This is a genomic window from Providencia sp. Marseille-Q8014, from assembly GCF_965112055.1.
This window is the reverse complement of the sequence record NZ_CBCOPT010000001.1, coordinates 1,557,130-1,672,472: the sequence shown is the minus strand read 5'-3', so window position 1 is coordinate 1,672,472 and position 115,343 is coordinate 1,557,130. Positions and strand designations below refer to the sequence as shown.

Annotated in this window: 106 protein-coding genes, 1 other RNA gene and 6 pseudogenes (1 of these 113 running past the window's edge); 43 read left to right on the top strand and 70 right to left on the bottom strand. The window is 41.1% G+C overall.

Annotation, left to right across the window (positions count from 1 at the left end):
* Positions 1 to 35: 35 nt before the first annotated feature.
* Positions 36 to 1,763 carry a phosphoenolpyruvate-protein phosphotransferase PtsI gene (gene ptsI / locus ACWPW6_RS07275; protein ID WP_154625133.1) on the top strand — a complete coding sequence of 576 codons (1,728 nt, stop codon included), beginning with the start codon at positions 36 to 38 and terminating at the stop codon, positions 1,761 to 1,763.
* A gap of 49 nt (positions 1,764 to 1,812) precedes the next feature.
* Positions 1,813 to 2,322 (top strand): PTS glucose transporter subunit IIA, encoded by a 510-nt coding sequence (crr, locus tag ACWPW6_RS07270; RefSeq protein WP_154625134.1) that lies wholly within the window; start codon positions 1,813 to 1,815, stop codon positions 2,320 to 2,322.
* Between the two features lie 236 nt (positions 2,323 to 2,558).
* On the opposite strand, the gene cysM is transcribed toward crr, so the two are convergent.
* The 8 genes from cysM to ACWPW6_RS07230 all read right to left on the bottom strand — a co-directional run bounded on the left by cysM (position 2,559) and on the right by ACWPW6_RS07230 (position 10,130).
* Positions 2,559 to 3,443, bottom strand: coding sequence for a cysteine synthase CysM (gene cysM / locus ACWPW6_RS07265; RefSeq protein ID WP_196713261.1), 885 nt, complete (start codon positions 3,441 to 3,443; stop codon positions 2,559 to 2,561).
* 309 nt (positions 3,444 to 3,752) lie between these two features.
* On the bottom strand, positions 3,753 to 4,841 hold the full coding sequence (gene cysA, locus ACWPW6_RS07260) for a sulfate/thiosulfate ABC transporter ATP-binding protein CysA (RefSeq protein WP_154625135.1): 1,089 nt from the start codon (positions 4,839 to 4,841) through the stop codon (positions 3,753 to 3,755).
* Positions 4,838 to 5,704: a sulfate/thiosulfate ABC transporter permease CysW gene (cysW, locus tag ACWPW6_RS07255; RefSeq protein ID WP_163861031.1), complete on the bottom strand. Its 867-nt coding sequence runs from the start codon at positions 5,702 to 5,704 to the stop codon at positions 4,838 to 4,840. Before cysW ends, cysA begins: the two co-directional genes overlap by 4 nt.
* Complete coding sequence (gene cysT, locus ACWPW6_RS07250; RefSeq protein ID WP_154625137.1) at positions 5,704 to 6,534, bottom strand: sulfate/thiosulfate ABC transporter permease CysT; 831 nt, start codon at positions 6,532 to 6,534, stop codon at positions 5,704 to 5,706. Before cysT ends, cysW begins: the two co-directional genes overlap by 1 nt.
* Entirely contained in the window at positions 6,534 to 7,556 is a 1,023-nt protein-coding gene (locus ACWPW6_RS07245) for a sulfate ABC transporter substrate-binding protein (RefSeq protein WP_154625138.1), read from the bottom strand. The genes cysT and ACWPW6_RS07245 overlap by 1 nt, the downstream gene beginning before the upstream one ends.
* 262 nt (positions 7,557 to 7,818) lie before the next feature.
* Positions 7,819 to 8,715, bottom strand: coding sequence for a Dyp-type peroxidase (locus ACWPW6_RS07240; RefSeq protein ID WP_196713262.1), 897 nt, complete (start codon positions 8,713 to 8,715; stop codon positions 7,819 to 7,821).
* A 291-nt stretch (positions 8,716 to 9,006) separates the two neighbouring features.
* On the bottom strand, positions 9,007 to 9,603 hold the full coding sequence (locus ACWPW6_RS07235) for an RpoE-regulated lipoprotein (protein WP_154625140.1): 597 nt from the start codon (positions 9,601 to 9,603) through the stop codon (positions 9,007 to 9,009).
* Between the two features lie 95 nt (positions 9,604 to 9,698).
* Positions 9,699 to 10,130 carry a GNAT family acetyltransferase gene (locus ACWPW6_RS07230; protein WP_154625141.1) on the bottom strand — a complete coding sequence of 144 codons (432 nt, stop codon included), beginning with the start codon at positions 10,128 to 10,130 and terminating at the stop codon, positions 9,699 to 9,701.
* A gap of 137 nt (positions 10,131 to 10,267) precedes the next feature.
* Here ACWPW6_RS07230 and hemF point away from each other — a divergent pair, with 137 nt between their 5' ends.
* Together hemF and ACWPW6_RS07220 are read left to right on the top strand one after the other, a co-directional pair.
* Positions 10,268 to 11,185: an oxygen-dependent coproporphyrinogen oxidase gene (gene hemF / locus ACWPW6_RS07225; RefSeq protein ID WP_163861029.1), complete on the top strand. Its 918-nt coding sequence runs from the start codon at positions 10,268 to 10,270 to the stop codon at positions 11,183 to 11,185.
* Positions 11,186 to 11,341: 156 nt separating this feature from the next.
* Entirely contained in the window at positions 11,342 to 12,490 is a 1,149-nt protein-coding gene (locus ACWPW6_RS07220) for a M4 family metallopeptidase (RefSeq protein ID WP_163861028.1), read from the top strand.
* Between the two features lie 78 nt (positions 12,491 to 12,568).
* On the opposite strand, the gene rluF is transcribed toward ACWPW6_RS07220, so the two are convergent.
* The 24 genes from rluF to trmJ all read right to left on the bottom strand — a co-directional run bounded on the left by rluF (position 12,569) and on the right by trmJ (position 41,262).
* Entirely contained in the window at positions 12,569 to 13,441 is an 873-nt protein-coding gene (gene rluF, locus ACWPW6_RS07215) for a 23S rRNA pseudouridine(2604) synthase RluF (protein ID WP_154625144.1), read from the bottom strand.
* Positions 13,442 to 13,589: 148 nt separating this feature from the next.
* Entirely contained in the window at positions 13,590 to 15,062 is a 1,473-nt protein-coding gene (der, locus tag ACWPW6_RS07210) for a ribosome biogenesis GTPase Der (protein WP_154625145.1), read from the bottom strand.
* A gap of 138 nt (positions 15,063 to 15,200) precedes the next feature.
* Positions 15,201 to 16,373 carry an outer membrane protein assembly factor BamB gene (gene bamB, locus ACWPW6_RS07205; protein WP_250000303.1) on the bottom strand — a complete coding sequence of 391 codons (1,173 nt, stop codon included), beginning with the start codon at positions 16,371 to 16,373 and terminating at the stop codon, positions 15,201 to 15,203.
* A 132-nt stretch (positions 16,374 to 16,505) separates the two neighbouring features.
* Positions 16,506 to 17,129, bottom strand: a complete 624-nt coding sequence (locus tag ACWPW6_RS07200) for a YfgM family protein (protein WP_154625147.1) — start codon at positions 17,127 to 17,129, stop codon at positions 16,506 to 16,508.
* Positions 17,130 to 17,139: 10 nt separating this feature from the next.
* Entirely contained in the window at positions 17,140 to 18,432 is a 1,293-nt protein-coding gene (gene hisS / locus ACWPW6_RS07195; protein WP_163861027.1) for a histidine--tRNA ligase, read from the bottom strand.
* Between the two features lie 214 nt (positions 18,433 to 18,646).
* Complete coding sequence (gene ispG, locus ACWPW6_RS07190; protein ID WP_154625148.1) at positions 18,647 to 19,768, bottom strand: flavodoxin-dependent (E)-4-hydroxy-3-methylbut-2-enyl-diphosphate synthase; 1,122 nt, start codon at positions 19,766 to 19,768, stop codon at positions 18,647 to 18,649.
* 153 nt (positions 19,769 to 19,921) lie between these two features.
* On the bottom strand, positions 19,922 to 20,863 hold the full coding sequence (rodZ, locus tag ACWPW6_RS07185; protein WP_154625149.1) for a cytoskeleton protein RodZ: 942 nt from the start codon (positions 20,861 to 20,863) through the stop codon (positions 19,922 to 19,924).
* Between the two features lie 191 nt (positions 20,864 to 21,054).
* Positions 21,055 to 22,236: a bifunctional tRNA (adenosine(37)-C2)-methyltransferase TrmG/ribosomal RNA large subunit methyltransferase RlmN gene (locus ACWPW6_RS07180; RefSeq protein ID WP_154625150.1), complete on the bottom strand. Its 1,182-nt coding sequence runs from the start codon at positions 22,234 to 22,236 to the stop codon at positions 21,055 to 21,057.
* Between the two features lie 149 nt (positions 22,237 to 22,385).
* Entirely contained in the window at positions 22,386 to 22,811 is a 426-nt protein-coding gene (gene ndk / locus ACWPW6_RS07175; protein ID WP_154625151.1) for a nucleoside-diphosphate kinase, read from the bottom strand.
* 244 nt (positions 22,812 to 23,055) lie between these two features.
* On the bottom strand, positions 23,056 to 25,377 hold the full coding sequence (pbpC, locus tag ACWPW6_RS07170) for a peptidoglycan glycosyltransferase PbpC (RefSeq protein WP_250000301.1): 2,322 nt from the start codon (positions 25,375 to 25,377) through the stop codon (positions 23,056 to 23,058).
* Between the two features lie 69 nt (positions 25,378 to 25,446).
* Complete coding sequence (locus ACWPW6_RS07165) at positions 25,447 to 30,495, bottom strand: alpha-2-macroglobulin family protein (protein ID WP_154625153.1); 5,049 nt, start codon at positions 30,493 to 30,495, stop codon at positions 25,447 to 25,449.
* A gap of 341 nt (positions 30,496 to 30,836) precedes the next feature.
* On the bottom strand, positions 30,837 to 31,079 hold the full coding sequence (locus ACWPW6_RS07160; protein WP_250000299.1) for a hypothetical protein: 243 nt from the start codon (positions 31,077 to 31,079) through the stop codon (positions 30,837 to 30,839).
* A 121-nt stretch (positions 31,080 to 31,200) separates the two neighbouring features.
* Positions 31,201 to 32,163 (bottom strand): Rpn family recombination-promoting nuclease/putative transposase, encoded by a 963-nt coding sequence (locus ACWPW6_RS07155; protein ID WP_250000298.1) that lies wholly within the window; start codon positions 32,161 to 32,163, stop codon positions 31,201 to 31,203.
* Positions 32,164 to 32,642: 479 nt separating this feature from the next.
* A complete protein-coding gene (locus ACWPW6_RS07150; protein ID WP_154625155.1) occupies positions 32,643 to 33,098 on the bottom strand; it encodes an enhanced serine sensitivity protein SseB C-terminal domain-containing protein in 456 nt (151 codons plus the stop codon).
* Positions 33,099 to 33,192: 94 nt separating this feature from the next.
* A complete protein-coding gene (pepB, locus tag ACWPW6_RS07145) occupies positions 33,193 to 34,488 on the bottom strand; it encodes an aminopeptidase PepB (protein ID WP_154625156.1) in 1,296 nt (431 codons plus the stop codon).
* Between the two features lie 157 nt (positions 34,489 to 34,645).
* Positions 34,646 to 34,846, bottom strand: a complete 201-nt coding sequence (gene iscX, locus ACWPW6_RS07140) for a Fe-S cluster assembly protein IscX (protein ID WP_154625157.1) — start codon at positions 34,844 to 34,846, stop codon at positions 34,646 to 34,648.
* Between the two features lie 33 nt (positions 34,847 to 34,879).
* Complete coding sequence (fdx, locus tag ACWPW6_RS07135; protein ID WP_154625158.1) at positions 34,880 to 35,215, bottom strand: ISC system 2Fe-2S type ferredoxin; 336 nt, start codon at positions 35,213 to 35,215, stop codon at positions 34,880 to 34,882.
* Between the two features lie 2 nt (positions 35,216 to 35,217).
* Positions 35,218 to 37,068 carry a Fe-S protein assembly chaperone HscA gene (hscA, locus tag ACWPW6_RS07130; RefSeq protein WP_250000296.1) on the bottom strand — a complete coding sequence of 617 codons (1,851 nt, stop codon included), beginning with the start codon at positions 37,066 to 37,068 and terminating at the stop codon, positions 35,218 to 35,220.
* An 11-nt stretch (positions 37,069 to 37,079) separates the two neighbouring features.
* Positions 37,080 to 37,601, bottom strand: a complete 522-nt coding sequence (gene hscB / locus ACWPW6_RS07125) for a co-chaperone HscB (protein WP_250000294.1) — start codon at positions 37,599 to 37,601, stop codon at positions 37,080 to 37,082.
* Between the two features lie 107 nt (positions 37,602 to 37,708).
* Positions 37,709 to 38,032, bottom strand: coding sequence for an iron-sulfur cluster assembly protein IscA (iscA, locus tag ACWPW6_RS07120; RefSeq protein ID WP_004921385.1), 324 nt, complete (start codon positions 38,030 to 38,032; stop codon positions 37,709 to 37,711).
* A gap of 150 nt (positions 38,033 to 38,182) precedes the next feature.
* Entirely contained in the window at positions 38,183 to 38,569 is a 387-nt protein-coding gene (iscU, locus tag ACWPW6_RS07115) for a Fe-S cluster assembly scaffold IscU (protein WP_154625161.1), read from the bottom strand.
* A 24-nt stretch (positions 38,570 to 38,593) separates the two neighbouring features.
* Positions 38,594 to 39,808, bottom strand: a complete 1,215-nt coding sequence (locus tag ACWPW6_RS07110; protein WP_154625162.1) for an IscS subfamily cysteine desulfurase — start codon at positions 39,806 to 39,808, stop codon at positions 38,594 to 38,596.
* Positions 39,809 to 39,926: 118 nt separating this feature from the next.
* The gene (gene iscR, locus ACWPW6_RS07105) at positions 39,927 to 40,424 is read right to left on the bottom strand and encodes a Fe-S cluster assembly transcriptional regulator IscR (protein WP_154625163.1); all 498 of its coding nucleotides are present in this window, start codon (positions 40,422 to 40,424) and stop codon (positions 39,927 to 39,929) included.
* Between the two features lie 106 nt (positions 40,425 to 40,530).
* Positions 40,531 to 41,262, bottom strand: a complete 732-nt coding sequence (gene trmJ, locus ACWPW6_RS07100; RefSeq protein WP_196713267.1) for a tRNA (cytosine(32)/uridine(32)-2'-O)-methyltransferase TrmJ — start codon at positions 41,260 to 41,262, stop codon at positions 40,531 to 40,533.
* Positions 41,263 to 41,386: 124 nt separating this feature from the next.
* Between trmJ and suhB the strand changes: the two genes are divergently transcribed.
* Positions 41,387 to 42,190, top strand: a complete 804-nt coding sequence (gene suhB, locus ACWPW6_RS07095; protein ID WP_154625165.1) for an inositol-1-monophosphatase — start codon at positions 41,387 to 41,389, stop codon at positions 42,188 to 42,190.
* Between the two features lie 246 nt (positions 42,191 to 42,436).
* On the opposite strand, the gene ACWPW6_RS07090 is transcribed toward suhB, so the two are convergent.
* Positions 42,437 to 43,588, bottom strand: a complete 1,152-nt coding sequence (locus tag ACWPW6_RS07090; protein WP_247046765.1) for a 3-phenylpropionate MFS transporter — start codon at positions 43,586 to 43,588, stop codon at positions 42,437 to 42,439.
* An 80-nt stretch (positions 43,589 to 43,668) separates the two neighbouring features.
* On the bottom strand, positions 43,669 to 44,922 hold the full coding sequence (glyA, locus tag ACWPW6_RS07085; protein ID WP_154625167.1) for a serine hydroxymethyltransferase: 1,254 nt from the start codon (positions 44,920 to 44,922) through the stop codon (positions 43,669 to 43,671).
* 349 nt (positions 44,923 to 45,271) lie between these two features.
* Between glyA and hmpA the strand changes: the two are divergent.
* Positions 45,272 to 46,474: pseudogene (gene hmpA, locus ACWPW6_RS07080) on the top strand (NO-inducible flavohemoprotein); the annotation flags it as partial.
* Positions 46,475 to 46,919: 445 nt separating this feature from the next.
* Here the strand turns inward: hmpA and glnB are convergent.
* From glnB to ACWPW6_RS07055, 5 genes are all read right to left on the bottom strand, one after another.
* On the bottom strand, positions 46,920 to 47,258 hold the full coding sequence (gene glnB / locus ACWPW6_RS07075; RefSeq protein WP_004912721.1) for a nitrogen regulatory protein P-II: 339 nt from the start codon (positions 47,256 to 47,258) through the stop codon (positions 46,920 to 46,922).
* A 12-nt stretch (positions 47,259 to 47,270) separates the two neighbouring features.
* Entirely contained in the window at positions 47,271 to 48,893 is a 1,623-nt protein-coding gene (locus ACWPW6_RS07070) for an NAD+ synthase (protein ID WP_163861021.1), read from the bottom strand.
* 118 nt (positions 48,894 to 49,011) lie between these two features.
* Positions 49,012 to 50,352, bottom strand: coding sequence for a two-component system response regulator GlrR (gene glrR / locus ACWPW6_RS07065; protein WP_163861020.1), 1,341 nt, complete (start codon positions 50,350 to 50,352; stop codon positions 49,012 to 49,014).
* A complete protein-coding gene (gene qseG, locus ACWPW6_RS07060; protein ID WP_154625171.1) occupies positions 50,339 to 51,190 on the bottom strand; it encodes a two-component system QseEF-associated lipoprotein QseG in 852 nt (283 codons plus the stop codon). The genes glrR and qseG overlap by 14 nt, the downstream gene beginning before the upstream one ends.
* A gap of 2 nt (positions 51,191 to 51,192) precedes the next feature.
* Positions 51,193 to 52,632 (bottom strand): sensor histidine kinase, encoded by a 1,440-nt coding sequence (locus ACWPW6_RS07055; protein ID WP_154625172.1) that lies wholly within the window; start codon positions 52,630 to 52,632, stop codon positions 51,193 to 51,195.
* Positions 52,633 to 53,534: 902 nt separating this feature from the next.
* Between ACWPW6_RS07055 and ACWPW6_RS07050 the strand changes: the two genes are divergently transcribed.
* Positions 53,535 to 54,566 (top strand): methyltransferase, encoded by a 1,032-nt coding sequence (locus ACWPW6_RS07050; protein ID WP_154624684.1) that lies wholly within the window; start codon positions 53,535 to 53,537, stop codon positions 54,564 to 54,566.
* A gap of 225 nt (positions 54,567 to 54,791) precedes the next feature.
* On the opposite strand, the gene purL is transcribed toward ACWPW6_RS07050, so the two are convergent.
* Positions 54,792 to 58,679 carry a phosphoribosylformylglycinamidine synthase gene (gene purL / locus ACWPW6_RS07045; protein WP_163863542.1) on the bottom strand — a complete coding sequence of 1,296 codons (3,888 nt, stop codon included), beginning with the start codon at positions 58,677 to 58,679 and terminating at the stop codon, positions 54,792 to 54,794.
* Between the two features lie 445 nt (positions 58,680 to 59,124).
* Here purL and mltF point away from each other — a divergent pair, with 445 nt between their 5' ends.
* The gene (mltF, locus tag ACWPW6_RS07040; protein ID WP_230085909.1) at positions 59,125 to 60,759 is read left to right on the top strand and encodes a membrane-bound lytic murein transglycosylase MltF; all 1,635 of its coding nucleotides are present in this window, start codon (positions 59,125 to 59,127) and stop codon (positions 60,757 to 60,759) included.
* A 58-nt stretch (positions 60,760 to 60,817) separates the two neighbouring features.
* On the opposite strand, the gene tadA is transcribed toward mltF, so the two are convergent.
* Positions 60,818 to 61,354 (bottom strand): tRNA adenosine(34) deaminase TadA, encoded by a 537-nt coding sequence (tadA, locus tag ACWPW6_RS07035; RefSeq protein ID WP_163861019.1) that lies wholly within the window; start codon positions 61,352 to 61,354, stop codon positions 60,818 to 60,820.
* 195 nt (positions 61,355 to 61,549) lie between these two features.
* Complete coding sequence (gene leuE, locus ACWPW6_RS07030) at positions 61,550 to 62,197, bottom strand: leucine efflux protein LeuE (RefSeq protein ID WP_154635755.1); 648 nt, start codon at positions 62,195 to 62,197, stop codon at positions 61,550 to 61,552.
* A 201-nt stretch (positions 62,198 to 62,398) separates the two neighbouring features.
* Between leuE and ACWPW6_RS07025 the strand changes: the two genes are divergently transcribed.
* The 3 genes from ACWPW6_RS07025 to ACWPW6_RS07015 all read left to right on the top strand — a co-directional run bounded on the left by ACWPW6_RS07025 (position 62,399) and on the right by ACWPW6_RS07015 (position 64,758).
* Positions 62,399 to 62,857, top strand: coding sequence for an XRE family transcriptional regulator (locus ACWPW6_RS07025; RefSeq protein ID WP_154635754.1), 459 nt, complete (start codon positions 62,399 to 62,401; stop codon positions 62,855 to 62,857).
* Positions 62,858 to 63,294: 437 nt separating this feature from the next.
* Positions 63,295 to 63,450 carry a hypothetical protein gene (locus ACWPW6_RS07020; protein WP_272657548.1) on the top strand — a complete coding sequence of 52 codons (156 nt, stop codon included), beginning with the start codon at positions 63,295 to 63,297 and terminating at the stop codon, positions 63,448 to 63,450.
* Positions 63,451 to 63,762: 312 nt separating this feature from the next.
* Complete coding sequence (locus ACWPW6_RS07015) at positions 63,763 to 64,758, top strand: glycosyltransferase (RefSeq protein WP_257759834.1); 996 nt, start codon at positions 63,763 to 63,765, stop codon at positions 64,756 to 64,758.
* A gap of 99 nt (positions 64,759 to 64,857) precedes the next feature.
* Here ACWPW6_RS07015 and ACWPW6_RS07010 read toward each other — a convergent pair whose 3' ends face one another.
* Positions 64,858 to 65,067 (bottom strand): gp53-like domain-containing protein, encoded by a 210-nt coding sequence (locus ACWPW6_RS07010; RefSeq protein ID WP_250000290.1) that lies wholly within the window; start codon positions 65,065 to 65,067, stop codon positions 64,858 to 64,860.
* A gap of 9 nt (positions 65,068 to 65,076) precedes the next feature.
* Complete coding sequence (locus ACWPW6_RS07005) at positions 65,077 to 65,637, bottom strand: hypothetical protein (protein ID WP_336298894.1); 561 nt, start codon at positions 65,635 to 65,637, stop codon at positions 65,077 to 65,079.
* Here ACWPW6_RS07005 and ACWPW6_RS07000 point away from each other — a divergent pair.
* The 3 genes and pseudogenes from ACWPW6_RS07000 to ACWPW6_RS06990 all read left to right on the top strand — a co-directional run.
* A pseudogene (locus tag ACWPW6_RS07000) lies at positions 65,606 to 66,142 on the top strand (DNA polymerase I); the annotation flags it as partial. The gene ACWPW6_RS07005 and the pseudogene ACWPW6_RS07000 sit on opposite strands and share 32 nt — an antisense overlap.
* Before the next feature lie 132 nt (positions 66,143 to 66,274).
* The gene (locus ACWPW6_RS06995; protein WP_154622134.1) at positions 66,275 to 66,493 is read left to right on the top strand and encodes an ANR family transcriptional regulator; all 219 of its coding nucleotides are present in this window, start codon (positions 66,275 to 66,277) and stop codon (positions 66,491 to 66,493) included.
* Positions 66,494 to 67,211: 718 nt separating this feature from the next.
* Positions 67,212 to 67,472 carry a YfhL family 4Fe-4S dicluster ferredoxin gene (locus ACWPW6_RS06990; RefSeq protein WP_154622133.1) on the top strand — a complete coding sequence of 87 codons (261 nt, stop codon included), beginning with the start codon at positions 67,212 to 67,214 and terminating at the stop codon, positions 67,470 to 67,472.
* 150 nt (positions 67,473 to 67,622) lie between these two features.
* On the opposite strand, the gene acpS is transcribed toward ACWPW6_RS06990, so the two are convergent.
* From acpS to rpoE, 11 genes are all read right to left on the bottom strand, one after another.
* Positions 67,623 to 68,009, bottom strand: coding sequence for a holo-ACP synthase (gene acpS, locus ACWPW6_RS06985; protein WP_154622132.1), 387 nt, complete (start codon positions 68,007 to 68,009; stop codon positions 67,623 to 67,625).
* Entirely contained in the window at positions 68,009 to 68,740 is a 732-nt protein-coding gene (gene pdxJ / locus ACWPW6_RS06980) for a pyridoxine 5'-phosphate synthase (protein ID WP_154622131.1), read from the bottom strand. Before pdxJ ends, acpS begins: the two co-directional genes overlap by 1 nt.
* 213 nt (positions 68,741 to 68,953) lie before the next feature.
* Positions 68,954 to 69,697, bottom strand: a complete 744-nt coding sequence (gene recO, locus ACWPW6_RS06975) for a DNA repair protein RecO (RefSeq protein WP_257759819.1) — start codon at positions 69,695 to 69,697, stop codon at positions 68,954 to 68,956.
* Complete coding sequence (gene era / locus ACWPW6_RS06970; protein WP_154622129.1) at positions 69,697 to 70,605, bottom strand: GTPase Era; 909 nt, start codon at positions 70,603 to 70,605, stop codon at positions 69,697 to 69,699. The genes recO and era overlap by 1 nt, the downstream gene beginning before the upstream one ends.
* Positions 70,602 to 71,282 carry a ribonuclease III gene (gene rnc, locus ACWPW6_RS06965; RefSeq protein ID WP_154622128.1) on the bottom strand — a complete coding sequence of 227 codons (681 nt, stop codon included), beginning with the start codon at positions 71,280 to 71,282 and terminating at the stop codon, positions 70,602 to 70,604. Before rnc ends, era begins: the two co-directional genes overlap by 4 nt.
* 268 nt (positions 71,283 to 71,550) lie before the next feature.
* The gene (lepB, locus tag ACWPW6_RS06960; protein ID WP_154624305.1) at positions 71,551 to 72,522 is read right to left on the bottom strand and encodes a signal peptidase I; all 972 of its coding nucleotides are present in this window, start codon (positions 72,520 to 72,522) and stop codon (positions 71,551 to 71,553) included.
* 17 nt (positions 72,523 to 72,539) lie between these two features.
* Positions 72,540 to 74,336: a translation elongation factor 4 gene (gene lepA, locus ACWPW6_RS06955; protein WP_163863540.1), complete on the bottom strand. Its 1,797-nt coding sequence runs from the start codon at positions 74,334 to 74,336 to the stop codon at positions 72,540 to 72,542.
* Positions 74,337 to 74,580: 244 nt separating this feature from the next.
* Positions 74,581 to 75,042 carry a SoxR-reducing system protein RseC gene (gene rseC, locus ACWPW6_RS06950; RefSeq protein ID WP_154624308.1) on the bottom strand — a complete coding sequence of 154 codons (462 nt, stop codon included), beginning with the start codon at positions 75,040 to 75,042 and terminating at the stop codon, positions 74,581 to 74,583.
* Positions 75,043 to 75,051: 9 nt separating this feature from the next.
* Entirely contained in the window at positions 75,052 to 75,996 is a 945-nt protein-coding gene (rseB, locus tag ACWPW6_RS06945) for a sigma-E factor regulatory protein RseB (RefSeq protein ID WP_154624303.1), read from the bottom strand.
* Entirely contained in the window at positions 75,996 to 76,622 is a 627-nt protein-coding gene (rseA, locus tag ACWPW6_RS06940; RefSeq protein WP_154624302.1) for an anti-sigma-E factor RseA, read from the bottom strand. Before rseA ends, rseB begins: the two co-directional genes overlap by 1 nt.
* A gap of 105 nt (positions 76,623 to 76,727) precedes the next feature.
* Complete coding sequence (rpoE, locus tag ACWPW6_RS06935; RefSeq protein WP_154624301.1) at positions 76,728 to 77,306, bottom strand: RNA polymerase sigma factor RpoE; 579 nt, start codon at positions 77,304 to 77,306, stop codon at positions 76,728 to 76,730.
* A 493-nt stretch (positions 77,307 to 77,799) separates the two neighbouring features.
* Here rpoE and nadB point away from each other — a divergent pair, with 493 nt between their 5' ends.
* A complete protein-coding gene (gene nadB / locus ACWPW6_RS06930; RefSeq protein ID WP_163861008.1) occupies positions 77,800 to 79,401 on the top strand; it encodes an L-aspartate oxidase in 1,602 nt (533 codons plus the stop codon).
* Between the two features lie 36 nt (positions 79,402 to 79,437).
* Here nadB and trmN read toward each other — a convergent pair whose 3' ends face one another.
* Positions 79,438 to 80,166, bottom strand: a complete 729-nt coding sequence (trmN, locus tag ACWPW6_RS06925) for a tRNA(1)(Val) (adenine(37)-N(6))-methyltransferase TrmN (protein ID WP_410241896.1) — start codon at positions 80,164 to 80,166, stop codon at positions 79,438 to 79,440.
* 164 nt (positions 80,167 to 80,330) lie between these two features.
* Here trmN and ACWPW6_RS06920 point away from each other — a divergent pair, with 164 nt between their 5' ends.
* The 4 genes from ACWPW6_RS06920 (at position 80,331) to srmB (ending at position 84,986) form a co-directional block, all read left to right on the top strand.
* Complete coding sequence (locus tag ACWPW6_RS06920) at positions 80,331 to 81,062, top strand: IclR family transcriptional regulator (RefSeq protein WP_196713286.1); 732 nt, start codon at positions 80,331 to 80,333, stop codon at positions 81,060 to 81,062.
* A 2-nt stretch (positions 81,063 to 81,064) separates the two neighbouring features.
* A complete protein-coding gene (hutG, locus tag ACWPW6_RS06915) occupies positions 81,065 to 81,982 on the top strand; it encodes a formimidoylglutamase (protein ID WP_154624297.1) in 918 nt (305 codons plus the stop codon).
* A gap of 294 nt (positions 81,983 to 82,276) precedes the next feature.
* Positions 82,277 to 83,482 carry a sodium/glutamate symporter gene (gltS, locus tag ACWPW6_RS06910; protein ID WP_154624296.1) on the top strand — a complete coding sequence of 402 codons (1,206 nt, stop codon included), beginning with the start codon at positions 82,277 to 82,279 and terminating at the stop codon, positions 83,480 to 83,482.
* A 163-nt stretch (positions 83,483 to 83,645) separates the two neighbouring features.
* Positions 83,646 to 84,986: an ATP-dependent RNA helicase SrmB gene (srmB, locus tag ACWPW6_RS06905; RefSeq protein WP_250000284.1), complete on the top strand. Its 1,341-nt coding sequence runs from the start codon at positions 83,646 to 83,648 to the stop codon at positions 84,984 to 84,986.
* A gap of 31 nt (positions 84,987 to 85,017) precedes the next feature.
* On the opposite strand, the gene ACWPW6_RS06900 is transcribed toward srmB, so the two are convergent.
* Together ACWPW6_RS06900 and grcA are read right to left on the bottom strand one after the other, a co-directional pair.
* A complete protein-coding gene (locus ACWPW6_RS06900; protein ID WP_154624294.1) occupies positions 85,018 to 86,472 on the bottom strand; it encodes an ankyrin repeat domain-containing protein in 1,455 nt (484 codons plus the stop codon).
* Between the two features lie 159 nt (positions 86,473 to 86,631).
* Positions 86,632 to 87,015, bottom strand: coding sequence for an autonomous glycyl radical cofactor GrcA (gene grcA / locus ACWPW6_RS06895; protein ID WP_154624293.1), 384 nt, complete (start codon positions 87,013 to 87,015; stop codon positions 86,632 to 86,634).
* A gap of 320 nt (positions 87,016 to 87,335) precedes the next feature.
* Here grcA and ung point away from each other — a divergent pair, with 320 nt between their 5' ends.
* Complete coding sequence (gene ung / locus ACWPW6_RS06890; RefSeq protein ID WP_154624292.1) at positions 87,336 to 88,016, top strand: uracil-DNA glycosylase; 681 nt, start codon at positions 87,336 to 87,338, stop codon at positions 88,014 to 88,016.
* Positions 88,017 to 88,248: 232 nt separating this feature from the next.
* On the opposite strand, the gene grpE is transcribed toward ung, so the two are convergent.
* Positions 88,249 to 88,839, bottom strand: a complete 591-nt coding sequence (grpE, locus tag ACWPW6_RS06885) for a nucleotide exchange factor GrpE (RefSeq protein ID WP_154624291.1) — start codon at positions 88,837 to 88,839, stop codon at positions 88,249 to 88,251.
* 101 nt (positions 88,840 to 88,940) lie between these two features.
* On the opposite strand from grpE, the gene nadK reads away from it, so the two are divergent.
* The 3 genes from nadK (at position 88,941) to bamE (ending at position 92,179) form a co-directional block, all read left to right on the top strand.
* Positions 88,941 to 89,840, top strand: coding sequence for an NAD(+) kinase (nadK, locus tag ACWPW6_RS06880; protein ID WP_195848186.1), 900 nt, complete (start codon positions 88,941 to 88,943; stop codon positions 89,838 to 89,840).
* An 85-nt stretch (positions 89,841 to 89,925) separates the two neighbouring features.
* A complete protein-coding gene (recN, locus tag ACWPW6_RS06875) occupies positions 89,926 to 91,587 on the top strand; it encodes a DNA repair protein RecN (RefSeq protein WP_163861005.1) in 1,662 nt (553 codons plus the stop codon).
* A 112-nt stretch (positions 91,588 to 91,699) separates the two neighbouring features.
* Complete coding sequence (gene bamE, locus ACWPW6_RS06870; protein WP_250000282.1) at positions 91,700 to 92,179, top strand: outer membrane protein assembly factor BamE; 480 nt, start codon at positions 91,700 to 91,702, stop codon at positions 92,177 to 92,179.
* 179 nt (positions 92,180 to 92,358) lie between these two features.
* Here bamE and ACWPW6_RS06865 read toward each other — a convergent pair.
* The 4 genes and pseudogenes from ACWPW6_RS06865 to ACWPW6_RS06850 form a co-directional block, all read right to left on the bottom strand.
* Positions 92,359 to 92,496: pseudogene (locus ACWPW6_RS06865) on the bottom strand (PCC domain-containing protein); the annotation flags it as partial.
* Positions 92,487 to 92,680 (bottom strand): annotated as a pseudogene (locus ACWPW6_RS06860) (transposase); the annotation flags it as partial. The pseudogenes ACWPW6_RS06865 and ACWPW6_RS06860, both read right to left, overlap by 10 nt.
* A 173-nt stretch (positions 92,681 to 92,853) precedes the next feature.
* On the bottom strand, positions 92,854 to 93,147 hold the full coding sequence (locus tag ACWPW6_RS06855; RefSeq protein ID WP_163861004.1) for an RnfH family protein: 294 nt from the start codon (positions 93,145 to 93,147) through the stop codon (positions 92,854 to 92,856).
* The gene (locus ACWPW6_RS06850; RefSeq protein ID WP_154624286.1) at positions 93,140 to 93,574 is read right to left on the bottom strand and encodes a type II toxin-antitoxin system RatA family toxin; all 435 of its coding nucleotides are present in this window, start codon (positions 93,572 to 93,574) and stop codon (positions 93,140 to 93,142) included. The genes ACWPW6_RS06855 and ACWPW6_RS06850 overlap by 8 nt, the downstream gene beginning before the upstream one ends.
* Positions 93,575 to 93,728: 154 nt before the next feature.
* Between ACWPW6_RS06850 and smpB the strand changes: the two genes are divergently transcribed.
* The 5 genes from smpB to ACWPW6_RS06825 all read left to right on the top strand — a co-directional run bounded on the left by smpB (position 93,729) and on the right by ACWPW6_RS06825 (position 97,345).
* Positions 93,729 to 94,211, top strand: a complete 483-nt coding sequence (gene smpB / locus ACWPW6_RS06845) for an SsrA-binding protein SmpB (protein ID WP_154624285.1) — start codon at positions 93,729 to 93,731, stop codon at positions 94,209 to 94,211.
* A gap of 48 nt (positions 94,212 to 94,259) precedes the next feature.
* Positions 94,260 to 94,623: a transfer-messenger RNA gene (gene ssrA / locus ACWPW6_RS06840) on the top strand.
* 181 nt (positions 94,624 to 94,804) lie between these two features.
* Entirely contained in the window at positions 94,805 to 96,046 is a 1,242-nt protein-coding gene (locus ACWPW6_RS06835) for an integrase (RefSeq protein ID WP_250000280.1), read from the top strand.
* A gap of 348 nt (positions 96,047 to 96,394) precedes the next feature.
* Complete coding sequence (locus ACWPW6_RS06830; RefSeq protein ID WP_154624284.1) at positions 96,395 to 96,856, top strand: GNAT family N-acetyltransferase; 462 nt, start codon at positions 96,395 to 96,397, stop codon at positions 96,854 to 96,856.
* Positions 96,857 to 96,892: 36 nt separating this feature from the next.
* Positions 96,893 to 97,345, top strand: coding sequence for a GNAT family N-acetyltransferase (locus ACWPW6_RS06825; RefSeq protein WP_250000278.1), 453 nt, complete (start codon positions 96,893 to 96,895; stop codon positions 97,343 to 97,345).
* A gap of 362 nt (positions 97,346 to 97,707) precedes the next feature.
* Here the strand turns inward: ACWPW6_RS06825 and ACWPW6_RS06820 are convergent, their stop codons facing one another.
* The gene (locus tag ACWPW6_RS06820; RefSeq protein WP_257759818.1) at positions 97,708 to 101,565 is read right to left on the bottom strand and encodes a hypothetical protein; all 3,858 of its coding nucleotides are present in this window, start codon (positions 101,563 to 101,565) and stop codon (positions 97,708 to 97,710) included.
* A 147-nt stretch (positions 101,566 to 101,712) separates the two neighbouring features.
* Between ACWPW6_RS06820 and ACWPW6_RS06815 the strand changes: the two genes are divergently transcribed.
* Entirely contained in the window at positions 101,713 to 101,841 is a 129-nt protein-coding gene (locus ACWPW6_RS06815) for a YagK/YfjJ domain-containing protein (protein ID WP_196713492.1), read from the top strand.
* A gap of 100 nt (positions 101,842 to 101,941) precedes the next feature.
* Here ACWPW6_RS06815 and ACWPW6_RS06810 read toward each other — a convergent pair whose 3' ends face one another.
* Both ACWPW6_RS06810 and ACWPW6_RS06805 read right to left on the bottom strand, forming a co-directional pair.
* Positions 101,942 to 102,949: a hypothetical protein gene (locus ACWPW6_RS06810; protein WP_250000274.1), complete on the bottom strand. Its 1,008-nt coding sequence runs from the start codon at positions 102,947 to 102,949 to the stop codon at positions 101,942 to 101,944.
* 115 nt (positions 102,950 to 103,064) lie between these two features.
* Positions 103,065 to 103,532: a hypothetical protein gene (locus ACWPW6_RS06805; protein WP_230085887.1), complete on the bottom strand. Its 468-nt coding sequence runs from the start codon at positions 103,530 to 103,532 to the stop codon at positions 103,065 to 103,067.
* A gap of 323 nt (positions 103,533 to 103,855) precedes the next feature.
* Here ACWPW6_RS06805 and ACWPW6_RS06800 point away from each other — a divergent pair, with 323 nt between their 5' ends.
* The 12 genes and pseudogenes from ACWPW6_RS06800 to ACWPW6_RS06745 form a co-directional block, all read left to right on the top strand.
* A complete protein-coding gene (locus ACWPW6_RS06800) occupies positions 103,856 to 104,626 on the top strand; it encodes a PDDEXK-like family protein (RefSeq protein ID WP_250000272.1) in 771 nt (256 codons plus the stop codon).
* A gap of 15 nt (positions 104,627 to 104,641) precedes the next feature.
* On the top strand, positions 104,642 to 105,292 hold the full coding sequence (locus ACWPW6_RS06795) for a hypothetical protein (RefSeq protein WP_154624278.1): 651 nt from the start codon (positions 104,642 to 104,644) through the stop codon (positions 105,290 to 105,292).
* Positions 105,293 to 105,457: 165 nt separating this feature from the next.
* Entirely contained in the window at positions 105,458 to 105,838 is a 381-nt protein-coding gene (locus ACWPW6_RS06790; RefSeq protein ID WP_250000270.1) for a hypothetical protein, read from the top strand.
* 280 nt (positions 105,839 to 106,118) lie between these two features.
* Positions 106,119 to 106,643 carry a hypothetical protein gene (locus tag ACWPW6_RS06785; protein ID WP_250000268.1) on the top strand — a complete coding sequence of 175 codons (525 nt, stop codon included), beginning with the start codon at positions 106,119 to 106,121 and terminating at the stop codon, positions 106,641 to 106,643.
* A 330-nt stretch (positions 106,644 to 106,973) separates the two neighbouring features.
* The gene (locus tag ACWPW6_RS06780; RefSeq protein WP_250000267.1) at positions 106,974 to 107,207 is read left to right on the top strand and encodes a hypothetical protein; all 234 of its coding nucleotides are present in this window, start codon (positions 106,974 to 106,976) and stop codon (positions 107,205 to 107,207) included.
* A 65-nt stretch (positions 107,208 to 107,272) separates the two neighbouring features.
* Positions 107,273 to 107,722, top strand: coding sequence for an IrmA family protein (locus ACWPW6_RS06775; protein ID WP_154623951.1), 450 nt, complete (start codon positions 107,273 to 107,275; stop codon positions 107,720 to 107,722).
* Between the two features lie 212 nt (positions 107,723 to 107,934).
* Complete coding sequence (locus ACWPW6_RS06770) at positions 107,935 to 108,333, top strand: PAAR domain-containing protein (protein WP_250000265.1); 399 nt, start codon at positions 107,935 to 107,937, stop codon at positions 108,331 to 108,333.
* A 6-nt stretch (positions 108,334 to 108,339) separates the two neighbouring features.
* Positions 108,340 to 108,840, top strand: a complete 501-nt coding sequence (locus ACWPW6_RS06765) for a DUF4123 domain-containing protein (RefSeq protein WP_250000263.1) — start codon at positions 108,340 to 108,342, stop codon at positions 108,838 to 108,840.
* Positions 108,830 to 109,168, top strand: coding sequence for a hypothetical protein (locus ACWPW6_RS06760; RefSeq protein ID WP_154623953.1), 339 nt, complete (start codon positions 108,830 to 108,832; stop codon positions 109,166 to 109,168). The genes ACWPW6_RS06765 and ACWPW6_RS06760 overlap by 11 nt, the downstream gene beginning before the upstream one ends.
* Before the next feature lies 1 nt (position 109,169).
* The gene (locus ACWPW6_RS06755) at positions 109,170 to 109,934 is read left to right on the top strand and encodes a Tox-REase-5 domain-containing protein (protein WP_154623954.1); all 765 of its coding nucleotides are present in this window, start codon (positions 109,170 to 109,172) and stop codon (positions 109,932 to 109,934) included.
* A 13-nt stretch (positions 109,935 to 109,947) separates the two neighbouring features.
* Positions 109,948 to 110,625 carry an Imm52 family immunity protein gene (locus ACWPW6_RS06750; RefSeq protein ID WP_250000261.1) on the top strand — a complete coding sequence of 226 codons (678 nt, stop codon included), beginning with the start codon at positions 109,948 to 109,950 and terminating at the stop codon, positions 110,623 to 110,625.
* 464 nt (positions 110,626 to 111,089) lie between these two features.
* Positions 111,090 to 111,164: pseudogene (locus ACWPW6_RS06745) on the top strand (hypothetical protein); the annotation flags it as partial.
* 122 nt (positions 111,165 to 111,286) lie between these two features.
* On the opposite strand, the gene ACWPW6_RS06740 reads toward ACWPW6_RS06745, so the two are convergent.
* The 4 genes and pseudogenes from ACWPW6_RS06740 to ACWPW6_RS06725 form a co-directional block, all read right to left on the bottom strand.
* A complete protein-coding gene (locus ACWPW6_RS06740; RefSeq protein WP_250000259.1) occupies positions 111,287 to 111,754 on the bottom strand; it encodes a GNAT family N-acetyltransferase in 468 nt (155 codons plus the stop codon).
* 209 nt (positions 111,755 to 111,963) lie between these two features.
* Positions 111,964 to 112,254, bottom strand: a pseudogene (locus tag ACWPW6_RS06735) (LysE family translocator); the annotation flags it as partial.
* Positions 112,255 to 112,378: 124 nt separating this feature from the next.
* Positions 112,379 to 113,041 (bottom strand): hypothetical protein, encoded by a 663-nt coding sequence (locus ACWPW6_RS06730; RefSeq protein WP_250000257.1) that lies wholly within the window; start codon positions 113,039 to 113,041, stop codon positions 112,379 to 112,381.
* A 487-nt stretch (positions 113,042 to 113,528) separates the two neighbouring features.
* Entirely contained in the window at positions 113,529 to 113,774 is a 246-nt protein-coding gene (locus tag ACWPW6_RS06725) for a hypothetical protein (protein ID WP_250000256.1), read from the bottom strand.
* Positions 113,775 to 114,317: 543 nt separating this feature from the next.
* On the opposite strand from ACWPW6_RS06725, the gene ACWPW6_RS06720 reads away from it, so the two are divergent.
* Entirely contained in the window at positions 114,318 to 114,800 is a 483-nt protein-coding gene (locus ACWPW6_RS06720) for a glutathione peroxidase (protein ID WP_247047965.1), read from the top strand.
* A gap of 536 nt (positions 114,801 to 115,336) precedes the next feature.
* Positions 115,337 to 115,343, top strand: partial view of a hypothetical protein gene (locus tag ACWPW6_RS06715; RefSeq protein WP_250000254.1) — the 5' portion only. Its footprint extends 233 nt past the window's final position; only the first 7 of its 240 coding nucleotides appear in the window; its start codon is at positions 115,337 to 115,339; the stop codon falls past the right edge of the window.

The following is a 115,343-nucleotide window of genomic DNA, read 5'->3' as shown; positions in this document are numbered from 1 at the left end:
ATCAGAACACCTACCCGCAGTAGTAAGGTAATATTATGATTTCAGGTATTTTAGTATCCCCAGGTTTTGCTTTTGGTCAGGCTTTAATCCTCAAAGAAGATCCTATCATTGTTAGCACAAAAAAAATTGCTGACGACCAGATAGAAACCGAGATCCAACACTTTATTGAAGGACGCAACAAATCAGCCGAACAACTCAGCCTTATTAAAGAGCGAGCCGAAAAAAATCTTGGTGCAGAAAAAGCTGAGATCTTTGAAGGCCATATTATGCTGCTGGAAGATGAAGAGCTTGAACAAGAGATTATCTCCCTCATCAAAGGCGATAAAAAAACCGCTGACGCTGCCGTCTACTCCGTTATTGAAGACCAAGCTCAAGCGCTCGAAGCACTTGATGATGAATATCTAAAAGAGCGCGCAGCTGACGTTCGTGATATTGGTAAACGTCTATTAAAAAATATTCTCAACATACCAATTGTTGATTTAAGCGCTATCGACAAAGAAGTTATTCTTGTTGCCGCTGACCTAACCCCTTCAGAAACCGCTCAATTAAACTTAGAGAAGGTTTTAGGTTTTATCACAGATTTAGGTGGCCGGACATCACATACCTCTATTATGGCCCGTTCACTTGAACTACCGGCGATTGTGGGTACCTCCGAGGCAACAACTAAAATTAAAAATGGTGATTACCTAATCCTCGATGGTGTGAACAATCACATTTATGTGAATCCGTCAGATCAAGAAATCGACAAGCTGAAAAAATTTAATGAAGAGTACCAGCAAGAGAAGAATGAACTGGCTAAATTAAAAGATTTGCCAGCGATTACACTTGATGGCCATCAAGTGGAAGTTTGTGCAAATATCGGTACTGTGCGTGATGTCGCGGGTGCTGAACGTAATGGGGCTGAAGGGGTTGGTTTATACCGTACTGAATTCCTATTCATGGACCGAGATTCGCTCCCCACTGAAGAAGAGCAGTTCCAAGCATACAAAGCCGTTGCGGAAGCAATGGGCAGCCAAGCAGTGATTGTACGTACAATGGACATTGGTGGTGATAAAGATTTACCATACATGAACTTACCTAAAGAAGAGAACCCTTTCTTAGGTTGGCGTGCAATTCGTATTTGCCTTGATCGCAAAGAAATTCTACATTCTCAGTTAAGAGCTATTTTAAGAGCCTCAAGTTTTGGTAAACTGCGTATTATGTTCCCGATGATTATTTCCGTTGAGGAAGTTCGCGAACTAAAAGCAGAACTTGAGATGCTAAAAGGTCAATTACGTGAAGAAGGCAAAGCCTTTGATGAAGCAATTGAAGTGGGTGTCATGGTGGAAACACCGGCTGCGGCGGTTATTGCTCATCATTTAGCAAAAGAAGTTGACTTTTTCAGTATTGGGACAAACGATCTCACTCAATATACTCTAGCTGTTGACCGTGGTAATGAGCTGATTTCTCACCTCTACAATCCGATGTCACCTGCTGTTTTGAACCTGATCAAACAGGTTATCGATGCATCGCATGCAGAAGGCAAATGGACAGGAATGTGTGGTGAATTAGCAGGTGATGAACGTGCAACCTTATTGTTGCTTGGCATGGGTTTAGATGAATTTAGTATGAGTGCAATTTCTATTCCTCGTATTAAAAAATTAATTCGTAATGCAAACTTTGCGGATACTAAGGCATTGGCTGAACAAGCACTTGCTCAACCAACCGCTGACGAATTGATGAAACTTGTTGATACCTTTATCCAAGAAAAAACGTTATGCTAGGAACAGCACATTAGTTCGGTCCCATATAAAAACGATTAGGAGAAGGTCCATGGGTCTGTTTGACAAACTGAAATCACTGGTTTCGGATGATAAGAATAGCAGTGGCAGTATTGAAATTATCGCACCTTTATCAGGTGAAATCGTCAATATTGAAGATGTTCCCGACGTTGTTTTCGCTGAAAAAATTGTTGGGGATGGCATTGCTATCAAACCTGCGGGGAATAAAATCGTCGCACCTGTAGATGGGACTATTGGTAAGATATTTGAAACCAATCATGCATTTTCTATTGAGTCCGATGATGGTATCGAACTGTTTGTTCATTTCGGTATTGATACCGTCGAACTGAAAGGTGAAGGTTTCAAACGTATCGCAGAAGAAGGTCAATTCGTCAAAAAAGGTGATTTAGTTATTGAGTTTGACCTAGCACTACTGGAAGAAAAAGCGAAATCAGTTTTAACGCCTGTTGTGATCTCCAACATGGATGAAATTAAAGAACTGACTAAGCTGAGTGGTGCAGTCACCGTCGGTGAAACTGTTATTATGCGAATCAAAAAATAATACAGTCGTTTTAAATTATTCAATAAAACCACCAGATGGCATCAATGTCGCTGGTGGTTTTTTCTCGCTCTCAACGGCCTGTACGACTCAAAATAATGACACTCGCCCCTCGATACATCCACGCTAACAATGCTAACGATCGATAAATGACAGTATCATCACTTCTCACCGTTCACCGAGCTTAGCCATTGTTATTTTTACCTTACGGTGAAAAACAACGAATAACACTGACGCCATTAATCATCAAATACGCCAGTAGAAAGATAGCGATCGCCCCGATCACAGATAATGGCTACAATCACCGCGTTTGGATGTGTTTTGGCCACTTTCAGTGCACCAGCCACAGCGCCACCAGAGCTAACACCACAAAAAATACCTTCTTGCTTAGCCAGCGCTCGCATCGTCTCTTCGGCTTCTTGTTGGTTCACATCCAGTATGGTATCAACCAGTTCTTGATGAAAAATTCCGGGTAAATATTCAGGAGACCAACGGCGAATACCGGGGATTTGGCTCTTTTCGGCAGGTTGTAGTCCGACTATCTGCACATTTTGTGATTGTGACTTCAAATAGCGACTCACTCCTGTAATTGTGCCCGTCGTTCCCATACTGGAAACAAAATGGGTCATACGGCCGTTAGTTTGCTGCCATATCTCTGGCCCTGTCGTTTTAAAATGTGCCAGTGGGTTATCTGGATTATTAAATTGGTCGAGCACCTTTCCTTCCCCACGCGCCTCCATTTCTTGAGCCAAGTCTCGGGCGCCTTCCATCCCCACCGCAGTACTCACTAAAATAAGTTCGGCACCATAAGCTTTCATCGAGGCTTGACGCTCTTTGCTCATATTTTCAGGCATCAATAATTTAAGGTGATAGCCTTTAACTGCCGCAATCATGGCTAGCGCGATCCCTGTATTACCACTTGTTGCTTCAATTAACGTGTCGCCAGGTTTTATTTCGCCACGCTTTTCAGCTTCAGTGATCATAGAGTAAGCCGCCCTATCTTTGACTGAGCCTGCTGGGTTATTACCTTCTAGCTTAACCCAGATTTCAGCATCCATCCCTTCTGTTAAACGCTGTAGTTTTACTAGCGGCGTATTACCTATAAATTGTTCAAGAGTTGCCACTGCTAATTCCTTATTCTCTTTATCTATTATCACTATCTTGTTGGTTATAGATAGTATCCTAACACCTAGGAATTAGCAGCATGAAAAAAATTCACTTATATATCAGTAATTAATAATAGTGATTAGACTTATTACTAATATCGATATATGAAAAGCTGCTCATGGCTTTGATTGACAAGAAGGCGTCATAAGATATCGAAAATGGGGCCATATGGCCCCGTAGAAAACAATATAGAAGGATAAATTACCCTATCGCGGAGATATTGAAGCGATATACTTGCACTATCTACCTTTCAGACTGGACGAGTATCAGGCGCTTTGCGCGAGTCGGGGAAATAGCAACTCATGATCCCCTTGGTAAATTCTCGCTTTCTGACTCCCAAGAAAATAATGTTCCCCACGTATTGGGATCTGCTGCGATGATTGCCATACTACTGATAACTGCCCTGCTCCCCAACCTATCGGTTGTACCGTTAACTGCCAGAAATGCCCTCTAGGCCCTGACTCAACCACTCGAACAGGTAAACGATGCTGTTCATCCACCTCTTTCACGAGTGTGATATCCCAAGGGCGTAGAAAAATATCCACTTCCCCTTGATGGGCGCTTGCATGATGCAGAGGGAATTCATAACCATCAATCAACAGCTGGGAACCATTGATTTGACCATGAAGTTGATTAATTTCCCCCATAAACTCAAGCACAAAGCGCGTTTCTGGACGATGCCAAATATCATCAGGCGTCCCAACTTGTTCAATATGGCCTTCACTCATAACGACGACTCTATCCGCAACTTCCATGGCTTCTTCTTGGTCATGAGTAACAAATACACTTGTGAACTTTAATTCATCATGTAGCTGGCGCAACCAACGACGTAATTCAATACGTACTTGTGCATCCAACGCACCAAACGGTTCATCTAGCAGTAAAATTTGTGGTTCCACCGCTAAGGCGCGAGCCAAAGCCACGCGCTGTTTTTGCCCACCAGACAGTTGAGCAGGAAAACGAGAAGCTAAATGAGATAATTGCACCATCTCAAGTAATTGAGTCACTTTTTGTTTGATCGCTTGTGATGATAGACGCTGTTTTCTTGGCACGACCGTTAGCCCAAATGCCACGTTATCAAACACGGTCATATGGCGAAATAAAGCATAATGTTGAAACACAAAGCCAACGTGCCGATCTTTTGCATGGATCCGGCTAACGTCTTGTCCATGAAAACGCAACGCCCCATAGCTATGTTGCTCTAGACCAGCAATGATTCGTAATAGCGTTGTTTTACCTGACCCCGATGGCCCAAGCAGCGCAACCATTTCACCCGATGCGATATCCAATGAGATATCCTGTAGCACTTGTGTCCTACCAAATAATTTTCCAATTTTTTCGATTTGAATACTCATGGTAGATGAACTCCTGATTCGGATCGCTGCCGGCTCAAATGCCATTGCAATGCACTTTTAATAATTAAGGTGATAATTGCCATCACAGCGAGGATTGCAGCCGCAGTAAACGCACCGACGGTATTGTAGTCTTGATGCAATAATTCCACTTGTAATGGTAATGTGTAGGTTTCCCCTCGGATCGCACCGGAAACAACAGAAACCGCCCCAAATTCCCCTATCGCTCGCGCATTCGTTAGAACAACACCATACAGTAACGCCCAACGAATATTGGGTAATGTCACTCGCCAAAACATTTTCCAGCCAGATGCTCCCAACAACACAGCGGCTTCATCCTCTTGGCTACCTTGGCTCAGCATCAAAGGCACCAACTCTCTCACCACAAAAGGACAAGTCACAAAAATAGTCACTAGGGTCATGCCTGGCCACGAAAACATCAATTGGATGTCATAGCTTTCTAGCCAACCACCAAACCAACTGTTGGACCCATAAAACAATAGGTAGAGTAGACCAGCAACCACTGGCGATACGGCAAATGGGATATCCACCAATGTTAATAATAACTGCCTACCGGGAAACTGAAATCGTGTGACCAACCAAGCTAGCATCGTGCCAAAAATTAAATTGACTGGCACGGTTATCAACGCGATAAGTACTGTTAAACCAATTGCATGCAGCATATCGGCATCGTTTAAATTCATTAAAACCGCATCTAACCCTTTCGAAAAAGCGGTCATAAAGATCCAAATGATGGGCACGACCAGTAATAGAACTGAAAATAAGACACCAATAGCAATCAAGAACCATTTAGCCCAATTGATTGGTTGACGTGAACTCACCATAATTGGCGTGATTTGAGCCATTATTTGCCCCCCAACCTTTTACCAAAGCGGCTTTGTACTATGTTGACTGTGAATAACAGCACTAATGAAACCGCTAAAATCACTGAAGCAATCGCACTGGCGGCAGGATAATCAAACTGCTGTAACTGGCTGAAAATCATTAGAGATACGACTTCAGTTTGCCAAGCAATATTCCCCGCAATAAAAATAATCGCACCAAACTCTCCCAAACTACGGGTAAAAGATAATACGGTGCCAGCAATAAGCGCAGGTGAAACCTCCGGTAATACTACTCGACGAAAAGTTTGCCAGCGACTTGCACCTAATGTTTGCGCAGCTTCTTCATATTCAGGGCCAAGCTCTTCTAACACAGGCTGTACCGTTCTCACGACAAACGGAATACTGGTAAATGCCATGGCGACGGCAATACCAAGCCACGTATTGACGACTTTAATATCGAATTGATGCAAATACTGCCCATACCAACCCGAAGCAGCAAATAGCGTCGCTAATGTTAAACCCGCTACCGCTGTAGGTAACGCAAACGGTAAATCAACGAGGCCATCCAAAAAAGTACGGCCAGGAAAACGATAACGAGTTAAAATCCACGCCAGTAACATACCAAAAACGGCATTAAACAAACTCGCGACTAATGCCGCAAGGAGGGTTACCTTATAAGCCGCCACAACTTGCGGATAACTGATCACATCCCAATACTGTTGCCATGTCATTTCCGATAGCTGAATGACTAAAGCACTCAAAGGTAGCAGTAATATCAAGCAGGTATAAAATAGGCTGCTACCTAGTGTGAGGCCAAATCCTGGCAAAAAACGTTTCCCTGACTGACGCATTAACGTCGCCCTTCTGCCATCAATTTATCGAATTCACCATTGGTGGCGAAATGCGTTTCCATCACAGCAGGCCAGCTTTTAAATTGTGATTCAACCGTGAATAAACGTGTTTCAGGGAATTTATCTTTATTTGCAGCCATCACGTCTTTATCGTTCACTCGATAATTAAAATTCGTGATAATCTGCTGTGCTTTTGGGCTATATAAGTAGTAAAGGTAAGCCTTGGCAACATCTTGCGTACCATTTTTCTCGACATTCTTATCAACCCAAGCCACAGGGAATTCAGCTAAAATATCCACCGGAGGAACAATAACCTCATAATCGGACTCACCATATTGCTGGCGAATATTATTCACTTCCGATTCAAAGCTAATTAATACATCACCCAGTCCTCTTTCAATAAAGGAGGTGGTTGCACCACGCCCGCCAGTATCGAATACCTCAACATTTTTCAAAAACTGTTTCATTTGCTCACGCGTTTTCTTTTCGTCACCTTTATTTTCTTGTGCATAGGCTCCCCATGCCGCTAAATAGGTATAACGACCGTTACCCGATGTTTTTGGGTTTGGGAAAATTAATTTAACGTCTTCGCGTGCCAAATCATCCCAGGTTTTAATCCCTTTCGGGTTGTCTTTACGGACTAAAAACGCCATCGTGGAATAATAAGGTGAACTATTATTTGGTAATCTTGATTGCCAATTTTCTGGGATCAAATTCCCTTTATCGTGCAAAATTTGCACATCTGTGACTTGGTTATAAGTCACAACATCGGCCTTCAAACCTTGCAATATGGCCAAAGCTTGCTTAGAGGATCCCGCGTGGGATTGCTTGATGGTCAACTTGTCATCTGGGTGTAGCTCATTCCACTGTTTTTCAAATTCAGGATTTAATGCAACGAACAATTCCCGTGCAATATCATAAGAGCTATTAAGTAGTTCAGCCGCCATCAGTGGCGCACTACCCATAAGTGAGAAGGTTGCGAAACCCGCTAAGACTGTTTTCTTTAAGATCGCTTTCTGCATTAGGCACCTACTTATGACTAAACCAAAACTACGCTGTTAAGCTACTTTAGCTGCTTTAGTTATAACTGTGTAGCTATCAATCGCCTTTTAATATATCAAATTGATATAATCAAGAAATTATGGCAATAAGCAATCAAATTATATTGATGATCAATAGGTTAGTTACATGAGCGCCCTTCATGGATAGGCGATAAGATGGGAATAAAAAATCAGGTGTTTATGAAAACATCAATTGCCGCCAACTGGCGGCAATACGGCGATGTTATAGCGATAATAACGTGTCGATTGAAGGAGCAAAATAGTAGCTTCCTGAAACGGCTTTCGTCATGCGCAATAAATCATCATACTTGCCATCTTTCTCACCAAACATGCTAAGAAGCTGTTGTTCAATATTATAGAGACGCGCACAGTAAGCAAGGAAGTATAATCCATGTTTTCCACTCGCTGTACCATACGGTAAACTATGACGCATGATAGACAGCTCTTCACCGTCCTCTTCAACCACTACACGAGAAACATGTGAAGTAACGTTACGTTCACTTTCATCAAGCTCCACACTATCACTCTTAGTACGGCCAATCATCTTTTCTTGTTCTTGCTCTGAGAAGCGATCCCACTTATGTAAACTATGCTCATAACGTTGAACAAGAATATAGCTGCCTCCCTTATCAATGCCATCTGCAATCAGTGCAACTTCAGCGATTTCTTCTCCCTGAGGGTTTTCGGTACCATCAATAAATCCGCTCAAATCACGTTCTTCGACCCAACGAAAACCATGGATCTCTTCTTCAACTTTAATCGCAGGACCAAATGCCTTCAGTGCAGCCTGTGCCAATGAAAAGTTAATATCGTGACGCTGAGATTGAATATGAATAAAAAGGTCACGTTGTGTTGCGGGTGCAAGACCTTTCCCTAATTGACGAAAAGGCTTTAATTCAGGTGCGCTTTCAGGTGCTGATAATTGCTTCCAAATATCAGAACCAAATGCAATAACCGCGCCTAACCTATCAGATGGGTACTGTTCTTGTAATTGTGTTAATGCGTCGACAAAACGCTGACATCCCGTTTTTATGTCAGCAAGAGGCCCTTGCACCATTGCTTCAATAAAAATACCGAAACGGCTATGATCTTTCAGAATACCGCTCTGAGAATGAGACATGCTAATCAACCTCTTTGAAATAATTTATTATTTGTGCGTGAGATATAGTATCTCATCAATGATGATTTTCACCTTGTTTTAACGCAAATATTCAGGCGCACAGGAAAATAATACAAAAAAGAATTTAAGGGGCTGATTAAGGCTAGGCATTAATAGTGAGCTGAGGGCTTAATAACGAAAGTTAAACTCCGTAACAACGTCATTGAACGCACTCACACCCTCAAAATTCTCACTATATTTAGATTGAGCGACATAGCAAATAGGGAATGAATCGAACCAGCAGCTGAGCGATTATTTCTTCCAAATAATTCGCGACACTGTCCAATTTTTTAATTCATCATCAGGCGGCATTAAACCTTCTGGTCCTTGCCATTTACCTGTGAAGCTATACACAATATGTGCCGTCTGTGGTGCGACGCATTCAACAGTAGGTTGGTCATCAATAGGCTCAGCGATTTTACAGGCACCAAAGGCTTTTTCATAAATATCACTAAACGGTGAACCAATTTTAATTCCCCACTCGGTGACAATATCAGGATCACTGACGCTAATGCGTGAAACATAGCCTTTTTCAGGGCCAAATACTTCAATTTTCACCTTATCATCATCTAAGCCTTGAAATACAGTGACAATCTCACCTTGTTCAGTTTGCATTCCACTACGGATGACATAACGATCATCCAGACGCTCTTTGATGATGTCAGCTTGCATTGGGGTGAACCCCGTGATCCCTCCTACCCCAGCAGCTTTGGCCGTTATAGGGCTACTAAACCAGTTCATTGGCGAAAGTGAAGACCAAAACCCACCTGAGCCTGCGCACCCCGATAGAATAAATGTACCACTCAAAATAGCTATCTGAGAAAGCTTCACAATGACACTTTTGGGCATAACATCCTCAATTCATATTGGATTACTTGATGCATACTGTGACAACCTATTCCTAAAAACATTCCAACTCATCACCCAATAAATCATCAACAACATTAAAAATCGAGATCATTCGTCAGTGTTTTCGCATAAATGAGTCGAGCTGGCTGCTCTTCCTCGTATAGCATTTTTTCAAACATATAAATGGCGGCATCCGATTCTTCGCTAACCAGAAACTCAATCCTACCACATCCTCTCGCTCGTAATTTTTTTTCTAATCGGCTCACGAGCGCATTAGCAATACCGCGGCCACGATAATCTGGATGTACAGCAAGATAGCATGCTGTTCCTCTGATCCCGTCATAGCCCCCCATTACCGTGCCCACCACTTCGCCCGACACTTCAGCAACCAAAAAAAGGTCTGCGCCACATTGGAGTTTGCGTTCAATATCAAGTTCAGGGTCTCCCCCAAACTCATTTAAATCACATCGTTCCCACAATGTGATAACTTCTTCAAAATCGCTTTGCCGGAAGATACGTATTTCCATATTAGTGACCCGTTTTAACTGAGTTTTCTGTCATTATCACCGCTTTTCACACACAATCAATATTTCAATATGCCTTTTTTCATTCAAAAGGGTATACTTTAGTCACTTTTTTTTACCAACCGTTCTATTGGAAAACAATGAATTACCCTGATATTTTTCAAGTAAAAACATTTTTACTTGAACTACAAGAAACGATTTGTCAAAAAATCACTGAACTGGATGGTAAGGAAACCTTCCTTGAACAAACGTGGGAACGTGCTGAAGGTGGTGGTGGACGTAGCCGTGTATTGACTCAAGGAGCGCTATTTGAGCAGGCTGGCGTTAATTTCTCCCATATTCAAGGGAAACAACTCCCCGCTTCCGCTACGGCACATCGTCCTGAATTAGCAGGACGCAGCTACCAAGCCATGGGCGTCTCTTTAGTCATTCACCCTCAAAACCCTTATATTCCAACGACTCATGCTAATGTACGCTTCTTTATTGCCGAAAAAGAGGGTCACGAGCCAGTGTGGTGGTTTGGTGGCGGTTTCGATTTAACCCCTTATTATGGTTTTGAAGAGGATGTGGTTCACTGGCATACCATCGCTCACGACCTCTGTGCGCCTTTTGGTTCAGAGACGTATCTTAAGTATAAAAATTGGTGTGATGAGTACTTCTTTTTGAAGCATCGTAATGAGCCTAGAGGCGTAGGCGGACTATTTTATGATGACCTCAACCAACCTGATTTCACGACTTGCTTTAACTTCACACAAGCTGTTGGCCATGGTTTTCTCGATGCTTATGTGCCTATCGTTGAGAAACGTCGTCATCACACTTGGGGGGAAAGAGAACGTCAATTCCAATTATATCGACGTGGTCGTTATGTTGAATTTAACCTTGTTTGGGATAGGGGCACATTATTTGGTTTACAAAGCGGTGGGCGCACTGAATCCATTTTAATGTCTATGCCTCCTTTGGTTCGCTGGGAATATGACTATCACCCTGAACCAAATACCCCCGAGGCAAAACTCTATAGTGATTTTTTAGTGACTAATAAAGACTGGTTGAACAAATAGTAACATTATTTACTCTTAATAAAAGTCGTCATAAGACTTGGCGGCTTTTGTGATAAAAAACAATAATAGTTAATAAATTTACTTATTAATCACATAGTTACATATGCATCTCATTATCTTATGATTCCATTTTCACACACAAAATGGAGTCTGTTTATGAGTCATATTCTTGGTCGTTCCTATCTTCCTCCGTACCTTATTGCACATCTCTATCAGGAGTCGAAATGTAAAAAATTAAAATCTACGTTATTTCATATCAATGAACTGATGAGCACCGCCTATTCAACAGAAGATAAAGAGCATCTAAAACAGTTATTTGCTTGTTCAGCACGTCCTGGCACCAATTATGAACGTATTATCAGAGATGCACAGGAAAGAGAGTTTTTACCCAATCATGTCCATTCAAATCTACCTATTTGTTCACGTTCCGACCTCTCATTAGATGAAAGCTATCCAAGTCCCTATGAACTTCATATGCCTCATGAAGATTATCAGATCGTTATGAAGGAAGGCGACCCTATAAAGCCATCAACAGCAGAACAAACTGTGTATGATTCCATTGGCCATGTGAGATCATTTTTTAAAGAAAAACTGAATATTAATAAAATTTTTGGCTGCGATTCACAAATTAATGCCGTCATTCATTTTGATAAAAATTACCCTAATGCATTCTGGAACTCACAGGCCATCTATTTCGGTGACGGCGATAATCTCTATTTTGGTCCGTTTTACAATGATATTGATATTATTGCTCATGAGTTAACCCATGGCTTTATTACCTTCACGACAGACTTTGACTATGTCTTCCAGTCAGGGGCATTAAATGAATCTGTCGCCGATGTAGTCGGGATCATGGTCAAGCAATATGCAGCCAATGAAACCGCGACTCAATCTAACTGGCTACTGGGTGAAAACTTGTTCATTGATAAACAAAAAGCACCTGCCTTACGCTCTATGTCAGCACCAGGCACTGCATATCGCCTATCCGAAAATAATCGAGATCCACAAGTTGGGCATATGCGAAACTATCGAAATTTATCGATTTTCCAAGATAATGGCGGCGTTCATATTAACTCAGGCATACCTAATAAAGCCTTTTACCTATTAGCGACCATGTTAGGGGGTTATTCATGGGAGCGAGCGGGACAAATTTGGATCCGTACGATGTTTGATAAAACACTCACGACCAGAACAACATTTAATGAGTTTGCCCAAGCGACGCTAAGAACAGCAACACAACTCTTTGATCATAAGGTGGTGGATATTACACGTAAAAGCTGGGAAGGCGTTGGGATCTACATTTAAGAATATCAATGCAACAACGGTCAAACACTGACAAAGTTTGTCAGCCATATAATACGGCTGACTTTATGAGATAAAAATTTAACGTTTTTTCTTCTTACGACCCGGTTGAGTAAAACGTTTACGAGATGCAGTATCTGTCGTTGCCTTTGGTTTGTTACCTGCACTCGGTTTACTTACCCGTTTTGTCGCCACTGATTTCGCTTTAGCTGGTTTCTTAGCCTGAGCCATTGAGTCTGATTTTTCAATCATATCAAATAACTTAATCAACTCATCATCCGTTAAATCACGCCATTCACCTAATGGGATCCCTGAAAGATTCACATTCATAATCCGTACGCGTTCAAGCTTTGTGACCTCAAAACCGAAATATTCACACATACGACGGATTTGGCGGTTTAATCCTTGAATCAGCGTAATTCGAAAGACAAAAGGAGCTTCTTTCTTTACTTTACACTTTTTCGTCATAGTACCTAAAATCGGTACCCCCGCGCCCATACCACGAATAAAATCATCGGTAATGGGTTTATTAACGGTCACAATATATTCTTTCTCGTGCTCGTTGCCCGCACGCAAAATTTTATTCACTAAGTCACCGTGGTTAGTGAGAAAAATCAGCCCTTGGGAATCTTTGTCGAGCCGACCTATCGGGAAAATACGTTTACTGTGATTCACATAATCAACAATATTGTCTCTTTCACCGCTTTCAGTAGTACTCACGATGCCTACTGGTTTATTCAGCGCAATTAACACTAAATCTTCTTCATTTCTAGGCTCAATCAGTTGTCCGTTCACTTTGACAACATCACCACTAAAAACTTGATCACCAATGGTCGCTCTCTTGCCATTGATAAACACATTTCCTTGTTCGATGTAACGATCCGCATCACGCCTTGAGCAAATACCACTCTCACTGATGTACTTATTTAGACGTGTAGAAGATTTAGTTTGCATGGTTACCCTCTGTAATCTGCATAATTGGGAGCTGGAATCGATACACGTTAGCTCACCACAACGAATAACAAATAGTTATTAAAAAGCCGTAACAGAGTAAATTGTCACGGCTTTCTCGAAGTATCACAAATATGTGCGACTTCTAGGATTAACGTTTTTTCAGATGTTGCATTAAACGTTTACGTTTACGCAATTGTGTTGCTGTTAACTGGTTCTTTTTATTCGCATAAGGGTTTTCCCCTTCTTTGAATTGAATACGAATCGGTGTCCCCATGACCTGTAATGAACGACGAAAATAATTCATTAGGTAACGTTTATAGCTATCAGGTAAATCAGAGACTTGGTTACCATGAATGACCACAATAGGAGGATTATGCCCCCCCGCATGCGCGTATTTCATTTTCACACGACGACCACGAATAAGAGGCGGTTGATGCTCATCTTCTGCCATTTTCATTATCCGCGTCAGCAGTGCAGTACCTACACGACGTGTTGCTGATTCATAAGCTTCTTGCACAGATTCAAATAAATTACCCACACCACTACCATGTAACGCGGAGATAAAGTGGATGCGCGCAAAATCGACAAAGCCGAGACGCAGCTCTAACATGTCTTTCACATGTTCGCGGTCTTCAGGCTTCATGCCATCCCATTTATTGACCGCAATCACCAATGAACGGCCTGCATTAAGAATAAAGCCTAATAATGATAGATCTTGGTCAGAAATACCTTCACGAGCATCAATCACGAGTAAGACGACGTTAGCATCTTCAATGGCTTGTAATGTTTTGATAACTGAGAATTTTTCAACCGTTTCAGTGACTTTACCACGCTTACGTACGCCCGCCGTATCAATCAGGACATATTCGCGCCCATCACGTTCCATTGGGATATAGATACTATCACGCGTTGTGCCTGGCATATCGAATACGACAACCCGCTCTTCACCTAAAATACGATTAGTGAGTGTTGATTTGCCAACATTTGGTCGACCAACAATGGCTAATTTAATCGGTAATGTGGTTGGGTCAAAATCATCTTCATCTTCGTCAAATTCAGCTTCCGCTTCTTGTGCAGCCCAGTAAGCGGCATTTTCTTCTTCCTCGGTTAGCTCAATTTCTTCTTCTATCTCAATAAAAGGCTTTAATGATTTTTCAATGAGTTGGGTTACACCACGCCCATGTGACGCCGCAATAGAATGTATTTCACCTAGGCCGAGCGAATAAAAATCACCAATGGCACTATCAGCATCGATACCATCGGTCTTATTCGCAACCAGATAGGTTTTTTTCTTTCGACTACGTAAGTGCTTAGCAATACCTTCATCTGCTGGCATAAGTCCTGCGCGTGCATCGACCATAAAGAGAACCACATCGGCTTCTTCAATCGCTTGCAGTGACTGTGCAGCCATGTGTGTTTCGACGCCTTCTTCAGTACCATCGATACCACCAGTGTCGATAATAATAAATTCATGCCCTTCAACTTCAGCACGACCATATTTGCGATCACGAGTCAGCCCAGGAAAATCCGCTACCAGTGCATCACGGGTACGGGTTAATCGATTAAATAACGTGGATTTTCCTACGTTTGGACGCCCAACCAGCGCTACGACGGGTATCATTATTTGATGCCTCACTACTTTAATTAACTAAAAGAATTCGGTGTTTTCAGTGAAACTGACCTAGAAAACAAAAAACGAAACAGCTCCCAATATTAGGAGCTGTTGATTTTATCGAGAAATTTGCTGCTTGTCAGAAAATTAACGCGTTAACAGATAAACTGTCCCGTTTCTTGCCTGAACCATGAGCTTATCACCAGCAACAACTGGGCGACTATGAATACCTGAGCTATTGATTTTATTTTGCGCCACAAAACCGCCAGTGCTCATATCTAACCAATGCAAGTAACCTTCTTTATCACCCACAACAATATACCCATTGTACATTTCTGGGGCACTTAAGCCACGATTAAGCAAACCCTCTTGGGTCCATAAGGTCACACCATCACTCTTACGTACTGATAATACACGGTCATTTTGATCGACAAGGTATAAATTCTCACCAGATAAGACCATGTTATTGACGGAGCCTAAATCGCGTTTCCATTTTATTTGCCCAGAACGCATATCAAGTGCTGCTAATGTACCGTTATACGCAATCGCATAAATAGTACCATCATCAATAATTGGCGTCATATCCACATCGTCTAAACGCCCAATCTCTGTTGAACTTGTCACCTGGGAAATACGTTGTTGCCAAATGAGTTGGCCTTGAGACAATAATACCGCACTAACACGGCCATTATCCCCACCCACAATGGCCGCACCGTAAGCGACGCTCGGAGCTGATTCCCCTCTTAGTGACAAGGATGGTGTATCCATATTCACTGTCCACTTGATTTCACCATTATTTTCATCAAGTGCTTGGAGCATACCGTTACTAGTATGAACCATGACGAGGCCATTACTTGCGACTGGACGAGAAAGCGCTTCCCCCGCAACTTCCACATCCCAAACGACTGAACCATCTTCTTTATTTAATGCGATGACGGTTCCACGCTCGGTTCCAATATAAATATGGTCACCAGAAACCGTTAACCCACCCGATAACAGTGCGGATAAGTTAGCAGAAAGAAAACCTGTACGCTTAGAAAGGTCGACTGACCAGATTTCTTTACCGCTATCAAGCTCAAACGCCTTAACTAGCCCTTTGCGATCAGCGGCATAAATTGCACTGCCATCCCAAACAGGTGACAGATCAGAATAAAACTGTTCAACACCATTTCCGATTGATTTATCCCAAACTATCGAAGGTGTAAATTGGTTTTCAACCTGAGGAAGTGGCGCCATAACGATAGAATCAGTTTCGCTGGAACAACCTGCAAGTAAAGCTGAAGCGACTAGGCCAATCAAAAGTGTTTTCCGCAACTGCATAATAATCGTTTCCTTTCTTCTTATAAATTATACTCACCATATTCCAAGTCACATCATTATCGGTATTCAGTCATCCGAACAAATTTCTTGCTCGGATGCTTGCACTTGTTGCCTAGATGCGACGCAAATTACTTAGAGTACAGATACGTTGTTCAGTTTAAGGGTAAGAAGGCTTCTAATTGCTTGTGAGCCATCACTTTCCAGCCCTTGAGTATATGCAGCTTTTGCGCCTGCATTGTCGCCCTTATGGAGTAAAGCGTCTCCACGAATATCTTGTGCTGCTGCTTGCCATGATTTAGCTTTAATATTACCCACTGACGCTATCGCGGCATCAGCTTTACCTTGTGCTAGCTGTACTCGCGCTAAACGAAAGTTGATGAGATCCAGCATATCATCGGTTTTTGCTTTGGTTAAAGCATCTGATAATGATTTTTCTGCTAACGCTAAATCACCTTTATCAACAGCAACTTGAGCAAGTTCTAACCCAATCATCGCACTGTATACATCATTTGTTTCAGCAGCGAATTTTTGTGCAGCTTCAATACCTTGAGCTGAACCTGAATGCAGTTGTGTACTGACATTTTCAAATTTTTGAGCGCTTTCTTGTAACACATTGCTCTTGTGAGACTGCCAATAATTCCATCCTAGAACAGCCCCAATACCGACAACAAGTCCAATGATTAACGCCACGCCATTATTAGCAAAAAAGCGTTTGATAGCATCAACTTGTTCGTTTTCAGTTGTGTAAACTTCCATTAGTTTCTCCTTAACCTAACAGTTCAGCTAAACGCTGTGCTAATTGCTGCTGCGATACGGTTTCTTGCTCACCAGTCAGTAAGTGTTTCACACTAACTTGCTGATTAGCAATTTCATCTTCACCTAAAATCAGCGCAATTCTTGCACCCTGCTTATCTGCACGTGCTAATTGTTTCTTAAAGTTGCCGCCACCGTGATTGGTCATCACACGTATGTTTGGCAACGCATCACGTACTTGTTCAGCTAATAACAATGCTGCTTGTTGGCTATTATCGCCAAATGAAGCTAAATACACGTCAGTGACAGAATCATCAGCAGTGAAGTTAGGGTTCAAATCTTTAACCAAGAGCACCATACGCTCCATGCCCATCGCAAAACCAACTGCTGGTGTTGGCTTACCACCGAGTTGACCAACTAGGCCATCATAGCGGCCACCTGCACACACCGTACCTTGTGAGCCAAGAGCGGTTGTCACCCATTCAAACACAGTACGGTTATAGTAATCCAGACCACGCACTAAACGTTGATTCACTCGGTATTGAATACCAGCCGCATCTAACAATTTGCACAGGCCATCAAAGTGCTCACGAGATTCATCATCTAAATAATCAAACAGCTCAGGTGCATCATTTAATAATGCCTGTACTTCTTGATTTTTTGAGTCAAGTACGCGCAATGGATTGGTGTACATACGGCGTTGACAATCTTCATCGAGCTTTTCTTTATGCTGCTCAAGGAAAGCCACTAATGCTTCACGATAATTTGCACGAGCTTCTAAAGAACCGATTGAGTTTAACTCTAACGTCACATATTCACTGATACCTAATGCACGCCACCAGCGTGCTGTCATCATGATCAGCTCAGCATCAATATCTGGCCCCGCAAGACCAAACACTTCGGCACCTAGTTGGTGAAATTGGCGATAACGACCTTTTTGCGGACGTTCATGACGAAACATTGGCCCTAGATACCATAAGCGCTGTTCCTGATTGTACAGCAAACCATGCTCAATACCTGCACGGACGCAGCCAGCAGTATTTTCAGGGCGTAAAGTGAGGCTAACCTCAGTTTTGTCTGTGTCATGACGGTCGATAAAGGTGTACATCTCTTTTTCAACCACATCCGTCACTTCACCAATCGCTCTACTAAATAGCGGGGTGTGCTCTACAATCGGGGTACGAATTTCACTAAAACTATAACCCTGTAAAATATTTTTGAGAACTGCTTCAATTTTCTGCCAGACTCGAGTGTCTGCCGGCAGGTAGTCATTCATGCCACGAACGGCCTGGATATTTTTTGCCACGTTATGTCTCTATTTTTCGGAATCGAATAGCCTCGATTATAAAAGCGAAATGTCATTAGGTTCAATCAACAAACCATAATATTCCTCTTCAATCGGGAATATTCTGCTCTTTTTAGGGTTGCCCCTGTCCTTTTCACTCAAAATAGTGCCGTTGAGTGCTCGCCAAAATACCATAAAAACAAAAACTGGCCCATTAGAGCCAGTTATTTGACAATCATTTTTCTATTTGGTTTATCTGTATGCGGTTATTTTCATCAAGCATGGCTGCTTTTGCTCGAATTTTCGCCTCTAGCTGATCAATAATATTGTCATTATCAAAACGCTCTTTTTGACGAACACCATCTTCATAGAAGCCACTTTTGGTTTTCGCACCAGCCACCCCTAAGGTGGAAACCTCAGCTTCACCGGGACCATTGACGACACAACCAATAATGGATACATCCATTGGGGTGATGATATCTTCAAGACGTTGCTCTAGGGCATTGACTGTGCCAATCACATCAAATTCTTGACGAGAACACGTTGGACAAGCAATAAAGTTGATGCCACGAGAACGAATCCGTAATGATTTTAGAATATCGAAACCGACTTTAACTTCTTCAATTGGATCCGCCGCTAACGAAATACGCAATGTATCGCCAATACCTTCAGCCAACAACATGCCAAGGCCAATTGCTGATTTAACAGAACCAGAGCGTGCCCCACCAGCTTCGGTAATACCTAAGTGCAGTGGTTGGTCAATTTTTTGTGCTAATAAACGGTAAGAGCCGACGGCAAGAAAAACATCCGATGCTTTAACACTGACCTTGAACTGATCGAAATTCAATCTATCCAAGATATCGACATGTCGCATCGCTGATTCAACTAGCGCTTCAGGTGTTGGCTCACCGTATTTTTCTTGAATATCTTTTTCCAGTGACCCGCCATTGACCCCAATACGGATAGGAATGTTGTGATAGCGAGCGCTATCCACAACTTGGCGAATACGCTCTTCACTACCGATATTACCTGGGTTAATTCGTAGGCAGTCAACACCATATTCCGCGACTTTCATCGCGATACGATAGTCAAAGTGAATATCAGCAACCAATGGCACATTCACACGCTGCTTAATGAGTTTAAAGGCTTCTGCTGCATCCATCGTAGGTACAGATACCCGTACGATATCCACACCTACACGCTCTAATGATTGGATTTGCCGCACTGTTGCTTCAACATCCGTCGTGCGCGTATTGGTCATAGATTGGACAGCGATAGGTGCCCCATCGCCAATAGGCACATTACCTACATAAATTCGGGTGGATTTACGTCTTTTTATCGGTGATTCATTATGCATTTTAATTTTACTCTCTGGACATCCATGTGCTCTTAAACACTGTTGTGTAGTGGATAATCATTGCTGCGATGACCACTATACACAAAAACGCAAACTGCAAACTATCACAATTCTAGTTTTAGGATACAGTTTGCGTCTTCTTAATTTGTGACTTTATGCTTCTGGTATTTTTAACTTAGCAGAACGATTCGCTTTAATAAAACGGCTTAAGTCAACCGCATTGCCATTGAATTTGATATCAACGTTTGCGGGAGCACCAATATTTAAGCGGTAAGGCAATTTGCCTTGTAAATCCAAGGTATCACCATTGTTCTTGATACCACTATACAAGACTTTATTATTCGCATCGCGAACCTCCAACCAACATGAGCCTTTAAAACTCATCGCGAGTGCATCTTGAACGACAGGTGCCGTTGCAGGTTCTTCAATTGATTGGGTACGATCAATGTTCACTGTTGCGCTTGGTGAATTTGGCAGTGGCACAGTTTTAACCGGTTGTGATTCGGTTGTTTGATTATCGTTTGGCTGAATTGAGGTGAGATCGACCGCAGAATTCGTTGGCGTCTCTGTTGCAGGAGGCGTTTCCGTGGCATTACTCGTCACTTCCACTTGATTTTCACTGCTATTTTGTTGGGATAATAGCAAATCATTTTGATTAGCCATTGTGACAAATTCACTTTGTTGTTTTTGGTGATCTTGCCACCACCAAACGCCGACCATTGCAATTAATACAATGACAATTAACCAAGTTAGCTTCATCAACCAACCTTCACGCTTCTTACGTTTTTTACCTAATGAGTAACTTTGCATAGATGAAACCGTTGATGTTGCAATCGGCTCATCATTTCTAAGTAGCGCATTTAATTCACTTTCTGGCACATTCACCATACGTGCGTATAAACGCATATAACCACGTAAAAAGGTGGGTTCGACACCAGCAGGTTTTACATCTTCATCGATTTCTCTTACCGTACTAACTTTAAGACACAGACGCTCCGCGACCGATTCTTGCGTTAATCCCATTCGCTCACGCGCTTGAGAGAGTAGTTTTCCTACTGTAATTGGAGTTTGTTCGGTATTGTTATCGATAGTCATTTGCTAGCAACACTGTGTTCGAGTGAATGAAATATAAAGCTATTTTCCTTAGCTTTACTCGTAATAATCCTAACGTGACAATTTTATTAATATCATCACCTACAAATCATTGTAGGTGATGAGGGTCATTTTGCCTATCCATAAATGACCTAAATGATAATTAGACCAAATATTTAGATATTATCTATAACTCAGACTGCTTTCACCTTGATAGGTTCCCCAGCCATGCGCTTTTTCAATGTCCGTTTAGTACGGTCAATGACCTCTCCCGCCAGCTGACCACAAGCGGCATCAATATCGTCACCACGAGTTTTACGCACTATCGTCGTAAAGCCATATTCCATCAACACTTTTGAAAAACGATCGATACGGCTGTTCGAACTACGACCATAAGGTGCGCCTGGGAACGGATTCCAAGGGATCAAGTTAATTTTACTTGGCGTATCTTTTAAACATTCCGCTAATTGATGCGCTTGTTCAATACTGTCATTGACATGATCCAGCATCACATATTCCACCGTGACACGACCACCATTCGCATTTGATTTAGACAAATAACGTCTTACGCTGCTAAGGAAGGTTTCAATATTGTACTTTTTATTAATCGGTACAATGTCATCACGGATATCATCCGTCGGAGCATGTAATGAAATCGCTAACGCCACATCAATCATATCACCTAACTTATCGAGTGCTGGTACAACCCCAGAAGTCGATAAGGTGACACGCCGCTTCGATAAACCAAAGCCGAAATCATCCATCATGATTTCCATCGCTGGGACGACGTTATTCAGATTTAATAACGGTTCCCCCATTCCCATCATGACGACGTTAGTAATAGGACGGCGTCCGCTGGATTTTAATGAACCGATTATTTTTGCCGCACGCCAAACTTGCCCGATAATTTCAGAAACACGTAAGTTACGGTTAAATCCTTGCTGTGCTGTAGAACAAAATTTACATTCTAACGCACAACCCACTTGTGAAGAGACACATAATGTTGCGCGGTCATCTTCTGGAATATAAACCGTTTCAACTTGCTGGTCACCTACTGTTATCGCCCATTTTATCGTACCATCAGCTGAACGCTGTTCTTCAGCGACTTCAGGAGCACGAATTTCAGCGACTTCCTTGAGTTTCGCTCTCAATGCTTTGTTTATATCTGTCATTTGATCGAAATCGTCATAACAGTAGTGATATATCCATTTCATGACTTGATCGGCACGGAATGGTTTTTCACCCATTTGCGCAAAAAAATCACGCATTTGTTTACGATTCAAATCGAGGAGATTAATTTTTTGTGTGTTTTTTTCTGGTGTGACAGAAATAGCGGAGGAAGTTGCACATTGTGCACTTGTTGTCATATCGGACATGTTTAAGTTGCCTCGTTGTTACACTTTCGGCGAGTGCTATGTGAATAGCACAACGTTCATAATAAAATAAGCCCTGTTAACAATTATATTAACAGGGCGTCGCATTGTACAAACTTTATTAGAATAATGCTAATGCATTAGTTTGTTAATTAGCGAGGGCAGATTTCATCTTCAGTAAAGAAATACGCGATTTCACGATTTGCCGACTCAACAGAGTCAGAACCATGAACTGCGTTTTCAGTGAAGCTATCCGCATAGTCAGCACGTAACGTTCCTGCTAATGCGTTATCTGGGTTAGTTGCACCCATCAGGTCACGGTGACGCTGAACCGCATTTTCACCTTCCAGAACTTGCAGCATAATTGGACCTGAAGTCATGAATTCAACCAGACCTTCAAAGAAAGGACGACCTTTGTGCTCTGCGTAGAAACCTTCAGCTTGCTCACGAGTCAAATGCAGCATTTTGGCGGCAACGATTGAAAAACCAGCGCTTTCAAAACGATGATAGATTGCACCAATAGCATTTTTCTTTACTGCGTTTGGTTTAATAATAGAAAATGTACGTTGAACCGTCATAAATAACCTCTTAGCGATATCGTGACTTTTACCCAGCGTTCTTAACTTTTTCAAGTAATTCAAAAACGAAAAGTATGTGTCAGTTGTTGTTTTTTATAGTGTTAATCTTCTGCTACCCAGTAACAGAAACAAGGCGTTGATTATAGGGGCTACGATTACAATTTCCTACAGTTACATCAACATTTTGTTAAACTTTTTATAGCAAAAAAGACTATTTTTTTGACTAAGTCACACTTTTTATTCGTTACTTCACTTTAAAACTGACTGAGGTCACTTGTCCCCCCATGTCTAAAACAGAAATTTGGTAGTTTCCTGATTTATCAAAAGTCAGTAAAACGCTGCCATTGTGTCCTGTTTCTTTTATTTGCTCGCCATTTAAAAACCACCATTGTTGTCCTTGCCCACCTTGCGTCACTAAGCGTACATCTAAACTACTTTTACCTGGTAACCGCTGTAGAATTTCACCTTCACGCACGCCCGAAATCAACAGTGGCGGCATTTCACTCCTCATTGGTGGACATTGGGGATCAATACGAGGTAACCGGTTAGCACGTTTCTCACCCGACGGTAGCCATGACTCTAATGTAATCGGCCACAAATAGATCTCTTTTTCTATTGCGTTAGGGCAATCTGGCGCAACCTGTAAACCTTGAGTATTGACCCATATTTTCTGGCGTAGCCCTAATAATGACTCCTGTCCTTTCGCAATGAGTGTTGGTGGGATCGTCTTGTCCAAAATCCAACTTAAGCGACGTTGCCGGCAATTGCTATCCTCTTTTGGCAACGCGGTGCCACTCGGCCAACAAATCACCGCTTGGCTAACGCTTGCGGGCTTAGTATCCTTCGGTATCGATTGGGTTGATTGATATAAACGAGCTAACAATAAATTATTCACCTGATTCATTATCGGAATAGCCGTTGCGTAGCCAAATTGCCCTGCAACAGGTGTACCATCTGGCCGCCCAACCCATACACCAATGGTATAACGCGGATTGACCCCTATCGCCCATGCATCACGATAGCCATAACTGGTGCCGGTTTTCCATGCTAAATTCACTTGTGCGCTTAAACTACTGTCTGGCACAGGGCGCGCCTCTCCCCCCATAATACGTCGCACAATCCACGCAGCTCCCGGTGAGATAAGCTGGCGATCGCGTATCACTTCACTGGGTCGATAGCGCAGTGGTGAAACTTTTCCTTGGCGAGCAAAAGCGCTGTAAGCTGCTACTAGCTCATCCATACGTGCAGCCGTTCCACCTAAAATGAGTGATAAATTGGGTTCACTTGCTAAAGGAAAACGTAATTCTGTCCCAACATTACGTAACTTGGCCGTAAAACGTTTACTCCCATAAGCATCAAGTACTTGCACTACCGGCAAATTCAGTGAACGCACTAATGCATCACTGACGCTCACAGGACCATTAAAACCACTATCAAAATTACCTGGTCGATAATCATCAAAACGACGTGGTACATCTTGTAACAGTGATTCGGCATGGATCAATCCATCATCCATTGCGAGTGCATATAAAAAGGGTTTAAGTGTCGACCCCGGCGAACGCCAAGCCGTGATCATATCAACATGACCAAAACGGCTATTATCTGTAAAATCAATTGACCCAAGATAAGCTTTCACACTCATATCAGTATGATCAACAACCAATAATCCTAATGAAGTTTGCTTAGGCAGCTGGTTTTTCCAATTAATCGCCATATCCTCTAACTGACGCTGTAACCCTGCATCAATTGTGGTTTCAATAATTGAATCTTGAACATCTTTGACGACGCGACGCGCTAATAAAGGCGCTAAATGAGGATTTTTACGCGGAGCTAACCAGATTTGTTCCTGTTTAATATCAGCAACTTTATCTGCCGACCAAACCTGATATTCAGCGAGCCTATCAAGGACTTTATCGCGTGCAGCTTGCGCTCTTTGGGGATAACGGTCAGGTCTCAGTCTGCTTGGCGCTTGTGGCAATACCGCAAAGAGCGCCGCCTCACCTGACGTCAGTTTATCTGGCGATTTATTTAAATACACCCAACTTGCAGCACCAATTCCTTCAATAGTTCCCCCGTAAGGAGCTCGATTCAGGTACATTTCCAAGATTTCATCTTTTGAATAATGGTATTCAAGCTGTGCGGTACGCCAGAGTTGTTTGAGTTTACCTGTTATTGTTCGGTCATGAGGGTCAATTAACCGAGCAACCTGCATAGAAATCGTACTTCCCCCTGATACGATACGCCCTGAACTCACATCCTGCCATAATGCCCTCAGCAACGAAAAAGGGTTAACGCCCGGATGTTGATAAAAATGGCGATCTTCATAGGTGAGGAGTGCTTCAATAAATTCAGGTGATACTTCATCTAATTTTACGGGATAGCGCCAAATGCCTTCTCTGTCAGCAAAACGCCAAAGTGGTGTGCTATCTTCGGCCACTACGGTACGTGCCATTTCAATTTGCTTGATGGGTAATGGCCATAACCTATCAAGCAATAAAAATAGCAGAGGCAAAAAAATCACCAAGACGATCAATGTCATCCCAGTGCGTCGTAACCCTTTTTTCATAAATGGATCTACCGCAAAGAAATAGCCCTTATACGACTAGCACTGCACAGTATAAGGGCTTAGCAAAGATTAACGAACGATTTCTAATTGACCACTAGCATTACCGACAGCTCGCCATTCAGGCACATACATGGATTCCACCTGTGGAACAGGAATGTTGTATACACCCGGCGTCACCGCTCTAGCTAAATACACTAAAGTGGTTGGTTTATACTGCTGTACCTCAACGGCAGCGACAAAACGGTCGTCACGATATTCCATATGACTGATTTGTGCTTGCTGCATATCATCGATCACTTCTTGTAAGTTTGGCGCTGTTTCGCTGAGATTTGCACTGCTGTTTGCCAAATTTTGGTTTTCTAGCTCTAAACCTGCTGGCAATAAATCAACGACTAATGCATCAGGAACCATCTGTGAAGCGTTCACTTCCAACTTCACAACTACCATTTCGCCCGATCTTAAACGGTCAAGTGTAATTGGTTGGCCTTGTAAATCTAAATAGGTACGTTTCACACTTAATACATTGGAACTCGGCGTTGGTGTATACATCGGGTATCCCACCACATTCAAACGGCTATACAATGTATTGGTACCCGCATTTTCAATGCTGTAGCCTGTTTGTAGCTGTTGTTTGCTCAAGAACTCATTGACCGGTTTGTCCGATGTCATTGGTGGCTCTTGACCATTGATAACCGCTTTCCATGGCGTTTCGGAATCATTCACATAATAACGACCCGCTAGATACAACGCATTACTCTCTTGAGTTGAGAAGTACTGTTGTGAAACTAGGTTATTGGACAATATCTGTAGTTTTTGATCACGCGATTTCGGCATTAATTGATGTTCATTTAATAAAGCCACTATCATTGCATCGTCACGGATCGTTGAACCATAGTCACCATCATAACTGTAACGACTACGCTGTTTTTTCAATCCATCGATAATGGCGCTGTCACCACGTGCCTTATCTCCCATGAGATTCAATGCGATCCCTAACTGCACTAGCGGTAACCCACTATTGGATTCATTGGCCCTAGAGTACAATTGGCGCAAGGCTCCTAAAGGAGCTTTCTGCTGTGTGGCCAATACCAAGCCTGCATAAGCTTGTGCAGCAAAGCGCGATGCATCCGGATTATTGGTATATGGATAATTGATTTGATTACCATCTTGTAAGTAGCTTAACAAACGGCTATTTGCATTCACTAACGCATCTTGAGGTACTGAATAGCCTCGTTGATGAGCTCTATTTAAAAAATCTGTTGCGTAAGCCGTCAGCCAATACTCTTCGCGGCCATTCCGATCCCACAACGAGAAACTTCCATCAGGACGCTGCATGCTTAATAAGTGCGGAATACCGATTTCAATAGCTTTCCGACGATCATCATCCGTTTGTGATTTCACACCCAGCTTCGTTAATTCCGCTTGCGAGGAGTACAGTGAAGGATATAGTCCGCTGATCGTCTGCTCAAGGCAGCCATATGGATATGCAAATAACTCACGAATATAACGTGCGATTTGCAGTGGAGGACGACTCGTCAACAGTACCTGCCCTTCAAGCGTATCCGGTGATAAACCGCGCAACTCTTCCGTTGGTAATGTCCATTGTTCACCTGGCTCAATCGCAATCGCATAAGAAAGAGTTTCTGCTGGTTGAGCAGGACGTACTCCGACTTTCCAACTATTACTGTATTCTTTCAATGACTCGCCGGGGATGTTAATACCATTGATTGTCATCGACACTTGACCTTCCCCATAACCGTAATCAGCACGAACAGGTAAGGTAACTGTTGTTCGTTTGCCTTTCACTAAAGAGAGTTCTTTCGAGGTCGCCCCATCTAATTTCACCATACCCGAGGCTTTAAAGGTCACCGTGACATTTTGTGTATTATCAGTTGTGTTAGTCAGATCCAGTGCAAAGTAAGATTTATCACCACCAGCCATAAAACGTGGCATCGACATTTGTGTAATCAATGGTGCGGCAACCACAACTTTACTGTCGGCATGACCAAAATCTTTGTCATTCCAAGCTTGTGCCATCACGCGTAATTCCCCATTAAAATCAGGGATTGGTAATGTGATTTCACCTTCACCATTTTTATCCAGTGTCACAGGTTGAGCTTGTTCCGCAATGATTTGCACTTCTGTTAGCGGCTTCATTCCTCCGCGCTCTAACGCGGCTTCTTCACTATCACCACCAAAGCGCAGATTAGCAAGTTTGCCCTGCCCCTCAATCAAGTGACCATATACATCGTATTGGTCTACGCCATAACGTTTGCGCCCAAAGAAGGCTTCATACGGATTAGGGGTTTTAAAATCAGTAATGTTCAAGACACCCGTATCTACCGCGGACAACAACACATTCACTTTTTCAGGTAATGGTTTACCATCTTGCGCGGTTGCTTTCACTTTAACGGTAAGATCTTGATTAGGTCGCATCTTTGTGGGTGCGGTCAGTGATAAGCCAATTTTACGATTCTCATCCGCCAATGGTAGATGGAGTACACCGATAGCGCGTTTTACTGTCGCCTCTTTCGAATCATCCCCTGGGCGTACAACTACCGCAGTGATATAAAGATCATGGCGTGCCCATTCTTTATTAACAGGCACTTCAATTTCCATCCCTTTTTCAGGGACGTCAATCTCTTGCCACCATAGCGGACCACTACTGGATTCAAGCAAAATATAGCCTTTGCCCGCTTTAGGAGATTCCACTCGAACTTTTGCTTTTTCTCCAGGTAAATATGCAGGTTTATTTAAGCTTAGTTTTACTTGATCAGGGCGTATAGCCCCATTACCACCCGCATTATCTTGCCATGAATAACCCGCCCAAAATTGTAGGCTGCTAACTAATTTATTATCTTCATTAATCACTTCAAGACGGAAAGAACCCCAATCAACTGGGAAAGACACTTTCGCAGTGCCATCTTTTTCAATCTTGATGTTTTCATTCGCCATCATCAAATCTTTTTGATCATAATTTGATGTCCAGCCACCACTTTCTGACCAGCTCCAGAAATAATCACGGCGTTCATAGACTAAACGAGCGGTTAAATTTTCGGCCGCAAGCTTATTACCTGCCGCGTCAGCAAATACCAGTTCAAATTCAGCAAGAGAGTTTTCATCGACGTTATAGCGCTGTGTGTAACGGTCAGTCCGATAATCATAAATTTCTTTTTTATTAAATAATGGACGAATACCAACCATTGCTTTCGCCGGCCATACCGCCTGTTCTGCTCGGCGAGTCACAGGGCGACCACCCGCTTCCAATAAACTCGCTTGTGCAATAACTTTAATTGGTGAACGCAAAGATTCCCAATTACTCTGGGGTACAGCGATAACGGTTTCACCACTATCATTTAATGTTAAATCAAACTCATCCAGCTTACGTTGTAGCCCTTCTTCATTTTCAAAACCAAATTCAAAACCGGGTAGTTTTGCTACCGCTTCACGGTCAGGTCGAATAAAAATTTGTCCTTGAAGTTCATTACCTGCGGCTGGTGCGCCATATAAATAACGCCCCTGAATATCAAACTCAACAGGCTCATTATTCAGAATAGGTTTTTCTTGAGCACTCATCTCCAATGCCATGCGCTCAGGCATGAAATCTTCAACGTTGAATTTATAGTAACGCAACGGTGAACCATCACCTAAATCAAAGCGCAAAGACCAGCCGCCTGTTTCAGCGGATTTTGGAATTTCGTATTGATACTGGTATAACCCATTGTGATCTTGTTCAGGCTGCCACACAAAACTTCTAACGACTTGCCCATCGGTTTTTAAAACATCGACTTTAACTGGCTGAGCCTTAATTGGCTGGCCATCACCATCACGTAATAAACCATTCACCAATAACAATTCACCTGGGCGATACAAATCTCTAGGGCCAAACACAAAGAACTGTTTTGCATAACCAACTGGACCTGAAATATCAAACTCGGATAAGTCTAGTGCGGGCTGTGTCAGGTCAATCATACTTGTTTGACCATCAAGGGTCGCTAACAATAGTTTTCCACCCGCTAACTTATCTAATTTGGCATGCCCATCACCATCAGTAGTGGCTTTATTAACTAATTGCCCTTTTTCATCAAGAATACGTAATTCCACGCCTTTTAGTGCAGAACCTTTTGCCAGTGATTGTGTAAATACATCAACCTGATCTTGATAGCTATGCAATGACACGCCAATATCACTGAGCGTAAATACAGTTGCAGGGAATTGATAACTATAGCTACCTGCTTTTTGCATAATCGCTAAATAAACACCATCTTGCTGGAGTTCTTTAATCTCTTTCAGCGGCAATAAAACCGTTTCACGAGTATTTTTGGTTGGATTTAGGTCAAAACGCCCTGTGTAGGCAAGTTCGGTTTTATTGAGGAACTCTTCTGAATACCAATATTCATAATTACTACGGTATTGCCACATTGCCAAAAATTGTGGCAGTTGTTTTTCATCAATGCGGAAAAAGTTCACATCCACTTTATCGACATTCAATGCGATAACTGGCAAGCCTTGTGCAACTTTGCTAGGTAATAAGGAGCCTTTACTTGCAAACCCAACTGTCGGGATAATTTGTGCCGTTTGTAATTTTTTCTCAAATGGTTGAGTTATTGTCCGTTCATTGACCGCTTTGATCCCCGTATTGACCGTAAGATTTAGCTCTCTTGATGGCGGTATATGGCGAAAGCGCAACTCCATTTGATTATCAGATAGCTCCCAAGCGCCATCTAACTTACCTGATTTAACATCAACTAAATTTAAAAATTGGCTAAAATCTTGGTTTTGCTCTAGGGGAACAGAGAAAGTAACGACAATTGCACTCGCGCCATCTAGCTGTAACTCAGAGGCATCAAGAATCGTTAACTCTTTACCTGCATAACGCTTGATCATCTCTTCTTTAGATAATTTCGTTGCAGATTTATTTTCCGTTGCAAGTGGTGCAGTCTTCGTTGGATTTTCTACCGTTGATTTGTTTTCTGCTGCAATATTTGTATCTTTTTTGCTTGTGTCGTCTGTATTATCACAACCCGTTAGTGCAATGACAGAAGCTAATGCCGCTGCAATATAACGTTTTTTTGTCTTTAGACCCGCCAATGAAGCCCAACTAAAATGTTGATTCATGACCGATTCTTCCTTTAATAGTTAATATATTGAGCTTTCACTCTCATCTAACTCAATGAGAGCAATAAAAATTTTGACCTGATGATAAAATAGGCGAAAACTAAAATAGTTTGTATCAATCAATTATATAATTTAACAGATTGTGCGGTGAGCACCTATAAGACAAAACGGAAAAAAATCTTACTATTTGGGGCAATACGGCGGGTGAAATAGGCAATAGCGGGTATAAAAATAATGAGCAAATATATCAATAGAAAATATTGCGACGACTTATAATATGCGAAGACAATAATTCAAGAAAAGAGCGCCCTTTGCATCAACAAAACGGGGAACTTATCATATTATTGAAGAGAAATAAGTTCTTCTCGGCTTAGTCCGGTGCTTTCCATAATTAACTCAAGACTAATACCGCTTTTTAAAAGCGTTCTTGCTGTCGCTAGGTTTGCCTCATGCTTTCCTTTTTTAATGCCTTTTTCAATACCTTTTTCAAGGCCTTTTTCAAGGCCCTCTTCCAATCCTTTCTGGTGCCCTTTTGCCCAGCCCACTTTGGCACCTTTCTCTTGCAAACGTTGTGCAATACTCATAATAACCTCTTGATGCTTTTCAGTTTTTTCACTCAATTGTTGGACTATTTTCTCAACGTTTAAGAGCAATAATTTAAGAAAAGAGCGCCTTTCGCATCAACAAAACGGGGAACTTGTCATATTATTGAAGAGAAATAAGTTCTTCTCGGCTTAGCCCAGTACTTTCCATAATTAACTCAAGACTAATCCCGTTTTTTAAAAGCGTTCTTGCTGTCGCTAGGTTTGCCTCATGCTTTCCTTTTTTAATGCCTTTTTCAATACCTTTTTCAAGGCCCTCTTCCAATCCTTTCTGGTGCCCTTTTGCCCAGCCCACTTTGACACCTTTCTCTTGCAAACGTTGTGCGATACTCATAATAACCTCTTGATGCTTTTCAGTTTTTTCACTCAATTGTTGGACTATTTTCTCAACATTTGCTGCATCCATCGTAAAAAATAAATAATTGAGAATAGTAATAACATCGCTATCAGTATTATAGTGATTATTGAGCGCCTGAGCCAATAAGGAGATCACGTGTTCACTTTCATCCCGTAAATGTTTATGTTTCATGGCTAATTCCATGATGGCAACCTTACGGTAATTAACAAGTTCATTATCATCAATGACTGTGACATCAACCAAGGGAAAAGAGCGGGTATATAAATCCTTCGCCACATTCGCTAATGGAAAACAATCTGTCCATCGTTGTGAATATGGATAAGGCGAGCAATCTCCGTGGTAGAATAAAACAGGCACCACGAGCGGTAAGTGTTTATGACCTTGTTGTAAATGTTGATTCATAGCTAAAAATGCATAATGCATTAATCGCCAAGCCATCAATTTATCAGGTGACGATTGATGCTCAACAAGTAAATAAATATACCCATCACCCTCTGCGGTTTGGACCGAATATAATACGTCAGATAACCGTGAACGCAGCTGTTTATCGATGAAAGAAGAATTGGTTAACGCGAGTGTTTCAAAATCACAGAGCGCATGGATGTGAGCAGGTAAATGAAAATGGAAAAAATCTTTAGCATTCTCTATTTGCGCCATAAAACCTTTAAATGCCGCATCATGAGCTGAGTGTCGTTGTACTTTTTTCATTATTGAGCCTTATCTAAAATAAACCTATAAAAATCATCGTAGATATTTATTTTTAGGTGCAATGGATTATTGCCTTAGAAAGGGCATCACATTTGAAATGACCCTACACTCGTCCTATTTCAAGCGATAACGTGACTCACCACAAACAAACTCATCATAAAGTATTTACACCATTAGCATAGCTCAAAGTATCATCTCGTGATCTAGCCATATTGATGTCATTTAACTATTTCTAATTAAACAGAAACAGTGTGCCCCTACTGCTTGTCATTGCACGATAACCGTATCACTTAAGCGCTGAAAGGGTCATTAGCGACTCAGCTACTTCGCCGTGAAAGTTACTCTGAAAAACAGAAGAATTCGAACACGTGCTCAAAATATCGCCCTGCTATTTGGGCTAGAGGAAATAGTGATTAGATAAGAAAGAACAACGGCGGCCCAAAAGCACAGTGAGCCATTATCTAGCCCACTGCGGAAACTTACTTGGTATTTTTAATCGGGATAGTATCGCGTAGCCAACTACCTAACTTACGCTGGTAGAAAGGTTGAACATGTTCAGTGATAAAATGGCTAATCCCTTTTTCAGCTTCGTTAACTAAACAAAAATCAATAGACTCATTATCATTTAAATACTCACAAGCTAAAGTCCCCGCTTGATGAATAATCTCATCGATATTTTCAGTTCCGGGTACAAACTCCAATGCCACCATAAGTATGGCTTCGTCAGTATCATCATCAGCTTGGGCAGAAACTAAAAAGGCACGACGGACTACTTTGTGTTGCTTAAAGCATTCGATTAAAGCTTCCGTCAATGCTTCTGGTTCTGTTTCAAGCACACTGAGTTTTAATGAGGCCCCTTCAGGGATAATTAACTCAGTAAATTCAATATCATTATCGGCGCTTAAAGGTTTATTCGATTCATATTGCTGCGACATGCTCATGCCCTATGTAAAAATAATTGTAACTATAATAAAAAAACAGGCACGAAAAGTCGCCCCTTTCGTGCCTGTTAAGAAAACGAATAACCTTTTAGCCTGCTTTTTTCATCAGCAAGTTCGCAATTGTTCTCACTCCAATTCCCGTGGCACCTTCAGCCCACAGACTAACCGGAGATTTGCGATAAGTGGCTGAACAATCGATATGTAGCCAATTTTGGCGGTAGTTTTCAACAAAATGAGATAAAAATGCCGCTGCGGTACTCGCCCCCGCTGTATTAGATGGTGCTGCGATATTATTCAAATCAGCAAAGCTTGATGGCAGCTGCTGACGGTGGAATTCGGCTAATGGCAGACGCCAGAACAACTCATGTTCTGCATCGGAAGAATCCATTAAGTCAGCCACTAATTTATCGTCAAAGCTGAGTACGGAATGATAGTCGTTACCCACCGCTGTTTTTGCTGCGCCGGTTAACGTGGCAGCATCAATAATTAAAGAGGGTTTTTCTTTACATGCATCAATCAAACCATCAGCTAAAACCAGACGGCCTTCGGCATCTGTATTCATCACTTCCACTGACTTACCATTACGGTAACGAATGATATCACCTAATTTAAACGCGTTACTACTGACCATGTTATCCGCCAAACAGAGGAATAACTTGACGCGTTTTTTCAAACCACGATTAATCGCCAGTGCCAATGAACCAACCAATGTTGCAGCACCGCCCATATCTGCCTTCATTGAATTCATTGATGCAGAAGGTTTAATACTGTAACCACCTGAATCAAAGGTAATGCCTTTACCAACAAGACAAGCAAAAACAGGTGCATTCGCATTACCAGTTGGGTTGTAATCCAGTGCCAATAAGGCCGGAGAGCGGTTTGAGCCACGACCGACAGTATGGATACCTGCATAACCTTGCTCAAGTAGGTCTTCGCCTTTAATAATGCGATAGCTGATTTCTTCAGCTCCGATGTGGCATAGTAAATCAATAGCACGTTGCGCTAATTGCTCAGGACCTAGCTCTTCAGCTGGCGCGTTAATCACATCACGCACCCAATCAATCGTACGGATACGACTTTCTAACTCTTGGCGTTCAGCTTCTGGCAAAATTGGCCATTCAATTGTTCTCGCCCCTTTTGGTGCACGGAAACCTTGCCAAAATGCCCAACTTTTTTCCAGATCCCAACCTTCACCTGTCAAAGAAACATTACGAATACCTTGGCTATCCAATTTACGTCCTGCGCTTTGTACTGCACAAAGCTTGCCTGGATGTTTTAAATGAATAGTGATTCCTTTATCACCAGAACTGATCAGTGCACCTTCCCCCCAACAAGGAGCTGCGGCTTCAAATGAAATCATTACTGGCATAATCTGTTTTGTCATTGTTTCTCCCACTTTATCTGTTTTTTTACAGGCAGCTTTTATCTATTTCTATAGCTGATAAAAGTAACTTAACTTATTAGAGGCTAAATAGGTATCAAGATAGTGCTCATAAATAAAAACCGGACTGTTCGCCCGGTTCATCGATTCAATTTGGCCATTATTCAAACTCATCTAGCCAAACTAACAAAATGGCTTCTAAGATTTTTTCATTAGATTTTTGTGGGTCATCATCAAAATCTTCTAATTCACAAATCCATTGGTGCATATCTGTGAAACGTACTGTTTTTGGATCCAAATCCGGATACGCATCATACAATGCTTCGCCGATTTCTCGGCTATTAGACCATTTAAGGCTCATCTTCGTTTCCCCACACAGTTGATTGTATCAGTATCAATGTTCACGAGCGTGATTAATTGTATATTTTGGGATCTCAACAACCAAATCTTCGTCAGCAACGAGTGCTTGACAGCTTAAGCGACTTTCTGGCTCTAATCCCCACGCTTTGTCAAGCATGTCATCTTCTAATTCACTGCTTTCTTCTAGGGAATCAAATCCTTCACGAACAATACAATGACATGTAGTACAAGCACATGATTTCTCGCATGCATGCTCAAGTTCAATACCTGAACGCAATGCAACATTTAAAATCGACTCGCCCTGTTGTGCATCAACAACCGCACCTTCCGGACATAACTCTGTATGAGGTAAAAAAACTATTTTAGGCATAATTATATCTCATCCACAGATTGGCCTGATAACGCTTGACGAATAGAAGCATCCATTCGACGCGCAGCAAACTCCTGTGATTGCTTATCCAGTTGTTTAATGGCATTCTCAATAACGGTAGGGTCTGTACCTTCTACCGCTTCAATTAAAACATTGACTGCATTATCAATCGCTGACTCTTCTTCTGGAGTCAATAGATTGGCATCTTGTGCTAATGCACTTGTCAAACTTTCAAGGACTCTTGCAGCTTCAACTTTTTGCTCCGCTAAGCGGCGCGCACTAAGATCATCTTGCGCGTTAGTCATTGAATCTTTAATCATGCTTGAAATTTCAGTATCCGTGAGACCATATGATGGTTTGACTTGAATCGAAGCTGCAACGCCTGTCGATTTTTCCATGGCACTCACGCTTAATAAACCATCCGCGTCAACTTGGAAGGTGACACGAATATGTGCGCCCCCCGCTGGCATCGGAGGAATATCACGTAATGTAAAGCGGGCTAATGAACGACAATCAGCAACCATCTCACGCTCACCTTGAACGACATGAACCGACATCGCCGTTTGCCCGTCTTTAAACGTGGTAAATTCTTGAGCTCGTGCTACAGGTATCGTGGTATTACGGGGAATAATTTTTTCTACCAGTCCGCCCATTGTTTCAAGGCCTAGAGATAGAGGGATCACATCCAATAATAGCATGTCGCTATCCGGTTTGTTTCCGACCAAAATATCCGCTTGAATAGCCGCTCCTATTGCAACCACTTTATCTGGATCAATCGAGGTAAGGGGCTGTTTGCCAAAGAACTCGCCCACTTTATTTCTGACGAGAGGCACACGCGTCGAACCACCAACCATCACCACATTAAGTACATCTTCTGGCTCTACTTGTGCATCTTTCAAGGCACGACGACACGCCATCAGTGTACGTTTTACGTGGTTTTGGATCAGTTGCTCAAAGACATCACGTTGAATTTCACCTTGCCATTGTGGCAAGTTAATTGATGCTGTATTTGCCTCACTGAGGGCAATTTTAGCGTCTGTAGCGACATTTAATAACTGACGGGTTAAATGGTGGTTACCTTGAGTGACTAAGCCTGCTTGCTCTGCAATCCACTGTGCTAACACATGGTCAAAATCATCACCACCCAAGGCTGTGTCGCCACCTGTCGCTAACACTTCAAAAACACCACGACTCAGGCGTAAGATAGAAACGTCAAATGTTCCTCCGCCTAAATCATAAACGGCAATAACCCCTTCTTGTCCTGAATCAAGACCATAAGCAATAGCGGCAGCCGTAGGCTCATTTAACAAACGCAGGACATGCAATCCCGCAAGACGGGCTGCATCCTTTGTACCTTGGCGCTGGGCATCATCAAAGTAAGCAGGAACAGTGATCACCACACCGTCCATTTCCCCCCCCAACGTTGCTTCTGCCCTCTTCGCTAGCGTTTTTAAAATGTCAGCAGAGACTTGAATCGGATCAACTTGCCCCGCAGCGGTTTGAATAAACGGTAAACCATTTTCACTTGCCGTAAAATTATAAGGTAGCTCAGGATAACGCTGTTGAATATCGGCCAATGAACGCCCCACCATCCGTTTGACGGAGATGATGGTATTTACAGGATCGCGTTCAGCTAATTGTTTCGCTGCCCAGCCGACCTGTTTATTATCAGCCTGATAATTAACAACAGAAGGTAATAAATAGCGTCCTTCGTGATCAGGCAAAGCCGTCGCCTCACCGCTACGCACAGTCGCTATCAAAGAGTGAGTTGTGCCGAGATCAATACCCGCTGCTAACTTACGTTGGTGAGGTGCAGCCGTCATACCCGGTTCGCTGATTTGCAGTAAAGCCATAATCGTTTCTCTTAAAAATCATCCAGTAAACGTTCTTCGAGCTGTTCTGCCTGTTGTTGCAGTTTATCGAGAAAACGTAATTTTCGTACTGTGTCAGCCGCCTGTTCCCACTGCTCACGATCAAGTTGTTCAACCATCACAAGAGAGCGCGTTTTTTGCATCTGTTTTACTTTAGCCATAAACTCAGTGAGTAAATCGTTCACCTCACTGTGGCGCTCGATATTGTCTAGTTCTTCGCGTAGCTCAAGTTGTTCCATTAAAAATGCAGTATCATGCATAGTATGTTGTTCGTTATTAATATCAATACCTTGTAATAACAACAGATATTCTGCACGTTTTAGTGGATGACGAAGGGCTTGGTAAGCCGCATTTATGGTTGCAGCCTGCTGAAGCGCTTGCATTTTTTCCTGTTCAGTACAGGTTGCAAAGCGATCTGGATGATATTGACGCTGTAGCGATTGAAAACATTGAGCTAGTTGTTCATTGTCTATCGCATAGCTGGGTGTTAACCCAAAAAGAGTAAAATAATCCATAAGTGCTTAGTTTCTCGAACTAGAATACCAATGTCGTTTAACAGCACCTACCTATCGTGTAGCTCACGAAAAGCGCATTGGTTAAGAATATTGTCTATAGAAAGACGTTATACGTGAAAGCTTTCCCCACAGCCGCATTCACTGCTGACATTAGGGTTATTAAATTTAAAGCCTTCGTTTAAACCTTCTTTGACAAAATCCAGCTCAGTGCCATCTAAATAGACGATACTTTTGCCATCAACGATCACTTTGACACCCTTATCTTCGAACACAGTGTCTTCTTCATTGATAATATCTGCAAATTCGAGAATATAAGCCATTCCTGAACAACCGGATGTTCTCACACCAAGGCGTAAACCTTCGCCTTTACCACGGCTTGCAAGAAAAGCTTGAATACGTTGCGCAGCACTTTCTGTTAGAGAAATAGACATTGCGAACCTCACTATAGAAACAAACAAGGCAGATACCCACTTAATCGCAGCATCCGCCTTCAAAATCATCATTATTATACCGACCAATGGTTCTGTCGCACAGATTTTATTTATCTATGTTTCTACAACCTAGAGGCCGGAATTTAAGCATTATTTGCCTTGGCGTTTGCTTTTATAATCCGCAATGGCTGCTTTAATTGCATCTTCCGCTAGAATTGAGCAGTGAATTTTCACTGGTGGCAATTCTAACTCTTCCGCGATAGCGGTATTTTTAATCGCTTCTGCTTCGTCTAGGCTTTTGCCCTTCATCCACTCAGTCACGAGTGAACTTGAAGCGATGGCTGAACCACAACCGTAGGTTTTGAAACGTGCATCTTCAATGATGCCATCATCATTGACTTTAATTTGCAGTTTCATCACGTCACCACAAGCAGGCGCACCAACCATACCGCTACCCACACTTGGATCGCTATTATCAAATGAACCCACATTACGTGGATTTTCATAATGATCGATTACTTTTTCGCTATATGCCATTTTTAAGCTCCTGAAACTGTCTGATTAATGGTGAGACCATTCGATGCTGTTAAGATCTACGCCGTCTTTGAACATTTCCCATAAAGGAGACAGTTCACGTAAGTGGCCAATTGCGCCATGAATCTGTTTGATTGCATAGTCAATTTCTTCTTCTGTTGTAAAGCGCCCTAAAGAAAAACGAATTGAACTATGTGCAAGTTCATCATTCATTCCCAGTGCACGTAAAACATAAGAAGGTTCAAGGCTTGCAGAGGTACATGCAGAACCTGAAGATACAGCCAAATCTTTGAGAGACATCATCAGCGATTCACCTTCAACATAGTTGAAGCTGACATTCAGAATATGTGGCGCGCCGTTCTCTAAGTCACCATTAAGGTGCACTTCTTCAATATCTTTAATCCCATTCCACAAGCGTAAACGTAATTCACGTAACCGTGCAGATTCCTCGGCCATTTCTTCTTTCGCGATGCGATAAGCTTCACCCATACCGACGATTTGGTGAACAGGCAATGTACCTGAACGCATACCGCGCTCATGACCACCACCATGCTGTTGAGCTTCAAGGCGAACACGTGGTTTACGACGTACATAAAGAGCACCGATCCCCATAGGGCCGTACAGTTTATGCGCAGAGAATGACATCAAATCAACTTTCAGAGCTGATAAGTCGATAGGTAGTTTTCCGACACTTTGAGTTGCATCGACATGGAAAATAATGTTGCGACTACGGCACATTTCACCAATAGCCGCGATATCTTGTACAACACCGATTTCATTATTCACATGCATAATAGAAACAAGAATGGTGTCGTCACGTAAGGCAGCTTCTAGCTCTTTCAGATCAATCAAACCATTTTTTTGCGGAGCGAGGTATGTCACCTCAAAGCCTTCGCGTTCTAATTGGCGGCAAGTATCTAAAACGGCTTTATGCTCCGTTTTACAAGTAACAATGTGCTTGCCTTTCTTTTGATAGAAATTAGCAGCACCTTTGATCGCCAAATTATCAGATTCTGTTGCGCCAGAAGTAAAGACAATTTCGCGTGGATCGGCATTCACCAATTCAGCGATTTGATTACGTGCAATATCAACGGCCTCTTCTGCTTGCCAACCGAAACGGTGGGAACGCGAAGCGGGGTTACCAAAAATGCCGTCCATTGTTAGACATTGCATCATTTTTTCAGCAACACGGGGATCTACCGGTGTTGTTGCTGAATAATCAAGATAAATCGGTAATTTCATTGCTCACTTACTCCAAAAGACAACGTTGTCTTCATTTTCCAATGATACTTGCGGTGCTTAATGGTTGAAACGCCACCACGTTATGTATCTAACTGCAATTTATTAAAATATTGTATAATTAAGCACGGACATTAATAATTGTTTCAGGTGAAAGTCCACCTAATGTTGCACGACGTTTTTCATTATCTTGTCTATCGGCAACATCCATCACTTCCTGATTCTTAACCAGCTCATCAAGGCTAATGCTACTAAGGAAGCTCGTAATTCTGTCACTTAAATCGCGCCATAGCGCATGGGTCAGGCAACGATCACCATTTTGGCAACCTTCTTTGTTACCTTGGCAACGCGTCGCATCAACAGATTCATCAACCGCAGCAATGACTTGAGCAACAAAAATTTGATCGGCATCTCGACCAAGTAGGTAACCACCACCTGGACCACGAACACTCGACACGAGCTCGTTTTTACGTAAGCGAGCGAAAAGCTGTTCAAGATAAGAGAGGGAAATTCCCTGACGCTCAGAAATATCAGCTAGGGGCACAGGCCCTGTCTGAGAGTGTAATGCGACATCTAGCATCGCCGTTACTGCATAACGTCCTTTGGAAGTGAGTCTCATAACATATACTCCGTGGTAAAATATAGGCCAATTGTGACATTCCCGACTAATTTAGTCAACTATTTACCTGACTAATTTACTCAAGTATTCTGCACGGAGTAACCACTCATTTTTTAGCCCATTTTTCCATCGACGTCAGGATACCGCGTAAAATATGTAGCTCTTGGGTTTCAATATGAGCACGGGTAAATAACCGTCTTAATTTATTCATAATTAATCCCGGATGTGCCTTACGAATGAACCCAGACTCATTCAATACGCTTTCAAGATGCACATAAAAACGTTCTATATCTTGTGCAGGGGGATATTCTACCTCAGACAAATCTGAGTTAACCGCATTTTTTTCATCTAAGGCTAAATATGCCATTCTAATTTCATAACTGACTAACTGCACTGCCATCGCCAGATTGAGAGAACCGTATTCGGGGTTGGTTGGAATATAGAGATGGTACTGACATTTCTGCAATTCTTCATTGGTCAACCCGATACGCTCACGACCAAAAATAATGGCAACAGGCGCCGTTTTCGCTTGCTCAACTGATTTTTCTCCACATTCACGTGGCGCAACCATCGGCCAAGAGAGTGTCCGTGAGCGTGCACTAGTGCCAATCACTAACTGACACCCTTCTAATGCTTCATCTAACGAATTGACAATTGTTGCCTGGCCAATGACATCACTGGCCCCCGCAGAGAGCGCAATGGCATGTGAATCAGGTTGTACTTGAGGATTAACAAGATAAAGATTGGATAACCCCATCGTTTTCATAGCGCGGGCTGTAGAGCCCATATTGCCTGTGTGTGAGGTCTCAACAAGAATAATGCGGATATTGTCTAACATGATTTAGTCGTTTTTCAAAAAATAATCGCAAGAGTTTAACACAAAATTGCTTATTGTGACGAACATCTATATAATCCGCCCACTCAATGTTTTTCGTTCTTTAACATTCCAGTGGAAAAAGCCCATGCATCCGATGCTTAATATCGCCATACGTGCAGCACGTAAGGCTGGTAATCATATAGCTAAAAGCTATGAAACGCCTGACAATGTCCAGATTTCACAAAAAGGTTCCAATGACTTCGTTACCAATGTAGATCGTGAAGCTGAACATTTCATTATCGAGATCATCCGTAAATCATACCCAGAGCACACCATCATTACTGAAGAGAGTGGTGAATTACTCGGTAAAGAAGATGATATTCAATGGGTAATTGATCCACTGGATGGTACGACAAACTTCACCAAACGCTTCCCACATTTTTCTGTATCTATCGCTGTTCGTGTTAAAGGCCGTACTGAAGTTGCAGTGGTTTACGATCCAATGCGTAATGAGTTATTTAGCGCTGTTCGTGGCCAAGGTGCACAATTAAACGGTTATCGTCTGCGTGGTGCTGATGCTCGCGAATTAGATGGGGCAATCGTTGCTACTGGTTTCCCTTTCAAACAAAAACAACATTCCGTTGTGTTCATGAATATCATGAGCAAAATGTTTGATAGCTGTGCTGACTTCCGCCGTACAGGTTCAGCAGCCTTAGACTTATGCTATGTCGCCGCTGGCCGTGTTGATGCCTACTATGAAATTGGTTTGAAACCTTGGGATTTCTTGGGTGGTGAGCTAATTATGCGTGAAGCAGGCGGCATCATGACTGACTTCGTAGGTAACCATAACTATTTAGCTTCAGGTAACATTGTTGCGGGTAGCCCACGCATCGTGAAAGATATTTTGTCTGTTATGCGTGAAGAGCTGTCAGAAGCATTAAAACGTTGATCGCGTTGTCGTATCATGATGAAAAAGACGTTGAGCATCGCTCAACGTCTTTCATTTATAGCAAAGTCTAAAGTCATACTCACTATTTTCTTGCCTTTCCTCTCATCATCCCCAAATCGCACTCGTGTTGATTAGTCGACGGTATAATGGCCCTAGCATCCTGAGTAGTGAGTTCATGCACAGATACTTTCTCATCACAGTATATTCTGTTATCAATATGGCTCGAATATACCTAAGTGTATGATTCTATGAGTGTGCAGCGATTTTTGGTCGTATAAACAAAGCTGGAATTGCCAAAAGAGCCATTAAATAAAAGACAATGCCATGCTGATCGGGAACCCGTTCATAAATAGCCCCCACCATGACAGTGATAATCGCTAACCCTCCCCCCGTGGCTAATGCCGAATAAACACCTTGTAATGGAATAATTTCATTCTCTTTGCGCGCACTAATAAAACGCATTGCCGCCAAATGACATACCGTGAAAGTACCGCTGTGCAATATTTGAACGATAATGAGAATAGGTAATGAAGTGAAAGCCCCCATGAGTCCCCAACGGATAATTCCACTCACAGCAGAGAGTAAAAGTAAGTTACGCGAGCTCCAGCGGCGAAATAACTTCTTGCTCAACATAAAAACAATCACTTCAGCCACAACGCCAAGCGCCCATAATCGACCTATCACAACATCTGAGTAGCCAGCCTCTTTCCAAAATAACGAAGCATAACCATAGTATGCTGCATGAGCACCTTGCAGTAAGGTGACGCAAATTAAAAACTTAACGACATTTTTATCGGCAATAAGTTGCTTAAAAGACACCTTATCTTCATCTGCAACCATCGGGGCGCCTTTAGGCATGATGGCGGGTTTTAACATCGTCGTGAGTAATAACGCTAAACAGCTAATAATTAAGGCCGCCATAATTGATTTATGACCTAATATATCAGCAAAATAGCCCATAACTATCGAGCCAATAATAAAAGCAATGGAGCCCCAAAGCCTAATTTGTCCATAATCGAATGGAAATTGTTTTTGCCATGTTCCCGCTAATGAGTCACCGAGTGGCACCAATGGTGCAAAAAATAAATTAAATCCAACCATGACAAAAAATAGCCATGCCCAATGGGAGCCAAACGCAAAAGCGACAGAGAATAACAACGATAATGCCGCCAATATTCTTAATGCATTAATGAGGCTTGATGGATCCTTTACCATCGGTGTAATGAACATTGCACCAAGGAAACGTGCAGCGAGTCCAACCCCCAACAGTATCCCGCTCATTTCAGCATCAATTCCCTCCCCCTGTAACCATATAGGCCAGAATGGTAGAAAAATACTGTAAGCGAAAAAATAGGTAAAATAATCAATCGCCAGCCAGCGAGTTGATGGGATTACCATTATTCCTCCTTTTTTCAATGCAAAAAACCCGCTTTTACCAACGTGTAGAAGCGGGTTTAAAAAATTAAATTAATTTAATTTTATGCGTAAACTGGGTATTTTGCGCAAATATTCAATACTTTTTGTTTGGTACTTTCAATGGTCGCTTCATCATTGAGGTTATCCAGAACATCACACATCCAGCCCGCCAGCTCACGCGCATCCGCTTCATTAAAACCACGGCGCGTAATGGCTGGTGTACCTACACGAATACCAGAGGTAACAAATGGACTCTTAGGATCGTTAGGAACACTGTTTTTGTTCACCGTGATATTCGCACGACCCAATGCTGCGTCTGCATCTTTACCTGTGATATCTTTATCAACCAAATCAACTAAGAATAGGTGATTTTCAGTACCGCCAGACACTACTTTATAGCCGCGTTGCTGGAAAATTTCTACCATTGCCTTCGCATTTTTAGCAACTTGCTGTTGATACGTTTTAAATTCAGGCTCCATCGCTTCTTTCAGTGCTACCGCTTTACCCGCAATCACATGCATTAGCGGACCACCTTGAGAACCAGGGAATACTGCGGAGTTTAGTTTTTTATACAGCTCTTCATCACCACCCTTCGCTAAGATTAAGCCACCACGTGGACCCGCCAAGGTTTTGTGTGTTGTTGTCGTTACGATGTGTGCATGAGGAACAGGGTTAGGATACACACCTGCTGCAATTAGACCCGCTACGTGAGCCATATCAACAAATAGGTAAGCATTGATGCTATCTGCGATTTCACGCATTTTAGCCCAATCAACAATGCCTGAATAAGCAGAGAAACCACCGATGATCATTTTTGGCTTATGTTTCTGAGCTTGTGCTTTGATGTCTTCATAGTCGATTTTACCGCTTTCATCGATACCATAAGGAACGATGTTATACAGCTTACCGGAGAAGTTAACTGGTGAGCCATGCGTTAAGTGACCACCGTGCGCCAAGTTCATACCTAATACGGTATCACCGGGTTGCAGTAACGCCATATAAACAGCTGCGTTAGCCTGTGAACCTGAGTGAGGCTGTACGTTTGCATAGTCTGCACCAAACAGCGCTTTTGCACGGTCGATTGCTAGCTGCTCAACCACGTCAACATACTCACACCCACCATAATAACGCTTACCCGGATAACCTTCGGCATATTTATTTGTTAGCTGAGATCCTTGAGCCTGCATAACTCGTGGACTGGTATAGTTTTCTGAAGCAATTAATTCAATATGTTCTTCTTGACGTTGAACTTCTTTCTCCATTGCTTCCCACAGTTGTGGATCATAATCTGCAATATTCATTTCACGCTTTAACATTCGCTTCTCCTGCCTCAGCCATTCAATAAGTTGATAACAAAACTATCGCAATAGCACACAGTGTAAACTCTTTTTCTTCAGGGTGATAGCCCTAAAGAAAAAATATACGCAAACGTTTGCATATATTTTAATTGCCCTAAAAAGAGTTCGGTTGTATCGAGATAAAATCAGTCATATTCACACTGTAAAAACATTAAATACTGTTTTTTTCTATCTGATTTTATAAAGCCTCTATTTTTCAACTCTTTTTGTAATAGACCTATTTACATTGTGTATTAAAAGTTATAAGTTGTATTGAAAATGCATGTTATAAAAATTCATCTTCTAATGAAATTATTTCAGGAGAACCTGTATGCTAGACAGCCAAACTATCGCCATTGTTAAATCAACCATTCCAGCCATTGCTGCGACAGGACCAAAATTAACGGCTCACTTCTATGAAAGAATGTTCAAGCAACATCCTGAGCTAAAAGATATTTTTAACATGACGCATCAAAGTAACGGTTCACAGCGCGAGGCGTTATTTAATGCTGTTTGTGCTTATGCAACACACATTGAAACCCCAGAAGCGTTAATTTCTGCGGTAGAAAAAATCGCGCAAAAACATGCAAGTTTAAACATCAAACCTGAACATTACCCAATTGTTGGCGAAAACTTACTGGCCGCTATTGATGAATTACTCAGCCCAGGCCAAGAAGTCCTTGATGCGTGGGGTAAAGCCTATGGTGTTCTCGCTGATATTTTTATCCACCGTGAAGCGGAGATTTATCGTCAAAATGCCGATAAAGTCGGTGGTTGGGAAGGCTTACGTGAATTCCGAGTTGCCGCTAAACAAGCACAAAGTGATGTCATCACGAGTTTTGAATTTTTACCTGTCGATGGTCAACCTGTCGCTGATTATCGTCCGGGGCAATATATTACCCTCTATATCAATGATGATAGTTTGGCCAATCAAGAGATCCGCCAATATTCACTCACGACCGCACCAAATGGTCGCAGCTATCGTATTGCTGTAAAACGAGAAGATAAAGGTATTGTTTCTAACCATATCCATCAAAATCTCAATGAAGGTGATATTGTTTACTTAGCGCCACCATGTGGCGATTTCTTCATTGATATTGATAATAAAACCCCAGTCACGTTAATTTCTGCGGGGGTCGGCTTAACACCAATGTTGAGTATGCTCAATCAGTTAACAAAAGAAGGCCATGAGGCACAAATCAATTGGCTACACGCAGCGGAAAATGGTGCGGTTCATGCGTTCCAGCATGAAGTTAACAAGCATTTAACTCATCATCAAAACAGTCACTCTGCGGTATGGTTTAATCAGCCTCGTTCAGAAGATAAGCAAGGTTTCGACTATCAATTCAGTGGATTGATGGATCTTTCACAAGTAAAAGAGTGGCTTGTAGAGCCGAATATGCACTTCTATTTTTGTGGCCCCGTTGGTTTTATGCAATACATTGGTAAGCAATTGATTGAAATGGGGATATCTGAAGATAATATTCATTATGAGTGTTTTGGCCCTCACAAAGTCCTATCCTTAAACTAATTTAAAATTTAGCGGTAATGGTTTCGCATATTAAACACTGTTCTAATCCCATTCCTGTGTTTATGCCATTACCGCCTTTTATCAAACCAGCGATATCTTTTACTGCTTGACAGATTAACCTTCCCTTCCCCACACTCAATCCCCTCTACCATTATTTTCCTGAGCGTTGGCTTCGATAAAACAGGGGTGATGTATCGCTAAATAGCCATAAAAAAGAGCTGTGCGAGCACACACAAAACCAGCTCAATGGCAGAAATCACGAGTTACACAATGAGGGATTGATACAACGATAATAGGGCTTCGAGAGCGTTACAACGCCTGAAAAATATAATGCTTCCGCGGGATATTGATGGTGCGGATCCCTAAGAACATACACAAGTATGTCACTAGGGCCCGCAAAAGAAGAGCACAAGGTGATGACACAAAATAAGATGAGGGTTGCTGATTAAATCGCTTCCTCGTCTTGCTCCCCTGTTCTAATTCGGATAACACGAGCAACATCATAGACAAAAATTTTGCCGTCACCAATCTTGCCTGTTTGAGCCGTTTGCATGATCGTTTCGACACAGTTTTCAACGATGTCATCAGGCACAACGATCTCAATTTTAACTTTTGGCAAGAAATCCACCATATATTCTGCGCCACGGTATAATTCAGTATGGCCTTTTTGACGACCAAAACCTTTCACTTCGGTTACCGTCATACCAGTAATCCCAACTTCAGCTAAGGCTTCTCGGACATCATCCAGTTTGAAAGGTTTTATAATTGCATCAATTTTTTTCATAAATAGTTCCTGTTATGACCAATTTTTACGGCCAAAACCCGACGTGATTGGATAACGACGATCTTTCCCGAAGTTACGCACCGTAATGCGAGGCCCAACAGGTGCTTGGCGGCGTTTATATTCATTAATATCGACAAGGCGCACAACGCGACGCACAATCGCCTCATCAAAACCTTGTTCAATCAGTTGTGCGACAGAATAATCTTTTTCTACATAGCCTTCCAGCAATGCATCTAAAATATCATAAGGTGGTAAGCTATCTTGGTCGAGTTGCCCCGGCGCTAATTCCGCTGAAGGTGGTCTATCGATCACGCGTTGTGGGATCGCTGGAGACACGGTATTACGGTATTGTGCTAGCTCGAAAACTAATGTTTTTGGCACATCTTTTAGCACATCAAAACCACCCGCCATATCACCATATAAAGTCGAATAACCAACAGCAGATTCACTCTTATTACTGGTTGTCAGCACTAAACGGCGACGTTTATTTGACATTGCCATCAAAATAACTGCACGACAACGCGCTTGTAAGTTTTCTTCTGTGGTATCGACTTGCGTTCCTTCAAACATTGGTTGAAGCTGTGCCATAAAAGCATCAAACATAGGCTCAATTGACACAATATCAAATTCAACTCCCAGCAGTTCAGCTTGCTCTTTCGCATCATGAATGCTCATTTCTGACGTGTAACGAAATGGCATCATGACGGCTTGAACACGCTCCTGACCAATTGCATCCACTGCAATCGCAACGGTAAGACCTGAATCGATCCCGCCCGATAAGCCAAGTATCGCGCCATTAAAACCATTTTTATTAATATAGTCACGAGTTGCCATAACGAGTGCTTGATAAACCTGAGCAACAGGCGACAATACAGGAGGTAACTTTTCCATAGGCACGATGCTGAGTTCGTTGAACTGGCAGTTCACCACTTGTTCTTCGAATTCCATGAGTTGATGAGTCATATCACCATTACTGGCCAAAACCTTAGACGCGCCGTCAAAAATCAGTTCATCCTGACCGCCAACTTGGTTCAAATAGACAATTGGCAGCTGTGTGCGTTGGCAATGAGCGACCAGCAAATCACTACGAATATGTTCTTTATGACGATCATAGGGAGATGCGTTAATCGTTAATAATAACTCAGCGCCAGCTTGTTTAATGGCATCAACAGGGGCATCGAACCAAATATCTTCACAAATGAGTAAGCCTATGCGATAACCTTTAAAATCGATAACAGCGGATTTATTGCCCGCGGAAAAATAACGCGGTTCATCAAAGACACCATAATTTGGTAATTCTTGCTTAAAATAACGCGTTAATAACTTTCCTTGATAGAAAAAAGAGAGTGCATTATACATTTGACCCGCTTCATTCCAGGGATGACCAACAATAATGGCGGTTTCAGTACTCGCATTTTGTAAACGTTCTAATTGCACTAAACAGCGCTGGTTAAAATCGGAGCGAAATAGCAGATCCTCTGGGGGGTATCCCGTGAGTGATAGCTCAGAGAACATCACAATGTCAGCAATATCTTTTTGTTTCTCAAAAACCTGCAACATACGATCGCAGTTACCTTCAATATCACCCACTAACCAATTTAATTGAGCTAATGAAATATTAAGCTTACGGCTCATAAGGTATTTATTCTCCCGAGCATTTATATTGATACCTTCATTCACTCTTAGCCGTGACTCGTTTACGGCGACTATGTCTTGAGTCACTTAACAGGATAAATGTAGACTATGTTATTCATTATTCTTTGAAGTCATTCGCTTCTAAATCGTGACGAGCCAATAACTTATAAAACTCTGTACGGTTTCTTCCCGCCATACGAGCCGCTTGAGTGACATTACCTTTCGTCATTTGCAGTAACTTGCGTAAATAGTTCAATTCGAATTGGTTACGCGCTTCAACAAAGGTTGGCAATGCCGTATTTTCACCTTGTAAAGCTTGGCTCACTAATGCTTCACTAATAACAGGTGTTGTCGTCAACGCAACACATTGTTCGATTACGTTAACTAATTGACGCACGTTACCCGGCCAGCTGGCTGACATTAAGCATTTCATTGCCTCGGTAGAAAAACTACGTACAAACGGTTTATGCCTTGATGCCGATTCACGTAATAAATGATTCGCCAAAATAGGGATATCTTCTGCTCTTTCGTTCAGTGCAGGTATCCGTAAGTTCACGACATTCAAACGATAATAGAGGTCTTCCCGAAATTCATTTTTTTCCATGGCTTTAGGCAAATTACGATGGGTAGCAGAAATAATCCGCACATCGATGTCTAAGTCACGGTTACTCCCTAATGGCCGTACTTTACGCTCTTGTAACACACGCAGTAATTTCACCTGTAAAGGCATTGGCATATCACCTATTTCATCAAGAAATAAGGTGCCTCCACTCGCTGCAAAAAATAGCCCTTCACGGCTACTCACAGCACCTGTAAATGCCCCTTTTGCATGACCAAAGAGTTCTGACTCTAATAACTGTTCAGGTAAAGCACCACAGTTGATAGCAATGAATGGCTTATTCGCCCGAGGACTGGCCTTGTGAATGGCTTGCGCGAGGACTTCTTTACCTGTACCACTTTGCCCATTAATTAATACGCTGACATCCGATTGTGCCACCATATGGGCTTGTTCTAGCAGCCGAATCATCAACGGGCTACGTGTCACAATCCCCTCGCTCCACTCTTCATCACTGATCGGTGTTGAAGACAATGCCAGTGCGTCATCAATCGCTTTATACAATGCATCTTTATCAACAGGCTTAGTGAGAAAACTAAATACCCCCCGTTGGGTTGCTGCAACGGCATCAGGTATAGAGCCATGGGCAGTTAAGATGATCACAGGTAAGTTAGGATGGTGTTTTTGAACTTCATCAAACAGCGCCATGCCGTCCATTTCATCCATTCGCAAGTCGCTAATGACTAAATCAACTTTTTCTTTTTGTAGTAGTTTTAACGCTTCCATTCCGCTTTCAGCTGTTATGACTTTAAACCCTTCGCTGCTTAAGCGCATACCGAGTAATTTCAGCAGGCTAGGATCATCATCCACCAACAATAGATTTGCTGATTTACGGCTGGTCATTACGCTCACTCTCCAATTGATTATTTGTGGTTGAATTTTCGCTCTCAGTAACAGGCTTCTCTACTTTAACCGCTTCTTTGGCCTGATTTTTATCAACTGCTTCTACCTCTTTTTCTGTTTCATTGGTATTTTGCTTGCGGGAAGAGAGCTGTCTTTCAATATCAGTCAAATTCTCTAATTTGCGTGATGTCGTGTCCAACTCAAAGAGTAGTCGAGCATTCTCCTCTTTCATACGATCAAGCTTATTATCTGTTTCTTGCTGTAAGCGCTTAAAACGAGAATTGGCTTCCGCGAGATTGATAATTTGTACTTGCTGCTCACGCCAGAGCTGAAGTAACGGACGAATTGCCGTCGGGAAGTTAAGGCTAAAGGTATTCATGCTATCGACCATTTTACGTCGCTCAGCAATCGAGGGCTCTGCTGCTCCCATAAGAATACTTTGTTGAAATGCATTCGACCAATTATCAATAGACAGTTGTAAGGCTTGTGCGCGGGCTGTTTTCGGATCAAGACGATCGGCACAATCCATCATCCTCAGCCAAAAAAGGGCATTTTCACGCGCACTCTGCTGCTGATTATCCCAAATTCCATGACAATCAGCATAACGGTAGTCTGTGACTTTGACCTCGGGTACCACAACTTGCGCCAATGTATCTAATGGCGATTGTCCACTTTTAGTCGCACACCCTGTCAAAATTAATGACAATAATAATGCGCCTAACTGTACCGTTTTTCGCTTTTGGATAAATGTCGTTGTTTTTTTCGTTAATTCGATGTATCGCTTTGACAGCATTGTCAAATGCAGTGCTGTCAAAACATCTGTAGACCTATTTGCCATTATTATTCATTCTCTGCAGTTAAAGGCAGTTCAATTCTAAAGCAGACATCTGCTAATTTATGGGGAACAAGTGACAATTCACCCCCCATTTGCTTAATACAATCTTGCGCAATACTTAATCCTAGACCACTTCCTTTGACGGCCCCTTTTCTCACCAGTGACCCTTGATAGAAAGGTTCAAAAATCATACTTTGCTCTGATTCAGGAATAGGCGTGCCAGTATTAGCAACTTCAATGACAAGCTTATTATCTATTCTGCGGCTTGTGATCCAAATATTACCTGATTCACTGCCATAGTGCACCGCATTGGAGTAGATATTATCAATAACACGTCCAAGTAACGTTGGTTCAGCAAGGCAATGATCAATTCGTAAACGGATATCTGTTTGAATATTTTTCGCTCTCGCTGGTAAATTATGAGCCATAACAATGTCTTCAATCAATTTTTGTAAGTCGACATGCTGTGCTTCTGGCGGACTATCAGCCAACTTGCGATTATAATCGAGAAGCTGTTCAATAAGTTGCTGAAGATGCTTACTACTATGATCTAAAATTTCGACGACTTCTTTTTGTGAAGCGGTGAGTGGCCCTGCCACTTCATCCGCAAGTAATTCTGTGCCTTCACGCATACTGGCTAATGGTGTTTTAAGTTCATGAGAAATATGCCGTAAAAATTCATGTCGCTGTGACTCTAGCCAAGCCAAGCGTTCACTTAACCAGATAATACGCTGCGCTAAAGACCGTAGCTCACGGGGTCCTTTGAATTGCTTAAGATTATTTGTTAAGGTCCTTCCCGTGCCTAACCGATTGATCATTCGCTCAATCCCTTTCACAGGCCCAATAATCATCCGTGTAAATAGCGCAACCAATAAAACGCTTAATAGAAATAGGATCAGACTTTGCCAACCAAAGAGTTGCCCCTTATTTGCAATCGCTTTTTGTAGCTGCTCGCCTCGACTAAAAATGACATCACGCGTTTCTTGTATCAATACATTATTTTGTTCAGAAAATTGGCTTAATGCGGTCGTGACTTCTTTTGGTGGCTCACTATTTTCACAAACCACTGTTTTTAGCTCACTCAATGCTTGAGAAAGCGCTGAAGTATCTGTTTCTTTAGGCAGTATTGTTTTCTGCCGTTCGAACATTTGTTGATAATCAGAGAATTGTTTTAAATAAAGCGAATGTAAAGAGGCATCTTTTAATACACAATACTGACGGTAGCTTCTTTCCATTTCTAAAGCTAATCCCCCCATAGCCTCACTACGGCGAGTATCCAAAAGTGTTGTTTTATTAATTTGAGCCGCTTGGTTACTTAATTGCTCCAAACTTTGATAAGCCTGATAAGCCAATACCAATAGCGGTAATAGCACTAACCAAAATGCCATGACAACCAATTGGCGCAGGGAGCGCGGAAATAGACGCCATTTACTCAATGCATTCATCTCACACCTATTAAACGTGGTTCCATGGTAGCAGAACTGAGTACATTAGGTGAACCTGATTACGACAGTTCAGTTTTCCACTTCAAAAAAGGATGATCCCGCTAGTCACAGCAAGCAATGTGCCAATCTATTTGAAAACAAGAATGAATATGAAGAGAATGAATTTGGGGATAAAAACAGGAAGGCGGAATAAAGTGTTCAACTCTATTCCGCCAGCGATTTACTGATGTGATATATGATTATCTCTCTATAATCATATAGGTGGTGCCTCACTCCACGTGTCGTCCGGTGTTTGATAAGGTCTAAAGACGAATATCTGTGCTGTTGGACGGTAGGCACCTTACTTTGGCATCATTCTTGCTTTATGTGGTATGTTCCCACCTTATTGTGGACCGACATAATAATGTTGAATGAGCAACTGAATATTATTATGCATACATCATGCCAACTTTTCAATATATTTTTTATTTAATTGAAAATTAAGGGTTTTTATTTAAAACCTCACAATTAATTTCTTTTTCTGGCCCTAAACCTATCACCCATTATCACAAATTGTCTCTTATTAAAGACACCTATCACTCGGATATAAATTATCCTTTAATTTCAATAATTTAAATGTCGCCAATTAGCGACAGTCTAATAGTGGGTTTGTCGCTAAATTTATACACATCCGTAAATACGCCTGATTGCCTACCCCTAAAAACCACAAAATCATTAATAAAATTACTTAATAAAATTATTAACTGTAAGTATCAAAAAGAAAAAACAACAACAAAATGACTAACTATATTGATATTTATTAACTTGTTATTTTTAACGGAAATTTCACCAATCTAAAAACATCAACAATACTTAAGTTAAGGTGATCTTTTTTAGCCTTCGAAAACTCAATGAGGAAATTTATGAACGTACAATCAAACAATAGGATAGAAACCATTGATATGCAGCCCGCGCTGCATGTGCTGGAACAAACTATCGGTTTTGTCTTCCAAGCTGCGCTACGTGCTGCTGTGCAGTTAAATATCGCAGACCATTTAACACAGGGAGCAAAAACCATTCATCAGTTAGCCGATAGCATGAATGTGGATGCAAAAATAATTAAAAAAATCCTGCGAGTACTTGCGACACGTAACATTTTTACCTGCCAAGGGGGAACCCATTACGCGCTCACTCCAGAAGCCGCATTTTTATGCTCGGATCACCCCTACTCATTACGTCCCGCAATCCTCTGGCTGACAGATAAAACCTTTTGGTTAACCAGTGCAAGGTTTGCACAATTCGCTTATGGAAGAAAGCCATTTGAAGAGCTATTCGGCGCTACATTCTTTGAGTACTGGGAAAAAAAGGCTTCACAACCGGATGGTTTTGATGAAGGGCAGGCTTCTTTATCAAAGATTGAAAATGAATTTATCCTACAAAACTATACCTTCCCCCAAAATATTATTGTTGCCGATATTGCCGGCGGCTTAGGCAACCTACTTCTTGAAGTATTAGCCCGTAATCCCTCATTGAAAGGGATTTTATTTGATAAAAAGCATGTGCTTGAAAAAAATATTTTGTCCAAATTAAACGATAATACTCGCTGGAAATTGCAATCGGGTTCTTTTTTTGAGCAGTGTCCAGAGGCCGATATCTATTTGTTGAAATACATCACTCATGATTGGCCCGATGATAAACTTGTTGAGATATTTAAAACTATTCGCAACGCAATGAAGCCCACCTCAAAATTACTGATCATGGATGCTGTTATCCCTGAAGATAATGCGCCTCATTTTGGAAAAGAGTTAGAACTTATATGTTTGAGTGTGATTCATGACAGTAACGAACGGACAAAAAACGAATTTATGGAATTATTTTCGCAAGCGGGTCTAAGGATCACCCAAATCATCCCAACAAACAGTCATATCAGCATCATTGAAACTGTTCCAATCTAATTCGCGGCAAACAAAAAAATAGCCCCATCAGACGGGGCTATCAGACTGCCGCTAAACCTATTATATTTGGCGGCAAGTCGAATCGGTTTTGAAAATAAACGAGGAAAATCAATTTATTGATTTTCGGCTGATAACACAAAGCGGGAAAAACCACGTTTTTATCCCGCTTTGTCAACAACCTCATAGCCCCGTCAGACGGGGCTATCCACTTTATATTTAATCGAGTTAACCTAATTGTTTACGTGCATTACGGAAAATACGCATCCATGGGCCATCTTCACCCCAATTATCAGGATGCCACGAATGACTCACAGTACGGAATACACGCTCCGGATGAGGCATCATAATCGTCGCTCGGCCATCCATTGAGGTTACAGACGTGATCCCATTTACAGAGCCATTTGGGTTCGCCGGATATTGCTCAGTCACTTGCCCGTAGTTATTCACAAAACGTAACGCGACTAATCCCTTGTTTTCCAGTTGCTGAATATGAGTAGGCTGTCTTGCTTCAACGAACCCTTCACCATGAGAGACCGCGATAGGCATACGTGAGCCAACCATATCTTGCAGCAATAATGATGGGCTCTTCGCCACTTCAACTAAACTAAAGCGAGCTTCAAAACGCTCAGAACGATTGCGAACAAACCGTGGCCAGAACTCTGCCCCTGGAATTAACTCATACAGGTTAGACATCATTTGGCATCCATTACACACACCGAGAGATAAGGTATCTTGGCGCTCAAAGAAAGCGGTAAATTCGTCACGTACTTGAGGGTTAAACAGAATCGACTTCGCCCAGCCCTCTCCGGCACCTAATACATCACCGTATGAAAAACCACCGCATGCAACCAGTGTTTGGAAACCTGCTAATGATAGATTGCCCGCTAACAAATCACTCATATGCACATCGACAGCATCAAAACCAGCACGGTCAAATGCCGCTGCCATTTCAACATGAGAGTTCACCCCTTGCTCACGTAAAACAGCAACTTTAGGACGAACACCAGACATAATGTAAGGCGCGGCAATGTCATCAGCAATGTCAAAGGTCAGGTGCGTATTCAAACCTGGGTCTTGAGAGTCTAACTTAGCCTTATGTTCCTCATCGGCGCAATCTTCGTTATCACGTAAGCGTTGCATCTGCCATGTCGTTTCCGCCCACCATTCGCGTAATGTACTACGTGATTCATGATAAACTACCGTGTCACGGCTATTAATCACTAACGCATCCTCTTGCGTTACTGTGCCTAAATAATGTAGGCACTCACCCAAGCCAGCATCCGCAAAGCAAGCTTCAACATACGGTCTATCTTGTTGTTTAATTTGGATTACCGCACCTAACTCTTCATTAAACAATGCGGCTAAAATATCCTCATCAAATTCACTGATATCCACGTTAATACCGCAGTGACCAGCAAAGGCCATTTCCGCTAATGTGACAAACAAACCACCATCAGAACGGTCGTGATAAGCTAATAGCTTTTGCTCTGATAATAAGCTTTGGATAGCCGTAAAGAAGCCTGACAGCAGTTTAGGATCACGAACATCGGGCGCTTTATTGCCCAACTGGCGATAAACTTGAGCAAGTGCAGAACCACCTAGAGCATTATGTCCTTGCCCAAGGTCAATCAGCATCAATGCAGAATCAGGCTGTTGTTTTAATTCTGGGGTCACGGTCAAACGCACATCTTCAACGCGACCAAATGCACTAATAATCAATGACAATGGTGAAGTCATCTCACGCTCTGCCCCATTTTCGTGCCAGCGCGTTTTCATTGACATAGAGTCTTTACCTACTGGAATAGTTAATCCCAGAGCAGGACATAATTCTTCACCAACCGCCTTAACCGCTTGATATAAACCTGCATCTTCACCAGGGTGACCGGCTGCCGACATCCAGTTAGCAGACAGTTTCACACGTTTAAGGTCTTGCACATACGCACAAGCGATATTCGTTAACGCTTCACCAACCGCCATGCGAGCAGAAGCGGCAAAATCCAGTAATGCAATAGGTGTTCTCTCACCAATAGACATCGCTTCGCCATAATAACTATCTAGGCTAGCAGTCGTCACGGCACAATCGGCGACAGGGATCTGCCATGGCCCAACCATTTGGTCACGCGCAACCATTCCCGTTACGCTACGGTCACCAATGGTGATTAAAAAGGTCTTTTCTGCCACAGCAGGCAGGTGTAAAACGCGCTTAACCGCTTCATTTAAATTAATCGATGTTCTATCTAGCGCATCGGGTTGTGCTTTTAATGTGTCGACATTTCGCAGCATTTTAGGGGTTTTACCGAGTAGCACATCCAGAGGCATATCGATAGGCTGATTATTAAAATGCTCATCTTTCAACACGAGCTCACGCTGCTCAGTGGCTTCACCAATCACAGCAAAAGGAGCACGCTCACGTTCACAAATGGCGGTAAATAGGGGCATTTGTTCAGGGGCTACCGCTAATACATAACGTTCTTGTGATTCATTACACCAGACTTCTAATGGACTCATGCCCGGTTCATCATTAAGAATTTTGCGTAATTCAAAACAACCACCTCGGCCACCATCACTCACGAGTTCAGGCATTGCATTAGATAAACCACCCGCACCAACGTCATGAATAAAGAGAATTGGGTTGTTATCACCTAACTGCCAGCAATTATCGATCACTTCTTGGCAGCGACGCTCCATTTCAGGGTTATCACGCTGTACTGACGCAAAATCCAGATCCGCATCGGATTGACCCGAGGCCATTGAAGAGGCTGCACCACCGCCAAGCCCAATGTTCATTGATGGGCCACCAAGCACAATCAGTTTTGCACCAACTGGGATCTCCCCTTTTTGGACATGATCAGCGCGAATATTACCAATCCCCCCCGCTAGCATAATCGGTTTATGGTAGCCTCGTAGCTCTTCACCGTTGTGGCTATTGACCTTTTCTTCATAGGTACGGAAATAGCCTAAAAGCGCTGGGCGGCCAAATTCATTATTAAATGCGGCCCCCCCTAGTGGCCCTTCAAGCATAATATCGAGTGCAGTAACAATGCGTTCTGGTTTACCGAAATCTTCTTCCCAAGGCTGCTCAAATCCCGGGATACGGAGGTTAGACACGGAGAAACCCACTAACCCTGCTTTTGGTTTTGCCCCACGGCCTGTTGCACCTTCATCACGAATTTCACCACCAGAGCCTGTTGCAGCACCTGGCCACGGTGAAATTGCTGTTGGGTGGTTATGCGTTTCCACTTTCATCAAAATATGAGCATCTTCTTGATGATAACGATAAGTGCGACCTTCTGGTTCAGGGAAGAAACGCCCTACAGAAGAGCCTTCCATCACTGCGGCATTATCTTTATAAGCCGATAAAACATAATCAGGTGTTGTCTCGAAGGTGTTTTTAATCATTTTAAACAGCGATTTCGGCTGTTTTTCACCATCAATGATCCAGTCAGCATTAAAAATTTTATGGCGGCAGTGTTCTGAGTTTGCTTGTGCAAACATATATAACTCAACATCTGTTGGGTTACGTTTTAATCCTGTAAATGCATCAAACAAATAGTCGATTTCATCATCAGCCAGCGCTAACCCCATTTCGATATTCGCTTTTTCAAGTGCTGAACGCCCTAAGCGAATGATATCGATAACTTTCATTGGCTGTGGTTGATGATGAACAAAAAGCGCTTGAGCCTGCTCAAAGTCGCTAAAAACCGTTTCCATCATGCGGTCATGAAGCAGTGCCGCAATGGCTTGCCATTGTGCCTGTGATAAAGCATCCGCCTGCACATAATAAGCGAGACCACGTTCAATTCTTTCGACTTGAGGTAAACCACAATTATGTGCAATGTCAGTCGCTTTGGATGACCAAGGAGAAATGGTACCAGGGCGTGGGGTCACTAATATCAGTGTGCCAAATGGCTCATGCTCCGCGAGAGAAGGTCCATATTTTAGCAAACTACGCAATTTGCCTTGCTCGCTATCACTCAAAGGTGCTGATAGTTCAGCGAAGTGCATATATTCAGCATAAATATCCGTAACAGGAAGCTGTTTTTCAGCAAACAACGCCAAAAGGCGAGTAATACGAAATGCTGATAGAGCAGGTGAACCACGCAAAATTTCCATAGTCATAATTTCTCTCATTTAAACGCCAGCCCTGATCATAAAAGCAGGGGAACTGGGAGACATTATAGAGCAATGCGAATCAATACGAAACCGTTTGCGTGACTAAAAATAAAGCAAACCGCTAAAAATTATTAGGAATGAAATAGCACAATATTGGTTGCACGGATCATAATTGTTGAGCAAAATGTCCAAACACTGGAAATATAACCATTACTTATAATTATTTTTTTACAACAACACCGGCATAAAACCCCTCATGGTTTTCCGAGCCACAAGTAGGCAGCAAAGTTTCTTAGCGCCACTATAATGAAATATTCGGATGGCAACTTAATTTGCTCAATTGATAAAGCAATGAAAAGTTCAGAGGGTATACATATGAGATATTTTCTTGAATAACATAAAGGTTAACTATTTAATCATTGTGATTGTTGCGCTTTTAGCGGCCATGATTATTGGACTTAATCTCCGTTGGCCCAATACGCAAGACAATCAGCTCAACCAAATCATCTCTCGCGGTGAGCTACGAGTGAGTGCAATTAGTTCTCCGTTGATCTATCAAGATGACGAAGCAAACTTGCATGGTTTTGATTATGAGCTTGTTCAAAGCTTTGCCGACTATCTCGGCGTTAAATTGAACATCACCCTGCGACCAACCGTTGAGCTAATTTTCGATGATATTGAGAATGGCAATGCAGATATTGGTGTTGCTGGATTGCTCTATAATAAAGATAGGCTGAAAAAAATGAAAACAGGGCCTAGCTATCTCAATGTCACACAGCAACTGGTTTACCGAAAAGGCTCTACACGCCCTAAAAGTTTTGAGGATATTAACGGTAAGCTCGTCGTGATGGCAGGTTCTGCTCATGCTAGTACCCTCAAAATGGCGGCTGAAAAACATCCTGAGTTGGTTTGGGAAGAAACAACCGAATACACAACTAGCCAGCTATTAGAGATGGTGGCGGAAGGGCTGATTGACTATACGCTAGAAGACTCTATTTCTGTTGCATTACAACAACGTATTCATCCTGAAATTGCGGTCGGATTCGATTTAGTCGATGACCATGCCATCACTTGGTATATGAAACGCCTTAATGATGATAGCTTGAACGCTGCTCTACTTGATTTTTTTAATGCCAGCAATGAATCCGATTTGCTCGCAAGGCTCGATGAAAAATATTTTAGCCATGTCGGTTCATTTGACTACTTTGATACCATGTCATTTATCAATGCTATCAATAAAAAACTTCCTACTTATCAACCACTGTTTGAAAAATATGCTACGGCGCTTGATTGGAAACTATTAGCGGCTATTGCGTGGCAAGAATCGCATTGGGATCCGTTGGCGACATCACCAACAGGGGTTCGTGGGCTCATGATGCTCACCAAACCAACCGCCGAAACAATGGGCGTTGCAGATAGATTAGATCCTGAAGAGAGTATTAAAGGCGGAGCTGCATATTTGGAATATTTAATGCAACGCCTTCCAGTTTCTATCGCCGATGATGATAGAATTTGGTTTGCACTGGCCGCCTATAATATGGGGTATGGCCATATGCAAGATGTCAGAAAACTAACTGAATTACAAGGTGGAGACCCAGACCGCTGGTTAGATGTAAAATCGAGACTCCCTCTGTTAACTCAAAAAAAGTATTATTCACAGCTTAACTATGGTTATGCGCGAGGGCATGAAGCCTATCGCTATGTTGAAAACATTCGTCGCTACCATCAAAGCTTAGTCGGCTATTTACAAAATCAAGATAAGAAGCAACGTGCATTGGCTATTGCCGAAAAATCATTGATTTTATTTCCACCGCTTGTCTCCCCTCACAGCCCCAATGACAAAACTGAAAGCACTGAGACGTCAGGGGATCCGGAAACAATCGTCGATAACGTGCCGCCGTCTACCACGCAAAGTGATGTGAAAGAGAAAGTCAGCCTAAAACAGAAACAATCCCCCCACAATGCATACAAACTGCCAGCCATTTCACCTGCAAATGGCCAGCCCTCTTTAGGACAATATCTCCTCTCCATCAACCCAGAAAAAAGCGAGCAGGATAAAGAAGATACTGTAACGAATTAATCAATGATTATCTGATTGGTCGATAAGGAATGTGTTGTTAGATATCGCTTTCGTTTATTCAGGCATTTTTGCTGTTTCGATTTTCAACACACTCACATTGAATTTGACTTAGCATTCTTTTTTGTTCTTTCTTTTGTGCTCTGCGCATTTTAAAAAAAGCACTTAACATCGTAGAGCAGGTTTCTTCGAGTACCCCACCCGTTACATCAATATAATGATTTAATCCTGGGCGTTCTAATAGATTAATAAATGAACCACAAGCCCCTGTTTTAAAATCTTTGGCGCCATAAACTAAGCGCCCTATTCGACTATGCACTAATGCACCTGCACACATAATGCAGGGTTCTAAAGTCACATACAGTGTGGTGTCTAATAGTCGATAATTATTAAGTGCCTTCCCACCTTGCTGTAAGGCGATAATTTCAGCGTGAGCTGTAGGGTCATGACTTTCAATTGAACGGTTCCATCCAGATGCAACTAATTGGTTATCCTTAACTAATAGTGCACCTACAGGTATTTCACCTGCATCTTGAGCATTTTTCGCCAATTCTAAAGCGCGATTCATCCAGTACTCATCAATCTCTACTTGCGTCACACCAACCTCTTCACTGTCTATTTTGATAGATTATACCCCAAATAGCTTGGCTTGCATGCAGATGATGAATCATGTAGATACCTAGGTGAGTTAAAAAATACCTGAACGTTGCCGTTATTATTAGCGCAACAGCAACGTCAAAGATAATAATTACAATCCATTGATTCAATGAAACTTTATTCAAAAAGATTATGATTAGTTACTGAAAATTGCCAGTTTCGCTGCAAATCCCATAAAAAAGCTGCCTACTGCACAATTTCCTAATTTAGCTAACACTTGTTTTTCACGTAAAAAACGCGCAATGAGGTAGCCACTAAAAATTAATAAACTTAGGTAGAGAAAGCTAACAAATTCAAGGATTGACGCTAGCACAAGGTAAGGTACCCATGCTTGTGCATAACTAAAGTCAATAAACTGAATAAAAAAGGAAATATAAAAGAGAATGGCTTTTGGGTTGGTTAAACTGAGGATCAGCGCTCTCGTGAAGATTTTTTCTGATTTGACCACGACCGAATCATCACCAGTATTGGGTAATTTTTTCTGTTTAAAAGTAACAAAAAGAATTTTACTCCCTAAGTATAATAGGTAAGCAGCCCCCAAATAACGCACGATCATAAACAGCGTGGGGGAGGCTTTTATGACAGAGGCAACACCAATGAATGAAAGGAAGATCAATATCGCATCGCCCGTGAACACACCTAACGCGGCACGATACCCAGCACGAGTACCATGTGAAGTGCTTGATTTTAAAACATATAAAGAGTTTGGCCCCGGAACAATGATGATTAGGATCAGCCCTGCCATGTAAGTCCAAAAATTTAAAACACCAAAACTTTCAAACATAATTAAGACCTTTGTGATTTTTTTCTTATTATTATCACAATCTTTCTGAGTTGTGAATATTTAATTCAACTCATTATTTGCTTATTAATTTCAAATGCTAAAACAAGCTAATAATAATCATTATTTTTAATTTTCTTTTATTTTCATACTATAAATGTGCTTAAGAAATATTTAACTCAACTAATAAATAAAGGATATGATATGGCACTTATTCAATCAGGTATCCAAGCCGGTATATTTGAACAATTTTATCCGACAACGCTTGTATATTCTGCTGCTAAAAAAGTCTTCTTCTTAGGTCATACGCCTCAAGAAAAAGCGTATTTTATTTATAGTGTAAATGATAAAGGAATTATTGATACAAGCGCACCTGTCCATAAAGGTAAATTAAACAGTTATCTCAGCAACCTTCAATATGTCCAAGACTTAACGCTGAACAAGCAATATATTTACGGTTATAACTTAGAAGAGAAAACGATTCAATTCTATTTAGTTCAGGATAATGGTAGCCTTGAAAATGTCTATGATTTCACCTTTAACGCGACTGGAATGCAAATTAGAACCGCCTCATTCTTTGTTATTAATGGTGTTTTGTATTACTACTACCAATACGAAAAATCAAAAAATTGGGAATCATTTAGTGTAGTTATCGTTAAATAAAATAAAGCGCTCGCACACTAGAATTAAGGATTGTTTTCAATCCTTAATTCTTTAATCCTGATCAAATTCACATCAACACTTTATTGTGTTTATTCATCTATATAAAACTTTCAATATATTTCTGAATTAAAATGTCAATTATTCTACTGCATAAAACAAACTATATTGTTCTTAATTGGATGGATATAATCACTACGCTATTAGACCTTCCCAAAATACTCCCTCTTTTATGATAAAAAGCACAAGCAAAAGCTAATCAATAAAACGGGTAATACACGACAAGAACAGATAATGAAAAGAATCGGTGAGTAATTCGCGCTATTAAGCTTACATATCGCGATAGGTTCATCACAATCACTCACTATCAACGACGCTAAAACAGATGATGGAAAAGAGAAGATAGGTCAAATATGGGAAGAGATCTAGCAAGATGACTCATGGGTGCCAGCATAAAAAATAATTGCAGAGAAAGTAATGTCGAGATCGTTCTTCGAATTACAGAAATGAAAGTTGGCGTTAATAGTCCTTATGACGTTCTTGTGTTAGAAATCACTTTTGCAGGTGGAGCCATCAACAAAGAAACACACAAATGAGAAGATATTGATAGGCAGCACAGCGTAGCTATTTATCTTGTGAGATTGTGGAACATATGTACGCTAAGACCGGAGAATATTTGGAAAAACGGATGATGGTTATCCTGAATCAGTAAAAAAATGCTTAATGTGATGGAAGGCTAGCGTTATGGTGGATTTTTGTTTTTAGCTCTTTATATTGTTTGCTATTATAGTTACATACGTAAACCTAATAGGTTGTCCACATACTATAGTTTTAATCTAAAACCCATCAATTGTAGACAATTGACTAAAAATCAGGAAGATAAATGATTTGCTTTGAAAATACCTTAAATAACAACGCGTTACAACGCGTTATTTTTTGGTAGTAGTTCAGACGAAAATACATCAGACTCTCTTCATGTTGCATATGGCGCCGACAAAAATTTTTTGTTTGGAACAGGTGTTTCCATTTGCTCAGTTTTGTTAAATAACAAGGATATGAGTTTTCATTTTCACATATTCACGGATATTTTGAGTGATAGAGATATTGAACTTTTTAAAGAAATTACAAATCTCTACAATACAAACATAACGCTATACACCTTAAATGTAGATGCCTTGAGAAGCCTTCCAACAAATAAAGAATGGTCTTATGCCATCTATTTTAGGCTCATTATAGCAGATTATTTCTATAACAAATGTGACAGAATTTTATACATGGATTCTGATGTTTTTTGTGCAGGAAGCATTAAAGAGCTAAAAAAATTAGATCTAACGTCTACACCAGTCGCCGCTGTCATGGATGTGAATGATTCATTCTCAATAGAAATGTCTGAATTATTTAATGCTGAAGGTATTAAAAAAGGATATTTTAACTCTGGTGTGATGCTAATAAATACTGAAGAATGGAAACGCAGACAGATAACAGAAAAGTCAATATCTGTTTTTACAGATAATAAATTATTATCTGTTATCAAGTATTATGATCAAGACGCACTAAATATTGCGATTAATGGTGATTGGTTAAAGCTAGATACTAACTTTAACCACAAAATAAACCTTAACGATAAGTATAAGAATAGAGCTGTCCGTATTGTTTCTCCCCCTGTATTAGTCCATTTTATTGGAGTAACTAAACCTTGGCATAGCTGGCCTAAGTATTACCATGAGGTTAATTACTTCTTGAATGCAAAAGAAAAATCGCCGTGGAAAAATATAAGTTTAATAACCCCCCAAAACATTACACACCGTAAATATGCATTTAAACACTTAAAATATTGTAAAGAATATTTACAAGCGTTCTATCAGTATATTTTATACGCTTATTTAAAAATACTTAGAAAATAGCACATTATTAAAAGAATAATTAACCATGTAAATTTCATGCTATTTCATTGTTAAATGGGTCTCTATGTTAAAGACCTACTTCTCAATTTATCTTAATTATTAATATCCTATTGCTATCCATGTAAAATGGAAATCCCACCAACTCCCTCTACCGTTGATGCCGATTGCAGAAAAGTAATCTTTAGTGAATTCCCTAACGTTGATTGCTTCATTTCCTGTGGCATTATTCATAGTTGCCGTAACAGAAAAACACGCATTAGGAAATTGTGTGGGAAACGTAAATTTTTTAAGCGTATCTTTTTGGGTCAAATCGGAACCCTACTGAATAATAATTCCAGTGCTAGCATCTTTCCACCAACCTCTAGCAGCCTTGCTCGCTGTATTTTTTCCTCCCATTGCACCAATTTTGTTATCAACTTCAGCCTTGGTATACGCCCCAACATCCCCTGCATTCAATGAGATATCAGCACTCAACGCTTTATTATTCACTTTACGGGTATTTGGCACACGCCCATTTGCGTTATTGTTTGCGTTTGTAGCATTCGTGTTAGCCGCATTTGCTGTGACTTGCGCATCTGTACCCATTTTTTTAGCGTCTGCTATCTTAGTGTCAGATTCCGCTTTCGTGTAAACACCGACATCGCTCGCTGTAATTGTGATATCTGCACTGAGTGGCTTATTGTTCACTTTGCGCGTATTTGGCACACGGTTATTTGCATTGCTGTTCGCTGCGTCAAATTTTGAGTTTACTGTGCTATTTGTCGCATAATCCCCCGAGGCCTGATAGCTCCCTTTAGGTTGATATCGTGTATCCCCTTCTGCTTTCGTGTAGCTTTCGCCTTTGACGGTGTTTATCACCTGTGACTCACTTAAGCGCATGTGGCGCAATGCACACCCCGAAACGGTCTCTTTCTGGTATGAATTGGAAAATACCGTGCGTCGGGCGATTGCTTCACCGAGGGTAACCTTTCCATGTCGTAAGCTTAAAATTAGACGGGATAAAGCATGGCTACGTATTGTTTTACCGTCAGGCCGCGCGGTTTGCTACCCCGCCCCACGTCATGATAACGGCCAAATCAGCTATATGGGGATTAATCCTTATAACCGCAAATGGCAACGTTTGAAAACCTATGGCGGGAAATTGGTAGAAAACGTAACCCAAGCCGCTGCCCGTGATATTCTCGCCAGTAACATGCCAATTATTGAAGATCACGGTTATGACATTGTACTCACCATTCACGATGAGGTGTTGACCGAGGCACTCGATACCCCTGCATTCAACCATGAACATTTATCCAAATTACTTGCCACCAACCCCGAATGGGCCTTAGACCTTCCGCTTAATGCCGGAGGCTTTGAGGCTTATCACTACAGGAAGGATTAAATTGTCCCGCTGACTACAATGACATTGGCTCCTATGCCGCCCAACGGTTACGCAATCTAATGCGTTGGTTGAACAACACACTTTATCTTCACTTTAATCTATCCATATCAATTTCATCTTTGAGAATCCTATATGACATTCATAAACAACGATAGCCCGTTGTATTTCCGCGCGGCTCGGGATGCGATTCGTCTTGAACAGGCAAAGAAATATTTTGAGGCTTCTAAAGCTTGGTCACAAGCCCATAGATTATCCCGATCACGAGATAACCAAATATGGAGCGAACGACGCTCTGACTTTTGCTTTATGCAAATTAAACGCGAACAGTATAAACTCGCGAGTCATAAGTAAAGTACATGAAAATGAACCAAAAATCGGTGGTATTGCTTATACATTGACGTCTCCTAATGGTCAAGATCCCCCCAGTAGGGGAGTATTCTGCCAGATGGTAACAACATGTTATGGAGTACAAAGCCCCAGTCAAAAGCCTCGCCCCCGATCAATGACGGGAACACGCGAGGCTTTTTATATTCGGGGTTCGCCACGTTATTTTGGGTTGCAACAATCTTGAAAGGATACAAAGAGAAAAACACAAGGTCGTCATAAGTACTGCCAGATAGATCGCTACAATAATGGAAAAATTTGATAGGAACCTCTTCGGCGAAAGAGAGAGTTGATTGATAGGAAATTGAGCGCTTTTTCGCCATGTCATCGACGCGGCTTATTGAGCTATTTTAAAATGCTTATACGACAGTGAGTTATGTGCATAACTTAGGTAATCCTCAATACGATAAAGCGTCAGTATGATCATCAGAATCGGGGCTTTTGCCCTTTTGTGATACGATAGTCGGCATGAGATTGCCTATTTATATCAACACATTAAGTATAAAGCTCACACATTCACTGTTTTTGAATCGATAAAAAGAATATGCGTTGCGGTTTTGTGTTATGAATTTAGGTTTTACAATGTAAAATAGACGGTATTAAATGGCAGCTCATCGCCAAAAATAACGAATACTGAAATAATATCACTCACTGACTTTAACTGAATACTATATAACCTATTGATATGGCACTATTAATTACCAAAAAATGCATCAATTGCGATATGTGTGAGCCTGAATGTCCTAATGATGCAATCTATATGGGCGATGAAATCTACGAGATCGACACAGATCTCTGTACTGAGTGTGTTGGCCATTATGATAAACCGACCTGTCAGTCCGTTTGTCCTATCACTAATACTATTATTACCGACCCTCAGCATATCGAAACCCAAGAACAACTGTGGGATAAATTTGTGATGATCCATCACGCTGATAAGATTTAATCAGTTTATACGTTTTGCCATTCGTCGCTAATAAACCAACCTATGACTATAACGAAATGAGATACCCCGCCGTAAACGGCGAGGCATCCTGTTTTGAATCGCGATTACCGCCTGAGAATTCCATTTATCAAAATGGCGTTTAAACGATTATCACGACAAACTTTCAATGATCACCGTCGCCACGGCATAATGACGCTCATCGGTAATAGAAACATGGATATGCGTCACTTTCATTCGTTGAGCCAACTGATTCGCCTCTCCGAGCAATGTAAGTTGTGGCTTGCCTAGGGCATCATTGCTGACTTCAAATTGATTAAATGCTAAGCCATTACGAATGCCAGTACCTAAAGCTTTAGCCGCCGCTTCTTTAACCGCAAAGCGCTTTGCCAGAAAACGCGCTGGTTGAGCTTGTTGCTGAAATTGCTTAAATTCATTTTCGGTTAATATACGCTTAGCCAAGCTATCGGCCGAACGCTTAATGACACCTTCAATCCGAGCAACTTCGACAATATCTGTACCTAGACCGATAATTGCCATTAGTCACGCGCTTCTCGTAGTAATTTCTTCATATCGGATACTGCATCGGCTAATCCACTGAACAATGCTCGACCAATGATCGCATGTCCGATATTCAGTTCATAAATTTCAGGCAATAACGCGATGCGTTGAACATTATGATAGGTTAACCCATGACCCGCATTAACTTTTAAACCTTTATTCGCCGCGTAAGTTACGCCATCACGAATACGACGATACTCAATTTCCTGTTCTTGCTCTGTTTTTGCATCTGCATATGCACCAGTATGAATTTCAATAAATGGCGCGCCTGCGGCTTGGGCTGCATCAATTTGTGCGTGGTCAGCATCGATAAATAGAGAGACTTGAATACCTGCTTCAGTGAGACGTTTCACTGCTTCTGTGATTTTTGGTAATTGGCCCGCCACATCTAATCCACCCTCGGTGGTCACTTCTTCACGTTTTTCAGGTACAAGACAACAAAAGGTCGGTTTAATACGGCATGCGATCGTCAGCATTTCCTCTGTCACTGCCATTTCAAGATTCATCCGCGTTTGGATAGTCTCTTTCAGCAATTCAATATCCCTATCAGTGATATGACGACGGTCTTCGCGTAAATGTACAGTAATGCCATCAGCGCCTGCTTGCTCAGCAACAAATGCCGCCTGAACAGGATCAGGATACTGGGTGCCCCGCGCATTTCTCACTGTCGCGATATGATCTATGTTGACACCTAACAAAAGCTCAGCCATTTTTCACTCCCTATAATTGATACGGTCAAATACGCACGAATGCCCCTATCCTACTGCAATTTAATATTTATTGGGAATAAATCTCTATCACTACGCGTACCTTTCCACATTTCGCTGTTTTTTTCTGCAATCTCTTATCGTTTGATAACGGTGAATAAAACTTGGAGGGTAAAACAGTCAACGGTGCACAATGCGGGATATGTGCAGATTCAATCAGGCTTTAGGGGGATGGGTAGGCGGAACTTTCACGAATTGCCTAAATAACTCACGACTTTTTAATGGCTTTCCGCCCAAATAAGGCTTTAACGCCATGCGTGTAAAACGTTTTGCCGCTTTTAGCGTATCACTGTCTGGAAACTCACGAGCGGCTAACGCTTTGAGCTGCCTCCCCGTGAAGCTTAATTGATCTATCACCAAACTACCGATAAACCCTTTTTCTTCGCGGTAACGATAAGTCATTGTATCTGCAACGGGTTCGCCACTGCCTGCACAATGAAGGAAATCAACTCCATAACCAAGGTAGGATAATAATACTAATTCAAATTGACGTAATGCCGATTCAGGTGTTTGTTCACTCGCGGCAAGTAATTGTAAACATGAAAGGTAGTCAAAGAATAACGCGGAATACGGTGTTCCAAACTCAATGACGCGCGAAACTAACTCATTGAGATATAAACCGCTATAAAGCACAGTACCCGATAATGGCAGCGAGAGTGAAATCGGATCCGCATGGGTTAACGTTTTGATTTCGCCTTTACCTCCCCAACGGATAAGTAATGGCGTAAAGGGCTGCAAGCAGCCCCTCAGCGGTGAACGATTACGGCGAGCACCTTTTGCTAACAGTCGAATTTTGCCTTCACCTTCAGTAAAAAAATCAATTAATAGGCTTGTTTCACTGAAAGGCCTAGAATGAAGCACAAATGCACGTTGCCAGCCCGCACTCACCGTTTCACCCATTATTTTAGGTCATCAACATAGCCTAAGCTGCGTAGCGCTCGTTCATCATCAGCCCAGCCAGCTTTAACTTTCACCCAAAGTTCAAGATGGACTTTGGTATCAAACAGTCTTTCCATATCGATACGGGCTTCTGTGCCGATCGTTTTGAGTTTACTGCCTTTATTCCCAATAACCATTTTCTTTTGGCCTTCACGTTCAACCAAAATAAGGCCATTGATATGATAACCGCCCTTTTCCATAACCTTGAATTGTTCGATTTCAACAGTGACAGAATAAGGTAATTCATCGCCCAAGAAACGCATTAATTTTTCACGGATGATTTCCGATGCCATAAAGCGTTGAGAACGGTCAGTAATATAGTCTTCTGGGAAATGGTGTTCAGCTTCAGGAATGTGTTGCTTGACAATTTTTGCAATTGTATCAACACCTTTGCCTTTTTCTGCACTAATTGGTACCACATCCAAAAAGTTCATTTTTTGGCTAACAAAACTAATATGCGGTAACAGAACCGTTTTATCCGTTACATTATCAATTTTATTGATCGCTAAAATGACTGGGCAGCGTAGACTTTTTAGCTTATTAAGCACCATTTCATCATCGTCGGTCCAGTTCGTGCCTTCAACAACGAAAATAACCAGCTCAACATCACCAATGGAGCTTGAAGCAGCTCGGTTCATCAAACGATTTATTGCCCGTTTCTCTTCAATATGCAGCCCTGGAGTATCCACATAGATGATTTGGTATTCCTCTTCAGTATGGATCCCCATAATACGGTGACGAGTCGTTTGGGGCTTTCTCGATGTAATCGAAACTTTTTGCCCTAACAACTGGTTTAATAACGTTGATTTGCCGACATTGGGTCGCCCAACAATAGCCACAAAGCCACAGTGGGGTTGTTTTTCACTCATTCAATCTCCAAAATTTTCAATGCTTGCTCCGCAGCGGCTTGTTCAGCTTTACGACGACTTGAACCAACACCATGAATAGGCTGTTCAATACCACTCACTTGACAGTGGATAGTAAACTCCTGATCATGAGCCTCACCTTTTACCTGAACAACCATATAATTAGGTAAAGGCAAATGACGCCCCTGTAGATATTCTTGTAATCTCGTTTTCGGGTCTTTTTGTTTATCGCCCGGGCTGATTTCATTCAACCTATTTTGATACCAATCTAGAATAATTCGTTCTATCGTTTGAATATCACTATCGAGAAAAATCCCGCCGATCAGTGCTTCAACTGTATCTGCGAGTATAGATTCACGGCGGAATCCGCCACTTTTTAATTCACCCGGTCCTAAACGTAAACATTCACCAAGCTCAAATTCACGAGCAATTTCCGCTAACGTGTTTCCACGAACTAACGTTGCTCTCATACGACTCATATCCCCTTCATCCACTTTAGGGAATCGATGATATAAATCATTGGCAATAACAAAACTTAAAATAGAATCGCCAAGGAATTCTAAGCGTTCATTATGTTTACTGCTCGCACTACGATGTGTAAGCGCCTGAATTAAAAGGTCGTGTTGATTAAACTTGTAACCAAGTTTTCGTTGTAATTGCTCAAGTAAAGAGGGGTTCATGCGCGCCCAGCCATTTTTCTGATTGACAAAAAAGCACACGCAACAGACCTGTAAGGAACAAAACTGTTGCGTTTGCACTGACTCTTAACGCTTTATCCTTAATTTTAAATAATAAATTTCAGCTAAAAATATAGCTAAATACTATTAATATGATTATAGGAGTTAATTAAGAAGCCAATAAATATTTAATTAAATTATATTGTACACTGAGAAAAACAATAATGCTTCGGTTTATACGGGTTTTCGTGCGAAAACCCGTATAACATGATTATGAACCTAGTGGTCCAATACGACTAAAACGAATACCGGTAGGCCACTCGTTTTCTTGTTTATCGAGGCTTAACCAAATAAACACCGCGCGACCAACAAGATTTTCTTCAGGAACAAAGCCCCACATACGGCTATCAGAACTGTTATCCCTGTTATCACCCATCATAAAATAATGTTTTTCAGGCACAATCCATTCATTTGGTGGCATATTCGGTTGAATATAACGCGATTCTGTTATTGCCTGACGAATAATCAATATCTGGTGCTCGACAGTATCAAGCTTTTCACTTCTTTGATATTGACGTAATGCATTACTTGGAACAGGTTGATCAACGGGGATTTCATAGTTCCCTTTTTGGCTCTCAACGACAGAATCAACATTGAAGAACATTGTCCATTCACTTGGCGCTAATGGGCCATATTTAATTGGCAATTGCTTGGTACAGTTATTGTCCGCACAATTCGGATAAATTGTCAGTTCCTTCGCATCTGGGTTATAAACAATTTTATCGCCGGGTAAACCAATCACACGTTTAACAAAGTCCACACTCGGATCCTTTGGATATTTAAATACTGCAATATCACCGCGAGAGGGTTTACCGGTTTCAATCAAGGTGGTTTGCGTTATTGGGTCTTTCAACCCATAAGCAAACTTTTCAACCAACATGAAATCCCCAACTAATAACGTTGGCATCATCGATCCAGATGGAATTTGAAATGGTTCGTAAATAAACGAACGAACCACCAAAACAATTGCTAAAACAGGAAAAATTGAAGATCCTGTTTCGACCCATGACGGACGGCGTACCACTTTCTCCATCTCGTCTTGAGTCAATGAGCCTTGACTCACTTCCTGTATATGTTTGAGCTTCTTCTTCCGCGCAGGCGAAAATTTAAAGCGATCTAAACACCAGATAATCCCCGTAATCACTGTTGCCAGTGTTAGGATCAAGGCAAAGGTGTTAGCCATTGAGACTCCTTGTAATTTTAGTTGTCTTTACCAACATGCAATATCGCCAAGAACGCTTCTTGAGGCAATTCAACATTACCGACTTGCTTCATACGTTTCTTACCTTCCTTTTGCTTCTGTAACAGTTTTTTCTTACGGCTAACGTCACCACCGTAACACTTAGCAAGCACGTTTTTACGTAATTGTTTAACTGTAGAACGAGCAATAATATGGTTACCGATCGCCGCTTGAATCGCGATATCAAACTGTTGACGAGGAATCAACTCCTTCATTTTTTCAACCAGTTCACGACCACGATACTGTGAATTTGCGCGGTGAGTAATCAATGCCAGTGCATCCACACGCTCACCGTTAATCATCACATCCACACGCACCATATCTGACGCTTGGAAACGCTTAAACGTATAATCTAAAGAAGCATAACCTCGGGAGGTAGACTTCAAACGATCGAAGAAATCTAGCACAACTTCTGACATTGGAATGTCATAGGTTAGCGATACCTGATTACCATGATAGACCATGTTTGTCTGAACGCCGCGTTTTTCAACACAAAGTGTAATCACGTTTCCGAGATACTCTTTCGGCATCAACATATGACATTCCGCGATCGGCTCACGCAGCTCTTCAATGTTATTCAGCGGTGGCAATTTAGCAGGGCTATCAACATACACAACCTCACCGTTCGTTTGTACAACTTCATAAACGACGGTTGGCGCCGTGGTGATCAGATCTAAATCATATTCACGCTCTAAACGCTCTTGGATGATCTCCATATGCAGTAAGCCGAGGAAACCACAACGGAAACCAAAACCTAGCGCACTCGACGTTTCTGGCTCATAGAATAATGAAGCATCATTTAAACTCAGTTTGCCCAGTGCATCACGGAATGCTTCATAATCATCTGAACTGACTGGGAATAAACCGGCATAAACTTGCGGCTTCACTTTTTTGAATCCAGGTAAGGCTTTTTCTGCTGGATGACGAGCACCTGTGAGCGTATCCCCTACTGGTGCACCGGTAATATCTTTAATCGCACAAACTAACCAGCCCACTTCACCGCAGCTTAATGAATCACGGTCGATTTGTTTAGGTGTGAAAATACCGAGTCGATCAGCGTTATATACCTGCCCAGTACTCATAACCTTAATTTTATCGCCCTTACGCAAGGTACCGTTTTTAATACGGATAAGCGATACAACACCTAAATAGTTATCAAACCATGAATCAATAATCAGGGCTTGCAGAGGTGCTTCAGAATCACCGACTGGAGCAGGAATTGATTGAACCAAACGTTCAATGACCTCTTGCACGCCGATACCGGTTTTCGCTGAACACCGCACTGCATCATGAGCATCAATGCCCACAATATCTTCAATCTCTTCCGCTACGCGTTCCGGATCTGCCGCTGGCAAGTCGATTTTGTTCAAGACTGGAACAACTTCGAGATCCATTTCAATCGCTGTATAGCAGTTAGCCAGTGTTTGGGCTTCAACCCCTTGCCCCGCATCAACAACCAACAGTGCGCCTTCACAAGCGGCTAACGAACGTGATACTTCATAAGAGAAGTCAACGTGGCCAGGCGTATCAATGAAGTTTAACTGATAGGTCTCCCCATCGGAGGCCTTATAATCAAGCGTCACACTTTGCGCTTTAATTGTAATTCCGCGTTCACGCTCTAAATCCATGGAGTCTAGAACTTGAGCCGCCATTTCTCTGTCCGTCAAACCACCACAAATTTGAATAATACGGTCAGATAACGTGGACTTACCATGGTCAATGTGAGCAATGATAGAAAAGTTTCTTATGTTATTGATTTTCAAGGTAATATCTTCTTTTAAATTGCCTACAAAATCAGCTCTGTATAAAAATATATCACAGAACTAAAATGCTATGATTATCACAAGATTGCTAATTAGCTGCATTTTACATAGAAGATCCCTGTAACACAAAGGTTCAATGTAAAACAACTGTAAACTATGCGGGTTTTAGCCTAATAATGGCAATGAATGGTACTTTAATGAAACAAAACCACCTGCAAATAACAGGTGGTTTAACTGATTAATCAACTTGAACTAAGCGTTCTTCTGGAGGCAAGCCTATTTGTAGGATAACAGGTTGAAACGCTGTCTCATCCCGCCAATAAGAGGCGATTTTTCGGGCCAAAAAGAATCCTAAAAACCCACCTATGACACCAGAAATCGCGACCCAAATTTGTTCCAAGCCTGCTAACTGTACTAACGCTGCAACGAAAAATAGGCCAATTAAGGGTGTCAAATACACTAACATCGCAGATCGAAGTAAACTCCCTTCAGGAATACCGACTTCAACTTTCTGCCCCACAACTAAAGGTTGTTGTATTTCAACCTCTAATTGATGTTCAGTATTTGGTCCTATCTTACTCAATGCATACGAACCACAAGCCCCACGTGCACTACAGCTACCACACCCGGAAGAAGCCCCATAACGCAATAATGCCCTTCCTTGGTGCCAACGAATAACTGTTGCCCACTCTTTTACCATCATTTACTCCTAAAAACGAATGCTCGCAGCGACTTGCTGTGCCGTTAACAACGGCAATTCGCCTATTATGGTAATCACATTTTGTTTCTGAGTCATTGTATAAATTGTGCGGCGACCATTTTGAATAGGTTGCTCTAAAGGTTGCCCTTGTTCGGCCTTAGTGACATTCACAGAAAAGGTGAACAAGCCATCACTAAATAATGCGCTTTCAACCTCATCATTCTGTGCGAGACTACGCTTTGAACGTGAAATTTCTTCAAATCCTGGGGGTAAAAAACCCACGCGCCATTTAAATGACGGGCTCGTATTTTGAGGAGAGACTAATAATGGTGGTAAATTAATTTTACTTAAATTCACCAAAGAGTCATTTACCGCTTTACTATCTAACACGGTCGAGATCACGCGAAATTGTTCTAACGTTTGATTATTGTTATTAAGAAGATCAACTCGTAGGGGTAACTTGTTCTCTTCATCAATTAACAACACATAATTAAAGCGTGAGTTATCTTTAGAGATAATACGAATAACTAACGACGGCTTATCACCAATATGTGTGCGTCCTGCATCGATAAAATTATAGTATGGCTTAATTTTGTCGTAATCAGCGAACAGCACTGAAGGCAAGTTATCGACAATGTGTTTGCCATTCAAACTAAAGGCATCGAAACCGGGTTCGAAATAACTAATTCGCTCGCCCTTTTGAACAATCTCACGCCGCGTCGAATCCATTTGGATCATCTGAGATATCGGCACATTATTGATGAGTCCATGGCGGTAGCGAACAGGAACGATACTTCTCGGGCTAAAAGACATGAATGACATTTCGTAGGAAAGATTCTGGGCAGCACTTCCCATCTCTTTAAAGAGAACTTCGGCATCTTGTTGAGATGCCGAAGCTTGATTAGCAATAATCAGGCTGCCCGCCAGGCAGATGACGGATAACCACTTATTCATTAGTGCTGTTTAACTCCAGCCGATACCGCTGCTTTATCATCATTTTCATGATATTGCTGATTTAGCATGGAGCGTCTTTCAATTTCATATTGCTGAAGCATTGCATTAACACGCTGATTTTGTTGCTCAACTTGTTGCATTTGTTGCTCGTTACCAAAAAGTTGGCCATCAGAGAAATTTAGGCTTACAGGTGCGCCAGCCCCAACAGGAATAGTGTTAAACACGGGTTCATCAATCATCGACTCATCGGAGTTACTTTGGTTATATTGTTGCACACCAACGATGACGGCAAGAGACACACATGCTGCAACACCAATTTGGGTGATTTGGCTAGCCCATGGGCGAACCTTCTGCCAAAACGGCATACTTCCCCATGTTGCCGGCTCAGGCTGTGACTCAACAACTCCCTGAGGATTAAATTGCACAACTTCATTCTCTAATGCTGCGGCGACCTTACCTGCTATGTCAAAATTCATGACATCAGGGGTGTCGTTACGCAGAGTATCACGAATAAGATGATAGCTCTCCCAACGTTTTTGTAACGTTGAATCACATGAGATAGCGTTAATCAGTTCTACATCTAGAACTTCGCCATCCATCATTGCGGAAAGTTTCTCTCTTTGCATGCCCGAATACCTTCAGTTAATTGCATCACAATTACAGTTTAATACCCTGATTTCGCTATATTGCACGGTGTTGTATTCCAAAAATAACACGAATACAAACAACTTCTAGTGCTGCTGAATCAACGGTTGTACTTTATTATCGATAGCTTCCCTTGCTCTAAAGATACGGGAGCGCACAGTGCCTACAGGGCAATCCATAATCTCCGCGATTTCTTCATAGCTTAAACCATCAAGTTCCCTGAGTGTTATTGCCATTTTTAAATCTTCAGGTAACGACTCAATCGTTCGAAAAACTACCTTCTTCAATTCTTCAGACAACATTAAGTTCTCTGGGTTCGAAATTTCTTTCAGTGCGCCTGCTGTTTCGTAATTTTCTGCATCGCTCGCTTCCAGATCCGACGCGGGAGGGCGTCGATCTTGAGCGACTAAATAATTTTTGGCCGTGTTAACCGCAATCCGGTATAGCCAAGTATAAAAAGCACTGTCACCACGAAACGAGCCAATCGCACGATAAGCTTTAATGAATGACTCCTGAGCAACGTCAGGCACATCCGCTTGTGGCACATAACGGGAAACCAAACTTGCGACTTTATGCTGGTATTTCACCACCAGTAAATTGAACGCTTTTTGATCGCCCTTTTGAACTTTTTCGACCAACATCTGGTCTGTCAGTTGCTCGCTCATTCCTGGGAAAATCTCCCGCAATCAGGCTGTAAATTTGTTAACTCGATCATGTCTCCCTTCCTAAAGCAAGCGTTACTTTGAGTAGTAAAAACAAGTGAAGTTCAATTTAATACATAAAAATAGTAAAAAACTTACAAAAAAAAGATGTTTTTACTGATAAAGGATCCACACGATCCTCAATAATTCACTTTAAGTTCAGATAGATAACCAAGCGTGTTGCGTGTTATCCCCTCTGATACAAAACGGTAAAACAGTACTCAATAGTGAGTCAATAAAATCAGCGTAAGCCCAACTTCAAAAATAGCATTACCAAGTCTGATAGGCTAACATGAAACTTCCAATAGATACTATACTCTAAATACTTCGAGGTGCAGCTAGGCAACAACCAATGAACCGCTAGACGCGTCTATCAGTCAGTGACTCGTACCAGTCATCCTAGCCAACAATACTGCAACTTGAAAGATGGCGAGCATATACAACATGCAAAACACTTATGAACGATTACCCACAGCATTACACTGATATACTTATTATTGGTAGCGGTGTCGCAGGGCTTTCCGCTGCATTACGGCTCGCACCATTTCATCAAGTGACCATCCTAAGCAAAAGCACGCTCAGTGAAGGTGCATCTTACTATGCACAAGGCGGAATTGCTGCTGTTTTTGATAATACAGACAGCGTAGAGTCTCACGTCGAAGATACCTTAATTGCCGGCGCAGGTATTTGTGATCCACAAGCGGTCGAATTTATTGCTTCCAATGCCAAAAACTGTGTTCAATGGTTGATTGATCAAGGCGTATTGTTTGATACTGAAGTGACTGAAACGGGTGAAACACAGTATCATCTTACCCGTGAAGGTGGGCACAGCCATCGCCGAATACTCCATCATGCCGATGCCACAGGCAAAGAAGTTGAGACGACTCTCGTCAATCTGGCTTTTTCCCACCCCAATATTCATGTCAAAGAGCGTTATAACGCTGTCGATCTTATTCGATCTGATAAAATCGACACATCTGGCCAACCGCGTATTGTCGGGGCTTATGTTTGGAATCGACAAAAAGAACACGTCGAAACGATCCGTGCCAAAATCGTCATTCTAGCCACTGGCGGTGCAGCGAAAGTTTATCAATATACCACAAACCCTGATATTTCATCGGGAGATGGTATTGCAATGGCATGGCGCATCGGCTGCCGTGTGGCAAATTTGGAATTTAATCAATTCCATCCAACATGCTTGTTCCATCCACAGGCCAGAAATTTTTTATTAACGGAAGCATTGCGTGGAGAAGGCGCTTATTTGAAACGCCCTGATGGAAGTCGATTCATGCCAGACTATGATCCTCGTAGTGAACTGGCACCAAGGGATATTGTTGCAAGAGCCATTGATCATGAAATGAAACGACTCGGTGCGGACTGCATGTACCTTGATATTAGCCACAAACCCGCGGACTTTGTTCAGAGCCACTTCCCAACTATCTATGAAAAACTAATGACCTTAGGGCTTGATCTGACTAAAGACCCAATCCCTATTGTACCAGCAGCGCATTACACCTGTGGCGGCGTCATGGTTGACCAAAATGGCATGACAGATATCCCCAACCTCTACGCCATTGGAGAAGTCAGTTATACAGGGCTGCACGGGGCTAATCGCATGGCATCCAATTCACTTTTAGAGTGCCTGGTTTATGGCTGGTCAGCATCGGAGCATATTAATCAAACGATCTCACAGGTCGATGATATCCCGATACTCCCTGAGTGGGATGAAAGCCGTGTGCATAATTCAGATGAACAAGTCGTCATTCAACATAATTGGCATGAATTACGTTTGTTTATGTGGGATTACATGGGGATCGTTCGAACAACTAAACGCTTAGAACGCGCCTTACGACGCATCCATCTATTACAGCAAGAAATCCATGACTATTATGCTAATTTCCGTATTTCAAATAACTTACTAGAGCTTAGAAACCTAGTTCAAGTCGCTGAATTGATGGTTCGCTGTGCGCTGGAACGTAAAGAGAGCCGCGGCTTACACTATACGTTAGATTATCCCGCGTTATTGCCACTCTCAGGTCCGACTATCCTCAAACCTTAATCTCATGAATTAATAGCTAGTCCGTTGGATTAGCTATTAATATTTCAAATAAAAATCACGTATGAGCCGCTGAAAATCTTCGGTATAAATCGTATTATCGGCCTCTTTTAATACTAACGTTGTGATTTGCGCTACCACAGGCTCTCGTTTTAACCCCAATAGCATGCGGTGAAATGGCATCGTGGCTTTGTCACGAATATTCACTCGATAAGCGGTAAACCAGTTATCGCTATGCGCCATTGCTTCAACCTTTTCGCCAACATCATAAGGTAGTACAAGACAAAATAAGCCATCCGGTGCCAAACAGTGCCGTGCACTATCTAATAATGTTTGATGAGTTAACGTGGCAGTATAGCGAGCCTGTTCGCGCTGCTCGCTACTGCATGACACAGATGGCTCAAAATAAGGCGGATTACTGACGATCAAATCATAGTCATGTTGTCTTTGAGTACAAAACTCAACAATATCTTGCGCAAAGACTTGTAACCTTTCACGCCATTGAGATTCGATAAAGTTTTCTTGTGCTTGCTGTGCCGCCTCACTATCCAATTCAACCGCATCAATAATGACTTGTTGATTTCGTTGAGCAAGCATCAAAGCAATTAAGCCACTACCACTACCAATATCTAAGGCTGTTTTTGCCTGTTGCACGGGCGCCCATGCCCCCAGTAATACCCCATCCGTTCCAACTTTCATTGCACAGCGATCATGTCCCACAAAAAACTGCTTAAAGGTAAAACCGCCTTTGCGATAACTTTTTTTCACGTTATTCAACCACTCTAATTATTTTTTAATCATTCAAATTTTCATTATACGACAATTTTAAAATGCAATATTTACACTTTTCTCACAAAATAATTCTCACAATATGAGAATATTATTTGAGCCTAAAAATTTTTACTGCTAACTTCGAAAAAAAGGGGGATACCATGAACAGTATTAACCGAACATTAAATATTCTATCTTATATCACTGCTAGTGCGGTTCCCGTCACTCCACAAGTGATATCCAAGGCATTGAATATTCCTGTTTCGACTGTTTATCGACTACTCGCCATTCTCATAAACTGGGAATTTGTGACTTATGCTAAACAATATGGTACCTATACTGTTGGTGCGCAGAGTATCAAAACTCAAGAAAAATACTATCACCACAGCCTGTTAATGAATTCATCAAAAATAGAACTGCTATCACTGAGTAAAAAGACACAAGAAACCGTCGCAATTATTACATCAAATCTGTGCGAGACCATCTGTGTTGACATGATAGAGAGTTCACAAGCACTACGCTGTTCCTTTGTCATCGGGCGAGGCAATACCCTCATCAAAGGGGCGAGTGCAAAAACATTGCTCGCGTTTCGCGACGAAGAATATCAATCATTAGTGTTTGAAACCCATACAGAACAATTGCAATCACCCGACAGTATACAGCAGTTAAAACATTCACTCATGCAAATACGCCAGCAAGGCTATGGCATCTCATGTGGCGAAATAGATGAAGGCGTTTTAGGTGTATCCGCACCTATTTTTAAAGGCAATGATGTTATTGCAGTTGTTTCTGTAATGGCACCGGAATTTCGTTCAACTCATCGAATTGACGAATTTATCGCTGAGACCTGCAAAGCAGCTCATAACATGACCAAACTCATTAATCTGGAGTAATTATGGCAGCACCTTTTATTTGGCAAGGCCGTACTGATGGTGATACCGAAGAACACCTACGGATCCATCAAGTCATGAATAAAAATACCCCTGCACAATTTGCTTTAATTGGCTTTGCTTCCGATGAAGGCGTTAAACGTAATAAAGGACGACTAGGCGCTAAAGCAGGACCTGATGCTATCCGCCAGCAACTTGCAGGTCTACCACTGCATCAACCTTTAGCGATTCGAGATGCAGGAACGATCTATTGTGACGATGGCCAATTAGAATCAGCACAACGCCGTCTTTCGGATGAGCTCATCACGATTTTATCATCGAAACAAACCCCTATTGTTTTAGGGGGAGGACATGAAGTGGCATTTGCCAGTTTTCAAGGACTGTTTGATTTCGTTAAACAGACTCAACCAACGAAAACCATTGGCATCATTAATTTTGATGCACACTTTGATTTACGTTCAGCGCCAATAGCAACATCTGGCACGCCATTTTTACAAGCGGCACAATTATGCGAACAGCATAATCGCCCTTTTCATTATCTCTGTCTTGGTATTGCCGATCATGGCAACACTAAAGTGTTATTCGATACGGCGGATAAATTAGGTTGCCAATATATTCGTGATAAGGCACTGACCGCTTCTCAATTACCTAAAGCCATAGAACAAGTTCAACAATTTATTAATCGCGTCGATTATTTATATGTCACCGTTGATCTTGATGTTTTTTCTGCGGCAATCGCTCCAGGCGTTAGCGCCCCCGCGGCGAGAGGAATTAATACAGAAACATTCGAACAATTATTTTCAGTCATTAAAACGAGCAAAAAAATTGCGGTATTTGACATTGCTGAATGTAATCCAGAATTTGATATTGATAACCACACGTCAAAATTAGCAGCTTATTTGATTTACCAATTTTTATTCTAATAAACAAACACAACAACGCGACTGATAAATATACCGTTCAATACATTTGTAACCCAATAACCATAACAGTAATTAAAACAATACTGACAAAAAAATATCGCAACAGTTTTAACATTAAAGTTTATTTTATGACGTTAACCACAAAATAAAAATTTAAAACTTGAGAATTAAACTGTTGCGAAAGGGTAGCCGAATACTTCTTTAGAGACATTCACACTGTGGCTAGAGCGTAGGCGTGTCGCCAAAAACGGCAAATGGCGAGAACGGTTATAGATTACACAGGGAAACATCCATATGACATTACAACTCGATACATTATCTACACTCCTCCTTACGGTACTGTGCCTCCTAATGGGCATTCACTTAAAAAAGCGTATTGAATGGTTACAACGCTTTTGTATTCCATCACCTGTTATCGGTGGCTTTTTAGTGAGTCTCATTATTTGGGGACTGAAATCCTTTAATTTGGCTGAAATCCATTTTGATACCAGCCTACAGACTTTTTTAATGGTTGCTTTCTTCACAACAATCGGGATTGATGGCAGCTTCCGTATTCTAAAAAGTGGCGGGCGTCTACTGTTTATCTACTTATTTATTTGTTGGTTTACCGTATTATTCCAAGACACCTTTGGTGCCGGACTCGCACATTTATTAGATATCAACCCCGTCATTGGCGTGATGGCAGGAGGCGTCTCTTTAACTGGTGGTCATGGTGGTGCAGCCGCATTTGGTCAAATGGCCGAAGGCTTAGGTGTACAATCAGCAACAGTTGCCGCCATTGCAGCAGCGACTTTTGGTTTAATTACTGGCAGCTTATTAGGTGGACCAATCGCCTCTTTCTTAATCAAAAAGCATCGTGTGACTATTCAAGCCGATGAGACCGTCACCAGTCCAAAAGTCACCGAAACCATTTCAAGTAAAATTGAATCTATTGATGCCCATGCCTTTTTAAAAATGTTGGCATTAGTATTAGGTATCATGGTCATTGGGCAATTTGCGTCAGCACAATTTACCAAAGCGACGGGCTTCTCTTTACCCAGTTATGTGGGGGCAATGATCATTGCGATTGTCATTCGTAATATCAACGACCAAGTTCATCTATTTAAAATTAACCAAAAATCTGTCGATTTAATTTCTGAAGTTTCTCTCGGCCTATTTTTAACCATGGCAATGATGTCCCTTAAGATTTGGGAACTGAAAGATGTTGCCTTACCCCTCTTTATCATTCTTTTTGCTCAAGTCGTGGTATTAATTCTGTTAGTGGTATTCGTTATCTTTAGACTCCTCGGCAAAAACTACGACGCTGCCGTTATGTGTGCAGGATTAATGGGGCACGGATTAGGAGCGACCCCGAATGCAATGGCAAACATGTCTTCCGTGTGTGAACGCTATAAGCAAGTTTCCATGAAAGCCTTCATGATTGTTCCATTAAGTGGAGCTGTACTCATTGATTTAGTGGGTATTCCTTACCACACTTGGTTAATTAACATCCTCAGTTAATCTTCTTGGGCATGCGTGCTTTTCACCTCGGAAAAGCACGCTTTCTGGCAATAAGACTGCCCGTTAAACGCTAAAACAGGTACACTTTGCTAAAAGATCTATATTTTATAATGAACAATTTGGCTAACCTGTTTATAATCAGCGCCCCAAATAGAGGTATATCATGACTGCAACCACATTTTCTGAACTTGAATTAGATGAAAGCCTGATCAACGCGCTGGCAGATAAAGGCTATGAACGCCCTACTGCAATTCAGGCAGCCGCTATCCCTGCGGCGATGGATGGCCGTGACGTTTTAGGTTCAGCCCCAACTGGTACAGGGAAAACCGCGGCATTCTTGCTACCAGCCATCCAACATTTACTTGATTTTCCAAGAAAAAAATCAGGCCCTCCGCGAGTTCTTGTATTAACGCCAACTCGCGAACTCGCGATGCAGGTTGCAGATCAAGCAAAAGAATTATGTGCACATAATCATCTTGATGTCGCGACAATCACTGGTGGTGTCGCCTATATGAACCATGCTGAAGTCTTTAGCGAAAACCAAGATATTGTTGTTGCAACAACAGGTCGCTTACTTCAATACATTAAAGAAGAAAATTTTGACTGCCGTGCTGTTGAAATTCTCATTCTTGATGAAGCAGACCGTATGCTCGACATGGGCTTTGCTAATGATATTGAAACAATTGCGGGGGAAACACGCTGGCGTAAGCAAACGATGCTGTTTTCTGCGACTCTTGAAGGCGAGGCGATTCGTGACTTCTCCGAGCGTCTGTTGGAAGACCCCGTTGAGATCGACGCTGAATCTTCCCGCCGCGAACGGAAAAAAATACAGCAATTTTACTATCGTGCAGATAATTTAGAACACAAAACCGCCTTGTTATGCCATCTCATTGCACAGAGCGATGTGACGAAATCAATTGTGTTTGTTCGCAAACGTGAACGTGTGCGCGACGTTGTTCAGTGGTTACGTGATGCGGGTATTGAGCCTTGCTATCTTGAAGGAGAAATGGTTCAAGCAAAACGTAATGAAGCGGTTCGCCGTTTAGTTTCAGGCCAAGTCAAAGTTCTTGTGGCTACCGATGTGGCCTCTCGAGGTTTAGATATCGAAAATGTCAGCCATGTGTTTAACTTTGATATGCCACGGACTGCTGACGTTTATCTGCATCGTATTGGTCGTACCGGTCGTGCTGGCCGAAAAGGTACCGCGATTTCACTGATTGAATCACACGATTACCCTTTATTCGGTAAAGTGACACGTTATATTGAAGATCCTATAAAAATGCGTGTTGTCGATTCTTTACGTCCATCAACTAAAGCACCTTCTGCATCAATGATGAACAAACCAAAACCATCTAAGAAAGTGCTCGCTAAACGTAAAGAAAAGAAAAAAGAAGAAGAATCGAAGAAAAAAGCTAAAGTCCGTCATCGTGATAAAAAGAACATCGGTAAACGCCGTAAACCCGTGACAACAGCTTCAGAACCTAGTCATCAAAAACCTGAATAAATGACTTAACGGGCTTAGGCCCGTTTTTTGATTACGACATTTTGGCCATCAATCTTTCGCGTATTATACGTCCTTGTGAAGATAACCAGTCAGCCTTAACCATATGATTTTTTAATACATCGCGACAGTTATACCCTCGGTGATTTTTAACCCTCCAATCAGCACCTTTATTTAATAAATACTCTGCGACGGATAACGCATGACTACCTAGCGCATCATGTAATGGTGTATTCCCAAAGTCATCAACGACATTCACCGCAAATCCGCTTTGCAACAACACTTTCGATTGTTCCAACCTGCCTGATTGAGCTGCAAGGTGTAAATAGCTTCGATTGTCGGCCAAATGTGTTTTTTTGATTTCCTTGGCATAGAAAGAATTCAGCAAGATTTGCATAAACTCAGGATCTGTTGATCTGACGGTATAACTGACTAATTCATCAAACTGCGCCGTTTTATTGCTAATTGCCACTAATCTTGAAAATTCCGTTATATTTCCTTGCCTAATACTGTTTTCACAACAGTTTTGCCAGCATTCGGTATAATGATCATGGCTGGATGATACGTTACAACTAAACTCCTCTAATTGCTTATCAAAATCATCATTAACAACCTTTTGATAATTTGACCAAGGCGCAAAATGACACATCATTTTGAGTATTTTAGGCATCGTATGAGCAATAAAATTACGAGTCACTATGCGATGAGGTAACCAGTCACGCCATGATTTCCTGTCATCATAATAATCTAACAGTATTCGACTCCCTAATGCGGATGGAAAAGGCGATAGCGATTGTAGTAAATCTAACCAATCGTAACGAACAACATAAAAACGCGATAAACCATTTTCTGCCATTTTTTTCGCTTCTTGATAATCCATCCCAATCTGCCGTAACGTATTTTTGGCAATTCCTGCTGGCGTATATCCAATACAGGGGGTTTGGCTAGCTAAGGAAGCAAAAGTTGCAAGCCCTCCCCCTAAAGAATGACCGACACAGATCATATTTCCTTTTGACGCGTTAAATAACACATTAGTTAAATTAACCGCTTGAAAATATTGAGGTTCAAAGCAACCAATCCCTTGCCGTATATCCGCATAAAAATCAATGAGCTCATTTGAGCCAGCAAAGCTAATAATATATAAATCATTCATGCGACAAATATGCGCTTCAAAGCCTGTCGCCTTATCAGATAACAGTCTTGGATCAACGCCAATGTCACTCAGTTGCTGATGGTTAAGACGCTCAACACCATATCTATTTTCCCAATCCGAAAAATAAGCGCCATACGCAATTAACCCCATCAAATAATCATAATTTTGTGGATCACGACCAAAAAATTGCTGAAATGATAATTGTTCTGGCTCCTCCATTTGATGAGCACACTGTGGCAATGACCCCTTCTTCTTCAAATAAATGCTGATGATTTCTTGGATCATAGCAATTTGATTATCAGGTTCAATTTGCATATTTTGGTTAATTGAGGACATAAAGCCTCCCAAATAATGGTGATAGGAAACAACATTAAAAGGGAAAATCCAGAAGGGAAAAAGAATGTACTTTGTTAGATGGGCATAAAAAAGCCATTGAATTCAATGGCTTTATAAATTAGTTATAGGCTAATACTTTTATCTTGAACAATATCGTTATTACAGGCTTTCAGTGAAAGTACGAGTAATAACATCACGTTGTTGTTCTGGCGTTAATGAGTTGAAACGCACTGCATAACCCGAAACACGAATCGTTAATTGTGGGTATTTTTCAGGGTTTTTAACCGCATCTTCTAAAGTCTCACGGCTTAACACGTTGACGTTTAAATGCTGACCACCTTCAACACGGACGGTTGGTTTGACTTCTAAAGGCACTTCACGATACTCAAAAGCACCGAGTTCATCTTTAGCCACAATTTGCCCTTCACTGTAATCTGCTTTTGCACAGACACAACGTGCTTCATTTTTCTCTTCATCAAGTAACCAAAAAGAGTTTAGTAATGCAGCATTGTCAGTTTTAGTAATTTGAATACCTGTAATCATGTCGACCTCCACGCTCGAGCAGGATTGAGATCAATCCCATCATTTGACTGTCAGTTAAATATTTGGTCTAACCAATTTCTCTACACATTATATACCAGCAAGAACCTAGGGCTTCTTTGATATTTATCAATAATTTCCAGAGGGAATTAACGCTCATTAACTCAACACCATGTTTTAAATCAATTTTTATCATTTATTGAAATCAATTTTTTTTGCTGTTTTTAAACTATTTTTTAATGGTTTAAGCGAAAACTCATCTTTATCTCTCGTAACTTAACCAGTAAGCTTATAGCTATAATTTGGTTGTTATAGGAATTTTCATGTCAAATACTCCAACTTGGCACGATGTTATTGGCTCAGAAAAAACACAAAGTTACTTTAAAGACACTCTCGCCTATGTGGCGAATGAACGTCAAAACGGAAAAATTATTTATCCGCCTCAACAAGATGTGTTTAATGCCTTTAGATATACCGAGCTCGCTGACGTTAAAGTCGTCATTTTAGGGCAAGACCCTTATCACGGCCCAGGGCAGGCTCATGGCCTATCTTTTTCAGTGCTACCCGGCATTAAGCCACCCCCTTCATTAGTCAATATGTATAAAGAGTTAGAAAAGGATATCCCCGGTTTTAAACGCCCTGATCACGGTTATTTACTCAGTTGGGCTAAACAGGGGGTGCTTTTACTCAATACTGTATTAACGGTTGAACAAGGTAATGCGCATTCCCACGCACATTTAGGATGGGAAACATTTACAGATAAAGTGATTGCCGCAATTAATGAGCACAGAGAGGGGGTCATTTTCTTATTATGGGGCTCACATGCTCAGAAAAAAGGCAAGATCATTAATACTAAACGCCATCATGTATTAAAAGCACCGCACCCTTCTCCACTCTCTGCGCATCGTGGCTTTTTGGGATGTGGACACTTTTCACAAACGAATGCGCTGCTACAACAACAAGGCCTCACACCAATAGATTGGACTCCCGTCATTGAAGCGTGACGTTTTATCGCCATAAAAAAACCGGGTAACACATAAGTGACCCGGTTGAGGTTGTTGACAAAGCGGGATAAAGCGTGGTTTTTCCCGCTTTGTGTTATCAGCCGTAAATCAATAAATTGATTTTCCTCGTTTATTTTCAAAACCTATTCGACTTGCCGCCAAACATCATAGGTTTGTCAGCCGTCTGAACCGGGTAATACATAAGTGACCCGGTTTCATCATTCACGCGACCTTATTTAGAGACGATAACCATTGCCGGTCTTAACAAACGACCGTTTAATAGATAGCCCTTCTGCATCACGTCAATAACATGGTTTGGTTGATGATCAGGCGACTCAATCATCGTCATAGCCTGATGTATTTCAGGGTTAAATGCCACATTAGATTCACCAACCACTTCAATGCCGAATTTACCTACAGCATTTAAAAATGATTTCAGTGTCAAATCTAAGCCCTCTAACATCGCCTTCGACGTTTCACTTTCGTGATCCGCGGCATCAATTGCGCGCTCTAAATTATCGATAACAGGCAATAACTCGTTAGAAAACTTCTCAAGCGCAAATTTATGTGCTTTTTCGATATCTTGTTCTGTACGGCGACGAATATTCTCAATTTCAGCTTGCGCACGTAACATCGCTTCACGCTCAACTTTTTGTGAAGCTGCGAGTTGTTCTTCAAGCTCAGCAATACGCGCTGCTAACGCTTGCACCTCTGCCTGTGACTCAGCCTGCTGCGCTTCTTGCTCTTGCTCTGACTCCGATTTTTGGACTTCATTCAGCTCAGGGGCTTGCTCATCATGCATGTTTTGTTCTTTACTACTCATGAATATCTCCGCGTATTTAGCATTAATCCCATTTATTAGAGTATTATGGGGATATAAAACAGGGATTCAAGGGACGTCATGCAATGAGAGGCCAAAAAATTATGCGTCAGGATAAAAGCACGCACCAAACCATTTTTCGAACCATCGGTATCGTTGGTCACCCACGCCACCCCGAAGCTTTGGCTACCCATGAATTAATCTATAATTGGCTATTATCTAAAAATTATCACGCCATTATTGATAAGCAAGTTGCCAAAGATTTAAAACTCCAAAATGCAAATACGGGAAACTTAACAGAGATCGGTCAACAAGCAGACTTAGTGATTGTTGTTGGAGGCGATGGCAACATGCTGGGAGCCGCCCGAATTTTATCCCGTTACAATAACAAAGTGATTGGTATCAACCGCGGCAATCTTGGTTTCCTTACCGACCTTGACCCAGACAACGCTTTGCAACAACTTTCACGGGTTCTTGATGGTGAATACCGAGAAGAGCAGCGTTTTTTACTTGAAGCTCAAGTCATCAAACCAAACCAAAAAGCGCGTAAAAGTAGCGCGATTAATGAAGTAGTTCTCCACCCCGGCAAAGTTGCTCATATGATTGAGTTTGAAGTCTATATTGATGATCGTTTTGCCTTTTCACAACGCTCAGATGGCTTAATCATTGCCACACCAACGGGGTCGACAGCATATTCGCTCTCTGCCGGAGGGCCTATTCTGACACCTAATTTAGATGCGATTGTACTCGTTCCGATGTTTCCTCATACCCTGTCATCACGCCCACTGGTTATCAGCAGTGACAGCCGTATCCGACTTAAATTTTTACGTAGTAACATTGACTATGAAGTGAGTTGTGATAGCCAAATTATGTTACCCATCCAAGATGGTGAAGAGGTTGTTATACAGCGTAGTAACAAAAGCCTTAATCTCATTCACCCTAAAGATTACAATTATTTCAATACATTAAGTTCAAAATTGGGTTGGGCTAAAAAAACTTTCTAATTTTTTTCATCTGCCTCTTTACTGTATAAAAAAACAGGATACACTGCATACAAACACAGGTGTGTATTTTTACAGGAGAGCGCAGATGCTTACCCAACTTACCATTAATAATTTTGCTATCGTTCGTGATCTGGAAATTGATTTCCGTAGCGGTATGACCACAATTACAGGTGAAACTGGTGCAGGTAAATCTATCGCTATTGATGCACTTGGTCTGTGCTTAGGTAACCGGGGTGATGCGAATATGGTCCGCCCTGGCGCACAACGAGCTGACTTATGTGCGCGTTTTTCCTTAGTGGATGCCGATATGGCGGCTAAATGGCTTATCGCTCACGAACTGGATAATCATAATGAATGCCTCTTACGGCGTACGATCACGTTAGATGGCCGCTCTCGTGGTTTTATCAATGGTACTGCTGTCCCTCTTTCTCAATTACGTGAACTGGGTGCCTTACTGATCCAAATTCATGGCCAGCACGCGCATCAACTCCTCTTAGATAATACACACCAAAAATCATTACTGGATGCTTATGCAAATCAGCAAGCACAACTTGCTAATATGAAACAGGCTTGGCAACAATGGCATCACTCCTGCCAACAACTCGCCATGTTTCAAAAACAGATGCAGGAGCGTGAATCACGCCAACAGCTTTTGGAGTATCATTTAAAAGAGTTAAATGAGTTTAACCCTGTCCAAGGGGAATTTGAAAGTATTGAACAAGAATATAAACAGCTAGCTAATTATGGGCAATTTTTAACACTCGGACAAAATGCAATGCAGATTATGTCTGAAAATGATGGCGTTAATATTTTAAGTTTACTAAATAGCGCAAAACATGAGTTAACTGAGTTAGCCACTCTGGATACTAAGTTTTCTAGCTTGTTGGATATGCTCGAGGAAGCCTCTATTCAAGTGAGTGAAGCAAGCGATGAACTAAGGCATTATTGTGATCAATATGAATTAGATCCTAATCGTTTGTATGAACTTGAACAACGTATCTCAAAGCAAATTCATCTTGCTCGTAAGCACCACATTATGCCTGAAGCGCTACCTGAGCTATACCAGCAATTATTAGATGAACAGCAAAAGACTGCGGAGCAAAATGATGACTGTGAAATGCTCAGTGAACAAGTACGCCGAGACCATCAACATGCGCTTGCCTGTGCTCAACAGCTACATCAGGTTCGTGTCGAGTATGCCCAAGAGCTCAGCCAGTTGATCACAAATAGTATGCATCAACTCTCCATGCCCCATGGTCGCTTCACCATCGATGTCACATTCACCCCCGACCATTTGCAAATCGATGGTGCAAGCAAAGTCGCGTTTAACGTTACAACAAACCCAGGGCAACCGCATCAATCACTCGCGAAAGTTGCGTCAGGGGGCGAGTTATCACGTATTGCCTTAGCAATCCAAGTGATCACCGCGAAAAAAATGGATACACCAGCCCTGATTTTTGATGAAGTTGATGTCGGAATTAGTGGCCCTACCGCCGCTATTGTTGGTCGACTACTCCGTGAATTAGGTGAATCCACTCAAGTCATGTGCGTGACACATTTACCTCAAGTTGCAGGGTGTGGACACCAACATTTTTATGTCAGCAAAGAAACAAATGGCGTAGAAACAGAAACTCGGATGCAATTGCTAGATAAAAAATCACGTTTACAAGAACTTGCACGTTTATTAGCGGGCAGCGAAGTGACCAAAAATACACTGGCGAATGCAAAAGAATTACTCGCAGCATAAATTTTGACAACTTTTTTGCTCTCCTATGGTCTTAGAGTCAATACGGAAGGTTTTAAATTGTATCAATGTCGATTATCATTGATGTTCTGACTCCAAAAGGAATGAGATATCCATGCGTTATAAACTGTTAACTGCTGCTGCACTATCACTCTCATTAATGTCCACGGGCTGTTCAATGATGGAACGTTTGGTCTATCATCCTGACATTAACCAAGGTAATTACCTGACAGCGAAAGATGTTGCTAAGATCCAAAAAGGAATGACTCAGCAACAGGTCGCTTATACTTTGGGCACACCAATGTTAACCGACCCGTTTGGTACTCAAACTTGGTACTATGTTTTCCGCCAAGAGCTTGGTCATGACCCTGTTAAGCAAGAAACGCTGACCTTAACTTTTGATCGCAACGGTATCCTTACTGAGATCAAAAATGAGAAAAATCTTGCAGAGCAAGAAGCGATGGAAGCCAAAGAAATTGAAAGTTCACCATCTGAACCAGCTTCTGCTGAGCCAGCACCTGCTACTAGCCCAGCAGAGCCCAGTATGCCGACTACTGAGCAACCAGCTCCTGCTAAAAAAATGCTAAGTCAGTAATTGACTAATAAATAATAGCTAGCTTACATCGGCTGGCTATTTTTTACTCAATTTGTAATAGCTACCTGCCATCAATAAATACAGGTAGTTATTACAATTTTAACCAGCCTCACCTCGATCAAATCATTTTGATAATATTCTCGAGTAAAGGTGATGTTATCTCACTCTTCAATGACTCATTCTAAGGTTGTTCTAACGGTACAACCGTTCATCATATGCCCACCTTGAACATGGCTATTTTCATCTGAGATAGCTAGATGTAAATGTTCACTCATCGCATCTAAGGTGCCGAACAGAGAAACAACTTTATACTTACCGATGAATGGACAAGGTCTGACTGAACATTTAGCGCTAGCGCTTCACAGTCCTTCATATTACAGAGAATATAAATTGTTCTATAAAGCGCCTTAACTACTTTATCTTTCAATATCTTATAACGATATTTAGGTATCCAAACTCGATGATATGTGCAGTGCCAATACCATGTGATGAACTGTGTATAAAACCCGTGTGATTTCCTTTGTACTTGTGTGAATAAGAGGATGTTTTCTGACATGGGATTTCTTTCAGACTATAGCCTCACAGGCTCAATCATCACCTTAGCTGGTGGTTTACAGCGGACAATAAAAAACCGAGAGAACTCTCGGTTTAATAGAAGGAACAAAAAACAGTCACTATTTTTTGTTATCTTTCGATTTTTCAGCTCTTTTACGGCGTAACTCTTTAGGGTCAGCAATCAGTGGCCGATAAATTTCAACACGGTCCCCGTCTTTCAATGTATCGCTTAGCTTTACCGGGCGACTATAGATACCAACTTTATTTTTTTTCAGGTCAATATCTGCTCGTAGTGCAAGAATACCTGAAGCAATAATCGCATCTTCAACCGTTGCCCCTTCAGCGACATTGACCGACAGTAGATATTGCTTCTCAGGTAAAGCATAAGTGACTTCAACGTTTAACTCAGACACTATAAACATCCTTTGCTCTGAGCGTGAATGCCTGAACCATGTTATTCGCTAATTCTTTAAAGATTTTGCCAAAAGCAAGTTCAATCAGCTTATTCGTAAACTCAAAATCAAGGTGAAATTCAATCTTACACGCATCCGAGCTTAACGGTATAAAACGCCATCCCCCTGTTAGCTTTCGAAAAGGCCCTTCAACCAATTGCATGTGGATACCTTTATTATCCTCTAACACATTTTTGGTTATGAACGTTTTACTAATACCTGCTTTTGAAACCTCTACAGAGGCCGTCATCTCATCATCACTATGACTAATCACCCGACTACCAACACATCCAGGCAAAAAACTTGGATATGCAATAACATCATTAACAAGTTTATACATTTGTTCTGCGCTAAATGGCACTAACGCAGAGCGACTAATCTGTGGCATATCAATTCCTATCCCCAAAAACTGCACATATAATACCACTATTGATTGGTTAAACAAAAAACAAAACGCCTTAAGCACAATAATTGCACAATCGGCACATTTTTAAACGTAGAAAGATTTATTTAACTTCAGCTTACAGTATAATGAACAAACTATGACAAAGAAAAAAGCTTATAAACCTGGTTCGGCAACTATTGCCTTGAACAAACGTGCTCGCCACGAATATTCTATCGAAGAAGAGTTCGAGGCTGGCCTGTCCTTACAAGGTTGGGAAGTAAAATCACTACGTGCTGGCAAAGCTAACATTGGTGATAGCTATGTCTTACTCAGAGATGGTGAAGCTTATTTATTTGGTGCAAATATCACACCACTGAATGTAGCATCATCTCACGTTGTCTGTGATCCGACACGTAGCAGGAAGTTGTTACTAAACCAACGAGAATTAGATACCCTTTATGGTCGTGTTAACCGTGAAGGCTATACGGTCATCGCCCTTTCCCTTTATTGGAAAAATGCTTGGTGCAAAGTCAAAATTGGCGTAGCAAAAGGTAAAAAGGCGCATGACAAACGTTCTGATATTAAAGAACGTGAGTGGCAATTAGATAAAGCACGTATAATGAAACATTCTAATCGCTAAGTTCTAGCTTTTTAGAGTATTTTTCTGTTATACTGCGTTCAACAACTTGGGGCTGATTCTGGATTCGACGGGATTTGCGAAACCCAAGGTGCATGCCGAGGGGCGGTTGGCCTCGATAAAAGCCGCAAAAAAATAGTCGCAAACGACGAAAACTACGCACTAGCAGCTTAATAACCTGCATAGAGCCCTCTCTCCCTAGCCTCCGCTCTTAGGACGGGGATCAAGAGAGGTCAAACCTAAAAGAGATCGCGTGGATGCCTTGCCTGGGGTTGAAGCGTTAAATTTAATCAGGATAGTTTGTTAGTGGCGTGTCTGTCCGCAGCTGGCAAATGAATTTAAAGACTAGACTAAGCATGTAGTACCGAGGATGTAGAAATTTCGGACGCGGGTTCAACTCCCGCCAGCTCCACCAAATTATCTTCTAAGGAAGTCCAAAGAAGACTGAAAAGCCCGCTAACTCAATGAGTTGCGGGCTTTTTTATATCCTACGCTGTCCTATTTTATCCCACCCAAGCTAATTCCTTTAGGCCCATTGATAGGCCCAACGAAAAGAACTAACATCTTTGTTGGGCCTAAATGCATGGAGATTTTTCATGGCAAGAAAAACTAAGCCATTAACCGATACCGAAATCAAAGCAGCTAAACCGCAGGACAAGGACTATCAGCTGTATGATGGTGATGGACTCACACTGCTAATCAAATCTAGCGGAAGCAAGTTATGGCAATTCCGTTACTACCGCCCTTATACAAAACAAAGGACCAAACAAAGTTTTGGTGCCTACCCTGCTGTCACACTTTCAGATGCTAGAAAACTTAGAGCAGAGTCTCGCTCATTACTGGCAAAAGATATTGACCCTCAAGAATATCAGAAAGATCAAATAAGAAACTCTCAAGAAGCTAAAACCAACACCTTTCAACTTGTTGCTGAACGTTGGTGGGAAGTGAAGAAGTCCACTGTAACAGAAGACTACGGTAATGATATTTGGCGTTCACTTGAACGAGATGTGTTTCCCGCCATTGGTGACATCAGTGTTACCGATATTAAAGCCCATATATTGGTTCAAGCAATACAACCGGTTCAAGCTAGAGGTGCGCTAGAAACGGTTCGTCGCCTTTGCCAACGCATTAACGAAGTGATGATCTATGCTCAAAATACTGGGTTAATTGATGCCGTTCCAAGTATCAATATTGGTAAAGCTTTTGAAAAGCCCAAGAAAAAGAATATGCCAAGTATTCCCCCTGATCAGATACCAAAGCTCATGCAGACAATGCGTACAGCTAATATCATTTTGCCCACTAGATGTTTGTTTATGTGGCAGCTACTCACCATATCTCGCCCTGCCGAAGCCGCGGAAGCCCGTTGGGACGAAATCAACTTTGAAACCAAGGAATGGAAGATACCGGCTGCTAGAATGAAAATGAACCGTGAGCACACTGTTCCGTTATCTGACGCTGCTTTAGCTATCTTAGAGCTAATGAAACCATTAAGTGGGCATCGTGAGTTTATCTTTCCTAGCCGTATCAAGCCTACCCAACCTATGAACAGCCAAACCGTTAATGCTGCATTAAAGCGAGCCGGATTCGGAGGCATACTGGTTTCACACGGTCTTCGATCAATTGCCAGCACCGCTCTTAATGAGCAAGGCTTCCCACCTGATGTTATCGAAGCCGCCCTCGCCCACGTTGATAAAAATGAAGTGAGACGTGCTTATAACCGCAGTGATTACTTAGAGCAAAGACGCCCTATGATGCAATGGTGGGCTGATTTTATTGAGAAAGCAGATAGGGGAAGTATTATTGAAGGAGGAATCAGAGGGATATCGCTAGTTGGGTAACTTGTGCGCCAGTTCGAATTTGAACTGGCACTATGACTACGTAGATCTATACATCATCCAGACGTCAGCTATGTGCCAGAAGCGAACATTATATAAAAGTAGCATCCCTTTATCGCTCACAGCGGACTGTAAAAGTTTATTTTACACCAATACCCTGTACCATATGCGGCATGGTCGCGCGCCAGTGCATATTCATCCCGCCGCTTTTGATAAATAATATGTTGATACCAAAACGAATAAAACTCTGAATGACCTAGCAATGGGCGCGCAACATCATTCTACTAAAAATCTCTGAGGAAAACGGGATAATTACCCCCTCAATCAAGCTAAAAACAGGGAAAGCACTATATGTCTTTCATTATTGATATAGCAAATGCCAGTGAGGCAAATGTACTGACAACACTATCATTGAGATCTAAAAAATATTGGGGATATAGTGATAATTTTATTGAAATGTGCCGTGATGAGCTTACATTAAAACCGGATGATTTCGCTCACTATTTAATTTTAGTAGCCAAAATTAATGGCAAATACTGTGGCTTTATTCAACTCAGATTTGATGAAGACTCTGAAAGCGGAGAATTAGAAAAGTTATTTATTGACCCTTCATTCATTGGATTGGGAATTGGTAAAGCTTTATATGACGCAGGATTGGAACAAGCGCGAAGGCTGAACATAAAAGAATTAACTTTAGATGCAGACCCCAACGCTGAAAATTTTTACATAAAAATGGGTGCGATAACAATGTGTAGAACTCCGTCAGGCTCAATACCAGACAGACTTATACCCAAAATGAAAATCACCTTATAATCATATATTTATTACATTATAATCAATGAGTTTCCTATGAACCTAAACTTTCGCAATCTGTTTCTTGACGATATTAATGAAATAACTGATTTGTATATACAAACATATCAAGCTCCTCCGTGGAATGAACTATACCCATCAGCTAAACCAGTGAAAGAGTTTATTTCAAATCATCTGAAGAATAATTATTTTCTTGGATATGTCGCCATCTTAGACTCTCGTATTGTTGCGGTTTCAATTGGTTTTCAGAAACCTTGGCCTGAAGGCATGGAATATTATATTGATGATTTCTTTGTTGGGTATGATTATCAAAATAGAGGGGTTGGGTCATTATTTATGGCATATATAAGAGAAGATATACGCGCTAAAAATCTTAATGCCATTCTTCTGCACACTGAACATGGCTATCCAGCGGAATCATTTTACATAAAAAATGGCTTCGAGAGGCATGAAAACATGCTGCTCTTATCGACACGGATACCATGCTAATTTTAAACTAAAGAGCATAAAAATTTATAATATTTTTATGCCTACAAGGCTCCGTTACTCTATGTATAGAATGTAGGCTAGGATCGGTTTCCAATACTGTCCGCTCTTCGCTCAGAGCTGACTGTCAGTTTTAAGTATGCACGACACTGCTCGGGTATGAGCTAATACAATTGCAGTTAATCACTTACCCAATTCTTGACTACGGCTCTTACTTAGCATTACCTCATGCCAATATTTATCCACCTGATTAATTGAGTAATATATTTACCTCAAGCAGGGCCAGTTATACCCTGTGAATTAAGTAATTGAATTGAGCAATGAACCGTATATGAAATGTCTTAAGCAACTTTTCTATATCCTGTTTATTCAAATCGCTGTTCACGTCCTTCAGCATCCTTACGTTCACGGACTCTTTCATTCTCTATCCAGTGAATCAGTTTTTCATTCACCGACTTTGTAGCTATAGAAATGTCGGTACGCTCATGGGTAATTAGCTGGCTAATTGCATCTGCTCTAGATTGCATTATATTTGCCAGACTACCAGACCAACTAGAAGGAGCTGTACGCGCAGCAAAAGCTTCTAAAACAATTTTTGGTTCAGGTGCTAGTTCTAATAATTTGATTGCCACCTCAGACAAGATCGTTGCTGATGTAATCTCATCTTTTACCCAAAGGTTTATGCCCGTCGCTACAGCCGAAAATATACTGCTATCATTTTTGTAACAGCACCATTCAAGTAGTACATTCTTATCTATCTTTTCAAGAACAGATCCATTCCTATCATCACTACGGATAAAATATAATCGTGACTGTTTTTGCCTATCCGTTCCCTCAAAAACACGACTAAGAAATTCTTCTGGCATCAATGAAGCTGTCTTCCCAATAACATTTTCAAATGAGTAAAGACAACCATAGCTATTGTCAATTACATCAAAAATAGTATTTAACCACTCTAGTTTTTCCGATTCGTTACCATCAAAACGTAAAGCAGCATTAATCACATGCTCCATGTTATAATCGCTCATACCGCCAGAGTCATTATCATTCCCCTTAAGTCGCGATATTCCAGCTTTCAGACCAAGTAATCTAAATTCAGAACCAAGAGTATCGATTGCTTCATCTGTGTCATGTAACCTCATGCTAAGGCCATCTAAAACTACATCATCACCATTTGGTTTTCTTAAAAGTCTTGAAGTAAGGTCAAGAATGCACTCTTTTGGTAAATCTCCATATTCCTTCCTCCACAAAATCGGTCCATACATGATTGGCCTAATATCTGGATCATCCAGAATTGTCATACAACGATTCAAATCATTAACTGTAAATTCTCGTTGTGGATGTAGAGCAACTAAAACGTTTCTAAGTTCATTATGTTTTGCGCACTGTTCAAGAAATTCCTGCGCTAGCTCTCTATTTACAGAATCAACTTCGTCAATAAATCCCTTAAAAACTGAGAAATCTTTATTAATTTCGGGATGTTTCTTCAACTCATCAACAAGATTCTGCCAATAGATTTTCTGATCGTATGCTCCTTTCGCTAATCCTGTACCAAAAGCTATTCGATAAGGCATCCACTCTGAAGAAAACAAATTAGAACCTAGCTCATAAAGCTTATGATTTGAAATAGCAAAAAGTTCACCTAGTCGTTGAGCATTAGCGTCAATCCGTTTTCTAGCGTCAGTATATTTATCTCCAGAACTATGATTAAAATCATTATCAAGAGCCCAATAATCCCGTCCTCCACTGAAAACAAATGTTATTGTTTTTGAAATTAAGCTATTAGGCTCTAACTCTTTCTCTAAGGCCACGAGGTTATCTGGTATCTGTTTTAAATTTTGACTATCTTGGCTCTTAGAGTAATTAAAATAAATAACTGAACGAATCGCCTTCCAACCTTCACTCCAAGGGGCATAAGCATGCAACTTACGAGCTGCATCGACGAGTATTTCTCTCATCGATTCTTGATACCACATTCCTCTAAATTGATTCGCCAGAATCTGTCTGACGCTATTTCTTAACGTTAGATCACTTGAAGTCCCTAATTGTAATGCAAAATTAATAAAAGTATGACGCCACTCAACCAGTTCATCGTAGTCAGGTTCGAATCCAAAATCTCTAGGCTTAGCACCAAATTCATACACCCCAATACCTGACCAGAAACCACCAGCAAGAGCAGTTGAAAGCATTTTAAGCCCTAAAGATCTACGAGCAACGATATCTGAAGTAAGGCATTCATTCATAATCTCAATACGCTGCTCTATAGAAGCATGGGTGCCTGATAAATATGCCTGAAAGAATTTAGTGAGCTTTTGCCCCGCATCATCGTGGTTATTACTTTCTTTTTCATTATCTGCAATTCGAATTAACAATTTAGCACATTGCACAAAGTTTCTAGGCTCATAAGCTAATGCCTGCAGTAGTTTGATAGTCGTTGTTCGACGAGAGTCATAGCGCTTTAACTCGTTGAAATTAGAGTTAGTGAGTTCTACCTGAATTCGGTTCAATAACGTATCAGGTGCCACTGGAGCGATATATTCCAACATCCTTATTTGTGAATCATCTAGCTCTAGAATTTTCCCTAACAGTCCTTCAGGTTGTAACCAACTTTCAACAATCTCGATGGCGACAGGATGGTCATGTAACAACCCTAATCGATGAGCAAATGACATTAATAAACGTTGATTGTTCGATGCTTCAAAGGTTGCCCTAAGCTGTTCGGTGGGGATACTATCAAGTGCTGACGATGCTAATCTGTTCGCAATAGCATGAGGTAAAATAGCTCGCCAATGAGCTCTTTTTTGTACAATATGCCTATCTATTAATTTTTTGACTGTGCGGAATAATTGGTTTTTAGAATACCCAGAAAGAGAGCCCAATACTTCTAATTCACTTCGCCCTACATCGGGATCAAAAATCGAAAATGAATATACTAAAGATAATATTTCAGCTTGCTCCCTTAAATCATCATTTTGGTGATTACGCTGATCGAATAAACGGTTAAACAATTGAGCGTCGGATAGTTGAGCCAAACTTTCCCCCTCTTCCACCCTCTCCGCTATTGCCAAAGAGACTCTTGCATTACCATCTGCAAACTCTGCAATCCTACGGGCATTATTCTGGCCTATATTAGGAAAACGACGGAGCAGTAATTTTTCAGCGACTTCGGGTCCAACTGTCTCTATGTGAATTACCTCTGTGGTCTGTGGCTTATCATCCCTAATATCGTACTCAATAGTAATGAGTTTTACATTGTCACATGCAGTAGAAACCCTTTTAGCCAAATCTGCATGGAGGTCTGATGGACAATTATCAAGGATCATAATTGAATGTCGGTTTTCAGAAATAAGCCTCTCCAACATGACTGTAGCCGACGGCTCTGGTTCAGCACCAGTATCGACATAAACAGCAATTGTTCTATCAAGAGCATCTGTTCCAACTGTATCTACAGTTTCATCAAAAAGCGCCTGTACGATACGCGTTTTTCCTACCCCAGATAACCCAGTAATACGAATTGCTTTATTAGTCGTTCGTACAAGGTCTCTCATCGGTCCGATTGCATCTTCAATACTAAGATTCTGACCTTTTCCTGATGGCAATGAGATCTTCACACCTTGTGCGAAAATTATAGTATCTTCAGCTCCTTGCGGTGGATTGCTCCATGCCCCATACGGCTGCCAGCCAGAGTATCCTCGACCCAACTTCCTTTTCACCCATAACATCACTGACGGATGTTGGCGCACCCACTGAGTTAATTTAGAACGGTCAAAGAAGCATAAATGCAAATTACTGCCATTAGGATCTCTGCTCACTGCATCCTGCATGGCTTCAATACGATCTTTTAGCATTGGAGGAGAACAATCATCAGCTAAGCTGACAATAATGTAACTTCCCCCTTGTGCGGCTAATAAAGAAATCGTTGATGACAATTCACCATCAATAACCATTTCTTTTGTAATAGCAGTCTTCGGCATTGAATGTTTTTTTGATTGAAGGATTGTATTCGGTCTTTCAATAAATCCTGTAGTTAATTGCGCTACAGGAACATTAACATGAACATCGATACCATCATCTGGAGCATTGATTGATCCAGACCAATTTACCCTAGCAGGGCTATGACCATGTGCTGCTACTTCTGCCTCTGAAAGACGAGCGATTAGTTCTTCTAACTGAACATCAGATAGCCCGAGTAATTCATCTTTTTCAATATCAAAAATTGCCATGGCTTAGACTTTTTAACGAAAATATTGGCACTTAAATTGCCGGAAGTGAAACTATTATATCGAGTTGAGCTAATAGTGCATGTATAAGGTATAGAATGAGTAGAACAATCACAGTAAAGACTACTCAAGCGGTGGAGCTAATACTGAATAGCCACTGTCTCATTAGTCCACTACCCAGCTAACAGTAGGTATTGCTTAAATCAAAATTCATTAACGTTTGAACTAGACCGAACTGCATTAATGAATAGGCTAAGTTACTTAACGACAAAACGCTAAAAACACTACAATGCAATTCACGGAGTATTAGCTATAGCCAGAAATAATTATGAATAGGTTTGGTGGTGATTTAAATCGCCACTGGAACATGGTTATATATTTATGTCTGCTTAGCTAAATCTTTCAATGCAAACAGGCCTCGTTCTGCTACTGCGGCTGTTTTATCGGATGCCAGCAATTCTGCTAATTTAAATGCATCATCCCCAATATTTTCTAGCTGCTTGATTAGCATTTCTCCAGCAATACGGCGAACCATAGGAGAACGATCAATTACCGCCATTTTTAAATACTCAATAAAAGGAATTTTAGTCTCTATTCTTCTTTCTCTTAAAACAGGAGTTCGTTGCTGTATGCCATACCTTTTGTCTATCCATTTAAATTCACATCCTTCAGCCCAAACAAATTTGCTTTCTAATAAGCAACGATATGCTTTAGCTCGCAAGGCAGGCTGCACCGATAATTCAGCAATTTCAGTCAGAAATTTATCTAATACATCAACACGACCAGCCTGTGCAAATATGGTAGCAGCGGGTCCTGAAGTAGATAATATCAGTCGATTTTTAAGAGATTCTGCAACTTTATTCATTGCAATAATACTCAATAGAATTTGTTTTTCATCATCCCCTATCCTTCCCCACGAGTTCCAATAGGGAAGCATGATAAATAACACATCAACGATAATCTCTGGGTCTGTTTTTTCCGCAATTAATGGCAATGCATTACGTGCAGCAACTCTGACTTCAGGCACCCAGTCATTCAGTTTTCGAAACATCAAAGCAAGTAAAAAACTGTTTGGTGCACCACCCGTCAGCATCTTTAGTGCTCGCTCTCGCTTGAAGCCATCAGCATTACATAAATCCAGCCATCTGAGAGAGCCAATTAATTGGCTATTAACTTTAGTCAGTAGAGCGTTATTTTGCAGGAGAAATTCATCAATCTGCCAACGAATTAGACGTTCCCACTCATCAAGGTTTTTGAGTAATAACTTCGACGTTGCACTAATGAATGGCGAAATATCAGGTCTAATTCTGTGGTAAAAATGTTCAATATTTAATGATTTTTTTATAGATGCAATAACATCTTGTTTAAGGCTATCTTGTTGTAACATAATCCCTCTCGTTATCCGTAATTGATAATATTCACTTCCATGCAAGGTAAATACACGCTAAAACAATCTAGTCACTACGAATCAAAATTGCATTTAGTATAAAGGTAAATCAGAGTTAAAGATTCAAAGGAGAAAACTGGTAATCAACAATGTATGCGCCGATAGGGCCCGTTTTTGTTGTAACCCATACCATACCTGTGTTTTCTTTGGTTTTCGATTTTGGATTGCTAATACAAAGTAATTTCCATTGTTCAGTATAGGTTTCTTTTATCCATATACCGTGATCACATCGACTAAATCGGCTAGTACTAGGGCCCGGTGATGTGATTTCATATTCTGTTTGGTAGCGAATGGTTTTGTTTGTTAGTAAATACGTCAGTACATCAAACACAGGAACGATTAACATAAAACCAGCGAACCCAGACCATAGAAAATTTTTAAATGCGCTTTTTAACGGACGACGTAAAATGCTCCAAATTCCACCAATTACACTTACAATAGAAGCAAACGTAATAGAAATAGTCCATTGAGGAAACCATTCAAACATAACTGTTCTATGGCCTAATATTATTGACCAATACATGAATGCCATCCAAATGACAACAAGAACAACGCCACAGTAAACACAAATTATTTTGTTCTTGTTACCCTGACTGTATGATTTGAATTGATATTCCATAGGAATCTTAATTATTTCCCTAACTTAATGACAACCCAGCTGATTATAGTTACTTATATTCTTGTATAGCAATATCGTGTTGACTAGGGTACTTAGTTCAATTTGTTACCCATACTCCAGACCAGCTATCTATTTACTGGCATAATCGATTGTATAAGTAAGAAAAAGTATTAACCTTAGCGTTCATTACTCTGAAATACACAGGTCATCAACAGGAATTATTCCGAATGGATAACTTAACGGAACATCGCGATTCATCTCTGGCAAATTGGATTCCAGAATTTTTTAAGCAATGGCCTAGAAATATCGATTGGGCTAGAGAAAAAAACCGCCCCAAAATTGATATCAATACAGCAGAGCTAACTCAGTTTTTCAACCGACTTTCTGAACCATTGAGATTAGTACAACATCGTGCTTTATCTTTTGATCCATGGGAAGTAGCAGGCCTTGAACGTAAAGAAATTCGCAACACAGCCATCCTTGCTTGGCTTCTTGATCCTGAGGGAACCCATGCTTTCGGTAGATTGCCGCTGCAAACACTTCTACAGATGATACGATGTAACAGAAATGATATTCCAGAAGATTATCATCGCTATTGTCGAGTACAAGTTGAAACCAATCCTACAGGTGATAGTACTAATCGTGTTGATATAGAAATCGACGCAGATAATTTTCTCCTATTTATTGAAGTAAAAATTGATGCCAATGAACAGCCGGAACAAATAGCCCGATACTGTAGGGATGCGGAACAGCGTTCCATGTCACGCCCATGGGCTGTTGTCTTTTTAACGCCACAAGGGAAAGAGCCACAGACTCTAGGTTCAGAGTTCAAACCTGAAAATGTGCCATGTTTATCATGGCGCCAACTCGCCACAAATCTAGAAGACCCATTGCAATCGCACTATAACAAACTCGATTCTGCTGAAAAAAGCTCGCCGTCGCGTCAGATAGCCGCTCATGCCGTATTTTGTTTTCTTAATCGAATTCGTACATTTTAATTCAAAGGAATAAATATGAATAAGCTCAGTGAAACAGAACGCCAAGCAGGCGTACAACTTCTTTCACAACTGAAAATGTTTAACGAAGCAGTTGTTTATTTTGAACAACATATAGAACCTGCTTTCTGGAAAAGTTTTGATAAGTGTATCGACCGGTTTATCAAAAGCAATAATTTGGCGGGTGATGCTAATTATGAACACAAACGTTATTGTTGGCTCGCACCGAAAAATTGGGTCATTGAGAATAATAACTGGAAATACTGGTTTGAAACGAAGACAACAGTTGATGAAGAACTCGACTATACCTTAGCCGTTCTAGCAGCTCAGGGTATTGAACAAGGGAGTTTTGGTTTCGAATTTAAATTGAATGCCGCGCATTTTGGAGGAGCCAGAAAGCTGGCTAATTATAACAATTCGATTTCTGAAAAACATAATGAAGGCAAAGAAAAACTAATAAAAATAGGCTTAAGGGATCAGGGAAAGGGCAACTATTTTCTCCCCGTTATAATTGATTTAAAATTACTTTGTAATTGTTGGGGACTCAACGGTGAATTCCCAGTAGAAGATGAGGTGTTTTCCCCTCTAAGAGATGCCCTTGATACACTATTAGAAGCAACTGAAACACTGGATGCTATGTTCCGAGATGCTATTGAGACGAACGAATAAACTTAGATGATGATTATCATTTAATATAATTAGGCCTTTCGTTAGTAAGGGAGGCCACATCGGCTTAAATTTGCTACACTGAATATTTCTTGAGCTATTCAATTCAAAATGAATGACTGAATAAATCAATAACGCATTTATAACAATCTCACCGAGAGCTAAAAAGTGATTATTGGCAAATTAAATTGGTTAATAAATATAAAGAAAGACCTATATGAAAATAATGGCAGGGACTTATATGATATTATTTTTGAAACGTTAGAAAATAATAAAATGACGTATCCCACATTTTTAAGTACAGCTAGTGAAGGACATGGTTTTTCTCCTTCAGAAGGTAATGGTTACGCACTAGACCAAGATTGGGATATACCTGATGAATTTGATGAGGTTAGCTTTATGTTTGGAGACTACGAAAATTCGACTATTTCACCTCAGAAATTTGTTGGGTTAATGCAAGTCATAACGGATAATTATATAACTGAGCATCCAGAAAAAAAAGAAGCGGTAGAGCGCTCAATGATGAGACTTAAAGAACGCTATACATAAGCTAAACCAGCCGGATAACCAACTATCCGATTTGGTAAATGAGCGGAAAGAGAATATTCGTAAAATTCATTTATTTCATTTGATTACCGACAAAGATGAGTCATGAGCTAGGCAAGAAACTCACTGTATAACGTGTTCTTTAGCTATTTATCTTTTATGTTACATCCTTACCCTTAAAGTCAGTCATCAAAAAACGAAAAACATAATAACCATCGCTAATCGCAAGCATAGCACCTTAACTGCAAGACAAAACTTATCTCAATTCTACAGGAGAAAATAAATGACAAGTACAGCTCTAATTGAATACCTACATTCTGTTTATCCAGAATTGCCGATCAATGCTAGCTATATGCGAGGATATTCAGTTGATGAAATTAAAAAAATTGAACGGTTATATGATATTGAAGTAAAAGGACAATTATATGATTTCCTAGCAACTATTGGGCGTTGTAGCGGAGGTTTATTCGGTGATGACCCTCTTATTTTCTATAGAAATGGGCAAACAGTTAGGGGGACTGTATTATATCAAGATGCTCTACGATATGAGCTTCCCTCAGCTCAGAGATATGATTTGATGAAACAAAAACCATTTTTTATCTCTGTAGAAAGCTATACACAGTATTTTTTTGTTCTAACAACATCCGATAACCCTAATGTTGTTTATCAATATGATGAAAATGAAGAAACGATAGAGGCGACTCATTGGGAGCTTAAAAACTATTTAAGGCATATTGTTAATGTGTACACTCGAAATTACGATGTGAAAGCATCTTTCGATCAATATGGAGAACTTATTATTGTTTAATAAGTAATAGGACCCAGTCCACACAGAGCTTTCCTGACCTAACTAACATCCTCTCAGCCAGCCGAATGATCGCAAGTCCGGCTTGGCGAGTGAGGAAAAATAACTGCTCGTAATAAAACATAATTTATTCTATTGATTACAGATAATAAAAAATTCTAGGCTTTGTCGTTACAGTCCCTTTTTATAAATCAGCATTATTTCAAAAAATCTCAGATATATATTATCTCTTTGAATAACTATAATTTCTTTTATTTCAAGGAGTAATATACCTCAGTACTCTCACTTTAAACCTCTCCTATCAGCACTATCTCATTCATTCCAAACCTCTTTTTGCACCCAATTAGATTACTGGATACAGGTACTTATAGCCCTAATTCCTATGTCCAAAAAGGATACATAAATAACGGGCAATATTCGTCAGTTGATATTGGTGTCAACGGTACTACCGTCAAACGCTATCCGATAGGTTATTGGAACCAGCAAAAAGAATTATCAGGTAAAAAACGCCCACGTTGGAAAGAAAAAGACCGTACTAAAGGCGGATTGCAAACCAACCAGCAATAAATCTAGATGCTCGCTACCATCGCTTGTGGTAGCGAGCATGATAAAAGATAACTAAAGGTAACGTAATGAATAAGATAAAGAGCATTTTTGCGATGAGTTTATTGGCAGTCAGTACATTTAGCTTGGCTGAAGAACAACAGCGTTATGCGAGCATCACACATACCAGCTCAAATTTCATTAACCAAGGCTACTGTGGTTACTCATTTACCCTCGATAATGGCGGTAGCCATATGGTTTTAGACCACGCTGAATTTGGCGCCCTTGAGATAACCTTAAGAATGAAAGATGGGCAAGGAAAAGTATTAGGGGATACGGTACTGGAAGTGGAACCTTTTGGCGATTCTAGCGCAACTCGTGCCGCCTTTGCCGGACTGGAAATACCCTGTGAGGATGTCGCTGAGTTTGAATTGGTTAAAGCGGTGGAGGATCAGAATGGACGTAAGGTTGAATTGCCGCTATCCATCTTTCAGGCCAATAATCCAGAGTTGGCTAAGGTTTCGATAGCAGGAAATTAATAATCATTTTTTAGCTTTCTATCAAAGTAACGTATGGCAGAATGAATGATCTGCCATTTTTATTTACCATATACCTACCATTATTCTCCCCCTAATTATTTATGATAATCAAGAAATAAAAACCAATTAATTTTACTAGACTTTATTTTTGCATTGTAAATTCCACTTAAGTATAAAATAATACTGAGATGAATTTTATCGTAGGGACAATTATGGCAATAGGATATTTTTTGCGGGTTGGTGATAGAACAACCTGCGGAGGACAAATATTAACGGGAGACAATACCATGCAGTGGTATGGTGTTGCTGGTGCTCGTGAAGGCGATATGGTCAGTTGTGGCAAACATTCAGGAGCATACAGAATTCTCGGAGGTGTAAATAGTGTGTGGCTTGAAGATAGAAAACACGCAGGAATACTTGAAAGCTTTAGCTCTTGCCCTTGTCATGCACGATTTATTAACTCAATTCAGGATTGCTATAGCGATGAAAGTGGGGCTGCCTCTCCAGAAACAGCTTCAACTATCTTCCCTGCTATAACGAATAAAATTTGCATTAGTTGCTTAATGAAAGCAGCTGAGTCTGGGCAAATGCTTGTCGTTCGAGAAGGATAATGATAAATGCATAATCAGCATCCTATTTTTAACTATTTTGAACACTATCCTGATGCAAAGCATTATTGTTTAATCTGTGGCCTGCAATATGAACGTTACTTTGACGAAGAACTTCAAGATAAATTTGGGTCAGCAAGTCCTTTATTTAGACAGGGATCAGATACTGAAATAGCATGGGCTGGCCCTTGGCTGATTGACGTGACAAAACGATATGATTTACTTGCAGATTTAATGCAATTGGAAAACGAATCGCCAGCGCTGTCATGGATAGTCAGTGATTCATCGATTAATAAATTAGCTATTTACTTCTCTGAACGACTTAATGTCAGTTTACCCAATGGCAAAACAGCCTTATTTCGGTTTTATGATCCTCGTGTGACGCACAATATGCCTCAAGTTCTCACATCCGAACAATACCATGAAATAACCACGCCACTCATTGCGTGGTATTACCGTTTTGAAGGACGATTTTATGCATTACAAGGAGGCGGTTTAAATGCAGTTTAGCGAAGAACAATTAAAGAAAATCCAAAATATTGAACAGAGTGATTATGTGACTCAAGTGAGTGCTGATTTTTATCAACATCATTTGAATAAACTCCAGAACCTCGAAACATTGAATAAACGTTTAGAATCCGCATTTCAATATATTCTCTCCCTCGGTTTCACTCAAGAACCGTTAATTCGATCATTTTTATTTTACGAAGCTTGCTGCCCTGACTTTCATTTAAAGCCAGAAATTAGAAATATGCTTGAGGAAAAAAATCGCGTGCCAGAGCAGCAGTATCAAGATTTTTTACGGATAGCCATGAAATTGATTGAATGGAGAACTTAGCATGCCATTTCCTTTAGTGATTCTTGCCGCGGCTGGACTAGCGACATTAGGTGGGTTAGCAGCAGTAACACAAGAAGCCTCAAAAATCGGTTTTCCTTCTTCGTCAGGTAGTGGAGATGATGAATGGGGAGATAACACAAGTTACGGTGATAAAATTCGTGAGTATGAAAGTATAGCCATTGGTGGAATTGATGACGAAGATGTAAATGGTCGTCGAAATCGTGGACAAGGTTCGGCTACAGGAGCTGTTGCTGGCTCATCGATTGGTGTTGCTGCAATTGAAGCGAGTAAAGGATGTAAGGATTGCCCTGCTATTCCGTACATTATTCCTCATGAAAGTAATATAACGAATACACGCTCACCAAGTGCTTATGAGTATCAGGCTAGAATATGTAACACACAAATAAGAACCGTTGATACCCCAGCAGGTCAGATTAAATATATTGATGAATGGGAATGCACAATTCCTGTACCAACAAGAACAAAAAATAATGTTATTTTTGATGGTTGGGTACCCAGTGAATGTAACTTTATTGAAACGAAAGATAATTATGATTTTTTCTTTAATAGTAAAGGTAAACCAAATAAATTTATGGGAGAAGATAAAAAAATACTTAAGCAAGCAACTGATCAAAATTGGTTATGTTCCAACCAGTTTAAAAGCAGATCATTTATTGATTGGCATTTTTCACATAAAAAGATGTTTGAATTTTGTGAAGTACTATTAGAACCACTATCACAGGTACGGACACATTACACACCATAGTTTTGAGGTAGCCATGGACTTATTAATTAAGTTAGATATCGAGCTAAATGAAGAAATATCAACTCCATCTTTAATTGATATTTTTAGTCATATGATTTTAACATGTGAATCAATTACTAATGAAAAAGAGGACTCATGGTATTTAACAGGCGATACTCTTGAAGATGCATTAAAAAAGAAAGCCTTTAATCAAAACACACCAACCAATTTATTAAAGGATATTCCTTACTTTGATTGTATGGAATCAATATGGGCTAATGAAAACAAGGCATTGAATATAAAGTATACCAGTTCTGGATTAATCTATAATCTTGAGTTTACTATTGATGATATTAACTACATCAAAAAAAATGCTGTAATAGAGGCCATAAATTATTATTTTAGTGCCTATAAAATCGTTTGTATGCGGATTGATACTAATGGATATAGGTATAATAAAAAAAATGTTTTCCCTGACAGACTCCCCGTTGGCTGGATGCTTTATCTCAATAAAAAAATAACCCAACAACAATTACCTATGGCGGCTGAACTTATTGATATTGAAAATGAAAAAAATAACGGTACTTTGATCATCAGTACCGACCATGTGTTTGATGGTTCAGATAAAGACGACATCAGAAAAGCCAATGAAATAGAGATTCAATTAACTGCATTAGGGTTATTGCCTTTAGTCAAGGAAATTTATAGCTAATACAGTAAAGAGAAATAGAGTAGTTCTATAAACACTGAATCTACAAAATTCTCATTAATCTCTTACTATATGTTAAGATGGCAAGCGAAATTTTGAGCCTGCCATCAAAAAAAACAGTAAAATAAACCTTAGGCCCAACAATGGGCCCAAACTAAAAGTTGAATTGTATTTTATTAATTTAAAATCAACACTATACAAGCTCGATTCAGACTCCGCCAGCCCAAATTATCTTCTAAGGACGTCCAAAGAAGACTGAAAAGCCCGCTAACTCAATGAGTTGCGGGCTTTTTTATGTCCTGCGCTGTCTGATGTCACCTAATTAAATCCAATCATCTTAGGCACCTTGATAGGCACCTCGCAAACCTTTATCGTTTTTGAGATGCCTAAAAACAATAAAACATCAAAATTGGCAAGACAAACCAACCCCTTATCAGTTAAAGAGATCAATGCTTGTTTATGTAGCTCAGCGACTCACCATATCTCTCCCTGCGAAAGCCGCTGACGTCCGTTGGGATGAAATCAACTTTGAAACCAAAGAATGAAAGATACCTGCTGCTAGAATGAAGATGAAACGAAAACACACTGTTCCGCTATCTGCCAGAAGCGGAAGTGGCTAACGCATATATGTACCTACGCCAACGTGGGATTATATAGGCGTAGTTCAGCCCGATTTTTTTGCATTGGTATAAATATCAGGCCTAGTGATGGCCCATGCATAATTTTCGCGATTTACTGGCTCGTAGCCAAACTTTTCATAAAGCCAAGGAGCTGTAGTTGTGAACAACATGACCCTGCGAAGCTGCTCAAAAACAGGATGGTTATGTATGCATTCCATTATCCATCTTCCAAGCCCCTCTCCCTGATATTCTTCGAGAATATAAACATCACAGAGGTAAGCGAACGTAGCATAATCTGTTATCAAACGAGCGAAACCTATCTGAGTTTCATTATAATAAACACCAAAGTTCAGGCTGTTTTCAATTGATGCACAGACAGTAGTCAGGTCAATACCTTTAGCCCAGGTAGATCTGGTCAGATAGCGATGGACATTTTGAACATCCAATTTTTCCCTATCTGTACTTACAAGATAGTCATGCTTACGCCATTCAAGTTTCTCAAAAACACTCATATTTCCCCCTGACTGTAAGGATGAGAGTCTAACTTATCATTAGAAATATCATTAAATCGTTAGAATTGCTTCGGGATAACTAGTTACTACCTAGATATCAATGATGCATTGCCTCCACTCTATGCTCACCGCAAATCTTTGCAACAATTAATCGCTAATTCACTTCATGCCAAGAATGGACATAATTAGTTATATCAGCATGAATCAGGTTACCGAGTACTGAGGACAAGATTAGCTGCAAAATATAAAAACAAGCCTCCAGTTGCTCTGTCCATGGCTTTAACAACAGCATTTTTCTTCAGTATAGTCGATGCAAAGTGAGTGGATAGAATGAGTGTAACTGACCAAATTGTCCCGATGACCACATGGATGCTGACAAGAATAAAAGTCCATATCAAAGGGGAATGCCCGATTGGTATAAACTGGGGTAAAAAAGAGACATAGAAAATTCCCATTTTTGGATTAAGCAAATTTCCTAATATCCCTTTGGCAAACCAATTTCCATATAAGGATGAGTTATCATCAGTGTGACAGAAAGACGATCAGGGTCGCATTAATAGTAAACATATCATCGCCATAATGCTTAGCACTGTAGCTACATTTGTCTAAATTTTATTGGCCACTTTAAAATAACTTAGGTTTCTTGCATTCATATATCTTTTTTTCTTCTGTTGGGAAAGTTATCACAATTCCACTTTCGCGTATGTAAGAAGCCTTTAAATTATCTACGTATTTTTTATCCTTCAACAGTGTGCGCTGTTTGCTTTCGCAAAACGTTATGAGGTCATTTTTATTACACATATCATTGAGGCATGGGCCCTCTACAATCTTATCCCCCCCTCCTTCAGCCAAGCCACTTTTTATCCTAGAAGAAAACGGTTTATCTCTGTCTTTAATCAGCTGAACTACTGCTGCCTGCGAACCCGTATAATTGATTGGTACAGTAAGAAATCTCATCCCGTTTTCATCGGTGATCTTACTCTGAACATGCAGCGTTTCAAAAATAACGTCATTTGTATCAAGCTTAGAGCATAAGGTTTCGGCAATATCATAATCTTCATTAATAAAACCCTTCGCGTATTCATCAGCTTGTTTTAATAGTTTATTTCTGGCTTGACGCGACAACTCTTTCCCTTTTGCATCTTGGTAAATAGGATTGTCATAGTTCGTGTAATTTTTATTCCAACTTTCTATACCAAAAATACACAGCTCGTTCCCCTCTGTAGAGCACCCAGAAGCTGTAATCGCTACGACCGCTAGGAACGCAACATGCTTGAATTTACACACTTTACCCCCTTAAAAAGATTTATCACTTCAATCAAAAAGCAAAGACATTGTTGTTAATTGTATATTTGATGGCAAATATAACCTAAATTTAGGATATTTGTTATTAATAAAAATCAAAGAAAAAGAACTTAATCTGCACGCTAGTTCCTACAAGCAGATTTTCATGCTGGCCGCATTGGTGGACACTGCAATCATCGCCCATAAGTGATTGCACACTCTCTTCTGTCGCGCTGCTGAGCAGAGCTGGATACGACCACCTGCCTTTACGAATTGACGAATCGCTGTAGGTGAAGTTTCCAGCAGTTGTTCAAGTATGCAGGGGTCATTAACACACGGTCAAACTGACCGAGTTGTTTTATAGGGCAATTAGGGGAATCTTCCTAGAAGGGAGCCAACAGAGCAAGAGCACATGGCTGCAACACTATTTATCTCAACGCTGTCACGGTCCCCCCTTCTGGCGAGTCACTCAGAAGTATGCCAAAGCCGATTAGGGTATCGCCCTTACGTGGGTCACATTCATCCATAGTCGCTTTTTGGCGGTGACCGGTTGCTGGGTAGAATTGATGTATTTTTGATCGGGTAAGGTGCCACTGGTGGTGATGGCTTTTACGCGCTCCATCGACCAGAATTCAAATTCGTAACCCTCGATTTTTGCTTCTACTGTGTCCAAGATGCGGAAAATGCTATCAAGCTCCTTTCTTACCAAATCAGCATAATAGTCAGGATTAGACATTGTAATTGTGAATGGTCCTGCGCCATTTTGCTTGACACTGTTTACACTGGAACAAGCTCTGTGCAAGTTGGGAACACAATCTGGTAATCCATTCAATCACCAGTGTAATGCGATTAGCTTCCCACGCTCTTTTAACTGAGGAGTGAGGCTAGGTATTCGATAAGCCACGCCGTATTCAGATCGTCACAGACTACCTCTGAAATCTGAATATGCACGTTATTATTGGGGAAGCCTTTACAGCTTAACGCGTCACCGTCGTGCTAATTTCCGTATCTCGCTCATACCAGTCTACTGATAACAAAATGGTCCGCTTTGCACTAAAACACACGCAGAGCGAACATCATCATATTTCAATTAACGGAAAGCAGCTTAAGTCTCGCCTGTTTGTTGTTTTTTTCTTTCGAATTTGCAAAGATAATCTGCACACGATTTCAGCTCTCCCCTGTCATCAGGACTCGATTCGCTTTCCACGCCCTATGACCCGACAGCAACGTACTACGTGGCAATGTCAATATTGACGGTTTTTGCTTTGAGGATGCTACTATGACCACCTTTTATCAATTGACAGCAACAAGCCTTAGCGGTCAGCTCATCTCTATGGCTGACTACGCGGGTAAAGTGGTTCTAGTCGTGAATACAGCCAGTCATTGTGGCTTTACGCCACAATACGGTGGTCTTGAAGCACTCTACCATAAATATGCTGCCCAAGGCTTTGTAGTGCTGGGTTTTCCATGCAATCAGTTCGGAAAGCAGGAACCCGGCGGTGCTGATGAAATCGCGCAGACCTGCTACATTAACTACGGTGTGAGCTTTCCAATGTTCGAGAAAGTAGATGTTAACGGAATCGCTGCACACTCGGTGTTTCGCTATCTGAAAGGCGAGCTACCTGGCATTATGGGTGGACGGATCAAGTGGAATTTCACTAAGTTCTTGATCGGACGTAATGGTGAACCGATCAAGCGCTTTGCACCGACCACTCCCCCAGAAAAAATGGAACCCGCAATCCTTGCCGCACTTGGAATTTAATTGTTCGGAAATTCGAACCATTTAATTGTCGAGTGTTTTTGAAATATGGATTATCGATGAAAGGATTGCGCTAATCCCTTGCTCTAATAGAACATTACACCAAAATTAAGATAATAGCTGGAAGTTTAATATCCTGAATATTAAACTTCCAGTTTATTAAAATGAACTCTGCTGGACGAAAGTCTCTATTCAGTTAAAAACCTCTCTTGCCGAACTGCGAGAAAGGTATGAAGGAAATCCACCCTATAACCAATTTTCTACTAGTTATATATCGTGGAGAGGATAGCTCCCTCGCTACGCTCGGGTATATCGTTGGATCTTTCTTTTATCTTCGGCCTTTTAGCTATAGCGTCGCTGTTTTTCCCTTATCATTTTGTTCACTTTGCTTACGTCTACTAGTTATTAAGGGTTAAACACTCTCTAATCGACTTTTAGCCTCTATAATGTCTTTTATGTAACCGTTGTTGGTCATTCATTTTGAATTAAGCGGGAAGTGTTACAGATATTTTTATATATGATAGTAAAAATAGAATGTAATGCTCC

Bases quoted from the DNA above. Each gene is read 5' to 3' on its own strand.
- ACWPW6_RS06720 (WP_247047965.1), top strand. From the start codon at position 114,318: ATGACCACCTTTTATCAATTGACAGCAACAAGCCTTAGCGGTCAGCTC.
- grcA (WP_154624293.1), bottom strand. From the start codon at position 87,015: ATGATTACAGGTATTCAAATTACTAAAACTGACAATGCTGCATTACTA.
- ACWPW6_RS07160 (WP_250000299.1), bottom strand. From the start codon at position 31,079: ATGAGTATTGCACAACGTTTGCAAGAGAAAGGTGCCAAAGTGGGCTGG.
- ACWPW6_RS07200 (WP_154625147.1), bottom strand. From the start codon at position 17,129: ATGGAAGTTTACACAACTGAAAACGAACAAGTTGATGCTATCAAACGC.
- ACWPW6_RS06770 (WP_250000265.1), top strand. From the start codon at position 107,935: ATGGCAATAGGATATTTTTTGCGGGTTGGTGATAGAACAACCTGCGGA.
- ACWPW6_RS06900 (WP_154624294.1), bottom strand. From the start codon at position 86,472: ATGTCCTCAATTAACCAAAATATGCAAATTGAACCTGATAATCAAATT.
- glrR (WP_163861020.1), bottom strand. From the start codon at position 50,352: ATGACCAGCCGTAAATCAGCAAATCTATTGTTGGTGGATGATGATCCT.
- recN (WP_163861005.1), top strand. From the start codon at position 89,926: ATGCTTACCCAACTTACCATTAATAATTTTGCTATCGTTCGTGATCTG.
- glyA (WP_154625167.1), bottom strand. From the start codon at position 44,922: ATGTTAAAGCGTGAAATGAATATTGCAGATTATGATCCACAACTGTGG.
- lepB (WP_154624305.1), bottom strand. From the start codon at position 72,522: ATGGCTAACACCTTTGCCTTGATCCTAACACTGGCAACAGTGATTACG.
- ptsI (WP_154625133.1), top strand. From the start codon at position 36: ATGATTTCAGGTATTTTAGTATCCCCAGGTTTTGCTTTTGGTCAGGCT.
- ACWPW6_RS07070 (WP_163861021.1), bottom strand. From the start codon at position 48,893: ATGAGCCGTAAGCTTAATATTTCATTAGCTCAATTAAATTGGTTAGTG.
- iscR (WP_154625163.1), bottom strand. From the start codon at position 40,424: ATGAGACTCACTTCCAAAGGACGTTATGCAGTAACGGCGATGCTAGAT.
- bamB (WP_250000303.1), bottom strand. From the start codon at position 16,373: ATGCAGTTGCGGAAAACACTTTTGATTGGCCTAGTCGCTTCAGCTTTA.
- der (WP_154625145.1), bottom strand. From the start codon at position 15,062: ATGATACCCGTCGTAGCGCTGGTTGGGCGTCCAAACGTAGGAAAATCC.
- hscA (WP_250000296.1), bottom strand. From the start codon at position 37,068: ATGGCTTTACTGCAAATCAGCGAACCGGGTATGACGGCTGCACCTCAC.
- ACWPW6_RS07025 (WP_154635754.1), top strand. From the start codon at position 62,399: ATGGCACTTATTCAATCAGGTATCCAAGCCGGTATATTTGAACAATTT.
- glnB (WP_004912721.1), bottom strand. From the start codon at position 47,258: ATGAAAAAAATTGATGCAATTATAAAACCTTTCAAACTGGATGATGTC.
- ACWPW6_RS06800 (WP_250000272.1), top strand. From the start codon at position 103,856: ATGGATAACTTAACGGAACATCGCGATTCATCTCTGGCAAATTGGATT.
- ACWPW6_RS07220 (WP_163861028.1), top strand. From the start codon at position 11,342: ATGAGTCATATTCTTGGTCGTTCCTATCTTCCTCCGTACCTTATTGCA.
- cysA (WP_154625135.1), bottom strand. From the start codon at position 4,841: ATGAGTATTCAAATCGAAAAAATTGGAAAATTATTTGGTAGGACACAA.
- ACWPW6_RS07230 (WP_154625141.1), bottom strand. From the start codon at position 10,130: ATGGAAATACGTATCTTCCGGCAAAGCGATTTTGAAGAAGTTATCACA.
- crr (WP_154625134.1), top strand. From the start codon at position 1,813: ATGGGTCTGTTTGACAAACTGAAATCACTGGTTTCGGATGATAAGAAT.
- hscB (WP_250000294.1), bottom strand. From the start codon at position 37,601: ATGGATTATTTTACTCTTTTTGGGTTAACACCCAGCTATGCGATAGAC.
- ACWPW6_RS06810 (WP_250000274.1), bottom strand. From the start codon at position 102,949: ATGTTACAACAAGATAGCCTTAAACAAGATGTTATTGCATCTATAAAA.
- rseA (WP_154624302.1), bottom strand. From the start codon at position 76,622: ATGCAAAGAGAGAAACTTTCCGCAATGATGGATGGCGAAGTTCTAGAT.
- ACWPW6_RS06755 (WP_154623954.1), top strand. From the start codon at position 109,170: ATGCCATTTCCTTTAGTGATTCTTGCCGCGGCTGGACTAGCGACATTA.
- mltF (WP_230085909.1), top strand. From the start codon at position 59,125: ATGATTATTGGACTTAATCTCCGTTGGCCCAATACGCAAGACAATCAG.
- iscA (WP_004921385.1), bottom strand. From the start codon at position 38,032: ATGTCTATTTCTCTAACAGAAAGTGCTGCGCAACGTATTCAAGCTTTT.
- era (WP_154622129.1), bottom strand. From the start codon at position 70,605: ATGAGTGAAAAACAACCCCACTGTGGCTTTGTGGCTATTGTTGGGCGA.
- nadK (WP_195848186.1), top strand. From the start codon at position 88,941: ATGCGTCAGGATAAAAGCACGCACCAAACCATTTTTCGAACCATCGGT.
- ACWPW6_RS07165 (WP_154625153.1), bottom strand. From the start codon at position 30,495: ATGAATCAACATTTTAGTTGGGCTTCATTGGCGGGTCTAAAGACAAAA.
- rseC (WP_154624308.1), bottom strand. From the start codon at position 75,042: ATGGTAAAAGAGTGGGCAACAGTTATTCGTTGGCACCAAGGAAGGGCA.
- ACWPW6_RS06830 (WP_154624284.1), top strand. From the start codon at position 96,395: ATGTCTTTCATTATTGATATAGCAAATGCCAGTGAGGCAAATGTACTG.
- rpoE (WP_154624301.1), bottom strand. From the start codon at position 77,306: ATGAGCGAGCAACTGACAGACCAGATGTTGGTCGAAAAAGTTCAAAAG.
- rseB (WP_154624303.1), bottom strand. From the start codon at position 75,996: ATGAATAAGTGGTTATCCGTCATCTGCCTGGCGGGCAGCCTGATTATT.
- fdx (WP_154625158.1), bottom strand. From the start codon at position 35,215: ATGCCTAAAATAGTTTTTTTACCTCATACAGAGTTATGTCCGGAAGGT.
- ACWPW6_RS07110 (WP_154625162.1), bottom strand. From the start codon at position 39,808: ATGAAATTACCGATTTATCTTGATTATTCAGCAACAACACCGGTAGAT.
- ACWPW6_RS06835 (WP_250000280.1), top strand. From the start codon at position 94,805: ATGGCAAGAAAAACTAAGCCATTAACCGATACCGAAATCAAAGCAGCT.
- ACWPW6_RS06920 (WP_196713286.1), top strand. From the start codon at position 80,331: ATGAACAGTATTAACCGAACATTAAATATTCTATCTTATATCACTGCT.
- ACWPW6_RS07245 (WP_154625138.1), bottom strand. From the start codon at position 7,556: ATGCAGAAAGCGATCTTAAAGAAAACAGTCTTAGCGGGTTTCGCAACC.
- iscU (WP_154625161.1), bottom strand. From the start codon at position 38,569: ATGGCATATAGCGAAAAAGTAATCGATCATTATGAAAATCCACGTAAT.
- ACWPW6_RS06760 (WP_154623953.1), top strand. From the start codon at position 108,830: ATGCAGTTTAGCGAAGAACAATTAAAGAAAATCCAAAATATTGAACAG.
- ACWPW6_RS07090 (WP_247046765.1), bottom strand. From the start codon at position 43,588: ATGGTAATCCCATCAACTCGCTGGCTGGCGATTGATTATTTTACCTAT.
- ACWPW6_RS06765 (WP_250000263.1), top strand. From the start codon at position 108,340: ATGCATAATCAGCATCCTATTTTTAACTATTTTGAACACTATCCTGAT.
- ACWPW6_RS07150 (WP_154625155.1), bottom strand. From the start codon at position 33,098: ATGTCGCAGCAATATGAATCGAATAAACCTTTAAGCGCCGATAATGAT.
- ACWPW6_RS06785 (WP_250000268.1), top strand. From the start codon at position 106,119: ATGACAAGTACAGCTCTAATTGAATACCTACATTCTGTTTATCCAGAA.
- hutG (WP_154624297.1), top strand. From the start codon at position 81,065: ATGGCAGCACCTTTTATTTGGCAAGGCCGTACTGATGGTGATACCGAA.
- ACWPW6_RS07020 (WP_272657548.1), top strand. From the start codon at position 63,295: ATGGGTGCCAGCATAAAAAATAATTGCAGAGAAAGTAATGTCGAGATC.
- ACWPW6_RS07235 (WP_154625140.1), bottom strand. From the start codon at position 9,603: ATGCCCAAAAGTGTCATTGTGAAGCTTTCTCAGATAGCTATTTTGAGT.
- ACWPW6_RS06725 (WP_250000256.1), bottom strand. From the start codon at position 113,774: ATGTCTAATCCTGACTATTATGCTGATTTGGTAAGAAAGGAGCTTGAT.
- rodZ (WP_154625149.1), bottom strand. From the start codon at position 20,863: ATGACTATCGATAACAATACCGAACAAACTCCAATTACAGTAGGAAAA.
- ACWPW6_RS07005 (WP_336298894.1), bottom strand. From the start codon at position 65,637: ATGCGCTTAAGTGAGTCACAGGTGATAAACACCGTCAAAGGCGAAAGC.
- cysT (WP_154625137.1), bottom strand. From the start codon at position 6,534: ATGCGTCAGTCAGGGAAACGTTTTTTGCCAGGATTTGGCCTCACACTA.
- ACWPW6_RS06820 (WP_257759818.1), bottom strand. From the start codon at position 101,565: ATGGCAATTTTTGATATTGAAAAAGATGAATTACTCGGGCTATCTGAT.
- qseG (WP_154625171.1), bottom strand. From the start codon at position 51,190: ATGGCAAATAGGTCTACAGATGTTTTGACAGCACTGCATTTGACAATG.
- ACWPW6_RS06740 (WP_250000259.1), bottom strand. From the start codon at position 111,754: ATGAGTGTTTTTGAGAAACTTGAATGGCGTAAGCATGACTATCTTGTA.
- smpB (WP_154624285.1), top strand. From the start codon at position 93,729: ATGACAAAGAAAAAAGCTTATAAACCTGGTTCGGCAACTATTGCCTTG.
- cysW (WP_163861031.1), bottom strand. From the start codon at position 5,704: ATGGCTCAAATCACGCCAATTATGGTGAGTTCACGTCAACCAATCAAT.
- ACWPW6_RS07180 (WP_154625150.1), bottom strand. From the start codon at position 22,236: ATGTCCGATATGACAACAAGTGCACAATGTGCAACTTCCTCCGCTATT.
- grpE (WP_154624291.1), bottom strand. From the start codon at position 88,839: ATGAGTAGTAAAGAACAAAACATGCATGATGAGCAAGCCCCTGAGCTG.
- leuE (WP_154635755.1), bottom strand. From the start codon at position 62,197: ATGTTTGAAAGTTTTGGTGTTTTAAATTTTTGGACTTACATGGCAGGG.
- ung (WP_154624292.1), top strand. From the start codon at position 87,336: ATGTCAAATACTCCAACTTGGCACGATGTTATTGGCTCAGAAAAAACA.
- ACWPW6_RS06850 (WP_154624286.1), bottom strand. From the start codon at position 93,574: ATGCCACAGATTAGTCGCTCTGCGTTAGTGCCATTTAGCGCAGAACAA.
- ACWPW6_RS06775 (WP_154623951.1), top strand. From the start codon at position 107,273: ATGAATAAGATAAAGAGCATTTTTGCGATGAGTTTATTGGCAGTCAGT.
- trmJ (WP_196713267.1), bottom strand. From the start codon at position 41,262: ATGTTAGACAATATCCGCATTATTCTTGTTGAGACCTCACACACAGGC.
- pepB (WP_154625156.1), bottom strand. From the start codon at position 34,488: ATGACAAAACAGATTATGCCAGTAATGATTTCATTTGAAGCCGCAGCT.
- ACWPW6_RS06990 (WP_154622133.1), top strand. From the start codon at position 67,212: ATGGCACTATTAATTACCAAAAAATGCATCAATTGCGATATGTGTGAG.
- gltS (WP_154624296.1), top strand. From the start codon at position 82,277: ATGACATTACAACTCGATACATTATCTACACTCCTCCTTACGGTACTG.
- nadB (WP_163861008.1), top strand. From the start codon at position 77,800: ATGAACGATTACCCACAGCATTACACTGATATACTTATTATTGGTAGC.
- srmB (WP_250000284.1), top strand. From the start codon at position 83,646: ATGACTGCAACCACATTTTCTGAACTTGAATTAGATGAAAGCCTGATC.
- pdxJ (WP_154622131.1), bottom strand. From the start codon at position 68,740: ATGGCTGAGCTTTTGTTAGGTGTCAACATAGATCATATCGCGACAGTG.
- ACWPW6_RS06805 (WP_230085887.1), bottom strand. From the start codon at position 103,532: ATGTATTGGTCAATAATATTAGGCCATAGAACAGTTATGTTTGAATGG.
- pbpC (WP_250000301.1), bottom strand. From the start codon at position 25,377: ATGAAAAAAGGGTTACGACGCACTGGGATGACATTGATCGTCTTGGTG.
- ndk (WP_154625151.1), bottom strand. From the start codon at position 22,811: ATGACGGTTCAACGTACATTTTCTATTATTAAACCAAACGCAGTAAAG.
- iscX (WP_154625157.1), bottom strand. From the start codon at position 34,846: ATGAGCCTTAAATGGTCTAATAGCCGAGAAATCGGCGAAGCATTGTAT.
- ispG (WP_154625148.1), bottom strand. From the start codon at position 19,768: ATGCATAATGAATCACCGATAAAAAGACGTAAATCCACCCGAATTTAT.
- ACWPW6_RS06995 (WP_154622134.1), top strand. From the start codon at position 66,275: ATGACATTCATAAACAACGATAGCCCGTTGTATTTCCGCGCGGCTCGG.
- ACWPW6_RS06750 (WP_250000261.1), top strand. From the start codon at position 109,948: ATGGACTTATTAATTAAGTTAGATATCGAGCTAAATGAAGAAATATCA.
- ACWPW6_RS07240 (WP_196713262.1), bottom strand. From the start codon at position 8,715: ATGTCTCATTCTCAGAGCGGTATTCTGAAAGATCATAGCCGTTTCGGT.
- bamE (WP_250000282.1), top strand. From the start codon at position 91,700: ATGCGTTATAAACTGTTAACTGCTGCTGCACTATCACTCTCATTAATG.
- ACWPW6_RS06795 (WP_154624278.1), top strand. From the start codon at position 104,642: ATGAATAAGCTCAGTGAAACAGAACGCCAAGCAGGCGTACAACTTCTT.
- purL (WP_163863542.1), bottom strand. From the start codon at position 58,679: ATGGAAATTTTGCGTGGTTCACCTGCTCTATCAGCATTTCGTATTACT.
- ACWPW6_RS07055 (WP_154625172.1), bottom strand. From the start codon at position 52,632: ATGAATGCATTGAGTAAATGGCGTCTATTTCCGCGCTCCCTGCGCCAA.
- ACWPW6_RS07050 (WP_154624684.1), top strand. From the start codon at position 53,535: ATGAACGTACAATCAAACAATAGGATAGAAACCATTGATATGCAGCCC.
- ACWPW6_RS07155 (WP_250000298.1), bottom strand. From the start codon at position 32,163: ATGAAAAAAGTACAACGACACTCAGCTCATGATGCGGCATTTAAAGGT.
- recO (WP_257759819.1), bottom strand. From the start codon at position 69,697: ATGGGTGAAACGGTGAGTGCGGGCTGGCAACGTGCATTTGTGCTTCAT.
- ACWPW6_RS06825 (WP_250000278.1), top strand. From the start codon at position 96,893: ATGAACCTAAACTTTCGCAATCTGTTTCTTGACGATATTAATGAAATA.
- rluF (WP_154625144.1), bottom strand. From the start codon at position 13,441: ATGCAAACTAAATCTTCTACACGTCTAAATAAGTACATCAGTGAGAGT.
- rnc (WP_154622128.1), bottom strand. From the start codon at position 71,282: ATGAACCCCTCTTTACTTGAGCAATTACAACGAAAACTTGGTTACAAG.
- suhB (WP_154625165.1), top strand. From the start codon at position 41,387: ATGCATCCGATGCTTAATATCGCCATACGTGCAGCACGTAAGGCTGGT.
- hemF (WP_163861029.1), top strand. From the start codon at position 10,268: ATGAATTACCCTGATATTTTTCAAGTAAAAACATTTTTACTTGAACTA.
- acpS (WP_154622132.1), bottom strand. From the start codon at position 68,009: ATGGCAATTATCGGTCTAGGTACAGATATTGTCGAAGTTGCTCGGATT.